99 protein-coding genes, 2 tRNA genes and 3 pseudogenes (2 of these 104 only partly in view) are annotated in these 112,583 nt (G+C 66.8%); 47 read left to right on the forward strand and 57 right to left on the reverse strand.

Features of this window, described 5'->3' with window-relative positions; all coding sequences use genetic code 11:
• The 11 genes and pseudogenes from mutL to ACSX1D_RS02050 form a co-directional block, all read left to right on the forward strand.
• On the forward strand, positions 1–40 hold the end of the coding sequence (gene mutL / locus ACSX1D_RS02000) for a DNA mismatch repair endonuclease MutL (RefSeq protein ID WP_439860760.1). 1,838 nt of this gene lie to the left of the window's left edge; 40 of the gene's 1,878 nt are visible here — the last part of the coding sequence; its start codon lies beyond the left edge, outside the window; it ends in the stop codon at positions 38–40.
• Between the two features lie 30 nt (positions 41–70).
• A complete protein-coding gene (miaA, locus tag ACSX1D_RS02005) occupies positions 71–1,045 on the forward strand; it encodes a tRNA (adenosine(37)-N6)-dimethylallyltransferase MiaA (protein ID WP_439860761.1) in 975 nt (324 codons plus the stop codon).
• A gap of 101 nt (positions 1,046–1,146) precedes the next feature.
• Positions 1,147–1,407 (forward strand): RNA chaperone Hfq, encoded by a 261-nt coding sequence (hfq, locus tag ACSX1D_RS02010; protein WP_208708148.1) that lies wholly within the window; start codon positions 1,147–1,149, stop codon positions 1,405–1,407.
• A gap of 13 nt (positions 1,408–1,420) precedes the next feature.
• Entirely contained in the window at positions 1,421–2,722 is a 1,302-nt protein-coding gene (hflX, locus tag ACSX1D_RS02015) for a ribosome rescue GTPase HflX (RefSeq protein WP_208708149.1), read from the forward strand.
• A 97-nt stretch (positions 2,723–2,819) separates the two neighbouring features.
• Positions 2,820–3,977 (forward strand): FtsH protease activity modulator HflK, encoded by a 1,158-nt coding sequence (gene hflK / locus ACSX1D_RS02020; protein WP_439860762.1) that lies wholly within the window; start codon positions 2,820–2,822, stop codon positions 3,975–3,977.
• Complete coding sequence (hflC, locus tag ACSX1D_RS02025; protein ID WP_439860763.1) at positions 3,977–4,846, forward strand: protease modulator HflC; 870 nt, start codon at positions 3,977–3,979, stop codon at positions 4,844–4,846. Before hflK ends, hflC begins: the two co-directional genes overlap by 1 nt.
• 107 nt (positions 4,847–4,953) lie before the next feature.
• On the forward strand, positions 4,954–5,139 hold the full coding sequence (locus ACSX1D_RS02030; protein ID WP_208708152.1) for a DUF2065 domain-containing protein: 186 nt from the start codon (positions 4,954–4,956) through the stop codon (positions 5,137–5,139).
• A 37-nt stretch (positions 5,140–5,176) separates the two neighbouring features.
• Positions 5,177–6,364 (forward strand): ATP phosphoribosyltransferase regulatory subunit, encoded by a 1,188-nt coding sequence (locus ACSX1D_RS02035; RefSeq protein WP_439860764.1) that lies wholly within the window; start codon positions 5,177–5,179, stop codon positions 6,362–6,364.
• Between the two features lie 54 nt (positions 6,365–6,418).
• A complete protein-coding gene (locus ACSX1D_RS02040; RefSeq protein WP_208708154.1) occupies positions 6,419–7,714 on the forward strand; it encodes an adenylosuccinate synthase in 1,296 nt (431 codons plus the stop codon).
• Positions 7,715–8,670: 956 nt separating this feature from the next.
• Positions 8,671–8,883: pseudogene (locus ACSX1D_RS02045) on the forward strand (methyl-accepting chemotaxis protein); the annotation flags it as partial.
• A 201-nt stretch (positions 8,884–9,084) separates the two neighbouring features.
• Positions 9,085–9,789 (forward strand): methyl-accepting chemotaxis protein, encoded by a 705-nt coding sequence (locus ACSX1D_RS02050; protein ID WP_439862251.1) that lies wholly within the window; start codon positions 9,085–9,087, stop codon positions 9,787–9,789.
• Between the two features lie 98 nt (positions 9,790–9,887).
• Here the strand turns inward: ACSX1D_RS02050 and ACSX1D_RS02055 are convergent.
• Together ACSX1D_RS02055 and ACSX1D_RS02060 are read right to left on the reverse strand one after the other, a co-directional pair.
• Positions 9,888–9,974 (reverse strand) — tRNA-Leu (locus ACSX1D_RS02055).
• A gap of 80 nt (positions 9,975–10,054) precedes the next feature.
• Positions 10,055–10,141: transfer RNA gene (locus ACSX1D_RS02060), tRNA-Leu, on the reverse strand.
• Positions 10,142–10,347: 206 nt separating this feature from the next.
• Between ACSX1D_RS02060 and rnr the strand changes: the two genes are divergently transcribed.
• The 7 genes from rnr (at position 10,348) to dnaB (ending at position 17,441) form a co-directional block, all read left to right on the forward strand.
• Positions 10,348–12,882 carry a ribonuclease R gene (gene rnr, locus ACSX1D_RS02065; RefSeq protein WP_439860765.1) on the forward strand — a complete coding sequence of 845 codons (2,535 nt, stop codon included), beginning with the start codon at positions 10,348–10,350 and terminating at the stop codon, positions 12,880–12,882.
• On the forward strand, positions 12,879–13,634 hold the full coding sequence (gene rlmB, locus ACSX1D_RS02070; protein WP_439860766.1) for a 23S rRNA (guanosine(2251)-2'-O)-methyltransferase RlmB: 756 nt from the start codon (positions 12,879–12,881) through the stop codon (positions 13,632–13,634). Before rnr ends, rlmB begins: the two co-directional genes overlap by 4 nt.
• Positions 13,635–13,846: 212 nt before the next feature.
• Entirely contained in the window at positions 13,847–14,272 is a 426-nt protein-coding gene (rpsF, locus tag ACSX1D_RS02075; RefSeq protein WP_208708158.1) for a 30S ribosomal protein S6, read from the forward strand.
• 28 nt (positions 14,273–14,300) lie between these two features.
• Entirely contained in the window at positions 14,301–14,531 is a 231-nt protein-coding gene (rpsR, locus tag ACSX1D_RS02080; protein ID WP_003246847.1) for a 30S ribosomal protein S18, read from the forward strand.
• 36 nt (positions 14,532–14,567) lie between these two features.
• Complete coding sequence (locus tag ACSX1D_RS02085) at positions 14,568–15,461, forward strand: hypothetical protein (RefSeq protein WP_439860767.1); 894 nt, start codon at positions 14,568–14,570, stop codon at positions 15,459–15,461.
• A 21-nt stretch (positions 15,462–15,482) separates the two neighbouring features.
• Entirely contained in the window at positions 15,483–15,929 is a 447-nt protein-coding gene (rplI, locus tag ACSX1D_RS02090; protein ID WP_208708160.1) for a 50S ribosomal protein L9, read from the forward strand.
• A 117-nt stretch (positions 15,930–16,046) separates the two neighbouring features.
• Positions 16,047–17,441 carry a replicative DNA helicase gene (gene dnaB / locus ACSX1D_RS02095; protein WP_439860768.1) on the forward strand — a complete coding sequence of 465 codons (1,395 nt, stop codon included), beginning with the start codon at positions 16,047–16,049 and terminating at the stop codon, positions 17,439–17,441.
• Positions 17,442–17,503: 62 nt separating this feature from the next.
• Here dnaB and ACSX1D_RS02100 read toward each other — a convergent pair whose 3' ends face one another.
• Complete coding sequence (locus ACSX1D_RS02100; protein ID WP_439862252.1) at positions 17,504–19,363, reverse strand: diguanylate cyclase domain-containing protein; 1,860 nt, start codon at positions 19,361–19,363, stop codon at positions 17,504–17,506.
• Positions 19,364–19,607: 244 nt separating this feature from the next.
• Between ACSX1D_RS02100 and ACSX1D_RS02105 the strand changes: the two genes are divergently transcribed.
• Positions 19,608–21,920, forward strand: coding sequence for a YgiQ family radical SAM protein (locus ACSX1D_RS02105; RefSeq protein ID WP_439862253.1), 2,313 nt, complete (start codon positions 19,608–19,610; stop codon positions 21,918–21,920).
• A gap of 73 nt (positions 21,921–21,993) precedes the next feature.
• On the opposite strand, the gene ACSX1D_RS02110 is transcribed toward ACSX1D_RS02105, so the two are convergent.
• From ACSX1D_RS02110 to ACSX1D_RS02120, 3 genes are all read right to left on the reverse strand, one after another.
• Positions 21,994–23,259 (reverse strand): Hsp70 family protein, encoded by a 1,266-nt coding sequence (locus ACSX1D_RS02110; protein ID WP_439860769.1) that lies wholly within the window; start codon positions 23,257–23,259, stop codon positions 21,994–21,996.
• A gap of 96 nt (positions 23,260–23,355) precedes the next feature.
• Positions 23,356–23,793 (reverse strand): YqaA family protein, encoded by a 438-nt coding sequence (locus ACSX1D_RS02115; RefSeq protein WP_439860770.1) that lies wholly within the window; start codon positions 23,791–23,793, stop codon positions 23,356–23,358.
• Positions 23,794–23,848: 55 nt separating this feature from the next.
• Complete coding sequence (locus ACSX1D_RS02120) at positions 23,849–24,577, reverse strand: VC0807 family protein (protein WP_439860771.1); 729 nt, start codon at positions 24,575–24,577, stop codon at positions 23,849–23,851.
• 253 nt (positions 24,578–24,830) lie between these two features.
• Here ACSX1D_RS02120 and ACSX1D_RS02125 point away from each other — a divergent pair, with 253 nt between their 5' ends.
• The 4 genes from ACSX1D_RS02125 (at position 24,831) to ACSX1D_RS02140 (ending at position 27,980) form a co-directional block, all read left to right on the forward strand.
• A complete protein-coding gene (locus ACSX1D_RS02125; protein WP_439860772.1) occupies positions 24,831–25,778 on the forward strand; it encodes a substrate-binding domain-containing protein in 948 nt (315 codons plus the stop codon).
• A gap of 148 nt (positions 25,779–25,926) precedes the next feature.
• Positions 25,927–26,790 (forward strand): isocitrate lyase/PEP mutase family protein, encoded by an 864-nt coding sequence (locus ACSX1D_RS02130; protein ID WP_439862254.1) that lies wholly within the window; start codon positions 25,927–25,929, stop codon positions 26,788–26,790.
• A 97-nt stretch (positions 26,791–26,887) separates the two neighbouring features.
• Positions 26,888–27,154, forward strand: coding sequence for a DksA/TraR family C4-type zinc finger protein (locus ACSX1D_RS02135; protein ID WP_439860773.1), 267 nt, complete (start codon positions 26,888–26,890; stop codon positions 27,152–27,154).
• Between the two features lie 28 nt (positions 27,155–27,182).
• The gene (locus tag ACSX1D_RS02140) at positions 27,183–27,980 is read left to right on the forward strand and encodes a substrate-binding periplasmic protein (RefSeq protein WP_439860774.1); all 798 of its coding nucleotides are present in this window, start codon (positions 27,183–27,185) and stop codon (positions 27,978–27,980) included.
• 74 nt (positions 27,981–28,054) lie between these two features.
• Here the strand turns inward: ACSX1D_RS02140 and ACSX1D_RS02145 are convergent, their stop codons facing one another.
• From ACSX1D_RS02145 to ACSX1D_RS02155, 3 genes are all read right to left on the reverse strand, one after another.
• Positions 28,055–28,612 (reverse strand): GNAT family N-acetyltransferase, encoded by a 558-nt coding sequence (locus ACSX1D_RS02145; RefSeq protein ID WP_439860775.1) that lies wholly within the window; start codon positions 28,610–28,612, stop codon positions 28,055–28,057.
• Positions 28,557–29,126: a GNAT family N-acetyltransferase gene (locus tag ACSX1D_RS02150; RefSeq protein ID WP_439860776.1), complete on the reverse strand. Its 570-nt coding sequence runs from the start codon at positions 29,124–29,126 to the stop codon at positions 28,557–28,559. Before ACSX1D_RS02150 ends, ACSX1D_RS02145 begins: the two co-directional genes overlap by 56 nt.
• A gap of 131 nt (positions 29,127–29,257) precedes the next feature.
• Positions 29,258–29,854: a MarC family protein gene (locus ACSX1D_RS02155; protein WP_208708175.1), complete on the reverse strand. Its 597-nt coding sequence runs from the start codon at positions 29,852–29,854 to the stop codon at positions 29,258–29,260.
• Between the two features lie 226 nt (positions 29,855–30,080).
• On the opposite strand from ACSX1D_RS02155, the gene ACSX1D_RS02160 reads away from it, so the two are divergent.
• On the forward strand, positions 30,081–30,350 hold the full coding sequence (locus ACSX1D_RS02160; RefSeq protein WP_208708176.1) for a MoaD/ThiS family protein: 270 nt from the start codon (positions 30,081–30,083) through the stop codon (positions 30,348–30,350).
• A gap of 14 nt (positions 30,351–30,364) precedes the next feature.
• Entirely contained in the window at positions 30,365–31,441 is a 1,077-nt protein-coding gene (locus tag ACSX1D_RS02165) for a WD40/YVTN/BNR-like repeat-containing protein (protein WP_439860777.1), read from the forward strand.
• A 48-nt stretch (positions 31,442–31,489) separates the two neighbouring features.
• On the opposite strand, the gene ACSX1D_RS02170 is transcribed toward ACSX1D_RS02165, so the two are convergent.
• The 13 genes and pseudogenes from ACSX1D_RS02170 to ACSX1D_RS02230 all read right to left on the reverse strand — a co-directional run bounded on the left by ACSX1D_RS02170 (position 31,490) and on the right by ACSX1D_RS02230 (position 49,482).
• Positions 31,490–34,261, reverse strand: a complete 2,772-nt coding sequence (locus ACSX1D_RS02170) for a response regulator (RefSeq protein ID WP_439860778.1) — start codon at positions 34,259–34,261, stop codon at positions 31,490–31,492.
• Between the two features lie 95 nt (positions 34,262–34,356).
• A complete protein-coding gene (purD, locus tag ACSX1D_RS02175; protein ID WP_208708179.1) occupies positions 34,357–35,646 on the reverse strand; it encodes a phosphoribosylamine--glycine ligase in 1,290 nt (429 codons plus the stop codon).
• A 198-nt stretch (positions 35,647–35,844) separates the two neighbouring features.
• Positions 35,845–37,452: a bifunctional phosphoribosylaminoimidazolecarboxamide formyltransferase/IMP cyclohydrolase gene (gene purH / locus ACSX1D_RS02180; protein ID WP_439860779.1), complete on the reverse strand. Its 1,608-nt coding sequence runs from the start codon at positions 37,450–37,452 to the stop codon at positions 35,845–35,847.
• Positions 37,453–37,528: 76 nt separating this feature from the next.
• On the reverse strand, positions 37,529–37,849 hold the full coding sequence (fis, locus tag ACSX1D_RS02185) for a DNA-binding transcriptional regulator Fis (protein ID WP_208708181.1): 321 nt from the start codon (positions 37,847–37,849) through the stop codon (positions 37,529–37,531).
• Positions 37,846–38,844: a tRNA dihydrouridine synthase DusB gene (gene dusB, locus ACSX1D_RS02190; RefSeq protein WP_439860780.1), complete on the reverse strand. Its 999-nt coding sequence runs from the start codon at positions 38,842–38,844 to the stop codon at positions 37,846–37,848. The genes fis and dusB overlap by 4 nt, the downstream gene beginning before the upstream one ends.
• Positions 38,845–39,023: 179 nt before the next feature.
• Complete coding sequence (locus ACSX1D_RS02195; protein WP_439860781.1) at positions 39,024–40,331, reverse strand: DUF3426 domain-containing protein; 1,308 nt, start codon at positions 40,329–40,331, stop codon at positions 39,024–39,026.
• An 82-nt stretch (positions 40,332–40,413) separates the two neighbouring features.
• Positions 40,414–41,292, reverse strand: coding sequence for a 50S ribosomal protein L11 methyltransferase (gene prmA / locus ACSX1D_RS02200; protein ID WP_439860782.1), 879 nt, complete (start codon positions 41,290–41,292; stop codon positions 40,414–40,416).
• A 164-nt stretch (positions 41,293–41,456) separates the two neighbouring features.
• Positions 41,457–42,806, reverse strand: a complete 1,350-nt coding sequence (gene accC / locus ACSX1D_RS02205) for an acetyl-CoA carboxylase biotin carboxylase subunit (RefSeq protein WP_208708185.1) — start codon at positions 42,804–42,806, stop codon at positions 41,457–41,459.
• Positions 42,807–42,823: 17 nt separating this feature from the next.
• Positions 42,824–43,288: an acetyl-CoA carboxylase biotin carboxyl carrier protein gene (gene accB / locus ACSX1D_RS02210; RefSeq protein ID WP_439860783.1), complete on the reverse strand. Its 465-nt coding sequence runs from the start codon at positions 43,286–43,288 to the stop codon at positions 42,824–42,826.
• Positions 43,289–43,311: 23 nt separating this feature from the next.
• Positions 43,312–43,755, reverse strand: coding sequence for a type II 3-dehydroquinate dehydratase (gene aroQ / locus ACSX1D_RS02215; RefSeq protein ID WP_208708187.1), 444 nt, complete (start codon positions 43,753–43,755; stop codon positions 43,312–43,314).
• Positions 43,756–43,878: 123 nt separating this feature from the next.
• Positions 43,879–45,654, reverse strand: coding sequence for a protein-disulfide reductase DsbD (locus ACSX1D_RS02220; protein ID WP_439860784.1), 1,776 nt, complete (start codon positions 45,652–45,654; stop codon positions 43,879–43,881).
• Positions 45,655–45,771: 117 nt separating this feature from the next.
• A pseudogene (locus ACSX1D_RS02225) lies at positions 45,772–46,281 on the reverse strand (methyl-accepting chemotaxis protein); the annotation flags it as partial.
• A gap of 1,584 nt (positions 46,282–47,865) precedes the next feature.
• Positions 47,866–49,482 carry a diguanylate cyclase gene (locus tag ACSX1D_RS02230; RefSeq protein ID WP_439860785.1) on the reverse strand — a complete coding sequence of 539 codons (1,617 nt, stop codon included), beginning with the start codon at positions 49,480–49,482 and terminating at the stop codon, positions 47,866–47,868.
• A 266-nt stretch (positions 49,483–49,748) separates the two neighbouring features.
• Between ACSX1D_RS02230 and ACSX1D_RS02235 the strand changes: the two genes are divergently transcribed.
• From ACSX1D_RS02235 to speA, 4 genes are all read left to right on the forward strand, one after another.
• A complete protein-coding gene (locus tag ACSX1D_RS02235) occupies positions 49,749–50,816 on the forward strand; it encodes a DUF2333 family protein (RefSeq protein ID WP_439860786.1) in 1,068 nt (355 codons plus the stop codon).
• Positions 50,816–51,346: an NUDIX hydrolase gene (locus ACSX1D_RS02240; protein WP_439860787.1), complete on the forward strand. Its 531-nt coding sequence runs from the start codon at positions 50,816–50,818 to the stop codon at positions 51,344–51,346. Before ACSX1D_RS02235 ends, ACSX1D_RS02240 begins: the two co-directional genes overlap by 1 nt.
• A 243-nt stretch (positions 51,347–51,589) precedes the next feature.
• Positions 51,590–51,961: a translation initiation factor Sui1 gene (locus ACSX1D_RS02245; RefSeq protein ID WP_208708193.1), complete on the forward strand. Its 372-nt coding sequence runs from the start codon at positions 51,590–51,592 to the stop codon at positions 51,959–51,961.
• 137 nt (positions 51,962–52,098) lie between these two features.
• Complete coding sequence (speA, locus tag ACSX1D_RS02250) at positions 52,099–54,012, forward strand: arginine decarboxylase (RefSeq protein ID WP_439860788.1); 1,914 nt, start codon at positions 52,099–52,101, stop codon at positions 54,010–54,012.
• A gap of 60 nt (positions 54,013–54,072) precedes the next feature.
• On the opposite strand, the gene ACSX1D_RS02255 is transcribed toward speA, so the two are convergent.
• Positions 54,073–54,528 carry a DUF2214 family protein gene (locus ACSX1D_RS02255; protein WP_439860789.1) on the reverse strand — a complete coding sequence of 152 codons (456 nt, stop codon included), beginning with the start codon at positions 54,526–54,528 and terminating at the stop codon, positions 54,073–54,075.
• Between the two features lie 10 nt (positions 54,529–54,538).
• Positions 54,539–55,921: an MATE family efflux transporter gene (locus ACSX1D_RS02260; protein WP_439860790.1), complete on the reverse strand. Its 1,383-nt coding sequence runs from the start codon at positions 55,919–55,921 to the stop codon at positions 54,539–54,541.
• A 151-nt stretch (positions 55,922–56,072) separates the two neighbouring features.
• Here ACSX1D_RS02260 and ACSX1D_RS02265 point away from each other — a divergent pair, with 151 nt between their 5' ends.
• Positions 56,073–60,983, forward strand: coding sequence for an alpha-2-macroglobulin family protein (locus ACSX1D_RS02265; protein ID WP_439860791.1), 4,911 nt, complete (start codon positions 56,073–56,075; stop codon positions 60,981–60,983).
• Positions 60,984–61,025: 42 nt separating this feature from the next.
• Here ACSX1D_RS02265 and ACSX1D_RS02270 read toward each other — a convergent pair whose 3' ends face one another.
• On the reverse strand, positions 61,026–61,319 hold the full coding sequence (locus ACSX1D_RS02270; RefSeq protein WP_439860792.1) for a hypothetical protein: 294 nt from the start codon (positions 61,317–61,319) through the stop codon (positions 61,026–61,028).
• A 518-nt stretch (positions 61,320–61,837) separates the two neighbouring features.
• Positions 61,838–62,140: a hypothetical protein gene (locus ACSX1D_RS02275; protein WP_439860793.1), complete on the reverse strand. Its 303-nt coding sequence runs from the start codon at positions 62,138–62,140 to the stop codon at positions 61,838–61,840.
• Between the two features lie 1,445 nt (positions 62,141–63,585).
• On the opposite strand from ACSX1D_RS02275, the gene pbpC reads away from it, so the two are divergent.
• Both pbpC and ACSX1D_RS02285 read left to right on the forward strand, forming a co-directional pair.
• Complete coding sequence (gene pbpC, locus ACSX1D_RS02280; RefSeq protein ID WP_439860794.1) at positions 63,586–65,886, forward strand: peptidoglycan glycosyltransferase PbpC; 2,301 nt, start codon at positions 63,586–63,588, stop codon at positions 65,884–65,886.
• Positions 65,887–66,426: 540 nt separating this feature from the next.
• Complete coding sequence (locus ACSX1D_RS02285; RefSeq protein ID WP_439860795.1) at positions 66,427–67,143, forward strand: substrate-binding periplasmic protein; 717 nt, start codon at positions 66,427–66,429, stop codon at positions 67,141–67,143.
• Between the two features lie 32 nt (positions 67,144–67,175).
• Here ACSX1D_RS02285 and ACSX1D_RS02290 read toward each other — a convergent pair whose 3' ends face one another.
• From ACSX1D_RS02290 to ACSX1D_RS02305, 4 genes are all read right to left on the reverse strand, one after another.
• Complete coding sequence (locus ACSX1D_RS02290) at positions 67,176–67,853, reverse strand: DUF799 domain-containing protein (protein ID WP_439860796.1); 678 nt, start codon at positions 67,851–67,853, stop codon at positions 67,176–67,178.
• Between the two features lie 6 nt (positions 67,854–67,859).
• Positions 67,860–68,210 (reverse strand): DUF4810 domain-containing protein, encoded by a 351-nt coding sequence (locus ACSX1D_RS02295; protein WP_439862255.1) that lies wholly within the window; start codon positions 68,208–68,210, stop codon positions 67,860–67,862.
• A 26-nt stretch (positions 68,211–68,236) separates the two neighbouring features.
• Positions 68,237–68,899: a CsgG/HfaB family protein gene (locus ACSX1D_RS02300; protein ID WP_439860797.1), complete on the reverse strand. Its 663-nt coding sequence runs from the start codon at positions 68,897–68,899 to the stop codon at positions 68,237–68,239.
• Between the two features lie 604 nt (positions 68,900–69,503).
• Complete coding sequence (locus ACSX1D_RS02305; RefSeq protein ID WP_439860798.1) at positions 69,504–70,085, reverse strand: OsmC family protein; 582 nt, start codon at positions 70,083–70,085, stop codon at positions 69,504–69,506.
• A 122-nt stretch (positions 70,086–70,207) separates the two neighbouring features.
• On the opposite strand from ACSX1D_RS02305, the gene ACSX1D_RS02310 reads away from it, so the two are divergent.
• The gene (locus ACSX1D_RS02310) at positions 70,208–71,251 is read left to right on the forward strand and encodes a GlxA family transcriptional regulator (RefSeq protein WP_439860799.1); all 1,044 of its coding nucleotides are present in this window, start codon (positions 70,208–70,210) and stop codon (positions 71,249–71,251) included.
• Between the two features lie 23 nt (positions 71,252–71,274).
• Here the strand turns inward: ACSX1D_RS02310 and ACSX1D_RS02315 are convergent, their stop codons facing one another.
• Positions 71,275–72,198 (reverse strand): LysR family transcriptional regulator, encoded by a 924-nt coding sequence (locus ACSX1D_RS02315; RefSeq protein WP_439860800.1) that lies wholly within the window; start codon positions 72,196–72,198, stop codon positions 71,275–71,277.
• A gap of 96 nt (positions 72,199–72,294) precedes the next feature.
• Between ACSX1D_RS02315 and ACSX1D_RS02320 the strand changes: the two genes are divergently transcribed.
• Positions 72,295–73,308, forward strand: a complete 1,014-nt coding sequence (locus ACSX1D_RS02320; protein WP_439860801.1) for a zinc-dependent alcohol dehydrogenase family protein — start codon at positions 72,295–72,297, stop codon at positions 73,306–73,308.
• Positions 73,309–73,318: 10 nt separating this feature from the next.
• On the opposite strand, the gene ACSX1D_RS02325 is transcribed toward ACSX1D_RS02320, so the two are convergent.
• Together ACSX1D_RS02325 and ACSX1D_RS02330 are read right to left on the reverse strand one after the other, a co-directional pair.
• Positions 73,319–73,645, reverse strand: a complete 327-nt coding sequence (locus tag ACSX1D_RS02325; protein WP_439860802.1) for an AzlD domain-containing protein — start codon at positions 73,643–73,645, stop codon at positions 73,319–73,321.
• The gene (locus tag ACSX1D_RS02330) at positions 73,642–74,379 is read right to left on the reverse strand and encodes an AzlC family ABC transporter permease (RefSeq protein ID WP_439860803.1); all 738 of its coding nucleotides are present in this window, start codon (positions 74,377–74,379) and stop codon (positions 73,642–73,644) included. Before ACSX1D_RS02330 ends, ACSX1D_RS02325 begins: the two co-directional genes overlap by 4 nt.
• Positions 74,380–74,748: 369 nt before the next feature.
• Here ACSX1D_RS02330 and ACSX1D_RS02335 point away from each other — a divergent pair.
• Together ACSX1D_RS02335 and ACSX1D_RS02340 are read left to right on the forward strand one after the other, a co-directional pair.
• Positions 74,749–75,720 (forward strand): annotated as a pseudogene (locus ACSX1D_RS02335) (cache domain-containing protein); the annotation flags it as partial.
• A 210-nt stretch (positions 75,721–75,930) separates the two neighbouring features.
• Positions 75,931–76,635: a methyl-accepting chemotaxis protein gene (locus tag ACSX1D_RS02340; RefSeq protein WP_439862256.1), complete on the forward strand. Its 705-nt coding sequence runs from the start codon at positions 75,931–75,933 to the stop codon at positions 76,633–76,635.
• A 30-nt stretch (positions 76,636–76,665) separates the two neighbouring features.
• Here the strand turns inward: ACSX1D_RS02340 and ACSX1D_RS02345 are convergent, their stop codons facing one another.
• The 8 genes from ACSX1D_RS02345 to ACSX1D_RS02380 form a co-directional block, all read right to left on the reverse strand.
• Positions 76,666–77,787: a GGDEF domain-containing protein gene (locus ACSX1D_RS02345; RefSeq protein WP_439860804.1), complete on the reverse strand. Its 1,122-nt coding sequence runs from the start codon at positions 77,785–77,787 to the stop codon at positions 76,666–76,668.
• Positions 77,788–77,923: 136 nt separating this feature from the next.
• Positions 77,924–78,775, reverse strand: coding sequence for a universal stress protein (locus ACSX1D_RS02350; protein WP_439860805.1), 852 nt, complete (start codon positions 78,773–78,775; stop codon positions 77,924–77,926).
• A gap of 11 nt (positions 78,776–78,786) precedes the next feature.
• Entirely contained in the window at positions 78,787–80,274 is a 1,488-nt protein-coding gene (locus tag ACSX1D_RS02355) for a SulP family inorganic anion transporter (RefSeq protein WP_439860806.1), read from the reverse strand.
• Positions 80,275–80,589: 315 nt separating this feature from the next.
• Positions 80,590–81,081, reverse strand: coding sequence for a GNAT family N-acetyltransferase (locus ACSX1D_RS02360; protein ID WP_439860807.1), 492 nt, complete (start codon positions 81,079–81,081; stop codon positions 80,590–80,592).
• A 70-nt stretch (positions 81,082–81,151) separates the two neighbouring features.
• A complete protein-coding gene (locus ACSX1D_RS02365) occupies positions 81,152–81,712 on the reverse strand; it encodes a DUF4136 domain-containing protein (protein ID WP_439860808.1) in 561 nt (186 codons plus the stop codon).
• A gap of 31 nt (positions 81,713–81,743) precedes the next feature.
• A complete protein-coding gene (locus ACSX1D_RS02370) occupies positions 81,744–82,343 on the reverse strand; it encodes a DUF4136 domain-containing protein (protein WP_439860809.1) in 600 nt (199 codons plus the stop codon).
• 12 nt (positions 82,344–82,355) lie between these two features.
• Positions 82,356–83,105, reverse strand: coding sequence for a methyltransferase domain-containing protein (locus ACSX1D_RS02375; RefSeq protein WP_439860810.1), 750 nt, complete (start codon positions 83,103–83,105; stop codon positions 82,356–82,358).
• On the reverse strand, positions 83,102–83,407 hold the full coding sequence (locus tag ACSX1D_RS02380) for a nucleotide pyrophosphohydrolase (RefSeq protein ID WP_208708226.1): 306 nt from the start codon (positions 83,405–83,407) through the stop codon (positions 83,102–83,104). The genes ACSX1D_RS02375 and ACSX1D_RS02380 overlap by 4 nt, the downstream gene beginning before the upstream one ends.
• A 129-nt stretch (positions 83,408–83,536) precedes the next feature.
• Between ACSX1D_RS02380 and ACSX1D_RS02385 the strand changes: the two genes are divergently transcribed.
• Positions 83,537–84,814, forward strand: coding sequence for an acetyl-CoA C-acetyltransferase (locus tag ACSX1D_RS02385; RefSeq protein ID WP_439860811.1), 1,278 nt, complete (start codon positions 83,537–83,539; stop codon positions 84,812–84,814).
• Between the two features lie 142 nt (positions 84,815–84,956).
• Here the strand turns inward: ACSX1D_RS02385 and ada are convergent, their stop codons facing one another.
• On the reverse strand, positions 84,957–85,988 hold the full coding sequence (ada, locus tag ACSX1D_RS02390) for a bifunctional DNA-binding transcriptional regulator/O6-methylguanine-DNA methyltransferase Ada (protein WP_439860812.1): 1,032 nt from the start codon (positions 85,986–85,988) through the stop codon (positions 84,957–84,959).
• 205 nt (positions 85,989–86,193) lie between these two features.
• On the opposite strand from ada, the gene ACSX1D_RS02395 reads away from it, so the two are divergent.
• Complete coding sequence (locus tag ACSX1D_RS02395) at positions 86,194–87,081, forward strand: PA4780 family RIO1-like protein kinase (protein WP_208708246.1); 888 nt, start codon at positions 86,194–86,196, stop codon at positions 87,079–87,081.
• A 46-nt stretch (positions 87,082–87,127) separates the two neighbouring features.
• Here ACSX1D_RS02395 and ACSX1D_RS02400 read toward each other — a convergent pair whose 3' ends face one another.
• Complete coding sequence (locus tag ACSX1D_RS02400; RefSeq protein WP_439860813.1) at positions 87,128–88,048, reverse strand: LysR family transcriptional regulator; 921 nt, start codon at positions 88,046–88,048, stop codon at positions 87,128–87,130.
• Positions 88,049–88,171: 123 nt separating this feature from the next.
• Here ACSX1D_RS02400 and ACSX1D_RS02405 point away from each other — a divergent pair, with 123 nt between their 5' ends.
• The 3 genes from ACSX1D_RS02405 to ACSX1D_RS02415 all read left to right on the forward strand — a co-directional run bounded on the left by ACSX1D_RS02405 (position 88,172) and on the right by ACSX1D_RS02415 (position 92,185).
• Entirely contained in the window at positions 88,172–89,518 is a 1,347-nt protein-coding gene (locus ACSX1D_RS02405) for an aspartate aminotransferase family protein (RefSeq protein ID WP_439860814.1), read from the forward strand.
• A gap of 88 nt (positions 89,519–89,606) precedes the next feature.
• Positions 89,607–91,103, forward strand: a complete 1,497-nt coding sequence (locus ACSX1D_RS02410) for a CoA-acylating methylmalonate-semialdehyde dehydrogenase (RefSeq protein ID WP_439860815.1) — start codon at positions 89,607–89,609, stop codon at positions 91,101–91,103.
• 422 nt (positions 91,104–91,525) lie between these two features.
• Positions 91,526–92,185, forward strand: coding sequence for a c-type cytochrome (locus ACSX1D_RS02415; protein WP_439860816.1), 660 nt, complete (start codon positions 91,526–91,528; stop codon positions 92,183–92,185).
• On the opposite strand, the gene ACSX1D_RS02420 is transcribed toward ACSX1D_RS02415, so the two are convergent.
• The gene (locus tag ACSX1D_RS02420) at positions 92,160–93,035 is read right to left on the reverse strand and encodes an alpha/beta fold hydrolase (protein WP_439860817.1); all 876 of its coding nucleotides are present in this window, start codon (positions 93,033–93,035) and stop codon (positions 92,160–92,162) included. The genes ACSX1D_RS02415 and ACSX1D_RS02420 overlap by 26 nt on opposite strands.
• Positions 93,036–93,240: 205 nt before the next feature.
• On the opposite strand from ACSX1D_RS02420, the gene pnuC reads away from it, so the two are divergent.
• Together pnuC and ACSX1D_RS02430 are read left to right on the forward strand one after the other, a co-directional pair.
• On the forward strand, positions 93,241–93,807 hold the full coding sequence (gene pnuC / locus ACSX1D_RS02425) for a nicotinamide riboside transporter PnuC (RefSeq protein WP_439860818.1): 567 nt from the start codon (positions 93,241–93,243) through the stop codon (positions 93,805–93,807).
• The gene (locus tag ACSX1D_RS02430) at positions 93,804–94,346 is read left to right on the forward strand and encodes an AAA family ATPase (protein ID WP_439860819.1); all 543 of its coding nucleotides are present in this window, start codon (positions 93,804–93,806) and stop codon (positions 94,344–94,346) included. Before pnuC ends, ACSX1D_RS02430 begins: the two co-directional genes overlap by 4 nt.
• 82 nt (positions 94,347–94,428) lie before the next feature.
• On the opposite strand, the gene ACSX1D_RS02435 is transcribed toward ACSX1D_RS02430, so the two are convergent.
• Complete coding sequence (locus ACSX1D_RS02435) at positions 94,429–95,247, reverse strand: NYN domain-containing protein (protein WP_439860820.1); 819 nt, start codon at positions 95,245–95,247, stop codon at positions 94,429–94,431.
• Positions 95,248–95,557: 310 nt separating this feature from the next.
• On the opposite strand from ACSX1D_RS02435, the gene ACSX1D_RS02440 reads away from it, so the two are divergent.
• Positions 95,558–97,552 (forward strand): diguanylate cyclase, encoded by a 1,995-nt coding sequence (locus ACSX1D_RS02440; RefSeq protein WP_439860821.1) that lies wholly within the window; start codon positions 95,558–95,560, stop codon positions 97,550–97,552.
• Between the two features lie 54 nt (positions 97,553–97,606).
• On the opposite strand, the gene ACSX1D_RS02445 is transcribed toward ACSX1D_RS02440, so the two are convergent.
• From ACSX1D_RS02445 to ACSX1D_RS02470, 6 genes are all read right to left on the reverse strand, one after another.
• A complete protein-coding gene (locus ACSX1D_RS02445; RefSeq protein WP_439860822.1) occupies positions 97,607–98,344 on the reverse strand; it encodes a substrate-binding periplasmic protein in 738 nt (245 codons plus the stop codon).
• A gap of 123 nt (positions 98,345–98,467) precedes the next feature.
• Positions 98,468–99,193: an endonuclease gene (locus ACSX1D_RS02450; RefSeq protein ID WP_439860823.1), complete on the reverse strand. Its 726-nt coding sequence runs from the start codon at positions 99,191–99,193 to the stop codon at positions 98,468–98,470.
• 131 nt (positions 99,194–99,324) lie between these two features.
• On the reverse strand, positions 99,325–99,669 hold the full coding sequence (locus tag ACSX1D_RS02455; RefSeq protein WP_439860824.1) for a zinc ribbon domain-containing protein YjdM: 345 nt from the start codon (positions 99,667–99,669) through the stop codon (positions 99,325–99,327).
• Positions 99,670–99,766: 97 nt separating this feature from the next.
• The gene (locus tag ACSX1D_RS02460) at positions 99,767–100,141 is read right to left on the reverse strand and encodes a hypothetical protein (protein WP_439860825.1); all 375 of its coding nucleotides are present in this window, start codon (positions 100,139–100,141) and stop codon (positions 99,767–99,769) included.
• 121 nt (positions 100,142–100,262) lie between these two features.
• Positions 100,263–101,033, reverse strand: a complete 771-nt coding sequence (locus tag ACSX1D_RS02465; RefSeq protein WP_439860826.1) for a phytanoyl-CoA dioxygenase family protein — start codon at positions 101,031–101,033, stop codon at positions 100,263–100,265.
• Between the two features lie 37 nt (positions 101,034–101,070).
• Positions 101,071–101,700: a glutaredoxin family protein gene (locus ACSX1D_RS02470; protein ID WP_439860827.1), complete on the reverse strand. Its 630-nt coding sequence runs from the start codon at positions 101,698–101,700 to the stop codon at positions 101,071–101,073.
• Positions 101,701–101,869: 169 nt separating this feature from the next.
• Between ACSX1D_RS02470 and ACSX1D_RS02475 the strand changes: the two genes are divergently transcribed.
• Both ACSX1D_RS02475 and ACSX1D_RS02480 read left to right on the forward strand, forming a co-directional pair.
• Positions 101,870–102,835 (forward strand): mechanosensitive ion channel family protein, encoded by a 966-nt coding sequence (locus ACSX1D_RS02475; protein ID WP_439860828.1) that lies wholly within the window; start codon positions 101,870–101,872, stop codon positions 102,833–102,835.
• 481 nt (positions 102,836–103,316) lie between these two features.
• Positions 103,317–103,706, forward strand: coding sequence for a hypothetical protein (locus tag ACSX1D_RS02480; protein WP_439860829.1), 390 nt, complete (start codon positions 103,317–103,319; stop codon positions 103,704–103,706).
• Between the two features lie 43 nt (positions 103,707–103,749).
• Here the strand turns inward: ACSX1D_RS02480 and ACSX1D_RS02485 are convergent, their stop codons facing one another.
• Both ACSX1D_RS02485 and ACSX1D_RS02490 read right to left on the reverse strand, forming a co-directional pair.
• Positions 103,750–104,229 carry an LEA type 2 family protein gene (locus tag ACSX1D_RS02485; RefSeq protein WP_439860830.1) on the reverse strand — a complete coding sequence of 160 codons (480 nt, stop codon included), beginning with the start codon at positions 104,227–104,229 and terminating at the stop codon, positions 103,750–103,752.
• A gap of 59 nt (positions 104,230–104,288) precedes the next feature.
• Complete coding sequence (locus tag ACSX1D_RS02490; RefSeq protein WP_439860831.1) at positions 104,289–105,131, reverse strand: DMT family transporter; 843 nt, start codon at positions 105,129–105,131, stop codon at positions 104,289–104,291.
• Between the two features lie 479 nt (positions 105,132–105,610).
• Between ACSX1D_RS02490 and ACSX1D_RS02495 the strand changes: the two genes are divergently transcribed.
• A complete protein-coding gene (locus ACSX1D_RS02495; RefSeq protein ID WP_439860832.1) occupies positions 105,611–108,007 on the forward strand; it encodes a putative bifunctional diguanylate cyclase/phosphodiesterase in 2,397 nt (798 codons plus the stop codon).
• A gap of 443 nt (positions 108,008–108,450) precedes the next feature.
• Here ACSX1D_RS02495 and ACSX1D_RS02500 read toward each other — a convergent pair whose 3' ends face one another.
• The 4 genes from ACSX1D_RS02500 to ACSX1D_RS02515 form a co-directional block, all read right to left on the reverse strand.
• Complete coding sequence (locus tag ACSX1D_RS02500) at positions 108,451–108,690, reverse strand: AbrB/MazE/SpoVT family DNA-binding domain-containing protein (RefSeq protein ID WP_439860833.1); 240 nt, start codon at positions 108,688–108,690, stop codon at positions 108,451–108,453.
• Entirely contained in the window at positions 108,687–109,490 is an 804-nt protein-coding gene (locus ACSX1D_RS02505; RefSeq protein ID WP_439862257.1) for an inositol monophosphatase family protein, read from the reverse strand. The genes ACSX1D_RS02500 and ACSX1D_RS02505 overlap by 4 nt, the downstream gene beginning before the upstream one ends.
• A 61-nt stretch (positions 109,491–109,551) precedes the next feature.
• Entirely contained in the window at positions 109,552–111,015 is a 1,464-nt protein-coding gene (locus tag ACSX1D_RS02510; protein WP_439860834.1) for a Fic family protein, read from the reverse strand.
• Between the two features lie 250 nt (positions 111,016–111,265).
• A protein-coding gene (locus ACSX1D_RS02515; protein ID WP_439860835.1) for a hypothetical protein crosses the window boundary here: on the reverse strand, positions 111,266–112,583 show its 3' portion. The gene runs 761 nt beyond the window's last position; only the last 1,318 of its 2,079 coding nucleotides appear in the window; its start codon lies off the right edge, out of view; it ends in the stop codon at positions 111,266–111,268.

Raw genomic sequence — 112,583 nt, forward strand, 5'->3', positions numbered from 1 at the left:
CATGGACGAACTCGACAAGCTGTTCCTGCGTGGTCGCTAGGTGGCCGCGCCACACTGAAAAGGGTTGACCATGTCTGAGCGCCTGCCGCCGGCGATATTCCTGATGGGGCCGACCGCGGCCGGCAAGACCGACCTGGCCCTGGAACTGGCGCGGGTGTTGCCCTGCGAGCTGATCAGCGTCGACTCGGCGCTGATCTATCGCGGCATGGACATCGGCACCGCCAAGCCCGACAAGGCCGTGCTGGCCGAATTCCCCCACCGGCTGATCGATATCCGTGATCCGGCCGAAAGCTACTCGGCGGCGGAGTTCCGCGACGACGCCCTGGCGGCGATGGCGCAGATCACCGCGCAGGGGCGCATTCCCCTGCTGGTCGGCGGCACCATGATGTACTACAAGACTCTGCTCGAAGGCCTGGCTGACATGCCCAGTGCCGATCCGCAGCTGCGCGCCGAGCTGGAGGCGCGCGGCCAGGCCGAGGGGTGGGCGGCGTTGCATCGGGAGCTGCAGGCCGTGGACCCGGAGTCGGCGGCGCGCATCCATCCCAACGATCCGCAGCGCCTGACCCGGGCGCTGGAGGTCTATCGCCTGAGCGGCCTGACGATGACCGCCCATCGTCAGCGCCAGGCCGCGCAAATTCCTGGCGGCGGAGGGCCCGCGGCGGGGCAATTCCCCTATACTGTGGCGCAGTTGGCCATCGCGCCGGCAGAGCGACAGGTGCTGCACGCGCGGATCGCGCAACGTTTTCAGTCGATGTTGGAACACGGCTTCGTCGCAGAGGTCGAAGGCCTGCGTCGGCGAAGTGACTTGCACGCCGGGTTGCCGTCTATACGGGCGGTGGGTTATCGCCAGGTCTGGGATTATCTGGATGGCAAGCTGAGTGAGGCGCAGATGCGCGAGCGCGGCATCATCGCCACGCGCCAGCTGGCCAAGCGGCAGTTCACCTGGCTGCGCGGCTGGGATGACGTGCACTGGCTGGACAGCCTGGCTTGCGACAATCTGCCGCGCGCCTTGAAATACCTGGCATCGGTCTCCATATTGGCCTGAGACCTTGCCATGGGCGGTCTATCCTTGGGGGGTAGGCTGCTTGAAGCCGTTCGTTGGTTTATTAAAAATTATTGTTTTTGACCTTTATAGGAGTGCGGCACATGTCAAAAGGGCATTCGCTACAAGACCCTTACCTCAATACCCTGCGTAAGGAACGCGTCCCGGTTTCCATCTACCTGGTCAACGGCATCAAGCTGCAGGGTCAGATCGAGTCCTTCGACCAGTTTGTGATCCTGCTGAAGAACACTGTCAGCCAGATGGTCTACAAACATGCCATTTCCACCGTGGTGCCGAGCCGCCCGGTACGTCTGCCGAGTGCTTCAGAGTCCGAGCAGGTTGAAGCCGAGCCTGGCAACGCCTGATTAGGGGGCTGCATTGTTCTTCGAGCGCCATGAAGGTGGTGAACGGGCCATCCTGGTTCATCTGGAAGGCCAAGACTCCGAGGCGCGCGAAGATCCGCAAGAGTTTCAGGAGCTGGCCCTCTCGGCCGGCGCTGATGCGGTGGCTTTTCTTAGCGTCCCGAGCAACAGGCTGACCGCCAAGTACCTGATCGGCAGCGGCAAGGTCGAAGAGTTGCGCGACCTGGTCAAGGCTGCCGAAGCCGATCTGGTGATCTTCAATCACGTCCTCACGCCCAGCCAGGAGCGCAACCTGGAACGCGTCTTCGAGTGCCGGGTGCTCGATCGTACCGGGTTGATTCTCGATATCTTCGCCCAGCGCGCGCGCACCCATGAGGGCAAGCTGCAGGTCGAGCTGGCCCAGCTGGATCACATGAGTACGCGCCTGGTGCGTGGCTGGACGCACCTGGAGCGGCAGAAGGGTGGTATCGGTCTGCGGGGGCCGGGTGAAACCCAGCTGGAGACCGACCGGCGTCTGCTGCGGGTGCGTATTCGCCAGATCAAGCAGAAGCTGGAGAAGGTACGCAGCCAGCGCGAGCAGGCGCGACGTGGGCGCAAGCGGGCGGACATTCCCTCGGTGTCGCTGGTCGGTTATACCAACGCCGGCAAGTCGACCCTGTTCAATGCGCTGACGACCTCGGAGGTCTACGCCGCCGACCAGTTGTTTGCCACCCTCGATCCGACCTTGCGCCGTTTGGAGCTGGATGATCTCGGCCCGATCGTGCTGGCCGACACTGTGGGCTTCATTCGCCATCTGCCGCACAAGCTGGTCGAGGCGTTTCGCGCAACCCTGGAGGAATCGAGTAATTCCGACCTGTTGTTGCACGTGATCGATGCCCATGAGCCTGAGCGCATGGCGCAGATCGAGCAGGTAGTCGCGGTGCTGGGGGAGATTGGCGCCCAGGAACTGCCTATGCTTGAGGTGTATAACAAACTGGATCTGCTCGAAGGCGTCGAGCCGCAGATCCAGCGCGACGCCGATGGGCGGCCGCAGCGGGTCTGGCTGTCGGCTCGCGACGGACGCGGCCTGCCGTTGCTGGAGCAGGCGATTGCCGAGTTGCTGGGCAATGATCTGTTCGTCGGCACATTGTGCCTGCCCCAGCGTCTGGGCCGCCTGCGCGCCCAGTTCTTCGCGTTGGGGGCGGTGCAGAGCGAGGGACATGCCGAGGATGGCAGCAGCTTGCTGGCGGTGCGACTGCCGCGCGTCGAGCTGAATCGACTGGTCAGTCGGGAGGGCCTGCAGCCGCAGGACTTTCTCGAGCAACACACTTTGCAATAAAGCCTGCACCAGCGGCTTTGCCGCTGATGGTGGGCATTCGGTAGCATTGGCCGACGCGCCGTGGGTGCGTCTTTGCTTTATCAGTATGGAGAGCGCTATGGCTTGGAATGAGCCGGGTGGCAACTCGAACAATCAGGATCCTTGGGGTGGACGCCGTGGTGGCGACCGCAAGGGGCCGCCGGATCTCGATGAGGCCTTCCGCAAGCTGCAGGAGAGCCTGAACGGCTTGTTCGGTGGCGGTAAGCAACGTGGCAGCGGCGATGGCTCCGGCAAGGGTGGCGGCTTCGGCCTGCTGTTCGTCGGCCTCGGTCTGCTGGCGCTGGTCTGGCTGTACAGCGCGATCTACGTGGTCGACGAGCAGGAGCAGGCGGTGGTGCTGCGCTTCGGCAAGTACTACGAGACCGTCGGCCCGGGCCTGAACATCTATTTCCCGCCGATCGATCGCAAGTTCCAGGAGAACGTCACCCGCGAGCGTGCCTACAGCAAGCAGGGGCAGATGCTCACCGAGGACGAGAACATCATCGAGGTGCCGCTGACCGTGCAGTACAAGATCAGCAACCTGCAGGACTTCGTGCTCAACGTCGATCAGCCGGAGATCAGCCTGCAGCATGCGACCGACAGTGCCGTGCGCCATGTGGTCGGCTCCACCGAGATGGACCAGGTGCTGACCGAAGGTCGTGAGCTGCTGGCCAGTGAGGTCAAGGAGCGTCTGCAGCGCTTCCTCGACACCTATCGCACCGGCATCCTGGTGACCCAGGTCAACGTGCAGAGCGCCGCGGCGCCGCGTGAGGTGCAGGAGGCGTTCGACGACGTGATCCGTGCCCGTGAGGACGAGCAGCGCGAGAAGAATCTGGCGGAAACCTATGCCAACGGCGTGGTGCCCGAGGCGCGCGGTCAAGCTCAGCGCATGATCGAGGATGCCAGTGGTTATCGCGACGAGGTGATCTCCCGCGCCCAGGGTGAGGCGGACCGCTTCAGCAAGCTGGTTGCCGAGTATCGCAAGGCGCCCGAGGTGACGCGCGAGCGCCTGTACCTGGACACCATGCAGGAGCTGATGGGTAACACCAGCAAGGTCCTGGTCACCGGTGGCGAGGGCCAGAGCAACTTGCTCTACCTGCCGCTGGACAAGATGATCGATGGCCGCAGCAGTGCGGCGCCAAGCGCCATTTCGGGGGCTGGTGTCGGCGACCTGGGGTCGCGCATGAGCACGAGTGGTCAGCGTCAGCCTGAGCTGCGCACGAGGGAGAGTCGCTGATGAGCAATAAATCGCTGATCGCCCTGATCGTCGGCGTCGTGCTGGCGATCGTCGCCTGGAACAGTTTCTATATCGTCGCGCAAACCGAGCGTGCGGTGCTGTTGCAGTTCGGTCGGATTGTCGAGCCGGATGTGAAGCCGGGCCTGCATGTGAAGATTCCGTACGTCAATCAGGTGCGCAAGTTCGACGGCCGCCTGCTGACGCTCGATTCCAGCAGCTCGCGCTTCCTGACCCTGGAGAAGAAGGCGTTGATGGTTGATGCGTTCGCCAAGTGGCGGGTGCTCGATGCCGAGGCCTACTACACCGCCACCTCGGGGATGAAGCAGATCGCCGACGAGCGCCTGGCGCGTCGTCTGGAGGCCTCGCTGCGTGACCAGTTCGGTAAGCGGACCCTGCACGAGTCGGTGTCCGGCGAGCGCGATGCGCTGATGGCGGACGTCACGGCTTCGCTGAACCGCGCGGCGCAGAGCGAGCTGGGTATCGAGGTGGTCGATGTGCGGGTCAAGGCCATCGACCTGCCGAAGGAAGTCAACCGCAGCGTGTTCGATCGCATGAGTTCGGAGCGTGAGCGTGAGGCCCGCGAGCATCGCGCCAAGGGCAAGGAGCTGGCCGAAGGTATTCGCGCCGATGCCGACCGCCAGCGCCGGGTGCTTCTGGCCGAGGCCTATCGCGAGGCGGAAGAGCTGCGCGGTGATGGCGACGCCCAGGCGGCGGCCATCTACGCCAAGGCCTATGGTCAGGATCAGGAGTTCTACTCCTTCTACCGCAGTCTGCGCGCCTACCGTGAAAGCTTCGCGGAAAAGAGCGATGTGTTGGTGCTGGATCCGAAGAGCGACTTCTTCCGTTACCTGGAGAAGTCAAAACCCTGAGGTCGGCCTCCGACGGCCGCCAGGCGGTCGTCGGGGTGACCATCGCGCAAAACGTGATATGATGCGGCAGCCGGGAAAATCCCGGCTTTTTTGCGTCTGTGGGAATCATGTGGCAGGAACTGGGCATCGCGATCTGTCTCGTGCTGGTGCTGGAAGGCATCCTGCCCTTCCTCTATCCGCGTCAATGGCGCGGAGCGGTCGCACAGCTGATACGGCTGTCGGATCGACGACTGCGTCTGATGGGGCTGGCCAGCATGCTGCTGGGAACGGCTCTCCTTTATTTGCTTCACTGATGGCTTGTGCCGCCCGGATCGAGAGGGGAATGGCGAAATGGCAACGGTAGACCGCTGGCTACTGCCAGATGGCATCGAAGAAGTACTGCCGCCGGAGGCGGCGCGCATCGAAGTCGCGCGCCGTCAGGTGCTGGACCTGTTCCAGCGCTGGGGCTATGAGTTCGTGGTAACGCCGCATATCGAGTATCTGGAGTCGCTGCTCACCGGCGCCGGCCAGGACCTGGACCTGCGCACCTTCAAGGTTACCGACCCGCTGTCGGGGCGGCAGATGGGTTTTCGCGCCGACATCACTCCGCAGGTGGCGCGCATAGACGCCCATACCCTGCGTCGCGAGGGGCCGAGCCGTCTGTGTTATGCCGGCAGTGTGCTGCATGCGCAGCCGCGCGCGTTGACCACCTCGCGCAGCCCGATCCAGCTCGGCGCCGAGCTGTACGGCGACGCCAGTCCGGCCAGCGACGTCGAGGTCATCAGCCTGCTGGTGGACACCCTCGAGCTGGCCGTGGTGCCGGACGTGCACATGGACCTCGGCCATGTCGGTATCTATCGCGGCCTGGCGCGCGCCGCCGGGTTGTCCGGCGAAACCGAGCAGCAGCTGTTCGATGCGCTGCAGCGCAAGGCCGTGGATGAAATCGCCGCGCTGACCGAGTCGCTGCCGGCCCCGCTGGGCAAGATGCTGCGCGCCCTGGCCGAGCTGTGTGGCGGCCGCGAAGTGCTGGACCTGGCGCAGGCCTGTCTGGTCGAGGCGCCGGACGAGGTGCATGCCGCGCTGGACGAGCTGCTGGCGATCGCCGATGCGCTGAGCTTGCGCTATCCGGAATTGCCGCTGTACTTCGACCTGGGCGAGCTGCGTGGCTATCACTATCACACCGGCGTGGTGTTCGCCGCGTTCGTCCCCGGCGTCGGTCAGTCGATCGCCCAGGGCGGCCGCTACGACGATATCGGTGCCGACTTCGGTCGTGCCCGCCCGGCGACGGGTTTTTCCACCGACCTGAAGACCCTGGTCAGCCTGGGGCAGATGCAGCTCGGCGAGCAGCCGACCGGCATCTGGGCGCCGGACAACCATGATGTGTACCTGTGGCAGGCGGTGCAGCGGCTGCGCGGCGAAGGTTCGCGCGTGGTCCAGGCCTTGCCGGGTCAGGAATTGGGCGATGCGCATGAGGCTGGCTGCGATCGCCAGTTGCTGCTGCGCGATGGTCGTTGGCAGGTGGCGCCGCTGGCGCCCTGAATCGTTTCCGCCGGCTGCGGTCGGCATCAAGCTTGCGCGAAGAGGACAAGTGTTATGGGTAAGAATGTCGTAGTCCTGGGCACCCAGTGGGGCGATGAGGGCAAGGGCAAGATCGTCGACTTGCTGACCGAGCAGGCCGCCGCGGTGGTGCGCTATCAGGGTGGGCACAATGCCGGCCATACCCTGGTGATCAACGGTGAGAAGACCGTGCTGCACCTGATCCCCTCGGGGATCCTGCGCGAGGGCGTCGAGTGCCTGATCGGCAACGGCGTGGTGGTCGCGCCCGATGCGCTGATGCGCGAAATCACCAAGCTGGAAGAGAAGGGTGTGCCGGTGCGCGAGCGTCTGCGTATCAGCCCGTCCTGCCCGTTGATCCTGTCCTATCACGTGGCCCTCGACCAGGCGCGCGAGAAGGCCCGTGGCGACGCCAAGATTGGCACCACCGGCCGCGGTATCGGCCCGGCCTACGAGGACAAGGTGGCGCGTCGCGGTCTGCGCGTCGGCGATCTGTTCCATCGCGAGCGTTTCGCCGCCAAGCTCGGCGAGCTGCTGGACTACCACAACTTCGTCCTGCAGAACTTCTACAAGGAGCCGGCCATCGATTTCCAGAAGACTCTGGACGAGTGCATGGAATATGCCGAGCTGCTCAAGCCGATGATGGCCGATGTCACTGCGGTGCTGCATGAGCTGCGCCGTGCGGACAAGGACATCATGTTCGAGGGCGCTCAGGGCTCGCTGCTGGATATCGACCACGGCACCTATCCCTACGTGACCAGCTCGAATACCACCGCTGGTGGCATCGCCACCGGTTCCGGGTTCGGCCCGATGTACCTGGATTACATCCTCGGCATCACCAAGGCCTACACCACTCGAGTCGGTTCGGGTCCGTTCCCCACCGAACTGTTCGACGATGTCGGCGCCTTCCTCGCCAAGCGTGGTCACGAGTTCGGTGCCACCACTGGCCGCGCCCGTCGCTGTGGTTGGTTTGACGCGGTGATCCTGCGTCGCGCCATCGAAATCAACAGCATCTCCGGTCTGTGCCTAACCAAGCTGGACGTGCTCGACGGCCTCGAGACCATCCGCATCTGCACCGGCTACAAGGATGCCGAGGGCCAGGTGCTGGTCGACGCACCGACCGATGCCGATAGCTACCTCGGTCTGCAGCCGGTGTACGAAGAGGTGCCGGGCTGGAGCGAGTCGACCCTCGGCGCCAAGAGCCTGGACGAGCTGCCGGCCAATGCGCGCGCTTACATCAAGCGTGTCGAGGAGCTGGTCGGTGCGCCGATCGATATCATCTCCACCGGGCCGGACCGCAACGAGACCATCGTGCTGCGTCATCCGTTCGCCTGATAGCGCGCGTCGCTGTCTGCAAAGGGTCGCCTCGTGCGGCCCTTTGTCGTTTCCGCGAGCCAGTATGCTGCGCGCTTTTCCGGATTCAATAATTCCAGCCAGTGGCCGTTACAGTCGTTACGGTCTGAGAAGGAGTCCTGCCTGTGTCCGTCATCTTGTTGCTGCGCAGCCGCCTGCTGCGTCCGGTGTTCTTTGCCCTTGGGCTCGCCTTGTTGGTGCAGGTCGTGCTCGCGGTGCTGTTGACGCGATCGACCGTGGACGCCCTGGTGGATGACCTCGGGCAGCGGCTCGGGGAGGATGCCCAGGGGCTTGCGCTCGATCTCGAGGCGGCCGGACGCGAGGTCCAGGGTGGTCTGGAGGGAGTCGCGGTGCGCATGCAAGGCAGTCTCACTGATGGCCTGAAGCAGCGCCTGAGTGCCGAGCAGGCGCAGTTGCGTGAGGTTCTGGTGCGCAACCTGCGCCAGTCCGCCGACGATCAGTCCCGCCTGCTTGCTGCCGTGGCGCCTAAGGCGGTCTGGGACATGGACGTTCCGGCGCTGACTGGGCTGGCACGCATGGCGCATGACAATCCGACGGTGCTGTTCGCGGTGTATCTAGATGCCCGGGGCGAGCGCCTGACGCGCCATGTCAATCGACAGGATCCGCGGGTCCAGGCGCTGATCGCCAGGGGCGAGGGGCGTGGCGCCCTGAGCAAGCTGCTCAACGCCGCCGCTGGCGATCCGGCGGTCTACATCAGCGAGGCGGCCATCAGTCCCATGGGGGAGGAGATCGGCAAGGTGTTGCTGGGGGTGTCGACCGTCGAGGTGGAGCAGGAATTGGCGGCCTTGGACCAGCGCTTCGCGGCATTGACTGGTAGTAGCGGTCAGCTGGTGTCCGATGGCTTGGCGCGGGCGGCGGGCGACAGTGCCGCTGCCCTGGCTGCGCGCCTGGGCAGCGCCCGGCAGGCGGCAGTGAGCATGAGCCGGAATAGCCGTCAGGCGATTGAGGCCGCCGCCGCCGAGCTGCGCTGGAATATCGGCCTCGGGCTGGCGCTGGTCGGTCTGGGCATTCTGTTGGTCCTGGCCTTGGTGCTGGGAAGGCGTGTGCTCAGCAAGCTGCACACCTTGATCGGCGTGCTTAACGACTGGGCGGCGGGCGAAGGGGATTTGACCCGGCGGGTCGAGCTGGACAGTCGTGACGAGATTGGTGACATGGCAGCGGCGGTCAATCGTTTCGTCGAAAAGCTGCAGCCGATCGTGCGCGAGGCGGGTGAGGTGGCGGTGCAAACGAGCAAGGAAATTGCCGGGCTGGCGGCGCGTAGCGTTGCGGCGGAGGCCGCCGTCGGGCGTCAGCGCGATGAAGTGGCCGGCAGCCTGCAGGCGCTGGCGCGGATGGCGGACGAGGCGCAGGCGGAGAGTCAGGCCATGCAGGAGGCGTTGCAGCGTGTCGCGGCGATTCGCCAGGCCGCTGACGAGAACGCGGCCATCGCTACCCGGGTCGGCGGCTCCATCGAGGAGTTGGTGAGCCGGGTCAGCGACGGCGCGGCGGTGATCGAGCGCCTGGCGCGGCAGAGCGAGCAGATCGAGGTGGTGCTGACGGTGATCCATGGCATTGCCGAGCAGACCAATCTGCTGGCGCTGAATGCGGCGATCGAGGCGGCGCGCGCCGGGGAGAGTGGGCGCGGTTTCGCCGTGGTCGCCGACGAGGTGCGGGCCCTGGCGAGCAAGACGCAACAGTCGACCGGGGATATCCAGGCCCATATCGGCGCGCTCCAGGAGGGCGCCCGAGAGGCTGTCGGGGTGATCGCTCATGCGGGGCAGCAAGCCGACAAGGGGTTGCTGGCGCTGCGCGAGAGTGCCCGCGTGCAACAGGCGGTGCAGGCCGCGGTGGAGGAGGTGCATGGCGCCATCAATGCGGCAACCCAGGCGGCGGCCCATCAGGCCGAGGGGGCGCATGCGGTGCGCGGGCGAGTCGAGGTGATTCATGCCGAGGCGCAGCGTGCCGCCGAGGCGGTAGCCGCGACCGCGCAGAGCGGGCGAGTGCTGGATGGTCTGGCCGGGCGGCTGCGGGCCAGTCTGGGGCAGTTCCGCGTGTAGCGCGCTGTTCACTGCGCCGCGCTGGCGGCGTAGTGAGCGGGCGGGGGGCAAATGACAGGCATAAAAAAACCGAGCCGTTGGCTCGGTTTTTTGAAATTTGGTGCCCAGGAGAAGACTCGAACTTCCACGATCTTGCGATCACTGATACCTGAAACCAGCGCGTCTACCAATTCCGCCACCTGGGCACTGCTACAATGTTCATCGTCGCCGACACGGATCACTGCGTCCGTTTGTTACTCGCCGAGCCTTAAGCTCGGTTTGAAAATGGTGCCCAGGAGAAGACTCGAACTTCCACGATCTTGCGATCACTGATACCTGAAACCAGCGCGTCTACCAATTCCGCCACCTGGGCACTGAAATCGATGATTGCTCATCTACTTCGTGTTACAACGTCTGCTCGACGCTGTGGGCGCGAACTATACGGTCGCTCTTAGGGCTTGTAAACCCCTAGGCGACAAGAAATTTTATTCTGCGCGCCGGGCTGACCCGAACCCTGGTTTCGCGCTTCAATAGACATATGGCAAACCGAAGTTATATAGAAAAGGTGAATCTCCTCTAATGGCCGATTGGCAATCCCTCGATCCCGAGGCCGCTCGTGAAGCGGAAAAATATGAAAACCCCATCCCCAGCCGCGAGCTGATCCTTCAGCATCTCGCCGAGCGCGGCGAGCCGGCTAACCGCGAGCAGCTGCTCGAAGAGTTCGGTCTCGACACCGATGAGCAGATCGAAGCCCTGCGCCGCCGCCTGCGCGCCATGGAGCGCGATGGTCAACTGATTTACACCCGCCGCGGCACCTACGCGCCGGTGGACAAGCTGGACCTGATTCTCGGTCGGGTCAGCGGTCATCGCGATGGTTTCGGCTTTCTCGTGCCGGACGACGGCAGTGACGACCTGTTCCTCAGTCCGGCGCAGATGCGCCTGGTATTCGATGGCGACCGCGCCCTGGCGCGCGTCTCCGGCCTCGATCGGCGCGGTCGCCGCGAGGGTGCGATAGTCGAAGTGATCGCCCGCGCCCATGAGACCATTGTCGGGCGTTACTACGAAGAGAGCGGCATCGGCTTCGTGGTCGCCGACAACCCGAAGATCCAGCAGGAAGTGCTGGTCACCCCGGGCCGTAACGCCGGGGCCAAGCAGGGCCAGTTCGTCGAGGTGAAGATCACCCACTGGCCGACGCCGCGCTTCCAGCCCCAGGGCGACGTGCTCGAGGTAGTGGGTAACTACATGGCGCCGGGCATGGAGATCGATGTGGCCCTACGCAGCTACGACATCCCGCACGTGTGGCCGGAGGCCGTAATCAAGGAAGCGCGCAAGCTCAAGCCAGAGGTCGAGGAGAAGGACAAGGAGAAGCGCATCGATCTGCGCCACCTGCCGTTCGTCACCATCGATGGCGAGGACGCCCGCGACTTCGACGACGCGGTCTACTGCGAGAAGAGCGGTAGCAACTGGCGCCTGTTCTCCGGCGGCTGGAAGCTCTATGTGGCGATCGCCGACGTCTCCCACTATGTGAAGGTGGATTCGGCCCTGGACGCCGAGGCTCAGGTGCGCGGCAACTCGGTGTACTTCCCCGAGCGGGTGATCCCGATGCTGCCCGAGGAACTTTCCAACGGCCTGTGCTCGCTCAATCCGCAGGTCGACCGCCTGGCCATGGTCTGTGAGATCAGCATCTCCAAGACCGGCAAGATGACCGACTACTGCTTCTACGAAGCGGTCATCCACTCTCACGCCCGACTGACCTACAACAAGGTCAGCGCCATGCTCGAGCAGCCCAAGAGCAGCGAAGGCAAGGCCCTGCGTACTGAGTACAAGGAGGTGCTGCCGCATCTCAAGCAGCTCTATTCGCTGTACCAGGTGCTGTTGGCGGCGCGCCATGAGCGCGGCGCCATCGATTTCGAGACCCAGGAAACCCGAATCATCTTCGGTGCCGGGCGCAAGATCGCGGAGATCCGCCCGACCCAGCGTAACGATGCGCACAAGCTGATCGAGGAATGCATGCTGGCGGCCAACGTGGCCACCGCCGCGTTCATGCAGAAGCATGAGATTCCGGCGCTGTACCGGGTGCACGACGGGCCGCCGCCCGAGCGCCTGGAGAAGCTCAAGGCCTTCCTCACCGAGCTGGGGCTGTCGCTGCATCGCGGCAAGGCCAAGGAGGGGCCGTCGCCCAAGGACTACCAGGCGCTGCTCGAAAGCATTCGCGAGCGTCCGGATTATCACCTGATCCAGACCGTGATGCTGCGCTCCCTGAGTCAGGCGGTGTACAGCGCCGACAATCACGGCCACTTCGGCCTCAATTACGACGCCTACGCCCATTTCACCTCGCCGATCCGCCGCTACCCGGATCTGCTGATCCATCGGGCGATTCGCAGCGTGATCCGCTCCAAGCAGGACACCCCGCACGTCAAGCGCGCCGGCGCGGTGAGCATGCCCAAGGCGCGTATCTATCCCTACGACGAGCCGACCCTGGAGCAGCTCGGCGAGCAGTGCTCGATGTCCGAGCGCCGCGCCGACGAGGCTACCCGCGATGTGGTGAACTGGCTCAAGTGCGAGTTCATGAAGGATCGGGTCGGCGAAACCTTCCCTGGGGTGATTACCGCGGTGACCGGCTTCGGCCTGTTCGTCGAACTGACCGATATCTACGTCGAGGGCCTGGTGCATGTCACTGCACTGCCCGGCGACTACTACCACTTCGATCCGGTGCATCACCGCCTGGCCGGCGAGCGCAGCGGGCGCAGCTTCCGCCTGGGCGACAGCGTCGCGGTCAAGGTCATGCGGGTCGACCTGGATGAGCGCAAGATCGACTTCGAGCTGGTCGTGAGTGCCAGCCCGGAGCCGGCCGGGCGCCGGCGCGGCGGCTTCGAGTCGGCCCCGGCCAAGGGCGGTCGCCGCGGCGAGCGCGCGGCGGCGGGCAACACCGACGTCGAGAAAAGTCGTGAGCTGAAGAAGGCCCTGCTGAGCGAGTCCAAGTCCGCCAAGGGGCGCGCCGGCAAGGCCGATGCAGGCAAGGGCGCCAAGCCCGGCAAGCACCGCAAGGGGCCGCCGAAGGCGGAGTCCGGCGGCAATGGAGGCGGGGCGCGCAAGCGTAAGGCGAAATCATGAGTCAGTTGGAAAAGATCTACGGCCTGCATGCCGTGGAGGCGTTGCTGCGTCACCACCCCAAGCGGGTGAAGCAGGTATGGCTGGCCGAAGGGCGCAGCGATCCGCGGGTGCAGGTCCTGGTCGAGCTGGCGGCGCAGGCGCGGGTCAGCGTCGGTCAGTGCGAGCGGCGCGAGATGGATGCCTGGGTCGAGGGCGTCCATCAAGGCGTGGTGGCGGATGTCAGCCCCAGCCAGGTATGGGGCGAGGCGATGCTCGAGGAGTTGCTCGATCGCGCCGAGGGGCCGCCGCTGCTGCTGGTGCTCGACGGCGTGACCGATCCGCACAATCTTGGCGCCTGCCTGCGCACCGCTGATGCCGCTGGCGCCCTGGCGGTGATCGTGCCCAAGGACAAGTCGGCGACGCTCAATGCCACGGTGCGCAAGGTCGCCTGTGGCGCAGCCGAGGTGGTGCCGCTGGTGGCGGTGACCAACCTCGCGCGCAGCCTGGAAAAGCTCCAGCAGCGCGGTCTGTGGGTGGTCGGCACCGCCGGCGAGGCCGAGCAGGAGCTGTACCAGCAGGACCTGACCGGGCCGACCGTGCTGATCATGGGCGCAGAAGGCAAGGGCATGCGCCGCCTGACCCGCGAGCATTGCGATTACCTGGTGCGCCTGCCGATGGCCGGCAGCGTCAGCAGCCTGAATGTCTCGGTCGCCACCGGCGTCTGCCTGTTCGAGGCGCTGCGCCAGCGCAGGGCCAAGGCGCCCAAGACCTGAGGTCGCACCGCCCTGCTCGCGCGGGGCGGTAACTATCGCGCTGTTCAAATAATCGCCAGTGCGCCTTGCTTGTGATGGGGGGCTTCTCTAGAATGGCGCCCCTTGTCGCTGCGGCAGGCGCCTTCGTGCCTTCCCGCCGGCAAGACCCACAGAGTCATTCACTCCTTGCCTGACCGCGCCACGTGGCAGGCTACAACCCGTAAGGAGCATTTATGCGTCATTACGAAATCATCTTTCTGGTTCACCCGGACCAGAGCGAGCAAGTCGGCGGCATGGTCGAGCGTTACACCAAGCTGATCGAAGAAGACGGCGGCAAGATCCACCGCCTGGAAGATTGGGGCCGTCGTCAGCTGGCTTACGCCATCAACAACGTCCACAAAGCACACTACGTGATGCTCAACGTCGAGTGCACCGGCAAGGCCCTGGCCGAGCTGGAAGACAACTTCCGTTACAACGATGCCGTGATCCGTAACCTGGTCATCCGTCGCGACGAAGCCGTTACCGGTCAGTCCGAGATGCTCAAGGCCGAAGAAAACCGCAGTGAGCGCCGCGAGCGTCGTGATCGTCCTGAAAACGCTGAGTCCAACGACAGCAGCGATGACAGCGACAGCAACGACAGCGACAACGCTGACGAGTAATCCACGGATCTATTGAGGAGCCAATCACATGGCACGTTTCTTCCGTCGTCGTAAATTCTGCCGTTTCACCGCTGAAGACGTGAAAGAGATCGATTTCAAAGATCTCAACACCCTGAAGGCCTACATCTCGGAAACCGGCAAGATCGTTCCTAGCCGTATCACCGGTACCAAGGCTCGTTATCAGCGTCAGCTGGCCACCGCTATCAAGCGCGCCCGCTTCCTGGCCCTGCTGCCCTACACCGACAGCCACGGCCGCTGAGATCGGACGCTCGACAAGTAGTAAGGGATAGAACGCATGCGCGCCTTGGCTGAATTCATCATGCGCGGCCGCATGCAGGCCACCCTGGTGGTGGTGGGATCTGCGGCGTTGCCGCTGCTGTTCTGGTTGAGTGCTGCCGCGGGAAGCCTGGTGCTTCTGCGGCGCGGTTCGAGTGATGCCCTGGGCATCCTCGGCTGGGCCCTGCTGCCGGCGATTGGCTGGTGGTATTTCGGTGAACCGCGCACCTTGTTGGTGTTGCTCGGTGCGCTGGGGCTGGCGTTGTTGTTGCGCGCCAGCCAGTCCTGGAATCGTGTGCTGCTGTGCAGCGTGGCATTGGGCCTGGTGTACGGGCTGGTTTTGGGCGCGGTGTTCCGCGAACCCATCGAGGCAATGGCGGGGGAACTGCACAAGCTCCTGCCGCAGATGCTCGATGGGGTTCACCAACAGATGTCGGTGGACGAGCGAGCGCGCCTGGAGAGCCTGATTGCACCGGTACTGACCGGATTGCTGGCAGCCTTGCTGCAGATCGTCAGCCTGCTGAGCCTGATGCTTGGGCGTTATTGGCAGGCGCTGTTGTACAACCCTGGTGGTTTCGGGCGCGAGTTTCGCGCTCTGCGACTGCCGCCGGCGCCGGCGATGTTGCTGCTGGTTGGCTTGCTGCTCGGCCCCAATCTCGGGCCGCAAATGGCAATGCTGACACCGCTGTGCAGCGTGCCGCTGGCGTTTGCCGGTATCGGCCTGTTGCACGGGCTGGTGGCGCAAGGGCGACTCGCCAAGTTCTGGCTGGTCGGGCTGTACATCACGCTGCTGTTGTTCATGCAGCTGACCTATCCGTTACTGGTGGTTCTGGCCATCGTCGACAGTCTGTTTGATTTTCGTGGTCGCTTTGCGCGCAAGCACGGCGCTGGCCCCACGGACGGTGAAGGTTAAAAGTTAAGAGGTAAGACCCAAATGGAAGTCATCCTGCTGGAAAAAATCGCCAATCTGGGCAACCTGGGCGACAAAGTGAACGTCAAGGCTGGTTACGGCCGTAACTACCTGCTGCCGCAGGGCAAGGCTACTGCCGCCACCGCCGCGAACGTTGCTGCGTTCGAAGCGCGTCGCGCCGAGCTGGAAAAGCTGGCTGCCGAGAAGAAGGCTTCGGCCGAGACTCGCGCTGCCCAGTTGGCCGAGCTGGAAGTCACCATCACCGCCACCGCGGGCGATGAGGGCAAGCTGTTCGGTTCCATCGGCACCCACGACATCGCTGACGCCCTGACCGCCTCCGGCGTGGAAGTGGCCAAGGCCGAAGTGCGTCTGCCGAACGGCACCATTCGCCAGGTTGGCGAATACGACGTGGCTGTGCACCTGCACACCGACGTCGAGGCGACCGTCAAGGTTGTCGTAGTCGCCGCCTAAGGCTTGCGACCAAGCGGTCTTGCGCTCAGGTGCAGGCTCGCTAACATCGGGCACGGCATTGCGTAAGCGATGCCGTGCCCTTTGTTTTTCAACTGCAGAATTTATTCCCAGAGCCTTATGAACGACATCAGCATTCCCGAGCAGTACGACCTGCAAACCTCCGCCCTGAAGGTGCCGCCGCACTCGATCGAGGCCGAGCAGGCCGTGCTCGGTGGCCTGATGCTGGACAACAATGCCTGGGAACGGGTGCTCGATCAGGTGTCCGATGGCGACTTCTACCGCCATGATCACCGGCTGATCTTCCGCGCCATCTACAAGCTGGCCGAGCGCAACCACCCCTTCGACGTGGTCACCCTGTCCGAGCAGCTGGACAAGGAGGGGCAGCTGTCCCAGGTCGGCGGCCTGGCCTACCTCGGCGAGCTGGCCAAGAACACCCCCTCGGTGGCCAACATCAAGGCCTACGCGCAGATCATCCGCGAGCGCGCCACCCTGCGCCAGCTGATCGGCATCAGCAGCGAGATCGCCGACAGCGCCTACACGCCCCAGGGCCGCACCGGCGCGGAGATTCTCGACGAGGCCGAGCGGCTGATCTTCCAGATCGCCGAGGCGCGGCCGAAGACCGGCGGCCCGGTGGGGATCAACGACATCCTGGTCAAGGCCATCGACCGCATCGACACCCTGTTCAACGCGGGCGATGCGATCACCGGCCTGTCCACCGGCTTCACCGACCTGGACAACCTGACCAGCGGCCTGCAGCCGGCCGACATGATCATCGTCGCCGGCCGTCCATCCATGGGTAAGACCACCTTCGCCATGAACCTGGTGGAAAATGCCCTGATGCGCAGCGACAAGGCGGTGCTGGTGTACTCCCTGGAGATGCCCTCGGAATCCATCGTCATCCGTATGCTCGCTTCCCTGGGGCGCATCGACCAGACCAAGGTGCGCGCCGGTCGCCTGGACGACGACGACTGGCCGCGGCTGACCAGCGCGGTCAACCTGCTCAACGACCGCAAGCTGTTCATCGACGATACGGCGGGGATTTCTCCGAGCGAGATGCGCGCGCGCACCCGGCGCCTGGCCCGCGAGCACGGCGAGATCGGCCTGATCATGGTCGACTACCTGCAGCTGATGCAGATTCCCGGTTCCAGCGGCGACAGCCGGGTCAACGAGATTTCCGAAATCTCGCGCTCGCTCAAGGCCCTGGCCAAGGAGTTCAACTGCCCGGTGATCGCCCTGTCGCAGCTCAACCGTGGCCTCGAGCAGCGCCCCAACAAGCGCCCGATCAACTCCGACCTGCGTGAATCCGGGGCGATCGAGCAGGACGCCGACATCATCATGTTCGTCTACCGCGACGAGGTCTATCACCCGGAGACCGAGTACAAGGGCGTGGCCGAGATCATCATCGGCAAGCAGCGTAACGGCCCCCTGGGCACCGCGCGCCTGGCGTTTCTCGGCAAGTACTCGCGCTTCGAGAACCTGGCCCCGGGCAGCTACCAGTTCGACGACGAGTAGTTCCGGCACCTCGGGGTCGTGCAGGCGTCCCGTGCGCTGCATGGGATTGCGCACCAAGGCGCTCAGAGTCCGCTGTTGACCTTGATCACATCCAGTTGCAGGCGCGTGCTGGCGCTCAGCTCGCCGTCATCGCCGCTGAGCGAGCAGCCCGAGCGGCCGCGGGCCTTGACCTTGTACAGTGCCTCGTCGGCGGCCTTGTAGAGGCCGGCGAATTGCAGGGCATGCTGGGGGTAGAGCGCCACGCCGATGCTGATGGTCACGGTGAGCCGCTGCGCGCCGTAGCAGACCGGATGGGCCAGTTCGGCGAGCAGGCGTTCGGCGATTTCCCGGGCGTGGGCTTCGGCGTCGGCGCCGCAGATCAGCACGGCGAACTCATCGCCGCCCAGCCGGGCCACGGTGTCGCCGCAGCGCACCTGATGGCGCAGGCGCTTGGCGACCTCCTGCAGCATCAGGTCGCCGGCGTCGTGGCCGAACCTGTCGTTGATCGGCTTGAAATGATCGAGATCGATCAGCATCAGCGCCACGGCCTCGTTGTGGCGCTCGGCATTGGTCAGGGCGGAGCCGGTCCGCTCGACCAGAAAGCGTCGGTTGGGCAGATCGGTCAGCGGATCGTGAAAGGCGGCATGCTGCAGCTCTTGCTCGCGCTGCTGCAGGCGGGTGTTGCTGGCGGCCAGCTCGGCGGTGCGTTGTGTCACTGCGCGCTGCAATTCTTCGGCGTTGGCCTGGACCAACGCCAGTCGCGCGGCCTTCTCGCGGTCCGCTTCGTGCAGCGCCTGCGCTCTCTCGCGCTTGAACAGCTGGATGCGGTAGGCCAGGGCGAAGGAGAACAGGATGGCCTCCGCGGCGACGGCCAGGGGGAACAGGTAGGCGGTCAGCTCGCTGGGCTGCACCACGCCGGCCGCGCGCAGCGCCAGGATCACGAAGCTCAGCAGTACGCTGCCGTAGCCCAGCAGGTAGAGCAGGGCCGGCGTGAAGCCCTGCCTCCAGCGGACCGCCGCGCAGATCAGCAGGGTCGGTACGCTGAGAATCGGCAGCAGGTTGATCAGCTGCGCGGCGGCGCTGCGGTAGTCGGCCAGGTTGCCGACCAGTGCCAGCAGGTAGAGCAGGATGCAGCCGTTGAGCAGCTGATGGGCGCGGCGCAGGCTCTTGCGGGTGTAGAGCAGCTCCTGGCTGAAGCGCAGGATGCCGATGCAGACCAGCACCGGCAGGGTGATGCGGTTGAGCCAGGCCGGCACTGGCGCGTCAGGCCAGAGGTACTGGAAGCCGTGGCCGCTCATGCTGGCGATGAACAGCAGGGAGGCGGCCATGCTCAGCACATACCAGAGGTAGGCGCGGTCGCGCAGCGCCAGGAGGATGAACAGGTTGTACAGCAGCAGGGCGAAGATCACCCCGTAGATCATGCCCAGGCCGAGGTTCTCCTGGCTGGCGTGGCGCTCCAGGTCGTCCAGCTGCCAGGCGCGCAGGGGGAAGGAGTTGCCGGCGGGGTCGAAGGTGCGCAGGTAGATAGTCAGGGGTTGCTCGTCGAGCCGCGGCAGCCGGAACAACATCCGCCGGTAGGGGGCATCGCGTCCGTCGGCGAAGCTGACCCGCTCGCCGGCCTGCCTCGGCAGCCAGTCGCCCCGGTCGTCTGGCAGGAACAGCTGCAGGTCGAGCAGGGTGACCGCGCCCACCTCCAGCCACCACTGGCGGGGGGCGTCCGACGCGCGGCGCAGTTGCAGCTTGATCCACCAGGGATGGCGACTCTGGCCGACGCTGACGCGTCCGTCCGCGGGCTGGAAGCGCGCCTGCACCGTCGGGTCCGCCAGCTCGGCGATGCCCAGGCGGGCGCCGACGTCTTCGAGCAACTCGATCTGCCCGTTCAGCAGCTGGCCGCTGCTCTGCGCCGTCAGCGCCATGGGCGAGGCGCAGGCCCCGACCGCCATAAGCAGCAGGATTATTGAGGTGACGAACTGCTGCACCACACCGACTCCTTTAACCCAGCTGCCGCGCTTTGCCTGATCCGATAACGCTCGGAGTATAGTCGCGCGCGCTAGTGCTAATCAGGAAATATATGGCCTTCTGATATCGCCGTCCGGCCTCGGTAAACCCAGTGTTACAGTCGGATTTGGTCAATTTTTGTGCTATATTCCGCGGCCGTTCATCCCCCTGAAAGCCTCGGTCATGTCCATGCAAGCAACCAAGCCGTTATTCGACTATCCAAAATACTGGGCCGAGTGCTTCGGTCCAGCGCCTTTCCTGCCGATGAGCCGGGAAGAGATGGATCAGCTCGGTTGGGACAGCTGCGACATCATCATCGTCACCGGCGATGCCTATGTGGATCACCCCTCGTTCGGCATGGCGATCATCGGCCGCCTGCTCGAGGCCCAGGGCTTTCGCGTGGGCATCATCGCCCAGCCCGACTGGACCAGCAAAGACGACTTCATGAAGCTCGGCGAGCCCAACCTGTTCTTCGGCGTCGCCGCCGGCAACATGGACTCGATGATCAACCGCTACACCGCCGACAAGAAGATCCGCTCCGACGATGCCTACACCCCGGGCGGCCTGGCCGGCAAGCGCCCGGATCGCGCCAGCCTGGTGTACAGCCAGCGCTGCAAGGAGGCCTACAAGCATGTGCCGATCGTCCTCGGCGGCATCGAGGCATCGTTGCGCCGGATCGCTCACTACGACTACTGGCAGGACAAGGTGCGCCACTCGATCCTGATCGATGCCTGCGCCGATATCCTGCTGTACGGCAACGCCGAGCGCGCCGTGGTGGAGATCGCCCAGCGCCTGTCCTACGGGCACAAGATCGAGGACATCACCGATATCCGCGGCACCGCCTTCATCCGTCGCGACACCCCGCAAGGCTGGCTGGAGATCGACTCCACCCGTATCGACCGTCCGGGCAAGATCGACAAGATCATCAACCCCTACGTCAACACCCAGGACACCCAGGCCTGCGCCATCGAGCAGGAGAAGGGACCGCTCGAGGACCCGAACGAGGCGAAGGTGGTGCAGTTGCTGCCGCACCCGCGCCTGGAGCGCGACAAGACGGTGATCCGCCTGCCGTCCTTCGAGAAGGTGCGCGGCGATGCGGTGCTCTACGCCCACGCCAACCGTGTGCTGCACCTGGAGACCAACCCGGGCAACGCCCGCGCCCTGGTGCAGAGGCACGGCGAGGTGGACGTGTGGTTCAACCCGCCACCGATCCCCATGACCACCGAGGAAATGGACTACGTATTCGGCATGCCCTATGCGCGGGTGCCGCACCCGGCCTATGGCAAGGAGCGGATCCCGGCGTACGAGATGATCCGCTTCTCGGTCAACATCATGCGCGGCTGCTTTGGCGGCTGCACCTTCTGCTCGATCACCGAGCACGAGGGGCGGATCATCCAGAACCGCTCCCACGAGTCGATCATCCGCGAGATCGAGGAGATGCGCGACAAGGTGCCGGGCTTCACCGGGGTGGTCTCCGACCTGGGCGGGCCGACCGCCAACATGTACCGCATCGCCTGCAAGGACCCGGAGATCGAGAAGCACTGCCGCAAGCCGTCCTGCGTGTTCCCCGGCATCTGCGAAAACCTGAATACCGACCATTCGTCCTTGATCGAGCTGTACCGCAAGGCCCGCGAGCTGCCGGGGGTGAAGAAGATCCTGATCGCCTCGGGCCTGCGCTACGACCTGGCGGTGGAGTCGCCGGAGTACGTCAAGGAGCTGGTCACCCACCATGTCGGCGGCTACCTGAAGATCGCCCCGGAGCACACCGAGCGCGGCCCGCTGGACAAGATGATGAAGCCGGGCATCGGCAGCTACGACAAGTTCAAGCGGATGTTCGAGAAGTACTCCAAGGAGGCAGGCAAGGAGCAGTACCTGATTCCGTACTTCATCGCCGCGCACCCGGGCACCACCGACGAGGACATGATGAACCTCGCCCTGTGGCTCAAGCGCAACGACTTCCGCGCCGACCAGGTGCAGGCGTTCTACCCCTCGCCGATGGCCACGGCTACGGCCATGTACCACTCGGGAAAGAACCCGCTGCGCAAGGTGACCTACAAGAGCGACGGCGTGACCATCGTCAAGAGCGAGGCGCAGCGGCGCCTGCACAAGGCCTTCCTGCGCTACCACGATCCCAAGGGCTGGCCGATGCTGCGCGAGGCCCTGGAACGCATGGGCCGTGCCGACCTGATCGGCAACGGCAAGCACCAGCTGGTGCCGGCCTATCAGCCCAAGGTCGACGAGTACCACAGCGCGCGACGCAAGAACTCGACCCCGGCCGGCAGCAAGAAGGTCGGTCGGGCCGCGGGCGGCAAGGAAACCACCCGCATCCTGACCCAGCACACCGGCCTGCCGCCGCGCGGCAGCGATGGCAGCAATCCCTGGGACAAGCGCGAACAGGCCAAGGCTGCGGCGGAGGCCCGGGCCAAGGCCGAGCGCAGCGGCAAGGCCGCGGACAAGAAGGGCGGCAAGAAGCCGGCGAAGCGTCCGGTGGCGCCGCGCTGATTTCCCGCGCCAACAAAAACGCCAGCTTCGTGCTGGCGTTTTTGTTGCTGCCCGGGGTGGTTGTCGGCCTGTTTCAGCCGTAGCGCTTGTGCGCCTCGATGGCCAGGCCGCTGCCGATGCTGCCGAAGGTGTTGCCCTCCACGTGACGGGCATTGGGCAGCATCGCCGCGACGCTCTGGCGCAGCGCCGGGATGCCGCTGGAGCCGCCGGTGAAGAACACCGTGTCGACCTGTTCGACGCGGATCCCGGCATCGCCAAGCAGCTTCCCGATGCTGGCGCGAATGCGCAGCAGCAGCGGTTCGATGGCGCCCTCGAACAGCTCGCGGGTCAGCTCGGCGAGCAGGCCCGCCTCGATGCGCTGCAAGTCGATTGGCGCGGCGTCGCGCTCGGTCAGGGCAATCTTGCTGTCCTCCACCTGCATGGCCAGCCAGTGTCCGGCGCGCTGCTCGATCAGCCTGAACAGGCGGTCGATGCCGGTGGGGTCCAGGACGTCGTAGCGCATGCTCTGCAGGGCCCGCTGCGACTGGGCCGAGTAGACCGCATTGATGGTGTGCCAGGTGGCCAGGTTCAGGTGCACGCTGGTCGGCATGGGCGCATCGCTCTTCATCCGGCTGCCGTAGCCGAACAGCGGCATCACGCCCTGCAGGCTGAGCTGCTTGTCGAAGTCGGTGCCGCCGACATGCACGCCGCCGGTGGCGAGGATATCGGCCTGGCGCTCGGCCACTCGCCGGCGCTGCGGCGACAGGCGCACCAGGGAGAAGTCCGAGGTGCCGCCGCCGATATCGACGATCAGCACCAGTTCCTCGCGCTCGATACCGCTCTCGTAGTCGAAGGCCGCGGCGATCGGCTCGTACTGGAAGGACACCTCCTTGAAGCCGAGCTTGTGCGCCACGGCCACCAGGGTGTTCTGCGCCTCCTGGTCGGCGATGGGGTCATCGTCGACGAAGAACACCGGGCGGCCCAGCACCACGGCCTCGAAGGGGCGCTCGGCCACCGCCTCGGCGCGCTGCTTGAGCTGGCCGATGAACAGGCCGAGCAGCTCCTTGAACGGCATGGCGCTGCCCAGCACCGTGGTTTCGCTCTTCAGCAGCTTGGAGCCCAGCAGGCTCTTGAGCGAGCGCATCAGGCGGCCTTCATAGCCTTCCAGGTACTCGTGCAGGGCCAGGCGGCCGTAGACCGGGCGGCGCTCCTCGAAGTTGAAGAACAGCACCGAGGGCAGGGTGATCTTGTCGTCCTCCAGGGCGATCAGGGTGTCGCCGCCGGGGCGCTGCCAGCCGACGGTGGAGTTGGAGGTGCCGAAGTCGATGCCGCAGGCGCGGGCCGGAGAAGAGAAAGACATGCTGCGCGCTGTTCCAAAAAAACGGCCGCGCATTCTATGCGAGGCGGCCGCAGAATGCTGCCCCGATCCGGGCCCGGGCGACGGATGCCGACGGGCTCAGCCCCAGCCCAGGGTCATGGCCGCCACTACCGCGTAGCGCCCGGTCTTGGCCAGGCCGACGATCAGCAGGAAGCGCCACAGCGGCTCGCGCATGATGCCCGCGGCCAGGGTCAGCGGGTCGCCGATAAAGGGCGCCCAGCTGAGCAGCAGCGACCAGTGGCCGTAGTGGCCGTACCAGCCCTGGGCGCGCGTCAGGTTGCGCTCGCTGATCGGAAACCAGCGCCGCTGGCGAAAGTGCTCCAGGTAGCGACCGAGCAACCAGTTGACCAGGGCGCCGAGCACGTTGCCGACGCTGGCCACCGCCAGCAGCGCCCAGACCGGATAGGCCTCGCTGAGCAGCAGGGCGACCAGCACCACTTCCGATTGCACAGGCAGCAAGGTGGCGGCGCCGAGCGCGGTGAAGAACAGCCCGAAGTAAGCGGAAAGGCTCAGCATCAGGTCACGGTCTGGCGCTGGCGCGTCACGCTCGGCGCCGCGCCGCTCAATGGGCTCAGGACTGCTGTTCCTGGCCGGCGTGGGTCATGATCTCTTCCAGCTTCAGGCCGGTGAGGCCGTGGATGGTGCGCCACAGGTAGTAGAAGATGGCCATCAGCATGATCATCGAGGGAATGGCGATCATCGGGTAGCTGAGCAGGTTCATCCGCCCCAGTTCGGCGTTGAAGGCCTCGCTGCCGGCCGGGCTGACGACGATCCACTTGGCCAGGACATAGTTCATCGCCGAGGAGAAGAAGAAGGTGCCGCTGAGCCAGTAGGTCGCGCGCAGCAAGCGGGCCTCGAACGCCGCGGTGTGGCCGCCCTGTTCCAGGCGCTGATGGATCTTGTCGACATCCAGCACCGACTTGTTGAGCAGCATGGTGCGGATCAGCGGGTAGCGGGTGTAGGTCGACACCAGCACGGCGATGCCGATCAGCCCGGGCACCGCGGCCTCCTTGATCGCCAGCCACTGGTTGTCCAGCTTGAGCAGGCCGATGCCACCGGTGAGCAGCACGCTGATCAGGCCGAGCAGGGCGATGAAGTTGAACTTGCGATACTTGATCAGCTCGAACGAGCCCCAGCCGAGGGGGAACGCCAGGGCCAGGACCAGGGCGCCGTCGGCGCCGAGTCGTGACTCGCCGCTGAGCTTCATCAGGATCAGCGAGGGAATCAGGATGCTGATCAGCAGGTCGATCAGGGGGCGCGGCTTGTGGGTGGCGCTGGGGATTGGCGTGGTCTGGGTCATGTCTCGTTCGAAGCGCTGGAAAGAATGGCGATGATCGCCTGCCTGAGCGGCAGCCGCCAGCCCGATTGTCGGCTGGACTGTGACAAAGTTGTGCGAATGGGCGGTCGTCGGCCTCTCCACGGGAATGTCCGGTCGACGGGCGTCGGGATATTGGCTGCCAGCGGTTCGTGTCGGCGGTGGCGCTGCCAAGGATATGATACTAATGTGACATCATGCGGTGTGTAGCGGTCGCAGAGGCCGCGGGAGTCCGAACATGCAGTCCCCTCAAGTAGTGTGCTGGGCCTGCCTGCTTTTCGCGCTGTGCGTCTTGCAGTCGGGTCAGGCTTCGGCAAAGGACTGCATCGGCGTGGTGCCCGCCAGCGCCCACATCTTCTGGCGGCAGGTGGAGGCCGGTGCCCGGCGCGCGGGCGTGGATGCCGGTATCGAGTTGTATGTGCGCGGCCCGCGCAAGGAGGGCAGCGTCGCCACCCAGTTGCAACTGATCGACAAGGTTGTGGAGCAAGGCTGCAAGGCGCTGGTCATCGCCCCGGCCGGTGCCGAGATCAACGCCAAGGCCCGTGAGCTCGAGGCGCGCGGGGTGCTGACCTTCTACATCGACCGGGACGTCGGCGGCGAGGATGTGCAGGCGCTGATCGCCACCAACAACTACCAGGCGGGCCAGGCGGCAGGGCGCTACGTGGCGCAGCGACTGGGCGACAAGGGGCGGGTCGGGCTGATTCGCATGACGCCGGAGATCGCCTCGACCAGTGCCCGCCAGCGCGGCTTCATCCAGGCGGTGGAGGCGGCGGGCCTGACTATCACCTTCGATCGTCCCCTGGGCGATCCGCCACAAGCTACCCTCGAAGCCCTGCGCGCGCAACTGCCGCGGCTCGACGCGCTCTTCACCCCGAACGGCTCGTCGACCCGGCAGGCCTACGCCGCATTGTTGCGCATGCAGGGGGCTGGGCAGCTCCTGCATATCGGCTTCGACGCCGATCAGGTACTGCTCGAGGCACTCAGGGCCGGCCAGATCGACGCCCTGATGGTTCAGCAGCCCTATACCATGGGCTATCAGGGCGTGCTGTTGGCCGAGCGCGCCTTGCGCACGGGGCGCGTCGAGCCACGTATGCGGCGGATCGAGTTGGACGCGGTGCTGGTGACACGGGACAATCTCGACAGTCCCGGGATCAAGACGCAGCTGCAGTTGCCCAAGCAGCCTTAGGCCGGTTATCTGGCGCTCGGGTCCTGGCGAGTGCCCGTCCCTTGGCCGCACTGTTAAGGCCGGCTATGACGCCCGGCGTCGCCTGTCCCGGCCGCCACTGCTACGCCCAACCTCACCATCGCTTCTGGATGATGCCCCAATGTCGAACCTGCAACGTGCTTCCCACCATGAGCTGCGCAGTGCCTTTCGCGCGCTGCTGAGCGCCGATGCCTGCTACCACACCGCCTCGGTGTTCGATCCGATGTCGGCGCGGATCGCCGCCGATCTCGGTTTCGAGGTGGGTATTCTCGGTGGCTCGGTGGCCTCGCTGCAGGTGCTGGCCGCGCCCGACTTCGCCCTGATCAGCCTCAGCGAGTTCGTCGAGCAGGCCACCCGTATCGGCCGGGTCAGCCGCTTGCCGGTGATCGCCGATGCCGACCACGGCTACGGCAATGCGCTCAACGTGATGCGCACCGTGGTCGAACTGGAGCGCGCCGGGATCGCCGCGCTGACCATCGAAGACACCCTGCTGCCGGCCCAGTTCGGTCGCAAGTCCACCGACCTGATCTCGATCGACGAGGGCGTCGGCAAGATCCGTGCGGCGCTGGAGGCGCGGGTCGACCCGCAGCTGGCGATCATCGCGCGCACCCATGCCGGGGTGCTGGCGGTGGACGAGGTGATCCGCCGCACCCTGGCCTACCAGGCGGCCGGCGCCGACGCCATCTGCCTGGTCGGGGTGGAGAACTTCGTCCATCTGGAACAGATCGCCGACGCGCTGAGCGTCCCGCTGATGCTGGTCACCTATGGCAACCCCCGGTTGCGTGACGACGCGCGCCTGGCCAGGCTCGGCGTGCGCATCGTGGTCAACGGCCACGCCGCCTACTTCGCCGCGATCAAGGCCACCTACGATTGCCTGCGCGAGCAGCGCGGTGGCGAGGCAACCGAACTCAGCGCCTCCGAGCTGGCGCACAAGTACAGCCTGCCCGAGGAGTACATGGCCTGGGCCGAGGACTTCATGAACGTGAAGGAGTAGCCGTGTGCGGCGCAGGCCGATGAACCGCCCTTGCAATGGCAGGCAGGGGCGCGCATATCTATCTAGCGGAAGTGCAACGAACGTTTGAGAGGTGGACATGGCTGGTGGTTGGGCGAGTGACGGGGCGGTACAGGAACAGATCGACAGCAGCATCGAGGACGCCATCGCTCGCGCCCGCAGCCAGCTGCCCCGGGGCGAGAGCCTGCATCACTGCGAGGCGTGCGATGCAGTCATTCCCGAGGCTCGGCGCCAGGCCATCGCGGGGGTGCGCCTGTGCGTCGCCTGCCAGTCCGAACAGGACAAGGCGCAGCAGGTCGGCGGCGGCTACAACCGCCGCGGCAGCAAGGACAGTCAACTCAGATAAGGCGCGGCATGGGCGTCAGGGGGAAGCAGTGGGTAAGCTGTGGCAATGGCTGCGCCTGAATGTGCGGCACGCTTCCCTCGTGTCGTGCCTGGCCCTGCTCGCGATGCTGCCAGCCCAGGCCGCGCAGCTGGTGCTGCATACCGAGGAAAACCCGCCACTGAACTTCAGTCGCGACGGCGAGCTGACGGGTTTTTCCACCGAGGTCGTTCGCGCACTGGCCGTGCGCACCGGCGACACGGTGCGGCTGGAACTGGGGCCCTGGACCCGCGGCTACGGCAAGGCGATGTCCGCGGCCAATGTCGGAGTCTTTACCACGGCGCGTATCGCCGAGCGCGAACAGGCCTTCCAGTGGGTGGGACCGCTGACGCACACGCGCACCCGTTTCTACACGCACAAGGGCGCGGGGCTGCGAATCGACAGCCTCGAGCAGGCCGCCCGTGCCGGTCGCCTGGTCCTGCAGCGCAACTGGTACACCCACGAGTACCTGCTCGCGCGCGGTTTCACCAACCTCTATACGGTCACGGCGCCGGACAAGATGATGCAGGTGTTCAGCAAGCAACGCGCCGACCTGCTGGCGGCCAGTGACTACGTCTTGCCGGAGCTGCTGGCGATGGTCGGGATGAGGCCGGAGCAGGTCGAGGCGCAGTTCGTGTTTCTCGAACACGACACCTACCTGGCGTTCTCCCTCGCCACCGAGCGGGGCATCGTCGAGCGCTGGCAGGTGGCGCTGGATGAGATGAAGCGGGACGGCGAATTTACCGCCATCTACCGGCGCTGGTTCCCCGAGCAGCCGCTGCCGGCATGGCTGCTCAGCGGCAGCCGTTAGCCGGCGCCTCGGTCTTCCCTATCCGTCGGTCAGATACTGAAATCAGTGTCGTGTCGTGACGCCCAGACCGCTAGTCATCGGGCGGGGCTGGACAGGGTCTTGTAGTAAATGGCGTTTGCCCGGTAGCGGCCATCGGGGCCGCAGGCGTAGTCGGGCAGGCCGCCGATGCAGCGATAGCCTGCGCTGCGATAGAAGTCTTCGGCCGGGCTGCCAGCCTCGGTGTCTAGGTACAGCAGGCCGCGCTGCCGGTCGCGCGCCTCGTCCTCCAGGCCCTGCAGCAGTGCGCGGGCGATACCGCGCCGGCGCGCACAGCTGCGCACCAAAAGCTTCTGTACCTCGGCGCGGTTCAGGCCGTTGCGCTTCTGGCACAGGCTCAGCTGCACGCTGCCGAGCGGCAGTGCTTGCCGGCCGGCGACCCACAGCAGGCGCGAGCCGTCCTCCAGGCCCGCCCGCACCTCGTCGAAATAGGCGTTGGCTTCGGCCCCCGAGAGGTCGGCGAGGAAACCGACCGAAGCGCCGTGGCGCACGCTGTCGAGCAGCAGCTCGACCAGCCCCGGTCTATAGGTTTCGAACTGCTCAGGCCCGATCCGGGTCGGCTGCAGTGTTTGGCTCGTCGGGAGCGCTGGATCCATGGCTATTCCCTTCCGTGGGTAGAATCAGCTGCATAAAGGTCAGATCCAGCCAGCGGCCGAACTTGCGCCCGACCTGGGGCATCTGTCCGGTGGTGACGAAGCCGAGGCGTTCGTGCAGGCGGGTCGAGGCGGCGTTGCCGCTCTCGATGGCGGCCACCAGCACGTGCAGGCCGGCGCCGCGCGCCCGCTCGATCAGCGCCTGCAGCAGCGCGGGGCCGAGGCCGCGGCCGCGCTGGTCGGGGCGCACGTACACCGAGTGTTCCACGGTGTGGCGAAAGCCCTCGATGCTGCGCCAGGTGCCGTAGCTGGCGTAGCCAAGCACTTGCCCGTCGCCGTCACGGGCGACCAGGACCGGAAAGCCGGCGCCCTGGCGTTCGGCCAGCCAGGCGCTGCGGTTGTTCAGGTCGACCAGGGTTTCGTTCCAGATCGCCGTGGTGTTCTGCACGGCGTCGTTGTAGATGGCCAGGATGCCGGGCAGGTCGCCGGCGCTGGCGTCGCAGATCGTGTGGCTCATGGCAATCCTTGGCGATGGAGGGGTGTACGGTCGCCCGCGAGGCTGAATATAGGTCGGGGCTGCGGCGGGCGTCGAGCGTCATCCTCCGGGGTTGAGGACGCTCGCCCGGCGGGCCGCGCGGCGCCGGCAAATCAGAGCACCAGGTAGTTCTTCACCCCGGTGAAGATGATCTGCGCCGCCAGGGCGCAGACGAACAGGCCCATCAGGCGGCTGACGATCTGCAGGCCCTGGTCGCCGAGCAGGCGCTCGAACTGGTTCGACAGGTACAGCACCACCCCCACGGTGAGGCTGGCCAGGGCGATGCCGAGCACAGCCAGCAGCTTGTCGTCCCAGTGCGGCTGGCTGGCGCCCATCAGCAGCAGCGCACCTATGGTGCCGGGGCCGACGGTGAGCGGGATGGTCAGCGGCACGATGGTCACGTCCTGCTGCACGTTGTCGGTCTGCACCGCCGACTTGCCCTGGGCCATGCCCAGGGCGGAGATGAACAGCACGCTGCCGGCGCCGATGCGGAAGGCATCGATGGTGATGCCGAACAGGGTGAAGATGTGCTTGCCGAACAGGTACAGCAGCACGCTGGCCACCAGCACGCCGGCGGCGACCTTCCAGGCCAGCCTCTTGCGCTCCTTGACCGTGTAGCCGCGGCTCAGGCCGATGAAGCAGGACAACACGAAGAATGGGCTGTAGAGCACCAGCAACTTGAGATACAGACTGAACAGCTCGGACGCCATGGCGGGACTCGTCTCTTGGCCGGGTGGGCGGGGGTCGGCGGTGGGCGCGGCCGTGCCGGCGGTCGCCTCGGAGGGGGAATGATCGGGGATTGGTCGCGCGATCTCCAGTGCGCCAGGCAATTTTGTTGCTCGCTGGTGGATGACCGCCTGGCGCCCCGGCGCCAGCCGGCACGCAAGTTCGACTATACCTGTGGCGTTAGCCGGCATCGGCCGCTGGAGCCGCACGATGGCGCATGTGAGCTTCACCCGTAACCTGCATCGCCACCTGGATGTGGCCGCCTGCGAGGCGGCCGGTGCCACGGTGGGCGAGGTGCTGGGCGAGGTGTTCGCCGGCAATCCGCGGCTGCGCAGCTACCTGCTGGATGATCAGGGGCGGCTGCGTCAGCACGTGGCGATCTTCGTCGATGGCAGCCAGGTGCGCGACCGCCGCGGCTTGAGTGACCGCGTGGCGAGCGGCAGCGAGATCTTCGTGGTGCAGGCGCTTTCCGGTGGATAAAGGAGGAGGCGGAGATGGCTGACGTGCTGCATGTGGCCACGCGCAAGGGCTTGCTGACATTTTCCCGCAAGGCGGGCGAGTGGCGCCTCGAGCGCAGCGATTTCCTCGGCGAACCGGTAAGCATGGTGCTGGCCGATCGGCGCGATGGCCATCTCTACGCGGCCCTGCACCTGGGGCATTTCGGCCCCAAGCTGTGGCGTTCGGCAGATGCCGGAGAACACTGGGAAGAAGTCGTCGCGCCGGCCTTCGCCGCCAGCGATGACGGCCATGGGCCTTCGGTGTCGATGATCTGGTCGCTGGAGTGCGGCGGCGCCGACCAGCCGCAGACGCTCTGGGCCGGGACCCTTCCCGGCGCCCTGTTCCGCTCCGACGACCGCGGCGCGTCCTGGCGGCTGATCGAGGCGTTGTGGCAGCGCCCGGAGCGCGCCCGGTGGTTCGGCGGTGGCTACGACGAGCCGGGCATTCACTCGATCTGCGTCGATCCGCGCGACAGCACGCGGCTGCAGGTCGCGGTGTCCTGCGGCGGCGTGTGGTGCAGCGAGGACGCCGGGGCCAGCTGGGCCTGCCGTACCCAGGGCATGCGCGCCGCCTACATGCCACCGGAGCTGGCGCAGACCCCGGAGATCCAGGACCCGCACCGCATGGTGGCCTGTGCGGCGCAGCCGGACACCCTCTGGGTGCAGCACCACAACGGCATCTTCCTGTCCCGCGATGGCGCCGCGCATTGGCGCGAGATCGAGGGCGTCGAACCTTCGAGCTTCGGTTTCGCCGTGGTCGTGCACCCGCGCGAGGGGCAAACCGCCTGGTTCGTGCCGGCGGTCAAGGACGAGTGCCGGGTGCCGGTGCAGCATCGCCTGGTGGTGACTCGCACACGGGATGGCGGGGAGAGTTTCCAGTGTCTGCGCACCGGCCTGCCGCAGAAACACTGCTTCGATCTGGTCTACCGGCATGGCCTGACGATCGACGACAGTGGCCAGTGCCTGGCGATGGGCTCGACCACCGGCCATCTGTGGTACTCGGCCGATCAAGGCGACAGCTGGCGATTGCTGGCCGGTCACCTGCCGCCGATCCATGCGCTGCGCTTCGCCTGACACCGGCGTGGAGCGCCCGCGCGGCGCCGGGTGTGTCGAGGGGACGGATCAGTAGGGCAGGGCGCTGCGCTGGCGGCGAACTTCGCGTTCGGCGATCCAGTGCTCGAGCAAGTCGCGCAGTTGCGACAGCTCCACCGGCTTGGACATGTGTCCGTCCATCCCGGCCTGGCGTGCGCGTTCCTTATGTTCGTTGAGGATATGCGCGGTGAGGGCCACCACCGGGGTGCGGTCGCGCTTCTCGGCCTGCTCCCAGGCGCGCAGCTGCTCGGTGGCAGAGAAACCGTCGAGCACCGGCATCTCGCAGTCCATCAGAACCAGGTCGTAATGCCGGCTCTTCATGGCCGTGAGCGCTTCCTCGCCGTTGCTGGCGGTATCGGGCTGCAGGTTGAGCTTGCCGAGCATGCCGCGGATCACCTTGGTCGAGATGCTGTTGTCTTCGGCGACCAGGATGCGGAAATCGTTCGGCACGTTCAGTGGCGCGGTCACCGTGGTCGGCACGAACTGCGGCGCACCGGTACTGCGCTGGGCCAGTTCGTCGGCCAGGGTGGCCTTGAGCGTGTAACCGGCCACCGGTTTGGCCAGGATGCGCTTGATGCCGGCGTTGCGCGCGACGATCTTACTCGGCGCATTGCTGATGCCGGTGAGCATGATCAGCAGGATGTCGTGGTTGAGGCTGGGGTCTTCCTTGATCTTGGCCGCCAGCTGCATGCCGGTCATGCCGGGCATGTCCTGGTCGAGCAGCACCACGTCGAAGTACTCGCGCAGGTGCGCCTTGGTCCGCAGCAGGGCCAGGGCCTCCTTGCCGGAGGGCACGGTGCTGACGCTCAGGCCCCAGGCGCTGCACTGCTGCAACAGCACCTTGCGGCAGGTGTCGTTGTCGTCGACCACCAGCAGGCGTGCCCCCTGCAGCGGGCCGTCGAGGTCGGCGGTGGGCTGCTCGAGGCGCGCGGCGTCGAGCGGCAGGGTCAGCCACAGGGTCGAGCCCTGCTTGCCGCCGCTCTGCACGCCGAACTCGCCGCCCATCAGGCGCACCAGCTGGCGGGCGATAAGCAGGCCCAGGCGGCCGCCGAGCTTGGTGGCGGAGAGGAAGTCGCGGCTTTGCAGCTCGGCATGCAGCAGCGCCTCGCGTTCGCTGGCCAGCAGCGGCTGGCCGCTGTCCTGCACGGCGATGCGCAGGCGCGGCTGGCTGCCGCCGTTGTCCAGCGCCACCACCAGCAGCACCTCGCCCTCGGCGGTCTGCTTGAAGGCATTGTCCAGCAGGCTCAGCAGGGTCTGGCGCAGGCGCGTCGGGTCGCCGCTGATCACCCGCGGCACCTGGGGTTGCATGAAGCTGATCAGCTCGACCTTCTGCTGTTCGGCCTTGGCGCGGAAGATGTCCAGGCAGTCCTCGATCAGGGCATTGAGGTCGAACTGCACATCGTCCAGTTCGATCTGCCCGGTCTCCAGCTTGGAAATGTCGAGAATCTCGTTGATCAGGGTCAGCAGCTCGTTGCCCGAGCTGTGGATGGTCTGCACGTAGTCGCGCTGCTTGGCCGACAGCGGGGTGCCGAGCAGCAGCTCGGTCATGCCCAGCACGCCGTTCATCGGGGTGCGGATCTCGTGGCTGATCTTGGCCAGGAACTCGGCCTTGGCCTTCAACTCGGCGGAGCTGGCGGCCAGGGCGCGGCTGGTGCTGAACTGATCCTGGACGATGCGGCGCTGGCGTTCGCTCAGCGCCATGCTGGCGATGAAGCCACTGACCACGGTGATGGCCAGCAGGCCGTAGGCCAGCCAGTCGGACTGCACCGACCAGTAGCCGAAGAGGATCGGCAGGGCGCCGACGAAGGCCGCGCAATACAGCAGCAGCGCCACGCCGAACAGGCGCGCCGGGCGGTAGCCGTGGCTCCAGTGGTACAGCGCCACCAGTAGCATGCTCAGGCCGCTGACCGCGGCGAGCAGGTAGACCAGCTGGTTGAACTGCAGGTTGCTGGCGATCAGCAGGGTCAGGCTGACCAGAGCGACCAGCAGGATTTCCCCGAGCAGCAGGCGGTTCAGCGGCGTATTGCTGCAGACCCCATGGAAGAAGCTGGCGGTGAAGGCCAGGGCGCAGAGCATGGTTGTCAGCATCGACAGGTTGGCGATCTGCGGTTGCAACGGCTGCCATTCGCCGAGCCAGGGGTTGCTGATGCCCAGCACGCTGATGGCGGTGAGCAGCAGGCCGGCCTGGGTCGCCGCGAGCCACAGGCTGGTGACCGCACGGCTGTAGGCGAAGCGCACGAGGTTGTAGAACACCAGCATGCCGAGGCCGCCGAGCAGCAGGCCGAGCAGCAGCGGCCGGCTGTCGTCGGCGGCGATGGCGTTGGTGCTCTGCAGGCTGATGGTCGGGCGCAGGGCGTGGTCGGAGGCCAGGCGCAGGTAGAGGTCCAGGGGGACATCGGCCTGGGGCAGTGGCAGCAGGTAGTCTCGGCTGGCCAGGGGGCGGCTGGAGAACGGCAGGCTGCTGCCGGTGCGGGTGTGATCGAGCAGCTGATCGCCCTGCAGCACGTACAGGTCGAGGTAGGCCAGGTAGGGGGCGAAAATCCGCAGCATGCGCGCCTGCGGGCTCACCGGCAGGCGGTAGTGCAGCCATAGCGCGGCGTCGCCGCCGGGGGTGTAGAGGTCGCCGAGCTCGGTCGGGGCGAAGCGCGAGCTGTGCAGGGGGGTGCGGATGTCGTCGAGTTGCAGGCTCGCGCCATCGTCGTTCAGCGCCGACCATCCGCTCGCCGCCTGGGCCGGCAACTGACACAGCAGCGTCAGCAGCAAGCCGAAAAACAATCCTGTGGCATTCCTCAGCCGGCGCACGGTGAAATCCCTTCGGTAATGGGTGGTCCGATTATAGCCATGCCGGGATCGCCAGGACCATGCAAAGGGCGTCGCCGCCCTTTGCTGGTGCGCTCTCAGCTCTCGCCGCGCTCGCGGGCGATCGCCCGATAGCCGATGTCCTTGCGGTAGAAACAGCCGTTCCAACGGATCTGCTCGGCCAGGCGGTAGGCCTGCTGCTGGGCCTCGGCCACGCTCGGGCCGATGGCCGTGGCGCACAGCACCCGGCCGCCGGCAGTGACGATCTGGCCGTCCTTGAGCGCGGTGCCGGCGTGGAACACCTTGCCGTCCAGCTTGGCGGCGGCGTCCAGGCCGTCGATGACCTCGCCCTTGGCGTAGTCGCCGGGATAGCCGCCGGCGGCCAGTACCACGCCGACGGTGGGGCGCGGGTCCCAGGTCGCCTCGACCTTGTCCAGGGCCCTGGCCAGGGCGGCCTCGATCAGCAGCACCAGGGACGACTCCAGGCGCACCATGATCGGCTGGGTCTCCGGGTCGCCGAAGCGGCAGTTGAACTCGATGACCTTGGGCGCACCGCTCTTGTCGATCATCAGGCCGGCATAGAGGAAGCCGGTGTAGACGTTGCCTTCGGCGGCCATGCCTTTGACGGTCGGCATGATCACCTCGTCCATCACCCGCTGGTGCACCTCGGCGGTCACCACCGGAGCCGGCGAGTAGGCGCCCATGCCGCCGGTGTTCGGGCCGCTGTCGCCGTCGCCGACGCGCTTGTGATCCTGGCTGGTGGCCATCGGCAGGACATTCTCGCCGTCGACCATCACGATGAAGGAAGCCTCTTCACCATCGAGGAACTCTTCAATGACCACCCGCGAGCCGGCCTCGCCGAAGGCATTGCCGGCGAGCATGTCGCGCACCGCGGCCTCGGCCTCGGCCAGGTCCATGGCGACGATCACGCCCTTGCCGGCGGCCAGGCCGTCGGCCTTGATGACGATCGGAGCGCCAACCTGCTGCAGGTAGGCCAGGGCCGGTTCCACTTCGGTGAAGTTCTGGTAGGCCGCGGTCGGAATCTGGTGGCGGGCGAGGAAGTCCTTGGTGAAGGCCTTGGAGCCCTCCAGCTGGGCGGCGCCGGCGCTGGGACCGAAGATGTCCAGGCCGCGGGAGCGGAACAGGTCGACCACGCCCCTCACCAGCGGCGCCTCGGGGCCGACGATGGTCAGCTGCACGTTCTGCTCGGCGAAGTCGGCCAGTTGCTCGAGGGCCAGCACGTCGATGGCGACGTTCTCACACTTGGCCTCGAGGGCGGTGCCGGCATTGCCCGGGGCGACGAAGACCTTGGCCACGCGTGGGTCCTGGGCGACTTTCCAGGCCAGGGCGTGTTCGCGACCGCCGCTGCCGATGATCAATACGTTCATGTTTCTCTCCTGGGGGAGGCGGGCCTGGGGCCCGTTCGGTGGATAGGCAAAGCGCTATCCACCCTACGAATGTCGAGGTCGCGATCGGGCCGGTAGATGCAGGGCGCCCGGTCCTTCGCCCAGCACTGTTGCCTTCTGGCAATGAGCAGGGGTAAGGGCCGGGCAATGCCGCTGATGCCCGTCCGATCGCGGCCGATCTTAGTGCCTGAAGTGGCGCATGCCGGTGAACACCATGGCAATCCCCGCCTCGTCGGCGGCGGCGATCACCTCGGCGTCGCGCATCGAACCGCCGGGCTGGATCACCGCGGTGATGCCGGCCTTGGCGGCGTTGTCGATGCCGTCGCGGAAGGGGAAGAACGCGTCCGAGGCCATCACCGCGCCAGGGACCGGCAGGCCGGCGTGCTCGGCCTTGATCGCGGCGATGCGCGCGGAGTTGACCCGGCTCATCTGGCCGGCGCCGACGCCCACGGTCTGACGGTTCTTGGCGTAGACGATGGCATTGGACTTGACGAACTTGGCCACCTTCCAGGCGAAGATCAGGTCATGGATCTCCTGCTCGCTGGGGGCGCGCTGGGTGACGATCTTCAGGTCTGCGGCCTTGATCATGCCGATGTCGCGGCTCTGCACCAGCAGGCCACCGTTGACCCGCTTGAAGTCCCAGCCCGGGGCGCGCTCGGCCGGCCACTCGCCGCACTCGAGCAGGCGCACGTTGGCCTTGGCGGCAACCACTTCGCGGGCAGCCTGGGAGATTTTCGGGGCGATGATCACCTCGACGAACTGACGCTCGACGATGGCCTTGGCGGTTTCGCCGTCCAGCTCGCGGTTGAAGGCGATGATGCCGCCGAAGGCCGATTCGCTGTCGGTGGCGTAGGCCAGGTCGTAGGCCTTGCGGATACCGCCCTCGTCTTCCGGGACCACGGCGACGCCGCAGGGATTGGCGTGCTTGACGATCACGCAGGCAGGCTTGACGAAGCTCTTCACGCATTCCAGGGCGGCGTCGGTGTCGGCGACGTTGTTGAACGACAGCTCCTTGCCCTGCAGCTGCACGGCGCTGGAGACGCTGGCCTCGCCCTTCTTCGCCTCGACGTAGAAGGCCGCGCTCTGGTGCGGGTTCTCGCCGTAGCGCATCTCCTGGGCCTTGATGAACTGGCTGTTGAAGGTGCGCGGGAAGGCGCCACGGGCCTCGGTGGACAGCGTCTCGCGGCTCTGGTCGATGGTGCCCAGGTAGTTGGCGATCATGCCGTCGTAGGCGGCGGTGTGCTCGAAGGCCTTGAGCGCCAGGTCGAAGCGCTGGGCGTAGCTCAGGCCGCCGGCCTTCAGGGCCTCGACGATCCCGGCATAGTCACCGGTGTTGACCACGATGGCGACGTCCTTATGGTTCTTCGCCGCGCTGCGGACCATGGTCGGGCCGCCGATGTCGATGTTCTCGATGGCATCGGCCAGATCGCAGTCCGGCTTGGCCACGGTGGCCTCGAAGGGGTAGAGGTTGACCGCGACCAGGTCGATCGGCTTGATCCCGTGCTGCGCCATGACTTCGCCGTCGAGGGCGCGGCGCCCGAGGATGCCGCCATGGATCTTCGGGTGCAGGGTCTTCACCCGGCCGTCCATCATCTCCGGGAAGCCGGTGTAGTCGGCCACTTCCACGGCGGCCACGCCGTTGTCCTTGAGCAGCTTGTAGGTGCCGCCGGTGGAGAGGATCTCGACGCCGAGGGCGGACAGTTCGCGGGCGAAGTCGAGGACGCCGGTCTTGTCGGAGACGCTGATCAGCGCGCGGCGGACGGGGAGGCGGGTGGTCTGGTCGGTCATTTCAGAGTCCATCAGAGCAGGGAAATCAGCAGGCGGGGCGGCTCGTGATCGGGCCGCCCCGCCTGGGGAAAAGGGGTCAGAGCAGGTCGTACTGCTTGAGTTTCTTGCGCAGGGTGCCGCGGTTCAGGCCGAGCAGTTCCGAGGCCTTGGTCTGGTTGCCCTTGACGTAGTTCATCACGGTCTCCAGCAGCGGGGCTTCGACCTCGGTGAGCACCAGGTTGTACACATCGGTGACGTCCGCGCCTTCGAGGTGGGCGAAATAGTTATGCAGCGCTTTTTCGACACTGCCGCGCAGGGTCTGGCCCTCTTCGCTCGGCGTGGTCAGGTGCTGTTTCAAGCTGGTGCTGTCGCTCACGGGTGCAATTCCACTCACTAAATTCTCGGTCATCAACGTCATGCGGCCACCCCCTCTCCATCGTTTCGCCGCTCGCCGAAAAACAGGCGAATCTCGGCGCACTGCGCGTCCGTGCTGTCCAGACGGTTGAATTGGGCGCGAAACTCCCTGGCGCCCGGCAGGGTTGCGAGATACCAGCCGACATGCTTGCGGGCGATGCGCACGCCCATCACCTCGCCATAGAAGGCATGCAGTGCGGCCAGATGCTCAAGCAGAATACGTTCCAGTTCGGGCAGGCCCGGCGCCGGAAGCTTCTCTCCGGTGCGCAGGTAGTGCTCGATCTCGCGAAAGATCCACGGCCGGCCCTGGGCCGCCCGGCCAATCAGCAGGGCATCGGCGCCTGTGGCGGCGAGCACGGCCTTGGCCTTCTCCGGTGAATCGATATCGCCGTTGGCGAACACCGGCATCGACACCGCCTGCTTGATCGCGGCGATGGTGTCGTACTCGGCGTCGCCGGTGTAAAGGTCGGCGCGGGTGCGCCCGTGTACGGCCAGGGCGGCGATTCCCGCCTGCTCGGCGATCTTCGCCACCTCCACGCCGTTCTTGTTCTGCCGGTCCCAGCCGGTGCGGATCTTCAGGGTGACCGGCACGTCCACCGCGGCGACCACCGCGTGGAGGATCTCGCGCACCAGGTCCTGATCCTTCAGCAGGGCAGAGCCGGCGGCCTTGTTGCAGACCTTCTTGGCCGGGCAGCCCATATTGATGTCGATGATCTGCGCACCCAGCTCGACGTTACGCCGCGCCGCCTCGGCGAGCATCAGCGGATCGCCGCCGGCGATCTGCACCGAGCGCGGCTCCGGATCGCCGGCGTGGGGCAGGCGCAGGCTGGACTTGCGCGAGCTCCACAGGCGCACATCGCTGGTGACCATTTCCGAGACGACCAGACCCGCACCCAGGCGCCGGCAGAGCTGGCGGAAGGGCCGGTCGGTGACTCCGGCCATGGGCGCGAGAATCAGCGAGTTGGGCAGTCTGTAGGGGCCGATGCATAACGCCGACATAGGGCTTCCCTGCTCAAGAGACGTGCTGTTGAGACCAGTAGGAGGGTGCGAAAAGGCTGGGAATAATACCCGCTCTGGGTGACCGGATAAAGGTTGTTTTGAACAAATTCTGAACAGCTGCGGCCTTATCGCCAAGGGTTAGGTTGCCGGCGGCGAGCCGGCATGGTGCCGCCTGCGGCTCATTCCGGCGAGTGGAAGCTGAGGCTGTAGTTCACCGCCTGGGTGCCCGGGTCGAGGATGTCCAGGGACACGTGGATGGGGGTCTGCGGCGGCATTTCCGCCTGGCCGGCGAGCTCGCCGCCGAGGTATTCGTTGGGTTTGAAGCGGCGGCTGGCGAGCAGTTGGCCGTTGATGTCGGCGAAGCGCATTTCCAGCAGCGGGAAGGGTTGGGCGAACGGCGCGCGGTTGTAGAGGATCGCGTCGACCACCAGGGCGCCGCTGAACTGCGGGTGGCTGCGCACCACCAGGTTGCTGCTCTTGATCTGCTCGATGTCGACCTTGGACGGCAGCAGGCAGCCGATGCTCGGGCACAGCTGCTCGAACCAGGGGCGGTACTCGTCCTGGCGCGCCAGTTCGTCGAAGTGATAGATCACGTACTGAGTGGCCAGGGCGCCGGCGGCGACCAGGTTGAGCAGGCCCCAGGCGAACCAGCGCGCCCAGGGCTTGCGCGGTGGCTGCCAGTCCAGTTGCAGCGGTTCGTCGTCCAGCTCGAACAGGTGTTCGTCGCGCAGTTCGGGCTCGTTGCGGCGGCTCTTTGCGGCCGGCTCGACCGCAGGCTCGTCCAGCTCCGGATCTATCTCCTCGCGTGCCGGGCTCAGGCGCAGTTCGTCCTCCAGCGGCAGTGATTCGACGGTGTCGACATCGCTCAGGTTGAATCGCGGCTCGCTGCGTGGCGGCTGGACGGCGGGCTCGGTGCGGGCGATGGGCGATGCTGGCGGAGTCGCGGGTAGCGGCGCGGCCGGCGCGTCCTCGGCTGCGCCCGGGCTCAGGCTCAGCGGCCCCTTGGGCGCCTCCTCGCGCAGCAGGGCCTCGGCCCATTGCTCGTCGTCGGGCTCGCGGGCGCTGTCGCTCAGCGGGCGGAAGCCTTCGGCGTAGCGCGGCGGTTGCTCGAGGGCCATGAACTGCTGGGAGAGCTGCTGCTCCTGTTCTTCCAGCTTGGCCAACTCCTCGTCGAGGTCGAGGCTGTCCAGGTCGAGGTCGTCGTGTATCCACAGGGTATCGTCGGAGGTTTTCCGCTCCGCCGGCGAAGGGGGCTGTTCGTCTGCTCGCGCGGGCGTTGGCGCCGGCTGCGCGGGAGCGGCGATGGGCGCCCTGCCGGGGGTGTCGCCGGCCAACTGATGGCCCTGCTCGCGCAGTTGTTGCGCGGCATTGAACACGTGCAGGCAGGCGCCGCAGCGGACCACGCCATGGGCGGCGCCCAGCTGTGCCTGGTTGACCCGGAAGCTGGTGTGGCAATGGGGGCACTGGGTGATGAAGCTTTCGCTCATGCGTGGGTCCGGCGGCCTGAGGGCAGGTGGAGCGGGGCGATCAGTCTAACGCAAGTGCCCGGCATAGCAGCAGGGCGGCGCATCAGCGGCGCACGCCGCTGATGCGCACCCAGCCTTCCTTGCTGGCGGTCGGCTCCAGGACGAAGGCATCGCTGTAGGCGGCGCGGACCTCATCGGCCTGTTCGGCGAGGATGCCCGACAGCGCCAGGCGGCCGCCCGGCTTGACCAGGCTGGTGATCTGCGGGGCCAGGGCGACCAGCGGTCCGGCGAGAATGTTGGCCACTACCACCTCGGCCGGCTGCGGCGGCAGGTCGGCGGGCAGGTAGAGGGCGAAGCGCTCGGGGGCGATGCCATTGCGCCCGGCGTTGTCGCGCGAGGCTTCCAGGGCCTGGGGGTCGATGTCGGTACCCACTGCCTGGGGGGCGCCGAGCAGCAGGGCGGCGATCGCCAGGATGCCGGAGCCGCAGCCGAAGTCCAGCACGTTGCAATCGGTCAGTTCCTGGGCATCCAGCCACTCCAGGCACAGCGCGGTGGTCGGGTGGGTGCCGGTGCCGAAGGCCAGGCCGGGATCGAGCAGCAGGTTGACCGCATCTGGCTCCGGTGCGGCGTGCCAGCTCGGCACTATCCACAGGCGGCGGCCGAAGCGCATCGGCTGGAAGTTGTCCATCCAGCTGCGTTCCCAGTCCTGGTCCTCGATGCGCTCCAGCTGGTGCTCGGGCAATGTGCCGCCGGTCAGCAGCTGCAGGTGGGCGATCAGGCTGTCCGCGTCGGTGTCGGCCTCGAACAACGCCAGCAGGTGGGTGTGCGACCACAGCGGGGTGGTGCCCAGATCCGGCTCGAAGATCGGCTGGTCCTCGGCGTCCATGAAGGTCACGGATACGGCGCCCACTTCGAGCAGCGCATCCTCGTAGGTTTCCGCCTGTTCCGGGGTGATGGCGAGACGGACTTGCAGCCAGGGCATGGGGGAAACCTCTTGCAATACGACGTAATGGAGCGAATTGGGTGGCGCGACAGGTGGGCAAGCTTACTTGACGGGCGTTGCGCCTTCCACCGTGGCGGTTTCACCGTGCCCTGAAATGACAAGGGCCGCCCGTGGGCAGCCCTTGTGGTTCGACACGGCAAGCGTCAGTGCTTGTCCATACCCAGTTTCTTTTCCAGGTAATGGATGTTCACGCCGCCTTGGCAGAAGCCCTTGTCGATGACCAGATCGCGGTGCAGTGGCACGTTGGTCTTGATGCCGTCGACCACGATCTCTTCCAGGGCGTTGCGCATGCGCGCCAGCGCCTCGTCACGGCTGGCGCCGTAGGTGATCAGCTTGCCGATCAGCGAGTCGTAGTTCGGCGGCACGGTGTAGCCGCTGTACAGGTGCGAGTCGACCCGCACGCCAAAGCCGCCGGGGGCATGGAAGTGCTTGACCTTGCCCGGGCAGGGCATGAAGTTGTCGGGGTCTTCGGCGTTGATCCGGCATTCCAGGGCATGGCCGCGGATCACCACGTCTTCCTGCTTGATCGACAGCTTGTTGCCCGCGGCGATGCTGAGCATCTCCTTGACGATGTCGACGCCGGTGACCATCTCGGTGACCGGGTGCTCGACCTGGACGCGGGTGTTCATCTCGATGAAGTAGAAGTTGCCGTCCTCGTAGAGGAACTCGAAGGTGCCGGCGCCGCGGTAGCCGATCTCGATGCAGGCGTTGACGCAGCGGTCGAGGACCTGGGCGCGCGCCCGCTCGTCGATGAACGGGGCCGGGGCTTCTTCCAGGACCTTCTGGTGGCGGCGCTGCAGCGAGCAGTCGCGGTCGCCCAGGTGGATGGCGTTGCCCTGGCCGTCGGACAGCACCTGGACTTCCACGTGGCGCGGATTGCCGAGGAACTTCTCCAGGTAGACCATCGGATTGCCGAACACCGCACCGGCTTCGCTGCGGGTCAGCTTGGCCGACTTGATCAGGTCCTCTTCCTTGTGCACCACGCGCATGCCGCGACCACCGCCGCCGCCGGCGGCCTTGATGATCACCGGGTAGCCGACTTCACGGGCGATCGCCAGGGCGGTCTCCTCGTCTTCCGGCAGCGGGCCGTCGGAGCCGGGAACCACCGGTACGCCGGACTTGATCATGGCTTCCTTGGCCGAGACCTTGTCGCCCATCAGGCGGATGGTCTCGGCTTTCGGGCCGATGAAGGCGAAACCGGAATTCTCCACCTGTTCGGCGAAATCGGCGTTTTCCGCGAGGAAGCCGTAGCCAGGGTGGATGGCGGTGGCGCCGGTCACTTCCGCGGCGCTGATGATCGCCGGGATGTTCAGGTAGGACTGGGCGCCGGCCGCCGGGCCGATGCAGACCGACTCGTCGGCCAGGGCCAGGTGCATCAATTCGCGGTCGGCGGTGGAGTGCACCGCCACGGTCTTGATGCCCAGTTCCTTACAGGCGCGCAGCACGCGCAGGGCAATCTCGCCGCGGTTGGCGATCAGGACTTTTTCCAACATCGCAGGCTCTCCCCGGTTCAAACGATGGTGAACAGGGGCTGATCGTATTCCACCGGCTGGCCGTTCTCGCCCAGGATGGATTCGATCACGCCGCTGGTCTCGGCCTCGATGTGGTTCATCATCTTCATCGCCTCGACGATGCAGAGGATGTCGCCCTTCTTCACGCTCGTACCCACTTCGACGAAGTTGCCCGAAGTTGGCGAGGAGGCGCGGTAGAAGGTGCCGACCATCGGCGAGCGGACCACGGTGCCGTTCAGCTTGGGCGCGGCCGGAGCGGCGGCTTCGGCGGCTGCCGGCGCGGCCGGAGCGGCGGCTGGAGCGACAGGCGCGGCGGCCTGGGCATAGACCGGCTGCTGCATGAAGGCCGGCTGCTTGCTGTGGCGGCTGATGCGCACGGACTCTTCGCCCTCGCGAATCTCCAGCTCGTCGATGCCGGACTCTTCCAGCAGTTCGATCAGTTTCTTGACTTTACGAATATCCATAGTTGCTCCACTCCCAGGTGAGGTCAGGGCCGTTCAAGTTGTTCGAGCGCGGCCTCCAGGGCCAAGCGGTAACCGCTGGCGCCAAGGCCGCAGATCACTCCCACCGCGACGTCGGAAAAGTAGGAGTGATGGCGGAAAGGTTCGCGTTTGTGCACGTTGGACAGGTGCACTTCGATGAATGGGATGCTCACCGCCAGCAATGCGTCACGTAATGCGACGCTGGTGTGGGTAAAAGCGGCGGGATTGATCAGGATAAAGTCGACACCTTCGCCTTTCGCGGCGTGAATGCGCTCGATCAGCTCGTACTCGGCGTTGCTCTGCAGGTACTGCAGGTGGTGGCCGGCCTCGCGGGCGCGGCGCTCCAGGTCGAGGTTGATCTGCTCCAGGGTGGTGGCGCCGTAGACCCCTGGCTCGCGGGTGCCCAGCAGGTTGAGGTTGGGGCCGTGCAGTACCAGCAAGGTGGCCATGAGCGGGTTCCTAAGGTGTCCAATGCTGCGCGCGACTATGCCGCAGAATACGCAGGACTGTCCAGTTGCCAGGAGTAGCCGGCACGATGTCAGTAGTTTGCGGCAGATATGTGACTGAGGAGCTCAGAGGCGTTCGCGTGCTCGGCTCAGGCGCGCGGCGAAGGTCGGAGCATCCACCTCGCCGACCACGCGCAGGTCGAGCCATTCCTCGCCCTTGGGGTCGAACAGCAGGAGCGCCGGTGGGCCGAACAGCTGGTAGCGGTCGAGCAGGGCGCGTTGCGCCGGGGAACTGTCGGTCATGTCGAAGCGTACCAGGCGAAAGCCGGCCAGTTGGCTGCCGACCCGCGGTTCGCTCAGCACCTCGCGTTCGATCACCTTGCAGCTGATGCACCAGTCGGCGTACCAGTCTAGCAGCAGCGGCTGGGCGCTGGTTTTCGCCGCGGCGAAGGCGGCCTCCAGGTCGGCGGGGCTGCTGACGGTCTGCCAGCCCTCGACGCCGATCTGGCTTGCCGGCGCACCCGCCAGCACCGCCGGGCGGCCGAGCGGTCGCAGCGGGTCGTCCTGGCCCTGCAGGGCGCCGGTCCAGCTGGCCAGGGCATAGACCAGCAACGCCAGGCCGGCCAGCTGGGCGAGTTTCTGCCCGTGGGTTTTCGGGCCGAACTCCAGGGCGCCGAGGAACAGCGCGGCGCCACCGGCGAGCAGGCCCCACAGCGCCAGCGAAAGCGGGCCGGGCAGCACCCGTTCGAGCAGCCACACCGAGACGGCCAGGAGCATGACGCCGAACAGGTTCCGCACGCCGGTCATCCAGGCGCCGCTCTTGGGCAGCAGCGCGCCGCCGCCGGCCCCGATCAGCACCAGGGGCGCGCCCATGCCCAGGCCCAGGGCGAACAGCTGCAGGCCGCCGCCGAGGGCGTCGCCGGTGCTGCTGATATACAGCAACAGGCCGGTCAGCGGTGCGGTAACGCAGGGCGAGACGATCAGGCTGGAGAGCACCCCGAGGGTGGCCGCGCCGGCGACGGTGCCGCCGCGGGTCTGTGCCGCCTGGCGGTCGAGGCGCTCGCGGATGAACGCCGGCAGGCGCAGCTCGAACAGGCCGAACATGGCCAGGGCGAACAGCGCGAAAAAGGTGGCGAAGGGCACCAGTACCCAGGGCGACTGCAGCATGGCCTGCAGGTTCAGGCTGGCGCCGAACACCCCCATCAGCGCGCCGAGCGCCGCATAACAGGCGGCCATCGGCAGCACGTAGGCCAGCGACAGGACCAGGCCGCGGCCGTTGCTCGGGCGTCCGCGCAGCACCACGCCGGAGAGGATCGGCAGCATCGGCAGCACGCAGGGGGTGAAGGTCAGGCCCAGGCCGGCGAGGAAGAACAGCGCCAAATCGCGCCAGTTCCAGCTGGAGTGCGTGCCGCCGGGGAGGGCGACGCCGGCAGCCAGGCCGCCATCGATTGCCAGCACCTCGGTTTCCGGCGGATAGCACAGGCCCTTGTCGGCGCAGCCCTGATAGGTCACCTGCAGGTCGAACGGGACCTGGCCGGGGCTGCTGCGGGGCAGCTCGACGTCGAGCACGCCGTAGTACACCTCGACCTCGCCGAAGTAGTCGTCGGTCTTGTGCTTGCCGGCCGGCAGTTGCGCCTCGCCCAGGCCGACGTCGGCCGGTTCGCTGGTGAACTTGAAGCGGTGCTTGTAGAGGTAATAGCCCTCGGCGGCGACGAAGCGCAGCTTGATCGCATCGGCCGAGCTGTCGACCAGGCTCAGCTGGAATGCCTCGCGCACCGGCAGGAAATCGGCACTGTTGTTCAGCGCCGCGCCCAGTGGCGCCGAGGCGGGACGGTTGTCGAGCAGGCCGGCGCTGGCGGGCAGGGCGAACAGCAGCAGAAGCAGGCAGAGCAGGCGGCGCATGGAAGTCTCGTCTTTGGCTGGTGCCTGCATCATAACCAAGCCGGCGCGGAGGGGGCAGGGTGCAGGCTGTAAGCGGTCGTGTCCAAGGCGCGGATGGTCGGCCGCGCCGCTGGCCGCCTACAGGCGGAACGCCTGCACCGCGGTGTGCAGCTGCTCACCCAGGCGCAGCAGTTGCTCGCCCTGCTGGCGCCCGGTGCCGATGCGCAGCAGGTTGTCGCCGCCGAGCTGGTGAATGCGCTCGCTGTGGCCGCGGATTCCGCTGACCGCGTCGCTCTGCTGGGCGGTGGCGGCGGCGATGCGCTCGGCCATGCTGGCGATGGTGCGGATTGCCGCGACTATGTCGTCGAGGGCGCCTTCGGCGGCCTCGGCCTGACTGGCGGTGGTCTCGGCGTGCTCGACCTGGGCGCGCATGGCGTCCACCGACTGGCGTGCGGCCTGCTGCAGGCGCGCGATCAGCTCCTGAATCTCCTGGGTGGCGCTGCTGGTGCGCTGCGACAGCGAGCGCACCTCGTCGGCGACCACGGCGAAGCCGCGCCCGGCATGCCCGGCGCGCGCCGCTTCGATGGCGGCGTTGAGCGCCAGCAGGTTGGTCTGTTCGGCGACGCCGCGGATCACCGTCAGCACATTGCCGATGGTGGCGGTTTCCTCGGCCAGGCGTTCGATGGCCTGGGCGTTGCCCTGCACCTCGCCGACCAGGGCGTGCAGCCCGCTCAGGCTCTGGCCGATGACCTGCTGGCCCTGGCCCAGGGCGAGGTCGGCATCGCGGCTGGCGGCGGCCGCATGGCTGGCGTCGCCGGCCACCTGCTGGATGGTGCATTCCAGCTCGCCGAGGGCATCGCGGATCTGCGCGGTGTCGCCGGCCTGGCGCTCGGCGCCAGCGTGCAGGCCGCCGCTGAGATCGGCCAGGGTACGACTGGAGCCGGCCACCTGCTCGGCGTGCAGGCGGATGGTGCCGACCAGTTCGACCAGGTAGGCGCGCAGGCGATTGAGCGAGGCCTCGATGTCGCACAGCTCGGGGGTGCGGGTGTCCAGACGAATGTCGCCGGCGAAGTCGCCCTCGGCCCAGGCCGACAGCGCCGGCACCAGTCGCTCGAGCAGACGGGTCAGGCGGCGTTGGAGGCGGTCGATGGTCAGGGCGATGAGCAGGATCAGGCCGATCATCAGGCCCTGGACCAGGCGGACCTCTGCCTGGATCCGCCCGTGCTCGGCACGTACCAGCGGCTCCAGGGCGCCCAGGGCCTGTTGCACGGCGTCGAGCCGCTGGCGGGTGAGCTGGAGCAGCTGGCCACGCTGTTCGATCAGCGCCTGGGTGCGCTGCAGTTCCGCCGGGTAGCGGGCCACCAGGCTGGCCAGGTCGCGCTTCAGGGCAATGCCGCGGTCCTGCGCCGGTTCGCTGGCGCCTTCGCTGCCCAGACCGAGCAGGGCGGCGAAGCCATCGCCGGCCGATTCCCGCTCCTCTGCCACGCCGAGCAGGGGCAGGGCGTCGAGGGCTTCGGCCTGGCGCCGCAGTGCGGTCAGCTCGCGCTCGACGTCGGCGGCCAGTTCGTTGCGGCCGCTGCCGACCAGCTTGTTGCGGGCATGGGCCAGACGCCCGAGGTGCTGGGCGGCGTCGAACAACGGGCGCCGGTAGCGGGCGGCAGGGGCAGAGTCGGCACTGTCGGCGTACTGGGCGAGCTGCTCGAGGGTGCCGGCCATCTCCCGTTCGGCCTGCAGCAGCAGGCCCTGGGGATCGCCGGCCAGCTTGCCGGCGGCGAGCAGCTCGCCGGCGGCGAAGTCGCGCAGCGCGACGAGACTCGGGCGCAGGTCCTCGGCCAGTTGCCCCGGCAGTGAGGCGACTGCTGGCTCCAGGCTGTCGATGGCCTGCAGCGCGGCGCTGTGGCGCAGCGCGTCGCCACTGTCGAGGTAGTCGAGGGTATTGCGGGCGACCTGCTGCTGGAACTGCTGCGACAGGCTCAGGTAGCGCGCCATCAACAGGTAGGGACGCTCCAGGGCGTGCTGCGACCACCAGAGCGTGGCGCCGAGGGCGATGCACACGGCTACCAGCAGCAGGGTATTGAGGTTGGTGAGGGACTTCAGGCGCATAGAACTCGACCGGCGATAAGACGGTGGAGGCCACCCCGTCCTGGGGCGACCGCTAAGTCTATGAACGTATTGCGTTTTGATGACGTCGGTGTGACAGCGTGGGCGGCTTCACACTTTCCGGGTGCGGCTTCAGTCGCTGAACAGCTCGACCCGGTTGCGTCCGCCGTGCTTGGCGCGGTACAGCGCCTCGTCGGCCTGCTGGGACAGGCGCTTGCTGTCCTGCTCGCCATTCAGCTCGGCGATGCCGGCGCTGAAGGTGCAGGACAGGTCCTGGGGTTGCGCCGGGTAGCGGATTTCGGCGAAACGTTGGCGGATCTCGTCGAGCACCCGGCGCGCGGCCTGGGCGTCGGTGCCCGGCATGACCACGGCGAACTCCTCGCCGCCGTAGCGGCCGATGTGGTCGCTCTTGCGCAGGCGCTGCTTGAGGAACAGCGCCAGGCTCTTGATCACCCGGTCGCCCATGGGGTGGCCGTAGGTGTCGTTGACCTTCTTGAAGAAGTCGATGTCGAGCATGGCGAAGCTCAGCGGCTGGTCGTCGCGCTGGGCGCGGTAGCGTGCGTCTTCGAGCAGCTGCAGGGTGTGGGTGTGGTTGTACAGGCCGGTCAGGCTGTCGCGCACCATGCGCGCCTTGAGGTTGCGCGCGCGGGCGGCGCGATTGCGCACGGTGGCGATCAGGTGGCGCGGCTTGATCGGCTTGGTGAGGAAGTCGTCGCCGCCCTCGCTCATGGCGTCGAGCTGCTTGTCCAGGTCGTCCTCGGCGGACAGGTAGATGATCGGCACGCTGACATAGCGGTCGTTGTGACGGATCACCTTGGCCAGCTCGGTACCGGTGCAGTTCGGCATGTACATGTCGAGGATGATCAGGTCGGGCTGGAATTCGGCCAGCTCGGCCATCGCCTGGATCGGCTCGGTCAGGGTGCGGGTGACGATGCCGGCGCCGTTGAGCACCCGTTCGGTGTGGGTGGCCTGGGCCCGCGAATCGTCGATGATCAGCACCCGGTAGGGGTCGTACTGGGCGACATGGGTGAGCACCTCGATGCGCTCGAGCAGGGTGGAGGCGTCCAGGGTGCCGGTGAAGAACTCCTGGCCGCCGGCGCGCACCGCCGCCAGGCGGGTCGGGGTGTCGGTGTCGTGGTGGCTGTAGAACAGCAGCGGGATCTTCTGCTCCAGGCCCTGCTGCACCGCTTCGGCCAGTTGCAGGCCGCAGCCCGGCCCGGAGAAATTCACCTCCATGAGGATGGCCGCCGGGTGGCGCTCGAGCATCGCCGCGCGGAAGGCATTGGCGCTGTCCAGCGGTTGCGCGGTCATGCCGAAGAACTCCAGCTGCTGGGCCAGGCGTTCGGCGCGCTCGAGGTGTTGCAGGGCCAGGTAGACCGGCTTGCGCAGCGGCGGCAGGACGGTCTGCTCGAAGCTGTCGCCGTGGCGCAGGCCGGTGCGTGACAGGCGCTGCATCAGCTGGTTGAGTTCACTGATCACGGCGCTGTTGAGGCGGCCGCGGTTGTCGGCGACGGCCTGCAGGCAGTGGCCGATGCCTTCGGCCAGCTGCAGGTGTTCGGCCTGCTCGAAGCGCTCGGCGTAGCGTTGCAGCAGCAGTGCCGCCTCGCCCAGTTCGTGCATGCTGGCATCGTTCCAGTCGAGGCGCTGCAGGCGCTGCCAGACCTCCAGCACCTGGCGGGCCTGGTTGATCACGCGCTGGGCGAAGTGCTGCTTGAGTCGATCGCGGCTGGGGTCGGTGTGCTCGGTCATGTCCCTGACTCTTGTCGTGGCGCTGAGGCCCGGCTGGCTGGTGGCTGCATGCTATCACTGTGGGGGCGCCACGCCAGTGCCGCCGATCTCATCTGACAGGCCTTCCATCCCGGAGAATCGACACGCCTCCGCAGCCTCATCGCGCTCGAGTTTGCCGGTCGGCGCTGCGCAGGGGCCTATGCTTCCCTTATAGTGCAAGACCGCCGCGCAACCTCCATCGGGGATTGTGGTCGGACAACCGAATGCCGTAGATGAAGGACTTTGCCATGCTGGACTGGAAGAAGGGCGCAGCAGGTGTGCGCGACAGCCTCGAAGACTCGGGCGACAACGCACGCAAGAAATCTGGAGGCGGCTGGCTCGGCCGCGGGGTAAGTAGCCTGGTCGGCCTCTACCTGCTGGCGGCGCTGGTGGTCGGCTGGTACTGGAGCCAGGAGCCCGAGCTGTTCCCGGTGCAGGCCCAGGCCCAGGCCGCGGCGCAGAAGGCCCAGCGGCAGATGGTCAATGGCTACACCACGGTGGAAACCCTCAAGCGGGTCGCCAGCACCCTGCTGGACAAGCCCGGCGGCTACCTGTCCAACGACATGGCGCCACCGGGGCTGTGGCTGGACAACATGCCGAGCTGGGAGTACGGCGTGCTGGTGCAGGTGCGTGACCTGTCGCGGGCGCTGCGCAAGGACTTCGCCCGCTCGCAGTCGCAGTCCACCGAAGACGTCGACCTGGCCAAGGCCGAGCCGCGCTTCAACTTCGACAACAAGAGCTGGGCGCTTCCGGCCTCCGAGTCGGAGTACCGCGAAGGGATCAGGCTGCTCGACCGCTACCTGGCCCGTCTGGCCGACCCGAGCAAGCCCGGCGCGCAGTTCTTCACCCGTGCCGACAACCTCAACAACTGGCTGGGCGATACCGCGACCCGCCTCGGCTCACTGTCGCAGCGCCTGTCCGCCAGCGTCGGCCAGGTGCGCCTGAACACCGATCTGCCGGACCCGGCCCTGGCCGAGGAAGGCACCGGCGGCATCGCCGAGGGCATCTACGAGACGCCGTGGATGCAGATCGACAACGTGTTCTACGAGGCCCGCGGCCAGGCCTGGGCCCTGTCCCATCTGCTGCGCGCGATCGAGGTGGACTTCGCCGATGTGCTGGCGAAGAAGAACGCCACCATCAGCCTGCGGCAGATCATTCGCGAGCTGGAGGCCGCCCAGGAAACCCTGTGGAGCCCGATGATCCTCAATGGCAGCGGCTACGGCCTGCTGGCCAACCACTCGCTGGTGATGGCCAACTACATCTCGCGGGCCAATGCGGCGATCATCGACCTGCGTACCCTGCTGAGCCAGGGCTAGTGGCGCCGTCAGAGCGCGAGGCGGCCCATCGCGCCGCCTCCGATGCCGAGCTGGTGGCCTGGGTCGACACAGACGACCGCCCGCTAGGCAGCCTGCCGCGCGCCGAGCTGAGCCGACGCGGCCTGATCGGTCGTGGCACCTTCATCCTCCTGTTCAACTCCGCCGGCCAGCTGTGCGTGCACCGGCGCACCCTGAGCAAGGCGCTGTATCCCGGTTACTGGGACGTGGCGGCCGGCGGCATGGTACTGGCCGGCGAAAGCTACGCCGAATCGGCGACCCGCGAGCTGGCCGAGGAACTGGGCATCGCCGGGGTCGAATTGTGCGAGCACGAACGCTTCTTCTTCGACCAGGCCGGCAATCGCCTGTGGTGCGCGGTGTATTCGGCGCAGTCGGATGCGCCGCTGATCCTGCAGCCGGAAGAGGTGCTCGAGGCGCACTTCATCGCCCCGCAGCAGGCGCTGGCCGAGAGCAACGAAAAGCCCTACTGCCCGGACTCGCTGGAGGCGCTGCGGCGCTACCTGGCGGGCTGAGGCCGTCGATCGACGGTGACTGTGCAACATAGCGCGGCATTGCCGTGCGCTATGTTGGACGGGGTCGCCTATCTGTCGGCTAATGGCGCAAATTTGTACTTAGCAACGGCGGGCTTTGCCTTTACACTGCGCGCCCTCTAAGCCCGAGCCGTCCAGCTCGGCTGCGCTGCCCCTGCCAGAGTGGGGCTTCGCGGCTGATAGCCATCAGCCAGTCGCTATCCTGACCCCTACGAGGACAAGCCGGTGGTCAAGAAAGCTTCGTCATTGTCCGCCCTCGGCGGCCTGGTGTATTCCACCGACAGCGGCCGGCATTGCCCGGACTGCAGCCAGCCGGTGGACGCCTGCATCTGCCACAAGACCCAGATTCCCGCCGGTGACGGCATCGCCCGCGTGCGCCGCGAGACCAAGGGCCGTGGCGGCAAGACGGTGACCACCGTCAGCGGCGTGCCCCTGGCCGAAGAGCCGCTCAAGGAACTGGCCAGCGCGCTGAAGAAGCGCTGCGGCTGCGGCGGTGCGCTGAAAGACGGGGTGATCGAGATCCAGGGCGATCACGTCCAGCTGCTCCTCGACGAACTGCTCAAACGCGGCTTCAAGGCGAAGAAGTCCGGCGGCTAGCCGGGCTCTTTTCCCAAGTCTTCTAAACTTTCTCGGCAAGTCGCGGGTCGACTGCCGGGCTTTGTTCATTTGCTCACTCTAATCTGCTGTTGCCCGGGCTGACCCCCTGGCCTCCATCTCTAGCAAGGGAGAACTCGATGTCTGCACGACGCACACGCAAAGATGACGGTAGCCAGTGGACGGTCGCGGACAGCCGCAGCGTCTACGGCATTCGTCATTGGGGCGCGGGGTATTTCGCGATCAATGAAAGCGGCCGCGTCGAGGTGCGCCCCAACGGCCCGGGCAGCACGCCGATCGACCTGTTCGCCCAGGTCGAGGAGCTGCGCGAGAGCGGCCTGAGCCTGCCGCTGCTGGTGCGCTTCCCGGACATCCTGCAGGACCGCGTGCGCGGCCTGACCGGCGCCTTCGACGCCAACATCGCGCGCCTCGGCTACCAGAACCAGTACACCGCGCTGTACCCGATCAAGGTCAACCAGCAGGAGGCGGTGGTGGAGAACATCATCGCCACGCAGAACGTCTCCATCGGCCTGGAAGCCGGCTCCAAGCCGGAGCTGCTGGCGGTGCTGGCGCTGGCGCCGAAGGGCGGCACCATCGTCTGCAACGGCTACAAGGACCGCGAGTTCATCCGCCTGGCGCTGATCGGCCAGAAGCTCGGCCACAGCGTGTTCATCGTCATCGAGAAGGAATCCGAGGTGCAGCTGGTGATCGAGGAGGCGGCCGAACTCAAGGTCGCCCCGCAGATCGGCCTGCGCGTGCGCCTGTCGTCGCTGGCCTCAAGCAAGTGGGCCGACACCGGCGGCGAGAAGTCCAAGTTCGGCCTGTCGGCGGCGCAGCTGCTGTCGGTGGTCGAGCGTTTCCGCGAGGCGGGGCTCGACCAGGGCATCCGCCTGCTGCACTTCCACATGGGCTCGCAGATCGCCAACCTGGCCGACTACCAGCACGGCTTCCGCGAGGCCATCCGTTACTACGGCGAGCTGCGCGGCCTCGGCCTGCCGGTCGACCACGTCGACGTCGGCGGCGGCCTGGGGGTCGACTACGACGGTACCCACTCGCGCAACGCCAGCTCGATCAACTACGACATGGACGACTACGCCGGCGTGGTGGTGGGCATGCTCAAGGAGTTCTGCGACGCCCAGGAGCTGCCACACCCGCGCATCTTCTCGGAGAGCGGCCGCTCGCTGACCGCGCACCACGCGATGCTGATCGTGCAGGTCACCGATGTGGAGAAGCACAACGACGAGGTGCCGGTGATTGAGGACGTCGCCAGCCTGCCGGAGACCGTGCAGCACCTGGTCGAGCTGCTCGGCCCCACCGACATCGAGATGGTCACCGAGACCTACTGGCGCGCCACCCACTACATCAGCGACGTGGCCGCGCAGTACGCCGAGGGCAAGGTCAGCCTGCGCGAGAAGGCCCTGGCCGAGCAGTGCTATTTCGCCGTGTGCCGGCGCCTGTACGACTCGCTGAAGGCGCGCCAGCGCTCGCACCGCCAGGTGCTCGACGAGCTCAACGACAAGCTGGCCGACAAGTACATCTGCAACTTCTCGGTGTTCCAGAGCCTGCCGGACACCTGGGCGATCGATCAGGTGCTGCCGATCCTGCCGCTCAACCGTCTGGACGAGGAGCCGCTGCGCCGCGCCGTGCTGCAGGACCTGACCTGCGATTCCGACGGCAAGATCAAGCAGTACGTCGACGAGCAGAGCATCGAGACCAGCCTGCCGGTGCATGCACTGCGGGAGGGCGAGGACTACCTGCTGGGCATCTTCCTGGTCGGCGCCTACCAGGAGATTCTCGGTGACATGCACAACCTGTTCGGTGACACCGACTCGGTGAACATCTACCAGAATCAGGACGGTAGCGTGTATCACGCCGGCATCGAGACCCACGACACCATCGAGGACATGCTGCGCTACGTGCACCTGTCGCCGGAGGAGCTGATGACCCACTACCGCGACAAGGTGGCCAGCGCCAAGATCAGCGCCCGCGAGCGTACCCAGTTCCTCGATGCCCTGCGCCTGGGCCTGACCCGCTCCTCCTACCTGGCGTCCTGACGCTTCGCCGCCCAATGAAAACGCCCGGCTCGTGCCGGGCGTTTTCGTTTCCGCCGGCGCTCAGCCGATGTAGCCGACGCCGCGGGCCATCAGCGCCGCCAGCAGCGGAATCAGCAGCAGCAACAGCAGCTCCAGGCGGATGACCAGGGTCACCCGCCGGGCCTGGCTCGCGCTGACCTCGGGCAGCTGGCCGGCCTTCAGGCTCTTGCGCCAGCCGAGGAACAGCAGGGTCGGCACGATCGACAGCAGGCCGACCAGGACGAACAGGGTGAGCTTGGCGTGGAACAGGCCGTTGTGCAGGTAGTAGTCCAGGCCCTTGGCGAACCACAAGGCCCGCGCCGCGCCGGTGAGCAGCACCAGCACGGCGCTCATGCCATAGGCGGCGTCGAGGCGCACCAGGCTGCGCGCCCGCTGCAGGTCCAGGGGCAGCTTGAACAGCTGGTGTTCCAGGGTCAGCAGGGCGAACAGGACGAAGATCGACAGGTAGTGCAGGTAGGCAGCAATGGCTTCGGCCATGGGAGTTTCCTTACTCGGTGGAACAGTCGGTTGGGCGTGGGTGGGTCGGCCCGGGGGCGCCGAACCACGCGTCGCGGCGGGTCAGGCGATACGCATAGCCACCCAGGCTGAGGCTTCGCAGTAGCATGAAGGCAAGGAAGGCCAGCCACAAGCCGTGGTTGCCCAGGGGCTGCAGCAGCCAGCCCAGCGCCAGGCTCGGCAGCAGCGCCAGGAGCATGGCGTCGCGCATCTCCCGCGCCCGGGTGGCGCCGATGAACAGGCCGTCGAGCAGGTAGCTCGACACCGCGATCACGGGCAGCAGGGCCAGGTAGGGCAGGTAGTCGAAGGCCGTGGCACGGACCACCGCGATGTCGGTCTGCAGGGCGATGAACCAGCGGCCGCCGAACCCGAAGAACAGGGCGAAGCCGAGGCTAGCCAGCAGCGACCAGCCGGCGGCGACGATCAGGCTGCGGCGCAGGGCCCGGCGGTCGCCGGCGCCGAGGGCGTGGCCGCACAGCGCCTCGACGGCATGGGCCAGGCCATCGAGGGCATGGGCGGTGAGCAGCAGGCCGTTGAGCAGCAGGGCGTTGGCCGCCACCGTGGCGTCGCCCAGGCGGGTACCCTGCACCGTGACCAGGAAGAACACCGATTGCAGCGCCAGGCTGCGGATAAAGATGTCGCGATTGACCGCCAGCAAGGGGCGCCAGCTGGCCCAGCGGTGCAGCAGCGGCCACTCGATGCCGCCGGCATAGGCGGCCAGGGCGCGCCGGGCCAGGTACAGGCCGAGCAGTGCGCCGCTCCATTCGGCCAGCACCGAGGCCCAGGCGGCGCCGGCCACGCCCCACTGCAGGCCGAGCACCAGCAGCAGGTCGAGGGCGACGTTGAGCAGGTTGGTGGTCAGCAGGATGGCCAGCGGTCCGCGGGCGTTCTGGGTGCCGAGCAGCCAGCCGATCAGCGCGTAGCTGGCCAGTGCCGCCGGCAGGCCGAGCAGGCGGATGTGCAGGTAGCTGCGCGCCAGCTCGTCGAGGGCCGCCGAGGGCTGCATCAGGCTCAGGGCCAGGCCGCTGAAGGGCAGCGCCAGGAGCATCAGCAGCAGCGCCAGGCCGCCGGCCAGCAGCAGGCCCTGGCACAGCACCTGGCGCAGGGCGCCGCCGTCCTCGCGGCCGGCGGCCTGGGCGGCGAAGCCGGTGGTGCCCATGCGCAGGAAGCCCACGGTCCAGGCCAGCAGGGTATACAGGCTGGCGCCGACGGCCACGGCGGCGAGCTGATGGGCGTGGGGCAGGTGGCCGACCACCGCGCTGTCGACCAGCGCCACCAGCGGCACGGACAGGTTGGAGAGGATCATCGGCGCCGCCAGGGCCCAGACCCGTTGGTGGGTCGGACGGTGACGCCAGGCATCGCGTAGCAAGGACATAGGGGCTCCCGGACAGCGCTGCAGTATACGGAAGGCGTCGCCGCGCCGATAAGCCGGGTGCCGGCCCGGGCTGTGCGCGGCCTGGCAGCTTGCCGGCCGGGCCCTGGGCTATAGTGTCCGGCGTCCGCACCCGCCATGTCTGGAGCCCGCAATGCCGAACAAAGGACTGCTTCTGGCACTTGTCCTGAGCCTGCTCAGCGCCTGTGATTCCTCCACCGAGCCGGCCCAGGTCAGCGCCACGCCGGCGTCGGCACCGGCCAGTAGCGCCCCGCCGGCGCCGCCCCGGGTCGACCGCGAGGCCCTGGCCGCGCGCTATGCCGGTCGCGAGCTGAGCGTGGTGGATGTCTCCGAGGTGCAGCTGGACGGCGCCAGTGCCCTGTCGGTGAGTTTCTCGGTGCCGCTGGAGCCCGAGCAGAACTTCGCCGAGCGCCTGCACCTGGTCGACAGCAAGACCGGCAAGGTCGATGGTGCCTGGGAGCTGGCCGACAGCCTGATGGAGCTGCGCCTGCGCCACCTGGAGCCGCGACGCAAACTGGTACTGACCGTGGATGCCGGCCTGCGCGCGGTCAACGGCGCCGAGCTGGCCGGCGAACATATCAGCCGCGTGCAGACCCGCGACCTGCAGCCCAGCGTCGGATTCGCCAGCCGCGGCTCGCTGCTGCCGACCCGGCTGGCCGAAGGCTTGCCGGTGATCGCCCTGAACGTCGACCGGGTCAACGTCGAATTCTTCCGCATCAAGCCCCAGGCGCTGCCGCGCTTTCTGGCCCAGTGGGGGCGCAGCAGCAACCTGGAAACCTGGGAGGCGCAGCAGCTGCTGCCGATGGCCGAGCTGGTGTATGGCGGACGCTTCGACCTCAACCCGGCGCGCAACACCCGCGAGACCCTGCTGCTGCCGCTCGCCGGCCTGCCACCGTTCCAGCAGCCAGGGGTGTACCTGGCGGTGATGCGCGAGGCCGGCAGCTACGGCTACTCGCAGCCGGCCACGTTGTTCAGCCTCAGCGACATCGGCCTGTCCGCCCACCGCTACGGCCAGCGCCTGGACGTGTTCACCCAGGCCCTGGCGGGTGGCCAGGCATTGGCCGAGGTCGAGCTGGAGCTGCTCGATCACAAGGGCCGGGTGCTGGCCGCGGGCAAGACCGACGACGCCGGCCATGCCGAACTGCCGTTGCCGGCCAAGGCCGATCTGCTGCTGGCGCGCCAGGGCGAGCAGACCAGCCTGCTGCGCCTCGCCGGGCCGGCCCTGGACCTGGCCGAGTTCGATATCGCCGGGCCCAAGGCGCAGCCGTTGCAGTTCTTCGTGTTCGGCCCGCGGGATCTCTATCGCCCGGGCGAGACCGTGCTGCTCAATGCCCTGCTGCGCGACGCCGACGGCCGCGCGGTGCCGGCCCAGCCGGTCAGCGTCGAGGTGCGCCGGCCGGACGAGCAGGTCAGCCGCAAGTTCGTCTGGCAGGCTGATGACGCCGGCCTCTACCAGTACCAGCTGCCACTGGCCGAGGAGGCGCCGACCGGGCGCTGGCAGTTGCTGCTCGACCTTGGCGACGGCCAGCCGCAGCTCTACGAGTTCGCCGTCGAGGACTTCCTCCCCGAGCGCCTGGCCCTGGAACTCGAGGGCCGCGACAGCCCCTTCGCCCCGGCCGAGCAGGCCGAGTTCGCGGTGAGCGGGCGCTACCTCTATGGCGCCCCGGCCGCCGGCAACCGCCTCAGTGGCCAGCTCTACGTGCGCCCGCTGCGCGAGGCGGTGGCCGGCCTGCCGGGCTATCAGTTCGGCTCGGTCACCGAGCCGGAACTGAGCCAGGACATCGAACTGGAGGAAACCACCCTGGATGAGCAGGGCCAGGCCCGGCTGGAGATCGACAGCCGCTGGCGCGACGCCAGGTCGCCGTTGCAACTGATCCTCCAGGCCAGCCTGCAGGAGTCCGGTGGCCGCCCCATCACCCGCCGCCTGGTGCAGCCGGTGTGGCCGGCCGAGCGCCTGCCGGGGCTGCGCGGCCTGTTCGACGGCGAGCAGGTCGACGCCGACAGCCTGGCCGAGTTCGAGGTGCTGGTGACCGACGCCGCCGGGCGCAAGTTGGCCGCCGAGCAGCTGACGGTGCGCCTGGTGCGCGAGCGCCGCGATTACTACTGGAACTTCTCGGCGAGCGACGGCTGGAGCCACCACTACAACGAGAAGTACCTGACCCTCAGCGAGCAGCCGCTCAGTGTCGCGGCCGGCGCCACGGCGAAGGTCAGCTTCCCGGTGGAGTGGGGGCCGTACCGGGTCGAGGTGATCGACGGCCAGACCGGCCTGCTCAGCAGCCTGCGCTTCTGGGCCGGCTACCGCTGGCAGGACAACGCCGGCGGCGGTGCGGTGCGCCCGGATCAGGTCAAGCTGGCCCTGGACCAGCCGGCCTATGTCGAGGGCGACACCGCCCAGGTCACGGTCACCCCGCCGGCCGCCGGCAACGGCTACCTGCTGGTCGAATCCAGCGACGGCCCGCTGTGGTGGCAGGAGATCGAGGTGCCGGCCGAGGGCAAGCGCTTCGAGATTCCCATCGCCAAGGCCTGGGCGCGCCACGACCTGTACGTCAGCGCCCTGGTGATCCGCCCCGGCGAACGGCAGGGCAACGCCACGCCCAAGCGCGCGGTCGGCCTGCTGCACCTGCCGCTCGAGCGCGCGCCGCGCAAGCTGGCGCTGCGCCTCGAGGCCACGGAGAAGATGCGACCCCAGCAGCCGCTGAAGATCAAGGTGCAGGCGCGCAACGCCGATGGCAGCGTGCCCCGGCGGGCCCGGGTGCTGGTCGCCGCGGTGGATGCCGGCATCCTCAATATCACCGGCTACTCCACTCCCGACCCCTTCGCCGCGCTGTTCGGCCGCAAGGCCTACGGCGCCGATCAGCTGGATGTCTACGGCCAGCTGATCGAGGCCGGCCAGGGCCGGGTGGCCAAGCTGGCCTTCGGCGGCGACGCGGCCCTGGCCGCCGGCGGCAAGCGCCCGGACACCAGCGTGCTGATCGTCGCCCTGCAGAGCCAGCCGCTGTGGCTGGACGAGCAGGGCGAGGGTGAAGTCAGCCTGGACATCCCCGACTTCAACGGCGAGCTGCGCCTGATGGGCCAGGCCTGGACCGACGAGCGCTACGGCATGGCCGAGGCCAAGACCCTGGTGGCCGCGCCGCTGATCGCCGAACTGTCGGCGCCGCGCTTTCTCGCCGGCGGCGACGAAACCCGCCTGGCGCTGGACCTGCACAACCTGTCCGGCCGGGCCCAGCAGCTGCAGGTGCAGCTGGCCGTCGAGGGCCAGCTGCAACTGGCAGACGCGGCAGAGGCGGTGCACGGCATTCGCCTGGACGCAGGCGAGCGGCGCATCCTGCGCCTGCCGGTGCGGGCCCTCGGCGGCTACGGCCAGGGGCGCATCGGCGTCGAGGTGCAGGGCCTGACATTGCCCGGCGAGTCGCTGCCGCCCTTCACGCGCCAGTGGACCCTGGGCGTGCGCCCGGCCTACCCGGCGCAGCTGCGGCAGTTCCGCGCGGTGCTCGAGGACCAGCCCTGGCGCCTGCCGGACGACGCCCTGCAAGCCTTCGAGCCGGCCGGACTGGAGGCGCGCCTGCAGCTGTCCAGCCGCCCGCCGCTCAACCTCGGCGAGCACATCCGCGCGCTCAAGGCCTACCCCTATGGTTGCCTGGAGCAGACCACCAGCGGCCTGTATCCGTCGCTCTATGCCGACGCGGCGAGCCTCCAGCGCCTCGGCATCGCGGCCGAGCCCGAGCCCCAGCGGCGGAGGGCTATCGAACTGGGCATCGAGCGCCTGCTGGGCATGCAGCGGCACAACGGCAGCTTCGGCCTGTGGGGCGCCGACGGCAGCGAGGAGTTCTGGCTGACGGCCTACGTCACCGACTTCCTCCTGCGCGCCCGCGAGCAGGGCTTCGGCGTGCCGGCCGAGGCGCTGAAGAAGGCCAGCGAGCGCCTGCTGCGCTACCTGCAGGAGCGCAACCTGATCGAGGTCGACTACAGCCAGGACGGCAACCACAGCCGCTTCGCCGTGCAGGCCTACGCCGGCTATGTCCTTGCGCGCAGCCAGCAGGCGCCGCTGGGCGCCCTGCGCAGCCTGTTCGAGCGGCGCGGCGACGCCCAGTCCGGCTTGCCGCTGGTGCACCTGGCCGTGGCCCTGCAGAAGATGGGCGATGCGCCGCGCGCCGAGCAGGCCCTGGCCGCCGGCCTGGCGCGCGGCCGCGACAGCCAGCGCTGGCTGGCCGACTACGGCAGCGCGCTGCGCGACCAGGCGCTGATCCTGGCCCTGCTGGAGGAACACGAACTGGCCGCCGGCAGCCGCGAGCAACGGCTGTTCGCCCTGGCCGACGAAGTCGCCAGCCAGCGCTGGCTGTCGACCCAGGAGCGCAACGCCCTGTTCCTGGCCGGGCGCACCCTGCTCGGCAAGCCCGAGGCGGCCTGGACGGCCCAGCTGCAGAGCGGGGCCTTCGCCTTCAGCCTGAGTGACGCCCAGCCGGGCCTCAAGCTCGAGGGCGAGCAACTGGCCGCGCCGCTGACCATCAGTCACGCCGGCGCGGCGCCGCTGTACCAGCATCTGACCCTGTCCGGCTACCCGCGCGCAGCGCCGGCGGCCGGCGGCGAGAACCTCAGCATCTTCCGCGAGTACCTGGGCATGGACGGCCGCCCGCTGGACTTAGGGGCGCTGAAGAGCGGCGAGCTGGTGCTGGTGCACCTGACCGTGGCGGCCAAGCAGCGGGTGCCCGATGCCCTGGTGGTTGACCTGCTGCCGGCCGGCCTGGAGCTGGAAAACCAGAACCTGGCGCAGAGCGCCGCCAGCCTGGCCGATGCCGGCAGCGCCGTGCAGGAGTGGCAGCGTTCGATGCAGAGCGCGCGGCTCAAGCACCAGGAGTTCCGTGGTGATCGCTACGTCGCCGCCCTGGACCTCTATGGCCACGGCACCACCCACCTGCTGTACCTGGCGCGCGCCGTGACCCCGGGCAGCTACCGGGTGCCGCCGCCCCAGGTCGAATCCATGTACCGGCCGAACTGGCAGGCCCTGGGCGAGTCGCCGGGGCACCTGGTGATCGAGGAGCGGTGAGGGCGAACCGGCCCGCCGCCCCAGAGGGGCGGCGGGCCGGGCCTATTGAATCAGGCCGCTGAGCAGCCACAGGCCGAGGAACAGCCACACCAGCCCGGCGATGATCGAGCGGCGCAGGAAGGCGCGCAGTGCGGCGTAGAGCAGCAGCAGGCCGATCACCAGCACGGCGATGCCGAGCAGCGACGGGGTGATGCCGAGGGCCTGGGACAGGCCCGAGATGAAGCCGGCGACCGCGCTGCCCATCAACTCGAAAAAGCCGCCCAGGGCCTCGACGACAAAGCGGATCAACTCGCCAAAGGCCCGGCCCAGCCACTCGAAAAAACTTTCCACCTGCATTCGACAAATCCTTTCCGCCCTGCGGCGCAGTGGGTAATCGCCGGCGAGCGCCGGCGGCAAAGGCGCCTAGTGTGCCACCGGCAGAGCAGATCCGCAGGCCTGGCGGACTGCTGTCAGGGGGAGGGCGGTTCTGCCTGGCGCGCGGATCAGTCCCGCGTTGCTGGACGTGCCAGCAGCCCGGATGCAATCCGTGGCAACGTCTTGCACTGCGTATGGGAGTGCCGGGGGCGAGCCAACTGGTCTGTGCAACTTCGGCCTGGATGGTTTCGGTTCGGAGCGCGGCAGGCAAGCTGGCGTGTGGCACGGGAGCGGATTCTACACATAGGGGATGTGTGCGTTCCCGAATCTCATCGGGGCTGCGGTAGTCGTTTGCGCTGCTAGGACTTTCAGCGAAAAACGGTGGTGAGCGAGCGTCGCTGGTCAGCGTCTCTTGTCAGTTGGGCAGGGTCGGGGCCTACTGCCTTGGGTGGCCCGAGCGGGGCGAGCGGCTCCGTTTCGCCCAGCTCGGGATATGAGGGTTACTGGCCGCTGATCAATTCGGTGACGTTGATCAGCATCGACTGGCCGACCGAGACATAGTCCGGATCGAGTATCGGCGAGCCGAGTTCCGCGTTGGCGAAGCGCGCCGCCTCCTGACGGCAGGCTTCTACCGCAGCCGGCAACAGCGCTACGACTGCAGCCTCGACATTGGGCTCCAGGTAATAGGTCCGGTCGATGGCAGCTCGGGCGTTGGCAAAATCTGCGTCGCAATGGCTGGCTAGCGCCGGGGCTGCCGCCAGCAGCGCGGCAGCTGCTGCAAGGTGACGTGACAGCATGTTCATGATGGATACCTCCTTGCTCACGGTTAGTTGGTGGCGGCGATGCTCGCACAGATGACATAAGCGGTGCCGTCGACTCTAGTGCTGCCGTTTGCCCTAGTCAGCGTGACCTCCCAAGATGCCTCGGCTATCGGGTAGCTTTGGGTCACCCGCCAATCGTCGTTGGTATTTTGTATGCCTCCGCTCAGGACCTTGTTTGTGCCGCTGCAGACTGCTGTACAGGAAATGGTGCTTGGATTGTTTTGGCCGGTAGGCGATTTGCAGCTCGCTGTCTTTTTCTCCCAGTTAGCCAGCCCCGGCATCCCCTGAGGTCCAGATGAGCCGGTCGCACCTTGTGGTCCTTGTGGTCCTTGTGGTCCTTGTGGTCCGACGCCACCTTGTGGACCCTGAGGGCCTGTGGCGCCGATTGCGCCAGTGTCACCTTTGGGGCCCTGAGGGCCGGTGTTGCCGGTCGTGCCCTGTGGGCCTTGCGGCCCCATGGGGCCAGCCTCACCCCGCGGCCCAGCGGGGCCTGTTTCACCCCGTGGTCCCATAGGCCCGGTTTCGCCTACCGAGCCCTGAGGGCCTTGAGGCCCCGCGTTGCCGACCGCGCCCTGTGGGCCCATGGGCCCGATTTCGCCTATCGGGCCCGGCAGGCCTTGAAGCCCGGTGTTGCCAGCCGCGCCCTGGAGGCCAGTCTCACCCTGCGGTCCCATTGGCCCTGCATCGCCCCTGTCTCCTTTATCGCCCTTGGCGCGTGCACAGCCTCCGCGCCCGTTCTCGCAATCCCATACGCGTTGTTCGAGGGCGCCTACTCCGCCCTTGAGGTTGGCTACGGTATGAGTCACATCGTGATCGGCCAGCGTCGTTCCGCTGAAGCCGAGCAGCGTGATGGATATGAATACCGCAGGAAGAGTCGCTGCCGCTTTTTGGGCTAGCCTGGCCAGTGTCGATCCCGCCACCGGATACTGCGCTTCAACCGGATAACTGTTTTCCATGATCAATGTCCTGTCGATAGTTGAGAGGCAATCGCTCCACTCGAACCTGGCGAGCCCGCCATTGATCTACCTGATCAGCCTTCCGTGAGGCGAAGTCGTCCCAGGGGCTGCCGCCTTCGCGGTAACCTCTGCTGTCGCGTTATGAGAGTGATGCCAGGGTTGCGTGCCAACTGATCCGGCTGAGCGGCCGACTTGGCCTGATATCAGTTTGATATTGGTTTAGGCAGGCGCGGATACTCTGTAAAGCCGCGAGCCGTGGAAAAATGCACCAGGTGACAGTATTCCGACGATCGGTAGATTTTGTGTGTTATGTCTGGTTGGTGGCGTCATTTTTACGACTTTTAGAGTAGTGGCTAATTGTAATCAATCACTCAATAAGTCGTTAAATTTAAAGGAGTTAGCGCTTTGATCTGGTGGTCGCAGTGGCGGCAGGTTGTCAGGCTCGGCAGGGCGCGTCGTCGAGCCTGGCTGATGGCAGCATTGCTGCTGATGCCGGCATCGCTGTGGCTGGCCGACCGGCTGTTTCCGCTGCCGCTGCCGGACGACGACCTGGCCCGGGTGGTGCTGGCCGAGGACGGCGCGCCGCTGTGGCGCTTCGCCGATGCCGAGGGGGTGTGGCGCTACCCGGTGAGCCCGCAGCAGGTCTCGCCCTACTACCTGCAGGCGCTGCTGACCTATGAGGATCGCTGGTTCTACCGGCATCCCGGGGTCAACCCCCTGGCCCTGGTGCGCGCCACCTGGCAGAACCTGCGCGGCGGGCGGGTGGTGTCCGGTGGCAGCACCCTGTCGATGCAGGTGGCGCGCCTGCTCGATCCCCACGACCGCTCGCTGGCCGGCAAGCTCAAGCAGCTGGCGCGCACCCTGCAGCTGGAATGGCACCTGTCCAAGGACGAGATTCTCGGCCTGTACCTCAACCGAGCCCCCTTTGGCGGCACCCTGCAGGGCGTGGCGGCGGCCAGCTGGAGCTACCTGGGCAAGTCACCGGCCAGCCTGACTCGCGCCGAGGCGGCCCTGCTCGCGGTGTTGCCCCAGGCCCCCAGCCGCCTGCGCCCGGACCGTCACCCGCAACGCGCCCAGGCGGCGCGCGACAAGGTGCTGGCGCGGTTGGCCGGCTTCGGCGTGTGGCCGCAGGCGCTGGTCGAGGATGCCCTGGAGGAGGCGGTGCTGCTGGCGCCGCGCCGGCAGCCGTCGCTGGCGCCGCTGCTGGCGCGGCGGCTGAATGTACCCGGCAGCCCGCCGCTGATCCGCACCACCCTCGATGCCGCGCTGCAGCGCCGCCTGGAGGACCTGCTGCTGGGCTGGCGCGCGCGCCTGCCGGAGCGCACCTCGGCGGCGATCCTGGTGGTCGAGCAGCCAAGCATGGCGGTGCGTGCCTACCTGGGCTCGGTGGATATCGGCGATGCCGCGCGCTTCGGCCATGTCGACATGATCAGTGCCGTGCGCTCGCCCGGTTCGACCCTCAAGCCCTTCCTCTACGGCATGGCCCTGGATGCCGGGCTGATCCATTCCGAATCCCTGCTGCAGGACGTGCCGCGGCGCTACGGCGACTACCGCCCCGGCAACTTCGCCGCCGATTTCAGCGGCGCGGTATCGGCCAGCCAGGCCCTGGCCAGCTCCCTCAACCTGCCCGCGGTGCAATTGCTGGAGGCCTACGGCCCCAAGCGTTTCACCGGCGAGCTGCGCCATGCCGGCGTGCCCCTGGCCCTGCCGCCGCTGGCCGAACCGAACCTGGCGCTGATCCTCGGCGGCGCCGGCAGCCGCCTGGAAGATCTGGTCAGCGGCTACAGCGCCTTCGCCCGTGGTGGGCGCGCCGCGCGCCTGCGCCTGCAGCCCGGCGACGCCCTGCACGAGCGGCGCCTGCTGTCCCCCGGCGCCGCCTGGATCGTGCGGCGCATCCTCAGCGGCCAGGCGCGCCCGGACCGCGACCCGCGGGCGCAACTGGTGCAGCGCCCGAGCCTGGCCTGGAAGACCGGCACCAGCTACGGCTTTCGCGATGCCTGGGCGATCGGAGTGGCGCCACGCCATGTGATTGGCGTGTGGATCGGTCGCCCGGACGGCACCCCGGTGCCCGGCCAGTTCGGCCTGGCCTCGGCCACGCCGCTGCTGCTGCAGGTGCACGACCTGCTGAGCAACCGCGACAGCCAGCGCGGCATTGCGTTGCCCGCAGACCCGCAGCCCGCCGAGGTCGGTGTGGCGGCGATCTGCTGGCCCCTGGGCCAGCCGTTGGAGCGGGGCGACCCCAACTGCCGGCGCCAGCGCTTCGCCTGGACCCTGGCCGGCACCACGCCGCCGACCCTGCAGGCGCTGGACCAGCCCCTCGGCCTGGGCCTGCGGGAGACCATCTGGCTCAATGCCGAGGGCCTGCGTGTCGATGCCGGCTGTGCCGGCGCCGAGGCTCGCGACATCGCCCTGTGGCCGGCGCCGCTGGAGCCCTGGCTGCCGCGCCGCGAGCGGCGCAGCGCGCGCCTGCCGGCGGTCGACCCGCGCTGCCCGCCAAGCCAGCCAGCGGCCGCCGCGCCCCTGTCGATCGTCGGCGTCAGCGACGGCGACCGCCTGCGCCGACCCGCCACCAGCGCCACACCGCTGCGCCTGAGCCTCTCTGCCCTGGGCGGCAGCGGCCGGCGCTGGTGGTTCCTCGACGGCCAGCCGATCGGCGAGAGCGCCGCCGGGGCGGTACTCGAGCAGACCTTCGCGCGCAGCGGTCACTATCGGCTCAGCGTGCTGGACGAAAGCGGACAGACCGCGCGGCTGGGGTTTCGCGTGGATGACTAGAGGGGCGATGGGCGCGCCTTCACTGTCGGCGGATGCCAGGATGTGGAGGATGCCGCGCAGCTTTTCACCCTGCGCATGGTCGAGGGTGGATAACGCTGGCTTATCCACCGCGTTTGGCTGGCCCGAGGCCGGTGCTGTTTTTGCGGCGGCAGCTGGCGGCGCTCCGCGCTATTACTCGGCCAGTTGCGTGATCCTGGCTTGGTGGATCAGATCCGTTCAGCCACCAACGGCAACTATGCGCTTGGCAGTTTGAGGTTTGTGGCAGAGGTGGAGCGCGTGCTGGGGCGGAGGATGATTCGCGGAAAGCCAGGGAGACCGAAACAAACTACCGAGGCCGACTTAAACCCTGGTCTGTCCCCTTGTTTGATCCTTTTTGCTTTTTGCATATCCCGCCAAAGGCGATAGGCTTTGGTCGGGGCGTTCGGCAGCGGCCCGATGCGAGAATAATTCCGGCTTCCGCCCAGACAGCACCCAAAGGTCGTTCAGGTCATGCGCAGTTCGCCCCCAGGCCAGAGTCCATTTCCCGCCCGACCAGCCGCCGTGCTCAGAACCTGGCGCTGGCTGGGGCTGCTGCTGGCCAGCCTTGTCGGGCTGGTCCAGGGCCATCAGACCATTGTCCTGTCCACCAGCGAGGGCTCGCCGATCCAGGACATCTCGGCCGAAGTCCTGAGCGAGGCCTACCAGCGGTTGGGCTATGCGCTGAGCGTCCGCCGGGTGCCCAACGTCCGCTCCTTGTGGCTGGCCAATTCGGGCAAGGTGGACGGCGAAGTCTCGCGCATCGCCGGCATGGAGCAGGAGCATGACCAGCTGATTCGCGTGCCGGTGGCCGTAAACACGATCGAAGTCGCCGCCTTTAGCATAAACGGCGCGCCGGAGATTCAGCGCTGGGAAGATCTGGCGGGCCTGCAACTGGTTTGCGTCAAAGGCTCCCGGGTCGTGGAGAAACATCTGGCGGAGCACAAGCTCCCCTGCCAGGCCGTGACGCATTTTTCCCAGTCCATTCGGATGCTGCAGAAAGGCCGGGTCCAGGTCGCGGTGATTCCCAAGGTGAACGGCCTGGCCGCCATCAAGAGCCTGGGCGCGAGGGGCATCGCCGTGAGCGATCGGATCCTCGCCCGGGAGCCGCTCTATCACTACCTGCACCGCAAGCACGCCGCCGTGGTGCCGCGCCTGAGTGAAGTCTTGCAGGCGATGGTGCAAAGCGGGCGCATCGAGGAGATTCATCGCGCCTACCTCGAGCGCCTGCGGGAACAATAACGCTGCCCCCGTTTTTCCGTTTGCTTCTTGTGCTATTGCGCCGCCAGTTGTTGCTTCATGGCCAGGGGCGCGCGCGGGCCGGGGAGGATGCCGTCCCGTCGGGAGACGGTCAGCAGGCGGTGGCTGGCGATGCCCGCGACTTCGTGGCCGCGGTCGCTCAGGGTGTTGATGATCTGGTTGACCGCGGCGGTGATCAGCATGCCGACCAGGCCGCCGCCGTTGTTGTTCTGGTTCTCCGCGGTACTGGCGCGGGCGCTGCCTTCCCACAGCAACTGGCCGTTGCGCAGGTCGACCAGCTTGGCGTTGGCGGTCACCGCGACTTCGCTGGTCACCAGCATGTAGCTGCTGCCGTACTCGCTGACCTCGATGTACAGGGCGGCATCGGCGCCGAAGATTTCGTGCAGCTTGGCCGGCGGCGCCATGTGCATTTCGGCAGCGTTCATCAGGCCGTTCTGCTTGAAGGTTTCGTCCACCAGTGCCACTGGCAGCACGTAGTAGCCGGCCTCGGCGAGCGGCAGGGTGACGTGGGACAGCACGCTGTAGCTGGCCTTGATGTCCGGCGAGCTGTTGATTGGCGGCAGCACCAGGATGGAGGCGGGGTTGCTCTGCTTGAACGCGGTGTAGTCGTAGGGCGTGGGGGTGGCGCAGCCGCCGAGCAGGCCGGTCAACAGCAGCAGGGCCAGGGCTTTGCAGGAGTTGAAGCGGATCATGGCGGGTTATCTCTCGGCGTTACGCAGCAGGAAGTCCATGTAGGCGGCGGACTCGGGGAACAGGCTCTTCTCGGTTTCGAACTGCTGGCGCACCTGGTCGGCCTTGCCGACCTGGGCGTAGAGCATGCCGAGGTGGGCATGCAGGCCCGGTGGCGGCACGGCGTTGCGCGCGCGGGCTTCCTGCAGGCCGGCTTCCAGGGCGGCGATCTGCTGCTCCGGGCCGCTGCCGTCGTTCTTGAAGTGTGCGTAGACCTGCTCCTGGTAGCCGGCCCAGTGGTAGAGCGGCTGGGGCTGGCTGACGCAGCCGCCCAGCAGGGTGGCCGAGGCCAGGGCGAGCAGCGTGACGTATTGGTGCATCTGCATGTGGATTCCTTTCCTTGGGGTTATTGCGCCGGGCGCCAGGCGCCGCTGTCGACACCGCCGACCAGGTTGTTGACCGCTTCGCGGATGGCCAGGTCGAGGACCTTGCCGTTGAGGGTCGAGTCGTAGCTGGCGGTGCCGCCGAAGCCGATCACTTCGCGATTGGACAGGCTGTACTCGCCGGCGCCCTGGGCCGAGTAGACCACCTCAGAGGTGCGCACGTTGACGATGTTCAGGTTGACCTTGGCGTAGGCGATCTGCGATTTGCCGCGGCCGAGGATGCCGAACAGCTGGTGGTCGCCGACTTCCTTGCGGCCGAACTCGGTGACGTCGCCGGTCACCACGTAATCGGCGCCGCGCAACTGCTGGCTCTTCTGGGCGATCTGGCTTTCCTGCTGGATTTCCGCGAGGTTGTCGCGGTCCAGCACGTTGAAGCGATTGGACTGCTGCAGGTGGGTGATCAGGATGGTCTTGGCCTGGCCGCCGAGGCGGTCGACGCCGTCGGAGAACAGCCCGCGCATGTAGCTGGAGCGGTTGTCGAACTTGCCCACCGCGATCGGGTTGCGGGGGCCCTGGTAGACGCTATGGGCCGAGGCGACCTTGGCGACCTCGAGGGTGCGCGATTGCTCGGTGGCGCAGCCGCTCAGCAGGCCGAGCAGGCTGACGGCAATTAGGGTTCTTTTCATCTACGCGTTCTCGTCGGGGGATTGATCTGCGGGGCGGAGCTGGATGGCATGCGCGAGCCGCCGGCTACAAGGCGCGGTCGCGGGCTGCGGGCAGGCGGTAGAAGGCGAGCTGGGGTAACAGCTGCGGGGGCGTCCATGACCATCGAGTCCTTGATCGGCGCACCCGCTTGGGCGGTGGCCGGGCGTTGCTGGGGGGCGCAGGGTGGTGGCAGCGGCCTGACCGCGACTGGGCCCAGGGTCTGTTGTATCGGCCGCGGAGTCTACAAAAGCCCAGGGGGGCTGGCCAGTAGCCATTTGCTCGGCGGCGGCGCTGGCCGTGAGCGAGTTCACGGCTGGGACGGTTATGTACGGCGAGGAACCTAAGGGGGGAAGGTTGATGCTGATCGGGGCGGCGCAGTCGGGCTGCCCGGTCATTCACTGCGACCCCTTTGGCTGTTGGCCGACCCACCAGCGCGATGGACGCAGGGAGGGGGCTGTGCCGTTTTCGTGGCTGACCTGGCCGTTCAGCAGTCCTGGCCCATGGACCCTTCTGGTGCCCGTCCGTTCTCAAGCCGCCCGACGCCACAGCGCAGCGTCAGGCGGTACGGCTGATACAACGCGTGGACTAGGCCGCCTTCGCATGCCTGACCCGTTCCACCGTCACCGGCACCGGGCGGCATACGGTGTTGCAGACCGGCGAGTGCTCCTTGGCGAACGTGAGCAGGTCGTCCAGTTCCGCGTCGCTGCAGTCGGCCTCGATGTCCATCTTGATGCGGATCTGCTCGTAGCCGACCGGCACGGAAGCATTCAGGTCGAGCAGGCCCTGCACGTCGATGCTGCCTTGCAGTTCGGTGGACAGCCTGCGGATCTGGATACCACGGGCGGCGGCGTGCAGCACGGTGGTGGTGGTCACGCAGCCGGCCAGGGCATGCAGCAGGAACTCGACGGGATTGGCGCCCTCGTTGCCGCCGAGCAGCACCGGCGGTTCGCCGTTGATGAACTCGAATGAGACGCTGCGCGAGGTGTCTTCGGTCCCGGCGCCATAGAAGTCCTTGATGGTCGAGCGATTCTCGCCGCCGTTGATCCATTGGTTGCGAGCACGGAACTCGAAACGAGCCAGGCTTGGATCGTTCTTGATGGCCTCCACGGTCTGCGTCATCTGCTGTACGTTCAGGCCGTTGCGCGTTTGGCTTTTTAGGGGTGTCATGGTGTCCTCCGGCGCCGCTTGCTTTTGTCGCGGCGCATCTACGATAGGCGCGTAAGTACCCGGCAGTAAGATGGCTTTTGGCCAAAACAGGGGCGTTCGTGCCACTGAATGAGGAGGCCGCCTTGAACCGTTCAGAACCGGGGCCGGTGGACGTCCTGATCGTCGCAGTCGCCGAGACTGCCGGCTCGTCCCTCTACGGCATGCTGGATGTGCTGCTGGCCGCGGGGCATGTGTGGCAGAGCCTGGTGAGCGGGGAACCGGGCCGCGCGCTGTTCCGCGTGCGCATCGTCTCGCCCGGCAAGGCGCCCTTCACCTGCGGCAACGGCATCCCCGTGGTGCCCGCCTGCGCGGTCGCCGACGAACCCAGGGCGGACATCCTGATCCTGCCCGAGCTCTGGCTGCGACCCGATGAAGGCCTGCACGGCCGCTACCCCGAGCTGATGGCGTGGATCCGCCGCCAGTATGCCGAGGGGGCCACCCTCTACTCCGCCTGTTCCGGCGCGGTCATGCTGGCCGAGAGCGGCCTGCTCGATGGCTGCGAGGCCACCTCCCATTGGGGCTATCGGGAGCTGTTCAGCAAGCACTATCCCAAGGTGTGCTTCCGCCCGGAGCCGAACCTGGTGTTTGCCAACAGTTCGGGGCGTATCGTCACCGCGGGGGGCACGACGTCCTGGCACGACCTGGCGATCCATATCATCGCCCGCCACGGCAGCCCGGGAGAGGCGCTGCGGGTGGCCAAGGTCTATCTGCTCAAGTGGCACGACGAAGGCCAGCTGCCCTATGAGTCCCTGGTCCGCCGGACCTTGCACGGGGATACCGTGGTGCGCGCCTGCGAGGCGTGGCTGGCCGAGCACTTCCGGGCGAGCGGGGTGATCCATGGCGTGGTCGAGCAGGCGCAGGTGCCCGCGCGCACCCTGAAGCGACGCTTCAAGGCGGCTACCGGCAGCTCGCTGCTCGAGTACCTGCAGAACCTGCGGATCGAGGAGGCGAAGCGCCTGCTGGAGTCCGGCTCGCTGCCGGTGGACGAGATCAGCGCCGCCGTCAGCTACGACGATCCGTCATTCTTTCGTCGCTTGTTCAAGCGCTGCACGGGCCTCACCCCGAGCCAGTATCGCCGCCTTTTCCACCCGGTGTTGAAGGCCACGGGCCACGGCCCCGAAGGCTGAGCGCCGAGCGGGGCCTGGGCGGGTCATGGTGTCGGCCGTGTTTGGTTTGGGCCGGGTGACTGCCAGTGCGGATCGGCCCAGTGCTCCAGCAGAAAGTCAATGAAGCAGCGCACCTTGGGCGCCAGCAGGCGGCCGCTGGGGTAGACCGCCCAGATGCTCGATTGCGCCTCGAGCGGGTAGTTGGGCAGCACCGGCATCAGGCGGCCGTCGGCCAGCTCCTGATGGATGCTCCACAGCGACTGAATGCTGATGCCCTGGCCGTTGAGGGCGGCGTCGCGCAGGCTCTCGCCGTGGTTGCTGCGCAGCGGGCCGCTGACCCGTACCACGGACTTCTCGCCGTTGGCGTGGCGCAGGGTCCAGTTGTGCTGTTCGTGCAGCACCAGGCACCGGTGCCGGGCCAGGTCGGCGGGCACTCGCGGCGTGCCCTGGCGCGCGAGGTAGGCCGGCGCGGCGCAGAGGATGCGCGTGCTGTCGGCCAGTCTGCGCGCGACCAGGCCCGGGTCGACCTGCGGGGCGATGCGGATGCCGAGGTCGAAGCCATCCTGCACCAGGTCGACGACCCGGTCGGACAGCTGCAGGTCGACCTTGAGCGTGGGGTAGCGCTCCAGGAAGCGCGCCAGCGCCGGGCCGAGGTGCAGCCGGCCGAAGGAGGCCGAACAGGTGATGCGCAGGGTGCCGCTCGGCTGCTGCGCCGGGGCGCTCAGGGCGGCCCGTGCCTCGGCCATGGTGTCGACCAGGCGTTGCGCGTAGTCGGCGAACACCCGGCCGTCCTCGCTGAGGCTGAGGGCCCGGGTGCTGCGGTGAAACAGGCGCGCGCCCAGGCGTTTCTCCAGCTGGGCCAGGCGGTGGCTGACCACCGCCGGCGACAGGTGCGCCTCGCGGGCGGCGGCGCTGAGGTTGCCGAGGGCGGCGATGCGCAGGAACAGCTGGAGGTCGTCTTCGTTCATTTTCAAAAAATATCGAACAGAGCTGGCGATTACTGGCTGATTATCGCTCCCTGTTGCCGCTAATACACTGTCGCCAATCATCGAGGAGAGGCGACCATGAAAGCGCAGGTACTCTATCGGCCGGGCGAGCCCGAGCAGTTCAGCTATCAGGAGTGGCCCCAGCCCGAGCCGGGGCCGGGGGAGGTGCTGGTGCGCCTGCACGCCACCAGCGTCAATCCGGCCGATTGCAAGATGCGCCGCAGCGGTTCGGCGCTGGCTCCGGATCTGCCGGCGGTGCTCGGCGCCGACCTGGCCGGCGAGGTGGTGGCGCTGGGCGCGGGCGTCAGCGGGTTCGCCCTAGGGGACCCAGTGTTTGGCTGCGCTGGCGGGGTGCGCGGCATGCCCGGCAGCTACGCCGAATACATCGCCGCCGATGCACGCCTGCTGGCCCCGTGCCCGCGCCGCCTGAGCCCGCGTCAGGCGGCGGCGCTGCCGCTGGCCGGCATCACCGCCTATGAGGGGTTGATCGATCGCGCGCGGCTGGCGCCGGGACAGCGCGTGCTGGTCTACGGCGCGAGCGGCGGCGTCGGCCATCTCGCCGTGCAGATCGCCAAGGCCTGCGGCGCCCACGTGACGGCGGCGATATCGACGCCGAACAAGGCCTCCCTGGTCCTGTCCCTGGGCGCCGATGAGGTGGTGCTATACCGCGAGGAAAGTCCCAAGCAGGCCGTGCGGCGCCTCACCGACGGGCTGGGTTTCGACCTGGTGTTCGATACGCTGGGCGGCGACAACCTCAACGTCGCCATCCAGGCCGCACGTCCGCAAGGACAGGTGGTGACCCTGGTGGCACGGCAGAACTACGACCTTAGTAGCGCCTTCGCCAAGGGCCTGAGCATCCATATCCTGTTCATGCTGATTCCGATGCTGCACGACCTGGGTCGCGCCCGCCACGGCGAGATCCTTCGCGAGCTGGCCCGGCTGGCCGATGGCGGCCTGATCGCGCCGCTAGTGGATCCGCAGCGCTTTGCCCTGGCCGACCTGGCGGCGGCCCATCGGCACCTGGAAAGCGGCGCGGCGCTCGGCAAGGTGGTGGTGGATATCCTCGATGCCGAGGCGCATCCGCAGTCCTAGCCCCAGCGGCTCAGGCATAGGCCTGCAGCAGCCAGAGCGCCGCCATGCCCACCGCCAGGGTCAGCAGCACCTGGCGGGTGCGCCAGGCGACGAACGCCGCCAGGCCGCCGGCCAGCAGGCGCTCATTGTCCATGGACAGGTCGACGGCGCCGTCGACGTTGACCAGGGCCGGCAGCACCAGGGCCGCCATCACTGCGGCCGGGACGAAGCGCAGGGCGCGCTGCAGGTAGGGCGGTGGGCTGCGGCGGCCGAGCATCTCGATGAACGACAGGCGCAGGGCGTAGGTGCCGACGCCGATGGCGAGGATGATCAGCCAGGCCGTGGTGTTGCTGGTCATGGGGCGTCCTTCGCGGGCGGTCGGGTGTCGATGGGCGGCGGGGCGGGTGGCTGCAGCTGTTCCACCAGCAGGCCGGCGCCGATGCCGCTGGCCGCCGCCAGAAACAGGCCCAGGTTGTACGGCAGGCGGGCGCCCAGCACCGCGACCACGCCGCCGGTCAGGGCCGCAGCCAGGGTCGCGCGGTCGACGATCGAGGGGATCAGCAGCACCAGGAAGGACAGCGGAATGGTGAACTCCAGGGACCAGCTTTCCGGCACTCCGGCGCCGAGAAAGATGCCGGCGGCGCAGGACGCCACCCAGACCAGCCACAACGGCAGCCCCGCGCCCAGGTAATAGAGGTGCTTGGCCGGGGCCTTCGGCTCGAGGGTGTAGCGGGTGATGCTCAGCGCATAGGCCTGATCGGTGAGCAGGTAGGCCATGGGCCAGCGCCAGCGCCGAGGCAGCCCCTGGAAGTGCGGGGCGATCGAGGCGCTGTACATGGTGAAGCGCGCGTTGATGACCAGCGCCGTGAGGATGATCACCAGCGGCAGGGTGCCGAGGTCCATCAGCTGCGCGGCCACCAGTTGCGCCGTCCCGGCGAAGATCACGAACGACATGGCCAGGGCGGCCCCGGGCGACAGCCCGGCGTCGATGGCGGCGATGCCGGCGATCATGCCGAACGGAATCAGCCCGGGAAGCAGCGGGGCGACTGCCTTGGCGCCGGCGGTGAAGGCCGGGTGTGCTGAGAGGGCCATGCTGTCTCCTGGCGCTGCCTGTCTGTGGGCGCCTGCCGGCGCATGCGGTGGTGGGGAGACGCCTTGCTGGCACGACACGGCACAAGCTTAGGGCGCCAGGCGCGGGCCCGGTGTTCCATTCACGACGCTCGATTGCCCTCGGCCAGGCCGGCCGGTGTTTCGTGGCGGCCGCGCTTGGCAACCGTGCGTCGGCCCGGGCCGCAGCCGGCTCATCTCTTCTCGCCGGTAGTCGATAACCCGGCAAGGCTGTCATAAGGCGGCTATTTGTGCACAATGTTGTATCCAAATAAGCCGTCAATCGACAATAACAACAGGAGACCTTCCATGCGCCTCTGGCAACGCAGCATTCAGTGGCAGCTGATCCTCAGCATGGGCGCGGCCCTGCTCGCCAGCATCCTGATCGTGGTGGGCATCTACACGGCGGTGGTCAATCGCCTGGCCGAGCGCTACCTGGTCGAGGAGGCGCTGCCGGCGAGCATCCTGGCCATTCGCAACGACCTCGAGCGGGTCCTGGCCGAGCCCCTCACCGCGGCCCGCGGCATCGCCCAGAACAGCCTGGTGGCGGACTGGCTGAGCAGCGGCGAGGATGCCGCCCAGCGCGACGCCTTCGCCCGCTACCTGACCGGCGTGCAGGCGCAGCAGAAGGCCCTGGTGACCTTTATCGTGGCCCTGGACAGCGGCAACTATTTCACCGGCCAGGGGCTCAAGCGCACCCTGACCCGTGGCCCGGCGGACAACGGATGGTTCTATGGCTTCGTCGACAGCGGCAAGGAGCGCTCGCTGGATATCGACATCGACCAGAGCACCCGCCAGCCGACCCTGTTCATCAACCAGCGGGTCGCGGTCGGCGGCCAGACCCTGGGGGTGGCCGGCCTCGGCTTCAGCCTCAGCGCCATGTCCGAGATGATCCGCGACTTCCGCTTCGGCGAGGCCGGACGGGTCTACCTGGTCAGCGCCGATGGGCGGGTCAAGGTGCACCCGCAGTCGGAACTCAACGACAGCCGCGAGCTGGCGCAACTGGTCGGCGCCGAGGCGGCCGGCGGACTGCTCGGCAAGCGCCGCGAGGCCCTGCGCTTTGAGCGTGATGGTGAAGCCTACCTGGCCATCGCCCAGCCCTTGCAGGCCCTGGACTGGTTGCTGGTCAGCGAGATTCCCGAGGCGGAAATCTACGCCGAGGCGCGCCAGGCCCTGTGGACCAGCAGCCTGATCGGCATCGCCGTGGCCCTGCTGTTCCTCGGCCTGGTGGTGCTGCTGGCCCGGGGCCTGGTGCGGCCGATTCGTCAGGTCACCGCCGCCCTGGTGGAGATCGGCGGCGGCGGCGGCGACCTGACCCGCCGCCTGGACGAATCGCGGGCCGACGAGCTGGGCGACCTGGCCCGTGGCTTCAACCGCTTCATCGGCAGTCAGCGCAGCCTGATCGGCGACGTGCTGACCACCAGCGAGCGCCTGCGCAGCGCGGTCGGCCAGGTCGCCCAGGTGGTGGAGAACACCGCCGACCGTGCCGGCCGCCAGCAGGAAATGACCGACATGGTGGCCACTGCGGTGCACGAGATGGGCCTCACCGTGCAGGAGATCGCGCGCAACGCCAGCAGCGCCGCGCAGGCCTCCCACAGCGCCCGCGACGAGGCGCAGCAGGCGCGCCAGGTGGTCGGCGAGTCGATCACCCATATCGAGAAGATGTCCAGCGAGATCGGCGGCGCGGCCGAGGCGGTCGGCGAACTGGCCAGCCAGGTGGCGTCGATCGACCAGGTGCTGGCGGTGATCCGCGGCATCTCCGAGCAGACCAACCTGCTGGCGCTCAACGCCGCCATCGAGGCGGCGCGCGCCGGCGAGATGGGCCGTGGCTTCGCCGTGGTCGCCGACGAGGTGCGTACCCTGGCCAGCCGCACGCAGAGCTCCACCGACGAGATCCAGGACATGATCCAGCGCCTCAAGCAGGGCGCCGACACCGCGGTCAGCTCGATGCACGCCGGGCAGGCCGCCACCGGCACCGGCGTGCAGGCCAGCCAGCGCACCGGCCAGTCGCTCGGCGCGATCACCGAACAGGTGGAGAAGATCAGCGACATGAACACCCAGGTGGCCGCGGCCACCGAGGAGCAGTCGTCGGTCACCGAGGAGATCAATCGCAACGTCCAGGGCATCGCCGACCTGGCCCATGCCACCGCCGGCGAGGTGTTGGGCTGCCGCGAGGATTGTCGCAGCCTCAGCGCCCTGGCCGAGGACCTGGCCAAGCAGATGGGCAGCTTCCGCCTGTAACCCGCAATCCGCTGCCTGGCCTGGCTTCGTTCAGGCCAGGGCCAGGCGGTTGCGCCCGGCGTCCTTGGCCAAATAGAGGGCGTCGTCGACCCGCTTGAAGAAGGCCTCGGCGCTGGCGTCGCGCTCCGGGGCGAAGCAGCCGACACCGAGGCTGGCGGTCAGTGGCAGGGTGTTGCCCTGGACGTCGAAACCCTTCTGTTCCAGCTCCAGGCGAAAACTCTCCGCCAGGTGCCGGGCCTGCTCCAGCGGGGTGTTGGGCATCAGCACGCCGAATTCCTCGCCGCCGAGGCGCAGCAGGGCGTCGCTGTCACGACGGAACACCTGGCGCATGCGCTCGGCGAAGGCGCTGAGGCAGGCGTCGCCGCAGGCATGGCCATGCTCGTCGTTGATCCGCTTGAAGAAGTCGATGTCCAGCAGCACCAGGGACAGCGGCTCGCTTTGGCGGTGGGCGTTGGCCACCATCACCGGGAACAGGCTGTTGAACTGATAGCGATTGCCCAGCTGGGTCAGGCTGTCGGTGCGGCTGAGCTCCTCGAGGTCGCGTTGCTGCTCGAGCAGCTTGAGCTCCAGGTTCAGATGGTTGTGATAGACCTGACGGTTGCGGTCGAGGGCCAATACCAGGTAGCTGAGGTAGACGATCAGGGCGATGAAATGCCCGCGCTCTGCCTGCCAGTTCAGGGCCAGGACCAGCAGGCCGGGCAGGTAGAACAGCGGCAGGATCAGCAGGGACAGGTGCTTGCGCATGGCCAGGTGGTACACGCTGGCGGTGCTGAAGGCGATGGTGGCCATCATCGCGACCACTCGCGAACCCTCGAACGTCGCGCTGTACAGCGTCCAGCCCAACGCCAGGCCCCAGCCCAGGGCGCTCAGCAGGATCAGTGCCCAGTGTCGATTGAGCCAGCGCTGCAGCAGGCGCTGGGCGTTCTGCGCCGGCAGGCGATGGCCCAGGCGCAGGAGCAGGAGCAGGCCGAAGTAGGCGACGCCGGCCATGCCGAGGGGCAACTGCTCGGCCGGCTGGTTGCTCAACAGCCACACCAGCAGCCAGGCCAGCAAGTAAAAGACGCCGGCGAGCAGGGAGCGTGCGCGTATGTCCTGTGCTTGGCGCCAGAGGGCGAAAGCGGCAGGCTCATGGGGTAATTCGCTATAGGTCATTGCAGGAGATCACTAGAGCAGCCGAGTTAGAGCATAGCGCTTCTGTGGCGGCAGCAGTGCTCGGCGGTGTTCTGGCGGCGCTGTGGCCGAACCCGGGCGGTTCGGCCTGGCCGAGGCGATAGAGGAGGGGCGGGACCTAGCGCAGGATCAGCAGCGGGCCGTTGCTGGAGCGCAGCAGGTGGCTGGTGGTGCTGCCGACCAGGAACTGGCGGATCCGCGAGTGGCCGTAGGCGCCCATCACCAGCAGGTCGATGCCGTGCTCGGCCTGGTAGGCGTGCAGGGTCGGTTCGACTTCGCCGGCACGGATCGCCAGGTGCACCTCGGCGGCCGAGCCCTGCAAGGCGCGCTCGGCGGCCTTGAGCTGTTCCCTGGCCTCAACGGTGTCGGCGCCGACCATCACCAGATGGCAGGGCAGGCCCTTGAGCAGCGGGCTGGCGGCGATCAGCTCGATGCCCTTGCGCGCGGTGGCGCTGCCGTCGAAGGCGAACAGGTAGCTCCGGGGCGCCTGGAATTCACTGCAGCTGACCAGGATCGGCCGCTGCAGGGTGCGGATGGCGTTCTCCAGGTGGCTGCCGACCTGTTCGGTCTGGCTGGCACTGGCCTCGCCCTGGCGGCCGATCACCAGCAGGCGGATGTCCTGCTGCAGCTCGCCGAGGCTGTCGACAAGGTCGCCGTGGCGCTGGCGCAGCTGGATATCGCTGGCGCCGGCGGCCGTGGCGCGGGCCTTGGCCGCCTCGAGCATCAGGTGGCCCTGCTCCAGGGCCAGCTTGCTGCGCTTCTCGTCCAGTTCGGCCAGCTCCTCGAGCAGGTGTTCGCGGCTGCCCAGGCCGATGGCGCCGGACAGGTCCTGGCGCTGCGGGTACTGCACCTGGTCCAGCACGTGGAGGAAGCTCAGCGGCGCCTGCAGGCGCTGGCTGGCCCAGGCGGCGTAGTCGCACACCGCGGGGGCGGCCGGCGAACCGTCGATACATGCCATTACGTGGCTCATGCTGTTGCTCCTTAGTGGCCCATCAGGTTGTCGACGGCGTCGGGCTTGTCGTGCACGCCGAAGCGGTCGACGATGGTGGCGCTGGCCTGGTTGAGGCCGAGCACCTCGACTTCGGTGCCTTCGCGGCGCAGCTTGAGCACCACCTTGTCCAGCGCGGCGACCGCGGTGATGTCCCAGAAGTGTGCGCGCGACAGGTCGATGCTGACCTTATCAAGGGCTTCCTTGAAGTCAAAGGCGTTGCCGAACTTGTCGGCGGAGGCGAAGAACACCTGGCCGACCACCTTGTAGCTGCGCTGCTGGCCGTTCGCGTCGATCTCGGAGTCGATATACAGGAAGTGGCCGATCTTGTTGGCGAAGAACAGCGCCGCCAGCAGCACGCCGACGAACACGCCGTAGGCCAGGTTGTGGGTGTAGACGGTGACCGCCACGGTGGCCAGCATCACCAGGTTGGTCGACAGCGGGAAGCTCTTGAGGTTGCGGATCGAGTCCCAGCTGAAGGTGCCGATCGACACCATGATCATCACCGCCACCAGGGCGGCCATGGGGATCTGGCTGACCCAGTCGGAGAGGAACACCACCATCAGCAGCAGCACCGCGCCGGCCACCAGGGTCGACAGGCGACCGCGGCCGCCGGACTTCACGTTGATCACCGACTGGCCGATCATCGCGCAGCCGGCCATGCCGCCGAGCAGGCCGCTGGCGATGTTGGCCACGCCCTGGCCCTTGCACTCGCGGTTCTTGTCGCTGCCGGTGTCGGTCAGGTCGTCGATGATGGTGGCGGTCATCATCGACTCCAGCAGGCCGACCACGGCCAGGGCGGCGGCGTAGGGGAAGATGATCGCCAGGGTCTCGAAGGTCAGCGGCACCTCGGGCCAGAGGAAGACCGGCAGGGTGTCCGGCAGCTCGCCCATGTCGCCGACGGTGCGGATGTCCAGGCCCATGAGCATGGCCACGGCGGTCATCGACAGGATGCACACCAGCGGTGAGGGAATCACCTTGCCGACCTTGGGCACGTAGGGGAACAGGTAGATGATGGCGAGGCCGGTGGCGGTCATGGCGTAGACGTGCCAGGTGACGTTGGTCAGCTCCGGCAGCTGGGCCATGAAGATCAGGATCGCCAGGGCGTTGACGAAGCCGGTGACCACCGAGCGCGAGACGAAGCGCATCAGGCTGCCCAGCTTGAGGTAACCGGCGCCGATCTGCAGTACCCCGGTGAGCAGGGTCGCCGCCAGCAGGTACTGCAGGCCGTGCTCCTTGACCAGGGTCACCATGACCAGGGCCATGGCCCCGGTGGCGGCGCTGATCATCCCCGGACGGCCGCCAACGAAGGCGATCACCACGGCGATGCAGAAGGAGGCGTAGAGGCCGACCTTGGGATCGACCCCGGCGATGATCGAGAAGGCGATGGCCTCGGGGATCAAGGCCAGGGCGACCACCAGGCCGGCGAGCACGTCGCCGCGGATGTTGAATAACCAGGTTTGTTTCAGGCTGTGCAGCATCGGCTGTTCCAAGGGCTGTGCTCCGCCGGCGTGAACAGGCAGCGGGTGGAGCGGGTGAGCGACAGAAGGTATCAGGGGGCAGCGCCCGGATCGGGCATGAGTGCGGGCCGAACCGGGCGCGCACCCGGCGCGTAGGACCGGACGGCAGCGAGCTTAGGCGGTTGGCGTGATGCCTGGGCCAGCACGATCGGCTACTGCGGACCAAAAAAGGGCGCATACCCTACCACAGCGGGGCCTGCGCCGCACCCGCAGGGCCGGCTCGAGGCGGCTCAGCCTCTGCAATTCAGCCAGATGCCGGCGACGATCGGCACGCGTTCAGGGCAGGGCCTTCTCCATCTGCAGCAGGGCCACTCGGCGGCCCGCAAAATCCTGGCGCTCGGCAATCTCGCGGACCCGGTAGCCGAGGCGGCTGTAGAGCAGCAGGCCGGCGGCGTTGTCGTTGTGGCAGGACGCGCGCATGCGGGCGGCATTGAAGTCCTCGCGGGCCTGGCGCTCCATCTCGCCGATCAGGTAGTGGGCGACGCCCTGGCCGCGGGCCCAGGGGGCGATCATCAGGTTGCCGAGGGCGCAGAGCTCGTTCGGCTGCGCCTGGTAGAAGTTGGCGAAGCCGGCGACCCGGCCGTCCAGTAGCGCCACCGTGCTGTTGCTGCGCTCGGCCATGGCCGCGGCCAGCTGTTCGACGCTCAGCGGCCAGCTGGCCCTGGGGTAGCTGAAGAACAGCTCCTGGGCGCTCTGCGGGAACTCGACCACGCTCGCCAGATCGGCGGGGCTGGCGGGGCGGTGGCTGAGTCGGGCGGGGTGATTCATGGGGGCTCCTGCTGGCCGGTGCGATGAAGGCGTTACTGATAGCAGCGCCGCACGCGTGGCACAACTTGGGCTAGTGCGGCGGATACTGGCCGAGCACCTTGGCCACCGTCTGGCGAATCGCCGTGTCGCGCTCGCGCGGGTCGCGGTAGTCGCCGCGCAGGCTTTGCGCCGCGCTGCCGCGCCACACCAGCTGGTTGTCGTGGCCGTCGAACAGGTCGATCTGCAGGGTGCCGACCTGGTAGTCGAGGGTGCGCGTCTCGACATAGGCCGGGCCGCCCCAGACTCCGCCCCAGTGACCGCTCCAACCGCCGCCGTAGCTGGTGCTGACCTGCTGCTGGCGCTCGTCGACGATCAGCCAGGCCTGCACCCGCAGGTCGCCACTGGTGCCGCGCGGCGCGGCGCGCAGTCCGCGTTGTTCCAGCTGCTCGGTGATGGCCGCGCGCAGGCGCTGCTCGGTCAGGCCGCTGTTGAGTCTGGGGTCGTCGGGCCGGTACTGCACGGCCGGCTCCTGCCAGCTCCAGCTCTGGTAGCGGGCGAAGTCGCGCTGCGGGTCGAAGTCGCGGCTGAGGCGGGTGGTCTGGCAGGCGGTCACCAGCAGCAGGGTGGCGATCAGGAACAGGGTCGGGCGCATGGTCGATTCTCCTCGGAATCCGCTATCGGCTTCAGGCCGGTGGATAACCCTGCAGGGCACCCTTGCAGGCGGCGCGCAGGGCGTCGGCGCGCTCGGCCTGGCTGCCTCCGCTGGGCAGCTCGGCGAGGCCATGCCAGACCGGCTGGCCGTCACGGCGGTCGAACAGCTCGATGCTGACCACCAGGACCTCCACCTCGTAGGTGCGCTCCAGCGGAATGCGGCCCCAGTAGCCGGGGTAGTCGGCGTAGCCGCCGCGATCGTGATAGCCGTCATAGTGATCGACCACCTGGCGGATGCGCCGCTCCAGGCGCAGCTCGCTGTGCACCCCGAGGTCGGCCACTGCCCCGACCTGGGCCGGGCGCAGGCCGCGCTGGTCGAGGGCGTTGCTCAGGGCCTCCTGCACCAGCTCGGCGCTGGCCCAGGCGCTGCCGGCCGGCGGCTGGTCGTTGTGCCAGGTCCAGTTGCGGTAGCGCCCGTAATCGCGCGGCGCCGCCGGGTAGGCGCTGCGGTCCAGCTGGGTGGCCGCCTGGGCCGGTGCCGGCGGCAGGGGCATGGATTGCGCGGTGTAGGGGTTCGGCCCCTGGCAGGCGGCCAGGGACAGGCACAGCAACAACAGGGCAAAGCGCGTCATCTTCCCTCCGGGTCAGCGCGGCCGGCAGATCCAGTGCAGATAGCGCCCCAGGCCGGCGAAGCTCGGGTGGCGGCGGTAGGCCAGCTCCATCTCCAGCAGGTCGATCGGTTCGGCCTTGGCCTGGAACTCCTGGCTCATGTAGTCGTGGAAAACCCGCACGCCACTCTGGCTTTCGACCCGCCAGTACTCGTCGAGTTGCACCGCCAGCTCGCGCGGGTCCAATGGCCGTTGCGGCGTCAGGCTGCTTTTCTCGCCGGCGAACTCGGCCTTGCGCAGCTTGCGGAAGTGGCCCTTGAGCAGGTTGCGGTAGATCAGCGCATCCTTGTTGTAGAAGGCCAGCGACAGCCAGCCGCCGGGGGCGGTGAGCTGGTGCAGCACCGGCAGGATGGCCTGGGGCTCGGCCAGCCATTCCAGCACCGCATGGCAGACCACCAGGTCGTAGGGTTGGTCGAGCTGGCCGAGCAGGTCCTGCCAGGGCGCCTGGATGAAGGTGGCCGGCTGGCCGGCGCCGGCGAAGCGCGCGCGGGCACCCTCGAGCATCGGCGCGGCGGGTTCGGCGAGGGTCACCAGGTGGCCACGGCCGGCCAGCCACAGGGCCATGTGGCCGAGGCCGGCGCCGATGTCGAGCACCCGAAGCGGCCGGTCGGGCAGCGCCTCGGCCAGGTCGGCCTGGAGCACCGCCAGGCGGATCGCGCCCTTGGCGCCGCCGTAGATCTTCTCGGCGAAGCGGGTGGCCAGCTCGTCGAAATGGCGGTCCTTCATCGGGCGAAACGCCGTTCGCTGTCGGCCAGCTTGGCGCGCACCGCCTGCTCCAGGTCGATGCCCAGCTCGCTGCACAGCAGCAGCAGGTAGAGCACGATGTCACCAACTTCCTGGCCGGCGTGCGCCAGCTGCTCGGGGGCGAGCTGGCGCGACTGTTCCTCGCTGAGCCACTGGAAGATCTCCACCAGTTCGGCCATCTCCACGCTGGCGGCCATGGCCAGGTTCTTCGGGCTGTGGAATTGGCGCCAGTCGTTGCGGTCGCGGATGGCGTGCAGGCGGGCGGTGAGTTCGGCGAGGTCCATGGGGCTCCGGCGTGAGTGATCGGCTGAAGGCGCATTGTTTCATGGGGTCGGAGTGCCGGCCAGCGCCCGAGCGGGCGCCCATGGACTAGCCTGAGCCTCATGCCAGTGCCGCACCCCGAGGAACCCGCCATGAATTCGCTGCGCCGCGTCGCCATAGTCGGTGGCAACCGCATTCCCTTCGCCCGCGCCAACGGCGCCTATGCCACGGCAAGCAACCAGGACATGCTCGGCAGTGCCCTGGACGGCCTGGTGGAGCGCTTCAACCTGCACGGCGAGCGTCTCGGCGAGGTGGTGGCCGGGGCGGTGCTCAAGCATGCGCGCGACTTCAACCTGACCCGCGAGTGCGTGCTGGGCTCGCGCCTGGCGCCCGAGACGCCGGCCTACGACCTGCAGCAGGCCTGCGGCACCGGCCTGGAGGCGGCGCTGCTGGTGGCCAACAAGATCGCCCTCGGGCAGATCGACTGCGGCATCGCCGGCGGCGTCGACACCACCTCCGACGCGCCGATCGCGGTCAGCGAGGGCCTGCGCCAGATTCTCCTGGAGGCCAATCGCGGCAAGCGCACCGTCGACAAGCTCAAGAGCCTGCTCAAGCTGCGTCCGCGCCACCTGGCGCCGTCCCTGCCGCGCAACAGCGAGCCGCGCACCGGGTTGTCCATGGGCGAGCACTGCGAGCTGATGGCGCAGACCTGGGGCATCCCGCGCGACGAGCAGGACCGCCTGGCGCTGGCCTGTCACCAGCACCTGGCCACGGCCTATGCCGAGGGCTGGCAGGACGACCTGCTCACCCCCTTCCGCGGCCTGAGCCGCGACCAGAACCTGCGCCCGGACATCGACCTCGACCGGCTCGCCGGCCTTGCGCCGGTGTTCGAGCGGGGACCGAACGGCACCCTGACCGCGGCCAACTCCACGCCGCTGAGCGACGGCGCCTCGCTGGTGCTGCTGGCCAGCGAGGACTGGGCCAAGGCGCGCGGCCTGCCGGTGCTGGCCTATTTCAAGGACGGCGAGGCGGCCGCGGTGGATTTCGTCGGTGGCCAGGAGGGCCTGCTGATGGCCCCGGTGTACGCCGTGCCGCGGCTGCTGGCGCGCAACGGCCTGCGCCTGCAGGACTTCGACTACTACGAGGTTCACGAAGCCTTCGCCGCCCAGGTGCTGTGCACCCTCAGGGCCTGGGAGGACGCCGACTACTGCAAGCGCCGCCTGGGCCTGGCGCAACCGCTGGGCGCCATCGACCGCCAGCGGATGAACGTCAAGGGCAGCTCCCTGGCCGCCGGCCACCCGTTCGCCGCCACCGGCGGGCGCATCGTCGCCAACCTGGCCAAGCTGCTGGCGGTAGCCGGGCAGGGGCGCGGGTTGATCTCGATTTGCGCGGCGGGCGGCCAGGGTGTGACCGCGATCCTGGAAAGGTAATCCAATAACCGTGGCCGTCTGTCATCGCGGCCACGCGATGTACGCAACTCCATGATTGAGGGCGGCCCCGCCGGTTGGGGCCGCCTTTTTTTCAGGAGCCCGATGCCTGCAGGGCAACACCCACTTGCGGGCCTGGTTTGCCTCAGTCCTCCCCGCGTTCGCGGCTCAGCAGCGCCGCCTTGCGTTCCACGCCCCAGCGATAGCCGCCGAGGGCGCCGTTGGCGTTCACCACCCGGTGGCAGGGCACCAGAAGACCCAAGGGGTTGCTGGCGCAGGCGCGGGCCACGGCGCGCGGGTGGCTGCCGAGGGTGGCGGCCAGTTCGCCATAGCCACGGGTCTGGCCCGGGGGAATCTGCCGCAGTGCTCGCCACACCTGTTGCTGGTAGGCCGTGCCGCGCAGGTCCAGGGGCAGGCGGGCGGCGCGTTCGGGCTCTTCGATCTGCCTCAGCACCTGTTGCAACCAGTCGCCCAGGCCGGGGTCGTCGCGCTGCAGCTCGGCGGCGGTGAAGCGTAGTCGCAACTCCGACTCCAGCTGCGCGGCGTTGTCGCCGAACAGCAGGGCGCATACGCCCTTGGCGCTGCTGGCCAGCAGCAGCTGGCCGAGCGGGCAGGGCGCGATGGTGAAGCGCAGGGTTTCGCCGGCGCCGCCGCGGCGGCGTTGCGTCGGGCTCAGTCCATCGTCCTGTTCGTACAGCGCGCGGGTGCCGGAGTAGCCAGCGCTCAGGGCCGCCTGCAGCACCGAGCCTGCCGCGGGCAGGTGCGCCTCCAGCGCGGCGCGGCGGCGAGCCTGAAACCAGGCCTTGGGCGTCAGCCCGGTGCGCGCCTTGAACGCGCGCACCAGGTGCGAGGACGACAGGCCGATGCGGGCGGCGAGCTGTGCCAGGGTCGGCGTCGGTTCCAGCTCATCGAGCAGGCGACAGGCCGATGCCACCAGTGCGTCGAGCTGCTCGGCCGGGCTGGCACCCTGGGGCGTGCAGCGCCGACAGGCACGGTAGCCGGCGGCCTCGGCGCTGGCCGGGTCGGCATGGAAGCTGACATTGGCGCGCAGCGGCCGCCGCGCCGGGCAGCTCGGCCGGCAGTAGATGCCGGTGGAGCGCACGGCGAAGACGAACTGGCCGTCGCGTGCGGCGTCGCGGGTGCAGACGGCTTGCCAGCAGAGGTCGGGATCGAGCATGGCGCGGCTCCGTGGACTGATGGCTCGATTGTCGGCCTTTGTGCCGCCAGCGCCAATCCGAATCGCGCTTTCGAACTGCCGTCCCCCGGCGTAGGCCTTCCCGTATGGCGGGTAATGGTCGCCGCAGGGTGGGTTCCGGACGCCGATTGCCGTATAACGGGCGGCACACGCGAATTGGGCAACACAGGACCCGCGATCAAAGCCGATGAAGACGCCAAAACGTATTGAACCCCTGGTCGAGGATGGTCTGGTCGACGAGGTCATACGCCCGCTGATGAGCGGCAAGGAGGCCGCGGTGTTCGTGGTGCGCTGCGGCGAGGAGCTGCGCTGCGCCAAGGTCTACAAGGAGGCCAACAAGCGTGGCTTTCGCCAGTCCGTGGAGTACCAGGAAGGGCGCAAGGTGCGCAACAGCCGCGACGCCCGCGCCATGGCACGGGGCTCGAAGTACGGCCGCAAGGGCCAGGAGGACGCCTGGCAGAACGCCGAGGTGGCGGCGCTGTTCCGCCTGGCCAACGCCGGGGTACGGGTGCCCAAGCCCTATGACTTCCTCGAGGGTGTGCTGTTGATGGAGCTGGTCGACGACGGCGAGGGCGGCGTGGCGCCGCGGCTCAACGACGTCGACCTGCACCCGGAGGACGCCCGCGAGTTCCACGCCTTCATGATCCAGGAAGTGGTGAAGATGCTCTGCGCTGGCCTGGTGCACGGCGACCTCTCCGAGTTCAACGTGCTGCTCGGCCCCGAGGGGCCGGTGATCATCGACCTGCCCCAGGCGGTGGATGCGGCCGGCAACAACCACGCGTTCAAGATGCTCGAGCGCGACGTCGGCAACATGGCCGCCTACTTCGGGCAGTTCGCCCCGGAGCTGAAGTACACCAAGTACGCCAAGGAGATGTGGGCGCTCTACGAGGAAGGCAAGCTGACCCCGGAAAGCCAGCTGACCGGCGAGTTCGCCGACCCGGAAGATGCCGCCGACGTCGACGCGGTGATGCGCGAGATCAAGGCTGCCCTGGCCGAGGAAGCGCGCCGCCAGGCCCTGCTCAATGCCGAGGACGCGCCGCGCGGCGAGGAACCGCCGCCGCCCTGGATGCAGTAATTCCCCCCCGCGCGTCCCGATCTCCGTCGGGGCGCGCTTCGCCTGATCAGCCGGTGGCCGCCAGGGCCTCGAGAAAACTCTCCAGCACCAGGTGCGGGCGACGGCCCTTGCGCGTCACCGCCGCCAGGCTGAGGTCGTAGTAGCGCGTGCTGGCCTTCAGCGCGCGCAGGCGACCCTGCTGCACCCAGGCCGCGGCGTAGTGATCCGGCAGGTAGCCGATATAGCGCCCGGTGAGGATCAGGAAGGCCATGCCCTCGCGGTCCGAGGCGCTGGCCGTGCAGTTGAGCTGCTGATACTGGCCCTGGATCTCCGGCGGCAGGCGGAAGGTCGGGGCGATGGCGTCCTGGGCGTCCAGGCGCGCATCCTCCAGTTGCTGATCGTCGACGTAGAACAGCGGGTGGCCCACCGCGCAGTACAGCAGCGAGCGTTCGTCGTACAGGCTCTGGTACTCCAGCCCGGACAGCGCGCCGGCCTGGGGCACCACGCCGATGTGCAGGCGCCCGTCCAGTACCCCCTGTTCGACCTCGCTGGGCGGCGTCATGCGGATATGGATGCGCACGTCCGGGCCGCGCTCCTTGAGCCGCGCCAACGCGTTGGTGATGCGCATGTGCGGCACCGTCACCAGGTTGTCGGTGAGGCCGATGTTCAGCTCGCCGCGCAGGTTCTGGTGCAGGCCGTTGACCTCGGTGCGAAAGCTCTCCAGCGCCGCCAGCAGCTGCTGGGTCGACTGGTACACCTCGCGGCCCTCCTCGGTCAGGGCGAAGCCGGCGCGGCCGCGCTGGCACAGGCGCAGGCCCAGGCGCTGTTCCAGGTCGCTCATCTGCTGGCTGATGGCCGAGCGGCCGATGCCCAGCACGCTTTCGGCGGCGGAGAAGCCGCCGCACTCCACCACGCTGCGAAACAGCTTGAGCAGGCGGATTTCGAAGTCGCTGACCTGGGCCAGGGGTTCGGCGCGGCGTGTGCTCATTGTTTAGCTGCCAATTAACTAAAGATAAGAAAAGTCGTGTTTTTGTGAATCTATCCCCGTGGCACCTTTACTGGCAACTGCTTATCCAAACTAGAACCCGCCCTGCCACGCGAGGCCGCCCCCATGAACATGCAGCAGACCGCCCCCCTGCCAGTGGCCAGCCAGCTCAAGCTGGACGCTCACTGGATGCCGTTTTCCGCCAACCGCAACTTCCAGCGCGACCCGCGTCTGATCGTAGCCGCCGAAGGCAGCTGGCTCACCGATGATCAGGGCCGCAAGATCTACGATGGCCTGTCCGGCCTGTGGACCTGCGGCGCCGGCCACTCGCGCAAGGAAATCCAGGAGGCGGTGGCCAAGCAGCTCGGTACCCTCGACTATTCGCCGGGCTTCCAGTACGGCCATCCGCTGTCGTTCCAGCTGGCCGAGCAGATCGCCGACCTGATGCCGGGCGAGCTCAACCATGTGTTCTTCACCAGCTCCGGCTCCGAGTGCGCCGACACCTCGGTGAAGATGGCCAAGGCCTACTGGCGCCTGAAGGGCCAGCCGGCCAAGACCAAGTTCATCGGCCGCGCCCGTGGCTACCACGGCGTCAATATCGCCGGCACCAGCCTCGGCGGCATCGGCGGCAACCGTAAGATGTACGGTCAGTTCATGGACGTCGACCACCTGCCGCACACCCTGCAGCCGCACCTGGCCTACACCCCAGGCATGGCCGAGACCGGCGGCGTCGAGCTGGCCAACGAGCTGCTCAAGCTGATCGAACTGCACGACGCCTCGAACATCGCCGCGGTGATCGTCGAGCCGATGTCCGGTTCGGCCGGGGTGCTGGTGCCGCCGGTCGGCTACCTGCAGCGCCTGCGCGAGATCTGCGATCAGCACAACATCCTGCTGATCTTCGACGAGGTGATCACCGCCTTCGGCCGCATGGGCAAGTGGAGCGGCGCCGAGTACTTCGGCGTCACCCCGGACATCATGAACACCGCCAAGCAGATCACCAACGGCGCCGTGCCCCTGGGCGCGGTGATCGCCAGCCGCGAGATCTACCAGACCTTCATGAACCAGCCGTCGCCCGAGCACATGATCGAGTTCACCCACGGCTATACCTATTCGGCGCACCCGGTGGCCTGTGCCGCCGGCCTGGCCTCGCTGGAGCTGCTCAAGCGCGACAACCTGGTGCAGCAGGCCGCCGAGCTGGCGCCGCAGTTCGAGAAGGCCCTGCATGGCCTGAAGGGCGCCAAGCACATCCTCGACATCCGCAACTGCGGCCTGGCCGGCGCCCTGCAGATCGCCCCGCGCGACGGCGACCCGGTGATCCGCCCGTTCGAGGCCGGCATGGCCCTGTGGAAGGCCGGCTTCTACGTGCGCTTCGGCGGCGACACCCTGCAGTTCGGGCCGACCTTCAACGCCCGGATCGACGACCTCGAGCGCATGTTCGACGCCGTCGGCGAGACCCTCAACCAGCTCGACTGACCCGCTGGGTGGCCTGCGCCACCGCCCCATCCCAGGTGGATGAGCATCGCGCCATCCACCCTACGAATTCGATTGACGGAGATATCCCATGACCAGCATCCCGCACCTGATCAACGGCGAGCGCATCCAGGGCCAAGGCCGCAGCGCCGACGTCTTCAACCCGGCCACCGGCGAGGTGACCAAGCAGGTCGCCCTGGCCGACCGCGACGTCATCCAGCAGGCCATCGACGCCGCCAAGGCCGCCTTCCCGGCCTGGCGCAAGACCCCGGCGGCCAAGCGCGCCCAGGTCATGTTCCGCTTCAAGCAGCTGCTCGAGCAGCACGAGGCCGAGATCGCCAGGTTGATCAGCGAGGAGCACGGCAAGACCCTGGAAGACGCCGCCGGCGAGCTCAAGCGTGGTATCGAGAACGTCGAGTTCGCCTGTGGCGCGCCGCAGATCCTCAAGGGTGAGTACAGCCGCAACGTCGGCCCGGACATCGACGCCTGGAGCGACCTGCAGCCGGTCGGCGTGGTCGCCGGCATCACCCCGTTCAACTTCCCGGCCATGGTGCCGCTGTGGATGTACCCGCTGGCCATCGTCTGCGGCAACTGCTTCATCCTCAAGCCCTCCGAGCGCGACCCCAGCTCCACCCTGTACATCGCCGAACTGCTGCACGAGGCCGGCCTGCCCAAGGGCGTGCTCAACGTGGTGCACGGCGAAAAGGAAGCGGTCGACGCGCTGATCGAGGCGCCCCAGGTCAAGGCCCTGAGCTTCGTCGGCTCGACCCCGATCGCCGAGTACATCTACAGCGAAGGCACCAAGCGCGGCAAGCGCGTGCAGGCCCTGGGCGGGGCGAAGAACCACGCCGTGCTGATGCCCGACGCCGACCTCAACAACGCCGTCAGCGCGCTGATGGGCGCGGCCTACGGCTCCTGCGGCGAGCGCTGCATGGCCATCTCGGTGGCGGTGTGCGTGGGTGACCAGATCGCCGATGCCCTGGTGCAGAAGATCACCCCGCAGATCCAGAAACTGAAGATCGGCGCCGGCACCAGCTGCGGCCTGGACATGGGCCCGCTGGTCACCGCCGCCGCCAAGGAGCGGGTCACCGGCTACATCGACGCCGGCGTGGCCGCCGGTGCCGAACTGGTGGTCGACGGCCGTGGCCTGCAGGTGGCCGGCCATGAGAAAGGCTACTTCGTCGGCGGCACCCTGTTCGACAAGGTCACGCCCGAGATGAGCATCTACAGCGACGAGATCTTCGGCCCGGTGCTGTGCATCGTGCGGGTCAACAGCCTGGAAGAGGCCATGCAGCTGATCAACGACCACGAGTACGGCAACGGCACCTGCATCTTCACCCGCGACGGCGAGGCGGCACGGCTGTTCGTCGACGAGATCGAGGTGGGCATGGTCGGGGTCAACGTGCCGCTGCCGGTGCCGGTGAGCTACCACAGCTTCGGCGGCTGGAAGCGCTCGCTGTTCGGTGACCTGCACGCCTACGGCCCGGACGGCGTGCGCTTCTACACCCGCAAGAAGGCCGTCACCCAGCGCTGGCCGCAGCGCGCCAGCCACGAGGCGGCGCAGTTCGCCTTCCCCAGCAATGGCTGAGCCTTGCTAGGGCGGTAACTAAAAAGGCCAGTCGTGAGACTGGCCTTTTTTTGTCTTCAGGCCGTGCGGGTCGTGGGCAGCGGCTAGGGTGGAAAACTGCGCAACGTTTCCACCGCATGTACCCGGGCGACTTGCCTCTCTTCGCGTTGTCCACCCTACGGATACCCAGGCTACTTGCTGCGCAGGAGAGGCGTTGCGGTTGCCGTGCTGGTCTGGGTTTGGTGCATGGTCAGCCCTTGATCGGTACCTGTCCCGAACATGCTGCGGATGCTTTCACGGCGTCATCAGTAGCTGGTGGCCGCGGCGATCGATAGGCGGAATCTGTACTTTGCTTGACCTGTGTCGGGGTTTGCCCTGACGGGGAGTCCTATAGTCCGGCGCTTAAATTTCAGCCCGCTACCAACGAGAAAAGGACTTCCGCCATGCGTGCGCTCGCCCTTGTATTGCTTGTATGCCTCGCCGGCCTGGCCCAGGCCGGCAACGAGGCGATGCAGCGTTTCACCCAGCTCAATGCCGACCCGGTGCTGCGCCGGCAGGCCTACGAGGCCGGTCACGAGCGCATTCGTTTCTGCGGCAATTGCCACGGTGAGAACGGCAACAGCCGGCGCCCGCACATCCCCAACCTGGCGCAGCAGAACCCGGTCTACCTGTTCAATGCCTTCGAGAAGTTCGCCAGTGGCGAGCGCAGCGACTATGTAATGTCCAAGCTGGCGCCGAACCTGAGCCTGGAGGACAGGGTCAACGTGGCCATCTATTTCGGCCAGCAGCAGTTGCAGGGGCATGAGGCGGCGGTCGACCCGGCGCTGCGCCAGGACGGCGAGGCGACCTTCAAGGCGCTCTGCACGGGCTGCCACGGGATGAACGCCGAGGGCCGCGACAATACCCCGCGCCTGGCCGGCCAGCCGGCCGAGTACCTGCGCCGCGCCCTGACCCGTTTTCGCGACAAGGACCCGAGCCGCGCGGGCTCGGTGATGATGACCATCGCCGACGGCTTCAGCGACCGGCGCATCGCCGCGCTGGCCGCCTACCTGCAGCAGTTGCAGCCGCAAGCCGAACTCAGCCTGGGGGAAGTACGCCGATAGCGCGCAGGCCGCGTTCGATCAGCAGGTGACAGCCAGCGGGATTTTCCAGCGGCAACAGGTGCCCGTGCTGCAGGTCCTCGAGGAACTGGGTCTGCGGGCAGCGCCGTTGCCACTCCTGCCACAGTCGTTCGCTGAAGAACACCGAGGGCTTGCCACGGATCGCCACGCAGGGCATCGGCAGGCGCTGCAGCTGCGCCATCACGTTCGGCGGCTGGGTGTAGTTGTGCGCTTCCCAGTGTTTGGGGAAGGCCAGCTGCAGCTGGCCGTCGGCGTCCTCCATCACGGCGTGCTGGGCCAGCGCCTGCAGGGCCTCGGGACCGAAGCGCTTGTAGCCGCGGGCGCTCTGGTACTGCTGCAGGAACGCTTCGCGGCTCGGCCAGCGATCGGCCTTGCGCAGGGTGCTCCGGGCCGGGTCGGTGCGGTTCATCAGCGCCTTGGGCAGCCAGCGCACCAGCCGCGCCAGGGTGGGGGAAACCATGGCCGGTTCGATCAGTACCAGGCCCTTGAACAGCTCCGGACGCTTGGCGGCGGCAAGGATGGTGCAGGTGGCGCCCAGGGAGTGGCCGATGCCGACGATCGGCTGCTGGTATTCCTGTTCGATGAAGGCGATCAGGTCGTCGGCATAGAGTTGCCAGTCGCGCCGCCGCGGCGGCGGGCCGATGTCTGGCCAGGTCGCGCGGCAGGCCAGGCCACTGAGCGCCAGGCTGCCGCTCAGGCGCTCGAGCAGGGGCTCGTAGACCCGCAGCGGAAAACCGTTGGCGTGGTAGAAGTGGGCCGGCACGCCCTGGTCGCTGCAGTGCAGCCACTGCGCATTGACCGGCAGGCGCGCGGCAGCGCGGGTGTGCTTCATGATCTTCCTCAAGGTCCGGTGAATCGTCCGGATTACAGTAGGGATTGGCCGAGGCCGAGGCAAAGGGGGATAACGCCAGAATGCAGGGGCAAATGCCCGGGCGCGGCAATCCGGCGGCGGCTCTGCGCCGGTGCCTTCGATTGGGTACAATTCGCCGCTCTTTTTATCCGCGCTACGCCCGGCGCGCCGCACTCCGAGGTTGTCCATGTCGCTCCTTGAACTCATCGCCGCCACGCTCGGGGTGATCGCCGTCTGGCTGACGGTCAGGCAGAACATCTGGTGTTGGCCGATCGGCCTGGTGATGGTGTCGATGTACAGCTGGATCTTCTTCGAGGTGAAGCTGTATTCGGACATGCTCCTGCAGCTGGTCTACGCCGTGCTGCAGGTCTATGGCTGGTGGCAGTGGCGGCGTGGTGGCGAGCGCCATCAGGGCCGCGAGGTCACGCGCCTGAGCGCCGCCGGCCTGGCCCTGAGCCTGGCCATAGGCGCCGCCGGAAGCCTGGGCCTGGGTTACCTGATGGCCACCTACACCGACGCCGCGGCGCCCTGGCTGGATGCCGCCCTGACCGGCTTCAGCCTGGTGGCCCAGGTGTGGATGGCGCAGAAGCGCCTGGAATGCTGGCCGCTGTGGTTCACCCTGGACGTGCTGTTCGTCGGCCTGTTCGTGCACAAGGAGCTGTACCTCACCGCCGGCCTCTATGGCCTGTTCTGCCTGCTGGCGCTGCACGGCTGGCAGAGCTGGCGCCGCGCCCCGGAACTGGCCCGCGCATGAAGGTGCTGGTGCTGACCGGCCCGGAGTCGAGCGGCAAGAGCCGCCTGGCCGAGGCCCTGCAGGCGCGCTTCGGCGGCCTGCTGGTCGGCGAGTACGTGCGTCACTTCATCGAGCAGCAGGGCCGCGACACCTGCTACGCCGACATCGAGGCGATCGCCCGCGGCCAGCTGCAGTGGGAGGATGCAGCCCGCGCGGCGGCGCCGCCGCTGCTGATCCTCGACACCCACCTGCTGAGCAACCTGCTGTGGAGCCGGACGTTGTTCGGCGACTGCCCGGCCTGGATCGAGCAGGCCCTGCTGGCGCGCCGCTACGACCTGCACCTGCTGCTCGACCCGCACGGCGTGCCCTGGGTCGACGATGGCCAGCGTTGCCAGCCGCAGCTGGACGAGCGTCTGCGTTTTCACCAGGCCTGCCGCGATTGGCTGCAGGCCCACCAGCAGCCGCTGCGTCAGCTGGGCGGCGACTGGGCGCAGCGCGAGCGGTGGGCCCTGGAACATATTGCTGAGTGGCTGACTGAGCCCCCGCATCGCGACCGTTGATGCCTGGCTTGCTAACTGCCTCTATACGGAACTAAAAGGCCAGTCTTGCGACTGGCCTTTTGGTTGAACGCGCCGCTCGGCGCTATTTGCCCGCCTTCCGATTGCGCACATACAGCGCCTCGCCGCCGGTGGCACTGCTGCCGCGCACCTGCAGTTCGAAACGCTTGGCCTGGCCCTTGATCAGCTCGCTGAGCTTCTTGAAGCCATAGAGGCGGGCGTCGAAGGCCGGGCGCAGCTTGCTGATGTTCTGCCCGAGCACACCGAGTTCGACCCAGCCGTCCTCGTCGTCGATGTCGTCGATCAGCTTGGCGATAAAGTCCACCGGCACCTTCTGCGGCTTCTTCCTGGCCGTTGCCTTGGCCGGCTCGGCGGGGGGGCTGTCGCCGGCAGCGGCCTTGTTCTTGTCGCCGTTGCCGGGCTGCTCGTCCGTCGTATCTGCCGCGTCGGCACGGAGGATCTCGGTGTAGATGAACTTGTCGCAGGCCGAGACGAAGGGCGAGGGCGTCTTCTCCTCGCCGAAGCCGTACACGGTCAGGCCCTCCTCGCGCAGGCGCGCGGCCAGGCGGGTGAAGTCGCTGTCGCTGGAGACCAGGCAGAAACCGTCGAAACGCCGGGTGTAGAGCAGGTCCATGGCGTCGATGATCAGCGCGCTGTCGGTGGCGTTCTTGCCGCGGGTGTAGGCGAACTGCTGGATCGGCTGGATGCTGTGGTCGAGCAGCACCTGTTTCCACTTGCCCAGGTTGGGCTGGGTCCAGTCGCCGTAGATGCGTTTGACGCTGGCCACGCCGAACTTGGCGATCTCCTCGAACAGCCCCTCGACGATGGCGGCCGAGGCGTTGTCGGCGTCGATCAATACGGCGAGCAGCTTCTGTTGCCGGGTTGAGCTGGGTTTATTGGCCATGGCTCGTCCTTGATCTGAAGGTGCCTCGACCATACTGCGGATGCCGCCTCGGCGCCAGGGCCGGGCGGGCGTGCACCTGGTCGGCTGGCGTGGCGAACAGTGGAACGGCCCGGCTGGCGGGGCTTGCGCCCTTTCCGGGTTGATGGCTAACTGCTTGCAATGTCGGCTTTCGTCCGCGTCCTGCGGCAGCGGCGCGTCTCGATGGGCCCCTGACAACCGAACTGCTGTCCGCAATGGATTTCCGATAGCCAATGCTGCGCCGGCATCGAGGCGAGATCCGAACCTGTGGCGATATAGCCGAGACACCCCGATGACCGTCGACAAAGCCACTGGCGTGCCTGCGCGAACCTCCCTGCGAACCCAGATCATCGTGCGGGGCGCCCTGCGCAGCCTGGTGATCGCCGCGCTGTTGTGCCTGGCCAGCTACTACCATGTGGCGGGCATGCTCGAGGACGGCGTGGTCGAGCAGCTCGAGCAGTTCATCGCCGAACGTGGCCGGCGCGATTCGGAGCCGTTCCTGCAGACCGAACGCCACCATCGGGCCGTCGAGCAGGCCTTGCTCGAACAGCTGCAGTCGGTGCCGCTGGCGACCGGTGCGGCGTTGTTCGATGACTATTTCGAGCCCTGGCCCGACGGTACCTGGCGCACCCGGACCGGCTGGTACGAGGGGCAACTGTTCAAGGATGGTCTGCAGCACCGCGGCTTCACCGGCTTCATCGGCCGCGACGTCGAACTGACGCCCCAGCTGCGCCACCGCGCGGCGCTGATCGCGGCGTTGCTGGACTGGTACGGCAGCGCCTGGACGTCCACGGGCCAGTACATCAACTACTTCGTCTCGGCGCCGGAAAACCTGCTGGTCGGCGAGTTCATCGGCGTCCCCTATCTGCACCAGGTCCCGGCCGACAGCTATTTCCCCGACGAAATCTTCGTCGCCCGCGCCAACGAAACGCAGAACCCCCAGCGGCAAGCGGTCTGGACCCACTTCTATTTCGACGCCACCGCCAAGATGTGGATGCTCAGCAGCCTCAAGCCGGTCTATCTGCAGGACCGCCTGGTGGCCACGCTGGGCCAGGACATCCTGCTGGACGACTTCATGCAGCGCACCCTCAAGGATGCCCTGGACGGCACCGAGAACATCGCCTTCAGTGCCGACGGCAGCCTGATCGCCTACGAGCCGTTGTTGGCGGAGATCCAGGCCGCCGGCGGCACGCTGAAGATCGACGGCGACCAGCCGCAATTGCAGGGCATCTTCGCCGCCGTCGCCGGGCAGCAACGCCGCAGCGGCGTGACCGAGACCGATGAGGCCTTTCTCGCCTACACCCGCATCGACGGCCCGGACTGGTACCTGGTCAACATCTACCCCAAGCAGTTGTTGCAGGACAAGGCCGTGGCGGCCGCCACGATCATCCTCGGTATCGCCCTGCTTGGCCTGCTGTCGGAGTTCGCAGTGCTCTGGCTGCTGATCGAGCAATATGTGCTGGCGCCGCTGCGGCGCTTCATCCGGGTGACCGAAAAGGTCGGCGAGGAAGGCCTGAGCGCGCTGCAGGGCAGCGAGCTGCCGCGGCGGCCAGACGAGTTCGGCCGGCTGGCCAGCCGCTTTCGCGAGACGGCGAGCGAGCTCGAAGCCTCGCGCCAGGCTTTGCTGGCGGTTAACCGCGATCTCGATGCCCAGGTCGCGGCGCGCACCGAGGCGCTGACCCAGGCCAACCAGCGCCTGGCCACCCTGGCGATCACCGACGAGCTCTCGGGGCTGCACAACCGCCGGCAATTCCAGCAGGTGGTACCGCAGGAGCTGGCGCGCCTCGCCCGTCTGCAGTCGACGCCGCTGTGGGCGACTCTGGCCATTCTCGACATCGATCATTTCAAACAGATCAACGACCGTTATGGCCATGCGGTCGGCGATCAGGCGATCCGCCAGCTCGGCGCGTGCCTGGCTGCGCTGCACCGGCGCGCCGGGGACCATTGCTTTCGCCTGGGCGGCGAGGAATTCGCCCTGTTCACCAGCGCCGAGCAGGTTGACGGCGACAAGCTTCAAGCCTTCGCCACGCACCTGCTCGAGGCGGTGCGCAGCCTGGCCATCGAGGTTTCGCAGCCGGAGCAGACGGGGCGCCTGAGCGTGTCGGTCGGCATCGCCTGCGTCCAGGCCAACACCGAGCTGAGCCTGGAAAGCCTGTACAAGCTGGCCGACGATGCGCTCTACCTGGCCAAGCAGAGTGGCCGCGACCAGGCCAGGATAGTCCTGCTCAGCGGCAGCGGCAGCGGCAGCGGCGAGCAGGCGACAACGCTCGAGCTGGGCGTGCACTGAGCGGCAACAGGCAGTGGTTCTACGCTCTGACTGCGGTCGATAGTGGTGGCGCCTTCAACTTTGCGGCGGCTGCCCCCAGCGCTGATAGATGGCCTCCAGCCTGCCGAGGCGCTGCAGGAGACGTAGCGCCTCGGCGAAGCGCGCGGCGCGTTCCTGATCGTTCCTGGCGAAGGCGACGAAGCGCGGCATCTGTGCCAGTCGCCGCGGCAGGATGCGGACCTTCCCTTCGGCCCCTAGCTCGCGGGCGAAATGCAGCAATTGGACTTGATCGCCGACGATCAGGTCGACGCGTCCGGCCAGCAGCATGGACACCAACTGCCGCGGGTTCTGCGCGCTGCTGTCGCGCCTCAGCGGGGCCTGGTCGTAGTCCGTGTCGTAGGCGTAGCCCTGCACCTGGCCGATGACGTAGGGCTCCAGGTCGCTGAGTTGCTGCCAGTCGTCCAGTGCGGCCTTGTGCGCGGCCATGAACACGGTAGCGCCGGTGCGGATCGGGCCCACCAGCAGGTATTGGGCGTGGCGCTCGGCGGTGCCGGCGAACTGGAAGGCCATGTCGACGCTGCCCTGTTCGAGCATGCGCTTGACCCGCTGCCAGGGATACAGACGCAGGTCGTAGTCGATTCCGGCGGTCTGCAGCACCGTGCCGACCAACTCGACATCCAGCCCCTGGGGTGTGGCGTCGCGGCTCGTGGCGAAACTGTAGGGGGCGAACTGTTCATCTCCGACCACCTTCCATGGCTCGGCCATTGGCGTCGAGCCGAGGGTCAGGAGCAGGCATAGCAGCAGATAGCGCATGGGGTGTTCCGTCTGAGCTTGGCGTGCAGCATGGCACCCTGAGGGTGGCTAGGCAAACGCGCGAAAGGGGGGCTCGATAGGCGGTAGTGAAGGGTTTGCAAGTAGCCCCCTGTTGCCAGAAACTCAGCCGCTGTTCGGTCGCGCGCCGCCGGCACGCTGCTGGTCCGGGCAGGCCTGGCGATCGAACTTCTCGACATAGGGATTACCGTGGCCCATGACGCAGCCGACCTGCTGGTTGCGCCAGCGCTCCCACTGGCTGACCGGGTACTGGCGGTGCCAGGCCTCGTAGGTGCGGCGGTCCTGGCGCGACAGGCGCAGCCGATAATGATCGGCCATGTACAGGTAGATGCGCGCCGCGGCGCCGCGCGCCTGCTCCGGCGGCATGGCGGTCCTGGCCTTGAAGTCGACGCGCATCGGGCAGGCGCCATATTGCGCGGGCGCGGCGGCGAGCATGCCGAGGGCATAGTTGGAACGGTCGCCATTGAGCTCGCCGATGCTCGGTACCAGGTTGTGCAGGTCGGCTTCGGCGGCGCGGAATACCGGGTCGTTACGACTGCAGTTCTTGCGGCCGCCCTGCTGCCAGCACTGGCGCTGATGGCCAATCACCCAGGCCGGCACCACATGCTCCCACTCCAGGCGTTGTGCACGACGCAGCTGCTTGCGCGGCTTGTAGCCACAACTGTCCAGATCCACCTGCTTGCCCTGGTAGGCGCAGCCGCAATAGAAGGTGGTCTGCCGCTGGGCATAGAGCTTCCAGGCGACCTTCTTGGCGGCGGCAAAGGACTGCGGGGCATCGGCGTGGGCGGGCAGGGCGAACAGCAGGCACAGCAGGGCAAACAGGCGGGACATGGGCGGCTCGGGTAAAAAAGCCGCGCATGATAGCCGCTTTGGAGGGGGCGCGGGAGCGTCTAGGACGCAGTTTCTACCTGTGCTTCAAGGAGTTGCGCGGATGCCCAGGAAAAGGCCTGCGCCTGGCTGGATCAGACCTTCTTGACGAACTCGGACTTGAGCTTCATCGCGCCGATGCCATCGATCCTGCAATCGATGTCGTGGTCGCCGTCGACCAGGCGGATGCCCTTGACCTTGGTGCCGACCTTGACCACCAGCGACGAGCCCTTGACCTTGAGGTCCTTGATCACGCTGACGCTGTCGCCGTCCTGCAGGGTGTTGCCCACCGCATCCTTGATCACCTTGGCCTCGTCGTCGCCGCCTGGCGCCTCGGCGCTGGCGGACCATTCATGGGCGCATTCCGGACAGACCAGCAACTGGCCGTCCTGGTAGCTGTATTCGGAGTGGCATTGGGGACAGGGTGGCAGGGTGCTCACTGAGGCTCCTCGGCGACGTTCAGGCGAAAGGCCGCACAGTGTATAGGGTTTGCCGCCCGTGCGGGCATGCCCGGGTCGGGCGCGCCCGCTGCGCCGGCTACCAATGTGGCCCGTAATGGCCGTGGCGGTGATGGCGGCGGTAGTGCTTGTGATGGCGATGCTTGTAGTGGTACGGGCGATAGACATGCTGCGGCACCAGCACGGGCTGATACGGCCGATAGTAGACCGCAGGCGGCGAGTAGTAGTGCGGATAAGGCTGCTGGTAGTAGATGACGCGCGGCGGTGGCGGACCGATCTCGACATACAGCGGTGCATGCTCGTAGCGACTGTTAGCGACTATCGCGCCGCCGATCAGCGCGCCGACCAGTACCCCGGCGACCGCGGCATCACGCCGGGAGCCGTCTGCCGAGACGGCGCCGCTCAGCATCAGGCTGGCGATCAGCACGCTCACTAGAGAAATGCGGCCAAGCATGGACAACCTCCTTCCGCAGAACGGCCGGGCTGGTTATTTTTTTGACCATGCTTGATGCCAGATATCCGCGGCGCCGAGGTAAAAACTTGTGTAAAGGCGCCGGTGTTCGTGGGCCGGCGGCTCAGTCGTACTCCGCCTCCTGGTGTTCGCCCAGCAGGCGCCGCTGGCGCGGGGTGCAGGCAGCCAGCACGGCGGGATTGAAACGCCAGGCCAGATAGGGCGAGAACTTCTGCGCGACCATGCGCCGGCCGTAGTGCACCTGCAGCAGGTAGCGGCAGCGGTCGTTGCTGCGGTTGCGACTGCCGGCGTGCCACAGCTCGCTGCGAAACATCAGCACATCGCCGGCCTGGCACAGCACCGGCTGCGCGGGCCGTCCCCGCCAGCCGCGCTCGCCCGCTCGCGGCGCGCGTCCGGCGCGGTGGCTGCCGGGCACCACCAGGGTGGGGCAGAGGTCGGCGTCGATGTCGTCGAGGTACAGATGGGCGGTGCAGATCTGCATGGGCAGCTCGAACGCCGGGTCGGTCAGCAGCGGGGCCGGCAGCTGCATCACCAGGTAGTCCAGATGCAGCTCGGCGCCGACGAAGCCGGGGTGGCAGCGCCAGGCGGTCTGGCCGATGACATGGCAGTCGCTGCCGAGGGCCGCTTCGGCCAGCTCGATCACCCCTGGCGGGTCGAGGTAGGGCAGCCACAGCGGATCACGGTTGAACACGCACTTGTAATGGTCGAGCAGGCCGCTGTAGTCCCAATGCTGCGCTTGCAGGCGGTCGATGGCGTCGCGCAGCTGGGCGACCTGCGGCGGCGCCAGCACGCCGGGCAGCAGGACGAAACCGTGCTCGTGCAGCGCGCGCAGGTGCGCGGCAGTGGTGGCGGGATCGACTCGGTGTTGCGGCATGCGGGCGATCCTCGGGTTGCGCCGTTCGCCGTCCACCTCAATGGCGGCGGGTCAGGTCATGGACCCCCAGGGACGACTGGCCGCGCTCGGGGTTGGGGTCCACCGCGCTGTGCAGGCGCGTGCTCAACTGGTCGGCGCCGCCGATGTACTGGCCGTCCAGCCAGATCTGCGGCACGCTGATCGGCGTGCTCGCGCCCACCAGCGGTTTGACCCGGGCCAGCATCTCGTACAGGGCGCGGGAGTCCTTGACCACATCGTGATAGCGGAAGTCGATGCCGGCGTGCGCGAGGTAGCCCTCGGCGCGCTGGCAATGGGGGCAGCTTGCCTTGCCGAACAGGTGGTTGCCGCTGACCGGACTGCGGCCGGCGTGGTGGGCGATCACCGCCTCGGTCAGCACCCCGCGGTTGAGCGCATTGCCCTGGCTGATCACCCGCCCCTCGACCATGACGATGGGCGCGTGCCAGCCACCCTTGAGCAGCGGCTGCCACCACTGGCTCAGCCAGTCGCGCAGTCGCAGCTCCACGGGGATGTCCGCCAGCTCGTTGGCCAGGGTGTCCTCGATCACATCGCGGGTCAGGGCGCACTCGCCGCAGGGGATCCTGATCCTCAGCGGACCGAAGCGACCGGCCCAGCGGTAGAGGGTGATTCGAACCGCGGCAGTGCTCATGGGCCTCCTGTCATCTCGGGGAAGGCTTCAACTTCAGCATAGTCAAGCCGCCGCCGCGGCCGCCCCGTGCGTTGGCGGCACGAAAGAGGGTGGCGGACGGCTATTCTCAAGAAGGCGATCACGGCCCGGGCCGTGATCCGCGACCCTATCCGCAGCACAGGCGCCGAGCATGGAACTGGACAAGCTTACCGACGACATCCTCGAGACCCTGTGGCGCTGGGCGACCACGCCCTGGCTGCAGATCGGCGACACCGATCTGCACCTGGCACGGTTGATCGGCCTGGGGCTGATCCTGTTCTTCGCCTGGTGGTTCTCCTCCCTGCTCGAGCACGGCCTGCATAATGTTGCCGCGCGCGGCAAGGGCACCCACATGAACTCCTCGGGGATGTATGCGCTGACCCGCATCATCCGCTATGCGGTGTGGATCATCGGCAGCCTGGTCGGCCTGCGCTACCTGGGCCTGGACCTGACCAACATCGCCCTGGTCGGTGGCGCCATCGGCGTCGGCATCGGCCTGGGCCTGCAGAACATCTTCAGCAATTTCATTTCCGGGCTGATCCTGCTGCTGGAGAAGACCCTCAAGGTCGGCGACTTCGTCGACCTGCAGTCCGGGGTGATGGGCCGGGTCACCGAGATCGGCATGCGCTACACGCGCATCACCACCAACGACCTGGTGGACATCATCGTGCCCAACTCGGAATTCGTGAACGGCCGGGTGACCAACTGGAGCTTCGACGAGAAGTACCGGCGCATCCACGTGCCCTTTGGCGTGGCCTATGGCAGCGACAAGCACAGGGTCAAGGCCGCGGTGCTCAAGGCGGTGGAGGCTGTGCCGGGGTGCATCACCAGCCTGCCCGGGCGCCAGCCGGATGTGTGGCTGACGCGCTTCGGCGACAGCAGCCTGGAGTTCGAGCTGGTGGTGTGGGTCGAGCACGACCTGATGGTCTCGCCCGGCGCCACCCATGCGCGCTTCATGTGGGCCATCGAGGACCAGCTGCGCCTGGCCGAGGTGGAGATTCCCTTTCCCCAGCGCGACCTACACCTGCGTTCGGGCAGCCTGCGCCTGGATCTGGGCGAGAACCCGCGCCTGGCGGTCGGCGAGCCCCGCCCGAGGCAACCCGACCCGGAGGGCTAGTTGTGCTGGCGGGGCCGGTTTCGCCTGGGGGCTGGCGCGTGCTGATGCGGCGAGTGGGCCAGCGCTTTATGGCACTCCAGCCTTGAGGGTGAGGACGCTCTCAGTTGCGCCGCCAGTCGTCTGTGCCTGCCTGCGCTGTGGTCGATTCGTCGACGGAACCGGGCGGCTGCGGGCCCAATCAGGGGCGCGCCCTGCAGATGTACGGCATTACTTATTTGCTATAAGGGCCACCGTGTATTTCTTGTGTTTTTATAATTCACGTAATTTCAATGGCTTACTGTTTGAATGGGCCGTTGGCTGTTGATTGTCGAAGTCTTGACGTTCGCCTGTGGCGCAACTAAACCAATAAAACGGTAGGAGCTGGCAGGCGTGCCGCGTCCACCGTTGGCGGAGAAGAAGCGGCATCGGCTGGGAAGCCTGAGCATGAGAATGGTCGCCTTGTCGGCGATCCGATGGTTCTCACCACAGGGCGGGACGAGTGATGGACAGCAAGAGCAGTACCGGGATGCCGGCAGGCTATCCACGATCGTCGCGGGCGATGCCGAGTCGCTATCCGGGGGAGGAAGCCAGGCACTGGCGCGATGCCGATGCGCCGGTCATCGCCGCGAACTACCTGGCCCGCCTGCTGCAGTCCGAGGGCGGTTCCGGCAAAGCCCGGCTCGTCACAAGCGTGGGCCGCGGCGCTCGGCATTGGCCGTCCGGACTGGCCGCTTACCGCATTTCCTTATCGGCTAAACTGCACTGCGCCTGGCTCGCGCTCAAGCGCTACTTTTCCGGCTCCGCCCGTCACCTGTTTCCTTCCTGCGGCTGCGCTGCGCGCCTCAAGCGCCCGAGCGTCGGGCCGAGCAGGCGCGGCCCCAGGCAACGCTGAGGCGTCAAGCCGCGAGACCGGCGCATCCATCGCCGGGCGACCTTCAGCGTCCGGTAGAGGGTTCCGGCCAGTTCAGCACGCCTTGATCCTTGAAGCGTATGGTCCCGAACAGTCCTCCCGCCAGCTTGCCACTCAGCTCATAGGGCAGGCCCTGGCCAGGCCGGTGGCCGGCGGCGCCCCAGGCCTGGCGAATCGCCGAAAAGGCGGAAATACTCACCGGCACACTGAGCAGGGCTTCGCCGAAGCGCGGCACCTGGCCGCGCTGATCACTCACCCCGCTGGCCAGTGGCTGGCCATTGACCGCCAGCTCCAGGGCCATGCCGTTGTAGTCGAAGGCCGCGTCGTTCGGATTCTGCACACGCAGCTTCAGCGCAAAACGCATTTCCAGCTCCTGGCCGGGGAGCGGCTCCAGGCCGACCAGGTCGACCCGCAACGGGTCGTGCAGGCTGGCACACGCGGCGAGTCCACAGGCCAGCAGGAGGGCGGACAGGGGGCGTATGAGCAGGCGTGAGCTGGAAGGCATGGTTCGGTATTCCGCGGCGGACTCTGGGTAGAGGATAGAAGACCGCCGGGCCATGATTTCTAGCGTCCGTGCTGCCTGGCGCTCAACACCAGGGCGATGCCTCCGAGCACGGCCGCGGCGCTTAGCGCCAGGCGCAGGGTCAGGGCTTCATCGAGCAGCAGGCTGCCGGCCAAGGCAGTGAGGATCGGCACGCTGAGCTGTACCGTGGCTGCCTGGAAGGATTGCAGGCCACGCAAGGCGGTGTACCAGATGGCGTAGCCGATGCCGGAGGTGAGCGCGCCGGACAGCACGGCATAGACCAGCCCCGGCAGGTCCCAGTTGGCCTGGCCCAGCAGCACTGCACTGATCAGCAACGCCAGGGGCGTGGCGCGCAGGAAGTTGCCGGTGGTGGCCGCCAGCGGATCGGCGACGCCGCGCCCGAGCAGGGAATAGGCGCCCCAGGCTGCGCCCGCCAGCAACATCAGCAGGGCCCCGCCCAGCGGTGGCGCGCTGGCGCCCGGCAACAGCAACGCCAGCAGGCCACCGATTGCCAGCAGCAGGCCGACGCTGGCCTTGCCGCCGAAGCGCTCGCCGCGCGACAGGCCCCAGGCGATCATGCTCAGCTGCACGGCACCGAACAGCAGTAACGCGCCAACCCCGGCATCCAGGCTCAGATAGGCGAAGGAAAATGCGGCGGCATAGGCCAGTAGCGCCACGGCGGCGAACCAGCTGCCGGCCGCAGCCACCTTGGCCGTCCGCAGGCGGAGCAGCAACCACAGGGTCAGGGCGCCCGATAAGAGGCGCAGGCTGGTGAAACTGGCGGCGTCGATCTCCGTCTCGCGCAGCGCCAGGCGGCAGAGCAACGAGTTGCCGGCGAAGGCGAGCATGGCCAGGGCAGTCAACAGCAGGGTTCGAGTGGTCATGGTCGGTCCGCGGCGTTGGGCAGTGGCCAGTCTAAGCACGGTCGGGCCGCGATTCACCCTATCAAGCGAGCCAGGCCGTGGGCCGATGCTGGCGCCGTCCCCGGGAAAGCGCTGTGTTCAGAGGGGACAATGTTCCGGCGTTTCTTGGCTATCTTGTCTAGGAGCGTCAGGCCGGTTCACGAGAGCGATGGCGTCCATCCTGCGCTTGTCATCTGCGTCGAGAGGCGTGCGATCCGCCACTGCGACAAGCTTCATCCTTTACCCGAAAGGTATGGCGCGCCGATGACCGCGCGGCGCCCGCAGCCGATGCGCAGGCAAGATCGTCGGGCCGAGGCGGAGTTGCCAAGGTCCACCGGTATGGGCCGATCGAGAGATGTGCTGTTGGAGGCCGGTAAATGGCTTTATTTGGCAGTGATAGCCGCGCAGGGCCGCGTACGAACGGCAATCAGCACAGTTCGCGCTCGAAGAAATGGCACCTGATGTACTTCTTTCTCGCGGGCTTCGATGTCCTGGTCGTAGTGCTCGGCGTGCTCCTGAATCATCGGATTGTCGACACCTATCATCGTTCCATCCAGGCCAACCAGTCGTGGGTTCAGCAGCTGTCGAGCTATTCGACACTGGGCAGCTTCGCCTCTGCAGTCAACGCCCCGGGCAATAACGTATTCGATACCAGTGAGGTAGAAGCCGAATCCGGAAGGCTGCGCGAAGCGCTCGGGGTCTTCAACGAACACCTGGCCCTGGCCAGGACGCAACTGCAGGCACGGATGAATGAGCAAGCCGAGCACAGTGCCGATATCCAGGCCTACATCGTTGCCCTGACCGATGAGGTGGATGCCGTCGACCTGGCGATGGGCGAGATGGTCAACGAGGCTACGTTGATCTTTTCCTACTTCGAAGCCGGCGAGCCGGACAATGCCGGCAAGCGCATGGCCACCATGGACAGGAAGTACGCCGAGCTGCTTGCCTCACTCGCGACAGTGCGTGAGCGCGTCGGCCAGATTCAGGGCACGCTGCTGCAGGAAGAGCTGGAATCGGTAGAAACCCTGCGCAGGATCGAGTACGCGATCATGGCCTTTGTACTGGTGATGGTCAGTGCGGCCGTGGCTTACGGGCGCAAGATCAGGCGCGAAATGGAGGCCTACGCGGCGGAAAGGGAAGGCTATCTGGAGGAGTTGCGCGAGAGCGAAAAGCAGTTCCGCCAGCAGGCGTCGCTGCTGGATAAGGCCCAGGATGCCATCGTCGTTCACGGCATGGATCAATGCATTCTTTACTGGAACAAGAGCGCTGAGCGGCTCTACGGCTTGACCAGGGACGAGGCGCTCGGCAGGTCGGCCGGGGAATTGATCTATCAGGGCGAGCGCACCTGTCATGCCGCCCTCGATGGCCTGCTGGAGAACGGCGACTGGTCGGGTGAGGTCACCCTTGGCCGCCAGGATGGCAGCAACCTTACCCTGGAAAGCCGCGCAACGCTGGTGCGAGACGAGAGTGGCCAACCGCACTCGGTCCTGTCGATCAATACCGATATCACCCGACGCAAGACGACCGAGCAGGAGGTCAACCGACTGGCCTTCTACGACCAGTTGACCGGCCTGGCCAACAGGCGACTGATGCTGGACCGTCTGCAGCGCACGCTGGCGGGCAGCTCCCGCAGCCGGCATACGAGCGCGGTAATACTCATCGACCTGGACAACTTCAAGACGCTGAACGATACCCTGGGCCATGACCGGGGCGACCGGTTGCTGCAGCAGGTTGCACAGCGCCTGTGTGACTGTGTACGTGAGAGCGATACCGTCGCCCGCCTGGGGGGCGACGAGTTCGTGGTCTTGCTGGAGAGTCTCGATGAGGCCCCGTCCGAGGCGGCCGTCCAGGCGAAGGCGATAGGCGAGAAGATCCTCGGCGCGCTGAACATTTCCTATCAACTCGATGGTTACGAACACCACAGCACGCCCAGCGTCGGCGTTGCGCTGTTCCAGGGGCAGTTGAGCACGGCGGACGACATCATGAAACGCGCCGACCTGGCGATGTATCGCGCCAAGTCGGCGGGCCGCAACACCATGCGATTCTTCGACCCGGAAATGCAGGCGGTTGTCACGGCGCGCGCCCGGCTGGAAGCCGATTTGCGCCAGGGCTTGCAGAAGGCGGAGTTCTTCCTTCATTTCCAGCCGCAGTTGAGCAACGAGGGCCGCATCCTGGGGGCGGAGGCCCTCGTGCGCTGGCAGCATCCGGAACGTGGCAGCGTCTCGCCGGATGAGTTCATTTCGCTGGCGGAGGAAACCGGACTGATTCTGCCACTAGGGCGTTGGGTGCTGGAGGTGGCCTGCGCGCAGCTGGTGGCCTGGGCCGGGTATCCGGAAACCGCCGGGCTGACCCTGGCGGTAAATGTCAGCGCCCGGCAGTTCCACCATCCTGACTTCGTCACTGAAGTGCTCGCAGTACTGCAAGGCGCAGGCGCCGATCCACGGAAGCTGAAACTGGAGCTGACCGAAGGGCTGTTGATCGAGGATATGGAAAGCACCATCGCCAAAATGGTCGAACTGAAAGAGCGTGGCATCGGCCTGTCGCTGGACGATTTTGGTACCGGCTATTCGTCGCTGTCCTACCTGAAAAGCCTGCCGCTGGATGAACTCAAGATCGACCAGTCCTTCGTCAGGGACGTGCTGATCGACCCCAACGACGCTGCCATCGCCTGCGCTATCGTCAGCCTGAGTCAGAGCCTGGGGCTGGTAGTGATCGCCGAAGGTGTCGAGACAGAGGCGCAGCGTGCCTTTCTGGTCAATCATGGCTGCCGTGTCCACCAGGGTTACCTATTCTCCCGCCCGGTGCCCGCCGAACAGTTCATGGCTTTCGTGCGAGAAAGACTCATGGTCGAGAGTTGACCATGCGCGGCAAAACAGCCGACTGGCTCCAACTGATGGAGTGGGGAGTACCTGTCGGCGTAGAGCCGATAGACGCTGAGGCTCTGGCGGCTTTGTATTGGCTGGGATTCAGGCACAAAAAAAGACGTCCGTGGACGTCTTTAGATGTTGTAATGGTGGAGCCGGGGGGATTTGAATCCAAAGACACAATTCCCCAGCTCAAATCAGCGTTTCCGGCGCTTGGCCACAGAAAGCTGATTTGTAGGATTTCACTCAGTCGTTCAGCAGTATAGGAACCTTGAGCCTTCCGTCAAGAGCGCATCCAAATTGATTTACAGTTATAAAGGCGCCGCGAATGCGGAGAGGTTGTTCTGGGTTCAAATCCTTGCTGGGGAGTTGAACTGGCTGGATTGCTCAAGGCGTCATGCGGCAGACAGGGCAGCCAGTCCTGCCTAGCTGCCTGCTCAATCATCCGTAACATTCGGCGCTTTTCCAAAGGTATCCCAGCGTCCGACCAGTTCATCAACGCGGTCTGGAATACGTTCAGTTTTGCTCAGCACTAGGCAGCGTATTGAGCCAACGTATTCCTCGACTAGATAAAGGGAGTCGCCAACATTTACACCGAGTTCTTGGAGAGCCTCATCGGGAATGCGAATGGCGCCATCACCATCCCAATCCTCAATCACTACTTTCAGCGTTTTCATGTAAACACCTTGCTCCAATTTCGGCTTGCCAGTGACTGGCAGGCTTCTAGCGTACCGCCAAAGCATCTCCGAGAGACTGTCTGCATGCTGGCTTCAGTGACATAGGTGATGCCGTTGCCATTTTGGTCAATCAGCACGCCCCCTGCACCAATTAGCAACGCATGACCTGCAACCACATCGTGCGCCGAAACCGGCACAAGCGATACGCCTGCATCCCCATCACCTGCAGCGACTCGTGCCAACCGATAGGCGATGCTGGGCATCGCCACAAAGCAACCTGGTGAGCACAATTCAGAATTGATTTCGGGCTTGTCCGTTGCCGCAGTGCTGACCATAACTCTGCTGTCTTGATTCCATTCCTTTTGGGCGAGTGTCGCTTTAATGGGGCTCCCATTGCGAAGCACACATGGTGACCCTTTTGCCCATGCGACGCAGTCAGAATCACCATCAGGCAAAACAGGGGCATAGACCACGCCAAGCACCGGTTGGGCATCCTCAAGCAAGCCGACAGATATGGCAGAGCCTTTGTGGCCTTTCAGAAAGTCTGCAGTTCCATCATTGGGGTCAACAACCCAGCAATACCTGGCTCCTGTGAGCCTATGGCCTGTTTCCTCACCCCAGAAATCACAGTCGAGCAGCTGCAGTAACCGTGGCCTCAGCAGCGATTCAATTTCAACATCGACATCTGCTTTATCGCCTGAGCCGCGAGGCCCCTCTGGGCGCTGCCATTCAGTAATGAGCAGCAGGCCAGCGTCCTCGACTAGTTGGACGACCTGTGCAAGAAGGTTTTCGTAATCCATAGGGTTCAGCATTGAGTGTTCGCTTTCTGCCTGAGGGCGCGAATGGTTGGACGTGAACTCATCAGTTCCCATGGCGCGATTTCCAGAGGGTGAACTCGGATGGCCGTAATCCGTAACGCGCCAGCACCCCTTCGTGCAGCCGTCGGAGCTCTTCAACGATCAGGGCTTGTACTTCTGGCTGCTCAGTGTCTGAAACATGCTCTGCTACAGCGCGTTGAATGCAGGCCAGTGGATCAAGCTCCGGATGAGTGACGACCTCGCGAATGGTCGTTTTGATGAAGTCCCGCCAGGTCAGTCGAAGTGGGTCTGGTTCAGCAAGGTCTTGCTTGATTGCCAGGTACTCCTGCGTTGAACGTTCGTAGGCCCAGAGGTACAGGTCGCGAAGTAGCTCTACCCGGGTCATTTCGTAGACGCCTAATGTGGCGCGGCTATAGGCCTGTTCGGGCACATCCAGAAATGTCAGTGGGCATAGGTTGGCACGAAACAGTGGCAGGTTCGCTGCCAGTCTGGAGGTGCGCTTGTTGATGTCGGCAAAGGGCTGCAGGTAGGGCAGGTGCACCATCATGAAGAAGGACTGCTCGAACGGATCAGTAATCTGATTGGCCTTGTTGAGCAGAACCTCCAGGGTGTCCTCAATCTGCTGTGGTGTTGAGAGAGGGCGATAGGTGCTTTTCCCAATGTCGACGGCATGCTGCCGGATGCGGCCTTCGTCTGCAGGATTTGGAAGCAGGTTCTCGGCCAAGGCGCTGTGCAGGTTCATCAATGTGTAGCGGTTGAACTCTGCACTTTCGATGTTCTCGACCAACAGCTCGATTGCCGTTTTATGGTTCAAAATCATCTGTGTTTCGATAGCTGCTTTGCCTCGTGCGGCCTTGCCATGCTCAATGAGCTGTCGCGTATCGAGTCGCGAATAGGTGTTCCCTTCCAAGTGACTGGATGCCCACGACAAATCAATCAGCAAGCGATTTAGGACAGCACGGCTGTAGGTGCCTGCAGGCTCCACGGCATCTGTGGTTTTGCCCATTCTGTGCAGTTGGCGCTGCAAGGACTCTGGCAGGTAGCTCGTTACGTTCGGCTGGTAGGTGTCCAGAAAGTCGCGCTGGTAGCCAACGGGCTTGCGCGCTTCAGGTGGCTGGTTGATGTAAGTGAGTATGTCCCGACTGTCTGCCGACAGCGGTATAAAGGACGGAAAGCTATCAGTGTCCAAGGCGCTAGTTTCTGCCTGGACAGCTGTTCCGAAATAGCGCCGCGCTCTACCTTCACCTTGCGCTGAGATTTGACCGCTTTCTATCAGCTTTGCAATCAGCCGCTGTGCTGTTCTCCGAGCAATATCGGGGTGTCTGGCCAATAGCTCAGTCAGCGTCAATCCGTTCGCAGATGCCTGGATACTATTGAATATGTCTGTGGAGGAGGGCATGGCTGAGGTGGCGCCGTTTGGATGCAGTTGGCGCAATTCTGGCGCAGTTTTCAGAACTGCGCCATTTGGAATGACGAATTTGGCGCAGTTCCAGGTGATCTGCGCCATAGCGAGGGCTAAGGGATACTGAGCGAGGGCAGCAGTTCAGATGTGCTGGGGGCTCTGGATACTGGTGCGTCCATGACCGATGCACCTTTGTCGAGGCTCCGTTAGCACGGACACTTTCGAGTATGCACACGGCGAACTCGCGGTGCGCACGCTTGAGGCGAAATGCGATCCTCGTCTTGATCTGGTGCGAAACATCTCTGCTGGGGGGAGTGTCCCTTGCGTACGGCGCCAATGTGGAGCCCCGCTCTGTTCAGTTGTGCAGACAGAGCTCAACGATTTTTTGAAGGATCGAGGTCTTGGCCGATTCCCGGAGCTTCACTATGTCGAAGGTGAACGTAGAGAAGAACATCTCACCCAGCGGGTGGCTCAAGACGGGAACCTTCGCTCCGGAATCGTTCGTGATTACTACGTTGTAGACGAGGCTCTGCTTCGGGATGGTGTTGTTGGCTGCTTTGTTAGACGCAACAAAGAACCAGGCCCCTTCAGTACCGTTTTCCTGGATGAAGATGCTATGGCGCTGTTTCTGCCTGGTTGGCGTGAGGTAGTACGGGAGGGCAGATATTTGGATGCCAACCTCTCGTGACGGTGGTATGCCGTTGTCCTGACGCTCTTGGTTGTCGAACAGGGTGTTCCCGATGATCGAGGGTATCCGGTCGGTTCTGTATGCGTTTAGCCAGGCGTTAGTTTCTTTGTCGCGGATCAGGAACGCCCCATCCCAAATGACATCGAAGGGCTTCGCATCGCCTTTACCGAGAGTGGTACTGAGCTTCTTGAATTCGTAGTTGAATTCCCCCTTGGAGGCCTCGTCGTATCGGCGCGATTGCTCAATTTTGATTGTCTCGCCGGCAACGGATACATCCAGAACCTGGATATAGACGTTCTCCTTCCAGTCTCTCCGACAACTCATCAGCTCTAGGGACATTGTGGGCAGCGTTGCTTCGCTGATGGTTACGGCTTTGTCCTTATGGATTGCCTCTTTCAGGGCCAGCTCCTGCAAGGACTTTTCGACTGCCGCCTCAGATGGAAGCTTGCTGGCGACTACGTTGAACCCCTGGCAGATGCTACCGATAGACTGGGCGAAGCGATGTAGTTTCACCGACGTGTAGTAGTCGAACTCTGCTGTGGGATTGCGTTGCTTGGCAGCAAGAGCCTGCCAGAAGGAGTTGAAGGACTCGTCGATGGAGGTTTCAAAGATGCTGGATCCGTTCTTGCTCCCCCCAACGGTTTTGACCTTCTCACTAAGAACCAGATAGTTCGTTGTGCCCACATTCAGTTGCGTGGGGTCTGGAAGGGAGTCGGCGGCCAGCACTTTTGATGCTCCAAACCTGTCGACGAGCTCGCTGATGAAGCCAAGTCGGGCCTCATCACTTGAATAGCTCGTGACAGTGTCGAGCAGCCAAAGTGGGTTGGACATGGTCGGAAGTCCTTCCAGGAAGGCTTTGACCTGGTGAGTGGCTTCGTACACGACAGGGATAAACTCAACCCCTGACAGATTCAGTAAGCGCTCGATTCGATTGATACAGTCGGTTTGATGGTAGTTGATGCTGTTGTCATAGCGATCGCAGGCC

It is taken from the genome of Pseudomonas sp. MBLB4136 (assembly GCF_051904765.1).
Taxonomy (GTDB): domain Bacteria; phylum Pseudomonadota; class Gammaproteobacteria; order Pseudomonadales; family Pseudomonadaceae; genus Aquipseudomonas.

Bases quoted from the DNA above. Each gene is read 5' to 3' on its own strand.
- miaA (WP_439860761.1), top strand. From the start codon at position 71: ATGTCTGAGCGCCTGCCGCCGGCGATATTCCTGATGGGGCCGACCGCG.
- hfq (WP_208708148.1), top strand. From the start codon at position 1,147: ATGTCAAAAGGGCATTCGCTACAAGACCCTTACCTCAATACCCTGCGT.
- hflK (WP_439860762.1), top strand. From the start codon at position 2,820: ATGGCTTGGAATGAGCCGGGTGGCAACTCGAACAATCAGGATCCTTGG.
- hflC (WP_439860763.1), top strand. From the start codon at position 3,977: ATGAGCAATAAATCGCTGATCGCCCTGATCGTCGGCGTCGTGCTGGCG.
- ACSX1D_RS02030 (WP_208708152.1), top strand. From the start codon at position 4,954: ATGTGGCAGGAACTGGGCATCGCGATCTGTCTCGTGCTGGTGCTGGAA.
- ACSX1D_RS02035 (WP_439860764.1), top strand. From the start codon at position 5,177: ATGGCAACGGTAGACCGCTGGCTACTGCCAGATGGCATCGAAGAAGTA.
- ACSX1D_RS02040 (WP_208708154.1), top strand. From the start codon at position 6,419: ATGGGTAAGAATGTCGTAGTCCTGGGCACCCAGTGGGGCGATGAGGGC.
- ACSX1D_RS02050 (WP_439862251.1), top strand. From the start codon at position 9,085: ATGGCGGACGAGGCGCAGGCGGAGAGTCAGGCCATGCAGGAGGCGTTG.
- rnr (WP_439860765.1), top strand. From the start codon at position 10,348: ATGGCCGATTGGCAATCCCTCGATCCCGAGGCCGCTCGTGAAGCGGAA.
- rlmB (WP_439860766.1), top strand. From the start codon at position 12,879: ATGAGTCAGTTGGAAAAGATCTACGGCCTGCATGCCGTGGAGGCGTTG.
- rpsF (WP_208708158.1), top strand. From the start codon at position 13,847: ATGCGTCATTACGAAATCATCTTTCTGGTTCACCCGGACCAGAGCGAG.
- rpsR (WP_003246847.1), top strand. From the start codon at position 14,301: ATGGCACGTTTCTTCCGTCGTCGTAAATTCTGCCGTTTCACCGCTGAA.
- ACSX1D_RS02085 (WP_439860767.1), top strand. From the start codon at position 14,568: ATGCGCGCCTTGGCTGAATTCATCATGCGCGGCCGCATGCAGGCCACC.
- rplI (WP_208708160.1), top strand. From the start codon at position 15,483: ATGGAAGTCATCCTGCTGGAAAAAATCGCCAATCTGGGCAACCTGGGC.
- dnaB (WP_439860768.1), top strand. From the start codon at position 16,047: ATGAACGACATCAGCATTCCCGAGCAGTACGACCTGCAAACCTCCGCC.
- ACSX1D_RS02100 (WP_439862252.1), bottom strand. From the start codon at position 19,363: ATGGCGGTCGGGGCCTGCGCCTCGCCCATGGCGCTGACGGCGCAGAGC.
- ACSX1D_RS02105 (WP_439862253.1), top strand. From the start codon at position 19,608: ATGCAAGCAACCAAGCCGTTATTCGACTATCCAAAATACTGGGCCGAG.
- ACSX1D_RS02110 (WP_439860769.1), bottom strand. From the start codon at position 23,259: ATGTCTTTCTCTTCTCCGGCCCGCGCCTGCGGCATCGACTTCGGCACC.
- ACSX1D_RS02115 (WP_439860770.1), bottom strand. From the start codon at position 23,793: ATGCTGAGCCTTTCCGCTTACTTCGGGCTGTTCTTCACCGCGCTCGGC.
- ACSX1D_RS02120 (WP_439860771.1), bottom strand. From the start codon at position 24,577: ATGACCCAGACCACGCCAATCCCCAGCGCCACCCACAAGCCGCGCCCC.
- ACSX1D_RS02125 (WP_439860772.1), top strand. From the start codon at position 24,831: ATGCAGTCCCCTCAAGTAGTGTGCTGGGCCTGCCTGCTTTTCGCGCTG.
- ACSX1D_RS02135 (WP_439860773.1), top strand. From the start codon at position 26,888: ATGGCTGGTGGTTGGGCGAGTGACGGGGCGGTACAGGAACAGATCGAC.
- ACSX1D_RS02145 (WP_439860775.1), bottom strand. From the start codon at position 28,612: ATGGATCCAGCGCTCCCGACGAGCCAAACACTGCAGCCGACCCGGATC.
- ACSX1D_RS02150 (WP_439860776.1), bottom strand. From the start codon at position 29,126: ATGAGCCACACGATCTGCGACGCCAGCGCCGGCGACCTGCCCGGCATC.
- ACSX1D_RS02155 (WP_208708175.1), bottom strand. From the start codon at position 29,854: ATGGCGTCCGAGCTGTTCAGTCTGTATCTCAAGTTGCTGGTGCTCTAC.
- ACSX1D_RS02160 (WP_208708176.1), top strand. From the start codon at position 30,081: ATGGCGCATGTGAGCTTCACCCGTAACCTGCATCGCCACCTGGATGTG.
- ACSX1D_RS02165 (WP_439860777.1), top strand. From the start codon at position 30,365: ATGGCTGACGTGCTGCATGTGGCCACGCGCAAGGGCTTGCTGACATTT.
- purD (WP_208708179.1), bottom strand. From the start codon at position 35,646: ATGAACGTATTGATCATCGGCAGCGGCGGTCGCGAACACGCCCTGGCC.
- purH (WP_439860779.1), bottom strand. From the start codon at position 37,452: ATGACCGACCAGACCACCCGCCTCCCCGTCCGCCGCGCGCTGATCAGC.
- fis (WP_208708181.1), bottom strand. From the start codon at position 37,849: ATGACGTTGATGACCGAGAATTTAGTGAGTGGAATTGCACCCGTGAGC.
- dusB (WP_439860780.1), bottom strand. From the start codon at position 38,844: ATGTCGGCGTTATGCATCGGCCCCTACAGACTGCCCAACTCGCTGATT.
- ACSX1D_RS02195 (WP_439860781.1), bottom strand. From the start codon at position 40,331: ATGAGCGAAAGCTTCATCACCCAGTGCCCCCATTGCCACACCAGCTTC.
- prmA (WP_439860782.1), bottom strand. From the start codon at position 41,292: ATGCCCTGGCTGCAAGTCCGTCTCGCCATCACCCCGGAACAGGCGGAA.
- accC (WP_208708185.1), bottom strand. From the start codon at position 42,806: ATGTTGGAAAAAGTCCTGATCGCCAACCGCGGCGAGATTGCCCTGCGC.
- accB (WP_439860783.1), bottom strand. From the start codon at position 43,288: ATGGATATTCGTAAAGTCAAGAAACTGATCGAACTGCTGGAAGAGTCC.
- aroQ (WP_208708187.1), bottom strand. From the start codon at position 43,755: ATGGCCACCTTGCTGGTACTGCACGGCCCCAACCTCAACCTGCTGGGC.
- ACSX1D_RS02220 (WP_439860784.1), bottom strand. From the start codon at position 45,654: ATGCGCCGCCTGCTCTGCCTGCTTCTGCTGCTGTTCGCCCTGCCCGCC.
- ACSX1D_RS02230 (WP_439860785.1), bottom strand. From the start codon at position 49,482: ATGACCGAGCACACCGACCCCAGCCGCGATCGACTCAAGCAGCACTTC.
- ACSX1D_RS02235 (WP_439860786.1), top strand. From the start codon at position 49,749: ATGCTGGACTGGAAGAAGGGCGCAGCAGGTGTGCGCGACAGCCTCGAA.
- speA (WP_439860788.1), top strand. From the start codon at position 52,099: ATGTCTGCACGACGCACACGCAAAGATGACGGTAGCCAGTGGACGGTC.
- ACSX1D_RS02255 (WP_439860789.1), bottom strand. From the start codon at position 54,528: ATGGCCGAAGCCATTGCTGCCTACCTGCACTACCTGTCGATCTTCGTC.
- ACSX1D_RS02260 (WP_439860790.1), bottom strand. From the start codon at position 55,921: ATGTCCTTGCTACGCGATGCCTGGCGTCACCGTCCGACCCACCAACGG.
- ACSX1D_RS02265 (WP_439860791.1), top strand. From the start codon at position 56,073: ATGCCGAACAAAGGACTGCTTCTGGCACTTGTCCTGAGCCTGCTCAGC.
- ACSX1D_RS02270 (WP_439860792.1), bottom strand. From the start codon at position 61,319: ATGCAGGTGGAAAGTTTTTTCGAGTGGCTGGGCCGGGCCTTTGGCGAG.
- ACSX1D_RS02275 (WP_439860793.1), bottom strand. From the start codon at position 62,140: ATGAACATGCTGTCACGTCACCTTGCAGCAGCTGCCGCGCTGCTGGCG.
- pbpC (WP_439860794.1), top strand. From the start codon at position 63,586: ATGGCAGCATTGCTGCTGATGCCGGCATCGCTGTGGCTGGCCGACCGG.
- ACSX1D_RS02290 (WP_439860796.1), bottom strand. From the start codon at position 67,853: ATGATCCGCTTCAACTCCTGCAAAGCCCTGGCCCTGCTGCTGTTGACC.
- ACSX1D_RS02295 (WP_439862255.1), bottom strand. From the start codon at position 68,210: ATGCACCAATACGTCACGCTGCTCGCCCTGGCCTCGGCCACCCTGCTG.
- ACSX1D_RS02300 (WP_439860797.1), bottom strand. From the start codon at position 68,899: ATGAAAAGAACCCTAATTGCCGTCAGCCTGCTCGGCCTGCTGAGCGGC.
- ACSX1D_RS02305 (WP_439860798.1), bottom strand. From the start codon at position 70,085: ATGACACCCCTAAAAAGCCAAACGCGCAACGGCCTGAACGTACAGCAG.
- ACSX1D_RS02315 (WP_439860800.1), bottom strand. From the start codon at position 72,198: ATGAACGAAGACGACCTCCAGCTGTTCCTGCGCATCGCCGCCCTCGGC.
- ACSX1D_RS02320 (WP_439860801.1), top strand. From the start codon at position 72,295: ATGAAAGCGCAGGTACTCTATCGGCCGGGCGAGCCCGAGCAGTTCAGC.
- ACSX1D_RS02325 (WP_439860802.1), bottom strand. From the start codon at position 73,645: ATGACCAGCAACACCACGGCCTGGCTGATCATCCTCGCCATCGGCGTC.
- ACSX1D_RS02330 (WP_439860803.1), bottom strand. From the start codon at position 74,379: ATGGCCCTCTCAGCACACCCGGCCTTCACCGCCGGCGCCAAGGCAGTC.
- ACSX1D_RS02340 (WP_439862256.1), top strand. From the start codon at position 75,931: ATGGGCCTCACCGTGCAGGAGATCGCGCGCAACGCCAGCAGCGCCGCG.
- ACSX1D_RS02345 (WP_439860804.1), bottom strand. From the start codon at position 77,787: ATGACCTATAGCGAATTACCCCATGAGCCTGCCGCTTTCGCCCTCTGG.
- ACSX1D_RS02350 (WP_439860805.1), bottom strand. From the start codon at position 78,775: ATGAGCCACGTAATGGCATGTATCGACGGTTCGCCGGCCGCCCCCGCG.
- ACSX1D_RS02355 (WP_439860806.1), bottom strand. From the start codon at position 80,274: ATGCTGCACAGCCTGAAACAAACCTGGTTATTCAACATCCGCGGCGAC.
- ACSX1D_RS02360 (WP_439860807.1), bottom strand. From the start codon at position 81,081: ATGAATCACCCCGCCCGACTCAGCCACCGCCCCGCCAGCCCCGCCGAT.
- ACSX1D_RS02365 (WP_439860808.1), bottom strand. From the start codon at position 81,712: ATGCGCCCGACCCTGTTCCTGATCGCCACCCTGCTGCTGGTGACCGCC.
- ACSX1D_RS02370 (WP_439860809.1), bottom strand. From the start codon at position 82,343: ATGACGCGCTTTGCCCTGTTGTTGCTGTGCCTGTCCCTGGCCGCCTGC.
- ACSX1D_RS02375 (WP_439860810.1), bottom strand. From the start codon at position 83,105: ATGAAGGACCGCCATTTCGACGAGCTGGCCACCCGCTTCGCCGAGAAG.
- ACSX1D_RS02380 (WP_208708226.1), bottom strand. From the start codon at position 83,407: ATGGACCTCGCCGAACTCACCGCCCGCCTGCACGCCATCCGCGACCGC.
- ACSX1D_RS02385 (WP_439860811.1), top strand. From the start codon at position 83,537: ATGAATTCGCTGCGCCGCGTCGCCATAGTCGGTGGCAACCGCATTCCC.
- ada (WP_439860812.1), bottom strand. From the start codon at position 85,988: ATGCTCGATCCCGACCTCTGCTGGCAAGCCGTCTGCACCCGCGACGCC.
- ACSX1D_RS02395 (WP_208708246.1), top strand. From the start codon at position 86,194: ATGAAGACGCCAAAACGTATTGAACCCCTGGTCGAGGATGGTCTGGTC.
- ACSX1D_RS02400 (WP_439860813.1), bottom strand. From the start codon at position 88,048: ATGAGCACACGCCGCGCCGAACCCCTGGCCCAGGTCAGCGACTTCGAA.
- ACSX1D_RS02405 (WP_439860814.1), top strand. From the start codon at position 88,172: ATGAACATGCAGCAGACCGCCCCCCTGCCAGTGGCCAGCCAGCTCAAG.
- ACSX1D_RS02410 (WP_439860815.1), top strand. From the start codon at position 89,607: ATGACCAGCATCCCGCACCTGATCAACGGCGAGCGCATCCAGGGCCAA.
- ACSX1D_RS02415 (WP_439860816.1), top strand. From the start codon at position 91,526: ATGCGTGCGCTCGCCCTTGTATTGCTTGTATGCCTCGCCGGCCTGGCC.
- ACSX1D_RS02420 (WP_439860817.1), bottom strand. From the start codon at position 93,035: ATGAAGCACACCCGCGCTGCCGCGCGCCTGCCGGTCAATGCGCAGTGG.
- pnuC (WP_439860818.1), top strand. From the start codon at position 93,241: ATGTCGCTCCTTGAACTCATCGCCGCCACGCTCGGGGTGATCGCCGTC.
- ACSX1D_RS02430 (WP_439860819.1), top strand. From the start codon at position 93,804: ATGAAGGTGCTGGTGCTGACCGGCCCGGAGTCGAGCGGCAAGAGCCGC.
- ACSX1D_RS02435 (WP_439860820.1), bottom strand. From the start codon at position 95,247: ATGGCCAATAAACCCAGCTCAACCCGGCAACAGAAGCTGCTCGCCGTA.
- ACSX1D_RS02440 (WP_439860821.1), top strand. From the start codon at position 95,558: ATGACCGTCGACAAAGCCACTGGCGTGCCTGCGCGAACCTCCCTGCGA.
- ACSX1D_RS02445 (WP_439860822.1), bottom strand. From the start codon at position 98,344: ATGCGCTATCTGCTGCTATGCCTGCTCCTGACCCTCGGCTCGACGCCA.
- ACSX1D_RS02450 (WP_439860823.1), bottom strand. From the start codon at position 99,193: ATGTCCCGCCTGTTTGCCCTGCTGTGCCTGCTGTTCGCCCTGCCCGCC.
- ACSX1D_RS02460 (WP_439860825.1), bottom strand. From the start codon at position 100,141: ATGCTTGGCCGCATTTCTCTAGTGAGCGTGCTGATCGCCAGCCTGATG.
- ACSX1D_RS02465 (WP_439860826.1), bottom strand. From the start codon at position 101,033: ATGCCGCAACACCGAGTCGATCCCGCCACCACTGCCGCGCACCTGCGC.
- ACSX1D_RS02470 (WP_439860827.1), bottom strand. From the start codon at position 101,700: ATGAGCACTGCCGCGGTTCGAATCACCCTCTACCGCTGGGCCGGTCGC.
- ACSX1D_RS02475 (WP_439860828.1), top strand. From the start codon at position 101,870: ATGGAACTGGACAAGCTTACCGACGACATCCTCGAGACCCTGTGGCGC.
- ACSX1D_RS02480 (WP_439860829.1), top strand. From the start codon at position 103,317: ATGGACAGCAAGAGCAGTACCGGGATGCCGGCAGGCTATCCACGATCG.
- ACSX1D_RS02485 (WP_439860830.1), bottom strand. From the start codon at position 104,229: ATGCCTTCCAGCTCACGCCTGCTCATACGCCCCCTGTCCGCCCTCCTG.
- ACSX1D_RS02490 (WP_439860831.1), bottom strand. From the start codon at position 105,131: ATGACCACTCGAACCCTGCTGTTGACTGCCCTGGCCATGCTCGCCTTC.
- ACSX1D_RS02495 (WP_439860832.1), top strand. From the start codon at position 105,611: ATGTACTTCTTTCTCGCGGGCTTCGATGTCCTGGTCGTAGTGCTCGGC.
- ACSX1D_RS02500 (WP_439860833.1), bottom strand. From the start codon at position 108,690: ATGAAAACGCTGAAAGTAGTGATTGAGGATTGGGATGGTGATGGCGCC.
- ACSX1D_RS02505 (WP_439862257.1), bottom strand. From the start codon at position 109,490: ATGGATTACGAAAACCTTCTTGCACAGGTCGTCCAACTAGTCGAGGAC.
- ACSX1D_RS02510 (WP_439860834.1), bottom strand. From the start codon at position 111,015: ATGGCGCAGATCACCTGGAACTGCGCCAAATTCGTCATTCCAAATGGC.